At 61.8% G+C, this 112377-nt stretch carries 108 protein-coding genes, 1 tRNA gene and 3 pseudogenes (1 of these 112 only partly in view); 39 read left to right on the top strand and 73 right to left on the bottom strand.

Features of this window, described 5'->3' with window-relative positions:
• The 3 genes from gor to rpiA all read right to left on the bottom strand — a co-directional run.
• A protein-coding gene (gor, locus tag NKJ76_RS21630; protein WP_352538316.1) for a glutathione-disulfide reductase crosses the window boundary here: on the bottom strand, positions 1–230 show its beginning. The gene continues 1162 nt to the left of window position 1, outside the view; only the first 230 of its 1392 coding nucleotides appear in the window; the start codon lies at positions 228–230; its stop codon lies beyond the left edge, outside the window.
• A gap of 124 nt (positions 231–354) precedes the next feature.
• Entirely contained in the window at positions 355–972 is a 618-nt protein-coding gene (locus NKJ76_RS21625) for a DUF2059 domain-containing protein (RefSeq protein WP_023668979.1), read from the bottom strand.
• A complete protein-coding gene (gene rpiA, locus NKJ76_RS21620) occupies positions 959–1690 on the bottom strand; it encodes a ribose-5-phosphate isomerase RpiA (RefSeq protein WP_023691327.1) in 732 nt (243 codons plus the stop codon). Before rpiA ends, NKJ76_RS21625 begins: the two co-directional genes overlap by 14 nt.
• A gap of 155 nt (positions 1691–1845) precedes the next feature.
• Between rpiA and NKJ76_RS21615 the strand changes: the two genes are divergently transcribed.
• Together NKJ76_RS21615 and NKJ76_RS21610 are read left to right on the top strand one after the other, a co-directional pair.
• Positions 1846–2529: a phosphoglycolate phosphatase gene (locus NKJ76_RS21615; protein WP_023691328.1), complete on the top strand. Its 684-nt coding sequence runs from the start codon at positions 1846–1848 to the stop codon at positions 2527–2529.
• A gap of 128 nt (positions 2530–2657) precedes the next feature.
• Positions 2658–2732: transfer RNA gene (locus tag NKJ76_RS21610), tRNA-Val, on the top strand.
• Positions 2733–2770: 38 nt separating this feature from the next.
• Here NKJ76_RS21610 and NKJ76_RS21605 read toward each other — a convergent pair.
• The 5 genes from NKJ76_RS21605 to NKJ76_RS21585 all read right to left on the bottom strand — a co-directional run bounded on the left by NKJ76_RS21605 (position 2771) and on the right by NKJ76_RS21585 (position 10520).
• A complete protein-coding gene (locus NKJ76_RS21605; protein ID WP_023691329.1) occupies positions 2771–3043 on the bottom strand; it encodes a hypothetical protein in 273 nt (90 codons plus the stop codon).
• A 111-nt stretch (positions 3044–3154) separates the two neighbouring features.
• Positions 3155–5824, bottom strand: a complete 2670-nt coding sequence (locus NKJ76_RS21600) for a DNA/RNA non-specific endonuclease (protein ID WP_023805164.1) — start codon at positions 5822–5824, stop codon at positions 3155–3157.
• A complete protein-coding gene (locus NKJ76_RS21595) occupies positions 5821–7086 on the bottom strand; it encodes a hypothetical protein (protein ID WP_156940988.1) in 1266 nt (421 codons plus the stop codon). Before NKJ76_RS21595 ends, NKJ76_RS21600 begins: the two co-directional genes overlap by 4 nt.
• Before the next feature lie 169 nt (positions 7087–7255).
• Positions 7256–8239, bottom strand: a complete 984-nt coding sequence (locus NKJ76_RS21590) for a trypsin-like peptidase domain-containing protein (RefSeq protein ID WP_352538315.1) — start codon at positions 8237–8239, stop codon at positions 7256–7258.
• Positions 8240–8255: 16 nt separating this feature from the next.
• Entirely contained in the window at positions 8256–10520 is a 2265-nt protein-coding gene (locus NKJ76_RS21585) for a DNA/RNA non-specific endonuclease (protein ID WP_352538314.1), read from the bottom strand.
• A gap of 509 nt (positions 10521–11029) precedes the next feature.
• Here NKJ76_RS21585 and NKJ76_RS21580 point away from each other — a divergent pair.
• Positions 11030–11716, top strand: a complete 687-nt coding sequence (locus NKJ76_RS21580; protein ID WP_023668987.1) for a Crp/Fnr family transcriptional regulator — start codon at positions 11030–11032, stop codon at positions 11714–11716.
• A gap of 30 nt (positions 11717–11746) precedes the next feature.
• On the opposite strand, the gene NKJ76_RS21575 is transcribed toward NKJ76_RS21580, so the two are convergent.
• Together NKJ76_RS21575 and NKJ76_RS21570 are read right to left on the bottom strand one after the other, a co-directional pair.
• Positions 11747–16069 (bottom strand): cytochrome P450, encoded by a 4323-nt coding sequence (locus NKJ76_RS21575; RefSeq protein ID WP_352538313.1) that lies wholly within the window; start codon positions 16067–16069, stop codon positions 11747–11749.
• Positions 16070–16198: 129 nt separating this feature from the next.
• Positions 16199–17971, bottom strand: a complete 1773-nt coding sequence (locus tag NKJ76_RS21570) for an adenylate/guanylate cyclase domain-containing protein (protein WP_352538312.1) — start codon at positions 17969–17971, stop codon at positions 16199–16201.
• 357 nt (positions 17972–18328) lie between these two features.
• Here NKJ76_RS21570 and NKJ76_RS21565 point away from each other — a divergent pair, with 357 nt between their 5' ends.
• From NKJ76_RS21565 to NKJ76_RS21555, 3 genes are all read left to right on the top strand, one after another.
• The gene (locus tag NKJ76_RS21565; protein ID WP_023668990.1) at positions 18329–18586 is read left to right on the top strand and encodes a PepSY domain-containing protein; all 258 of its coding nucleotides are present in this window, start codon (positions 18329–18331) and stop codon (positions 18584–18586) included.
• Between the two features lie 209 nt (positions 18587–18795).
• Entirely contained in the window at positions 18796–19470 is a 675-nt protein-coding gene (locus NKJ76_RS21560; protein WP_352538311.1) for a lysozyme inhibitor LprI family protein, read from the top strand.
• A 32-nt stretch (positions 19471–19502) separates the two neighbouring features.
• Positions 19503–19973, top strand: a complete 471-nt coding sequence (locus NKJ76_RS21555) for a hypothetical protein (RefSeq protein WP_023668992.1) — start codon at positions 19503–19505, stop codon at positions 19971–19973.
• A gap of 96 nt (positions 19974–20069) precedes the next feature.
• On the opposite strand, the gene NKJ76_RS21550 is transcribed toward NKJ76_RS21555, so the two are convergent.
• Together NKJ76_RS21550 and NKJ76_RS21545 are read right to left on the bottom strand one after the other, a co-directional pair.
• Positions 20070–21950 carry a L,D-transpeptidase family protein gene (locus NKJ76_RS21550; RefSeq protein WP_352538310.1) on the bottom strand — a complete coding sequence of 627 codons (1881 nt, stop codon included), beginning with the start codon at positions 21948–21950 and terminating at the stop codon, positions 20070–20072.
• A gap of 212 nt (positions 21951–22162) precedes the next feature.
• Complete coding sequence (locus tag NKJ76_RS21545; RefSeq protein WP_023829840.1) at positions 22163–22909, bottom strand: 3-oxoacyl-ACP reductase family protein; 747 nt, start codon at positions 22907–22909, stop codon at positions 22163–22165.
• A 101-nt stretch (positions 22910–23010) separates the two neighbouring features.
• Here NKJ76_RS21545 and NKJ76_RS21540 point away from each other — a divergent pair, with 101 nt between their 5' ends.
• Positions 23011–23619, top strand: a complete 609-nt coding sequence (locus NKJ76_RS21540) for a TetR/AcrR family transcriptional regulator (protein WP_023710494.1) — start codon at positions 23011–23013, stop codon at positions 23617–23619.
• A gap of 62 nt (positions 23620–23681) precedes the next feature.
• A complete protein-coding gene (locus NKJ76_RS21535) occupies positions 23682–24080 on the top strand; it encodes a rhodanese-like domain-containing protein (protein WP_023688500.1) in 399 nt (132 codons plus the stop codon).
• A 45-nt stretch (positions 24081–24125) separates the two neighbouring features.
• Here the strand turns inward: NKJ76_RS21535 and NKJ76_RS21530 are convergent, their stop codons facing one another.
• Positions 24126–25034: an alpha/beta hydrolase gene (locus NKJ76_RS21530; RefSeq protein WP_023710493.1), complete on the bottom strand. Its 909-nt coding sequence runs from the start codon at positions 25032–25034 to the stop codon at positions 24126–24128.
• 48 nt (positions 25035–25082) lie between these two features.
• Between NKJ76_RS21530 and NKJ76_RS21525 the strand changes: the two genes are divergently transcribed.
• A complete protein-coding gene (locus tag NKJ76_RS21525) occupies positions 25083–25535 on the top strand; it encodes a MarR family winged helix-turn-helix transcriptional regulator (protein ID WP_023668997.1) in 453 nt (150 codons plus the stop codon).
• Between the two features lie 26 nt (positions 25536–25561).
• On the opposite strand, the gene NKJ76_RS21520 is transcribed toward NKJ76_RS21525, so the two are convergent.
• Together NKJ76_RS21520 and NKJ76_RS21515 are read right to left on the bottom strand one after the other, a co-directional pair.
• Positions 25562–26173, bottom strand: a complete 612-nt coding sequence (locus NKJ76_RS21520) for a pyridoxamine 5'-phosphate oxidase family protein (RefSeq protein ID WP_023726591.1) — start codon at positions 26171–26173, stop codon at positions 25562–25564.
• A gap of 64 nt (positions 26174–26237) precedes the next feature.
• Positions 26238–26591 carry a gamma-butyrobetaine hydroxylase family protein gene (locus tag NKJ76_RS21515; protein WP_023668999.1) on the bottom strand — a complete coding sequence of 118 codons (354 nt, stop codon included), beginning with the start codon at positions 26589–26591 and terminating at the stop codon, positions 26238–26240.
• 200 nt (positions 26592–26791) lie between these two features.
• Here NKJ76_RS21515 and moaA point away from each other — a divergent pair, with 200 nt between their 5' ends.
• The 12 genes from moaA to NKJ76_RS21455 all read left to right on the top strand — a co-directional run bounded on the left by moaA (position 26792) and on the right by NKJ76_RS21455 (position 36165).
• Entirely contained in the window at positions 26792–27787 is a 996-nt protein-coding gene (moaA, locus tag NKJ76_RS21510; RefSeq protein ID WP_031196299.1) for a GTP 3',8-cyclase MoaA, read from the top strand.
• Between the two features lie 55 nt (positions 27788–27842).
• A complete protein-coding gene (locus tag NKJ76_RS21505) occupies positions 27843–28313 on the top strand; it encodes a hypothetical protein (protein WP_352538309.1) in 471 nt (156 codons plus the stop codon).
• 121 nt (positions 28314–28434) lie between these two features.
• Positions 28435–28791: a hypothetical protein gene (locus NKJ76_RS21500; RefSeq protein WP_352538308.1), complete on the top strand. Its 357-nt coding sequence runs from the start codon at positions 28435–28437 to the stop codon at positions 28789–28791.
• Between the two features lie 228 nt (positions 28792–29019).
• Positions 29020–29940 (top strand): DMT family transporter, encoded by a 921-nt coding sequence (locus NKJ76_RS21495; protein ID WP_023682494.1) that lies wholly within the window; start codon positions 29020–29022, stop codon positions 29938–29940.
• 7 nt (positions 29941–29947) lie between these two features.
• Complete coding sequence (gene mobA / locus NKJ76_RS21490) at positions 29948–30580, top strand: molybdenum cofactor guanylyltransferase MobA (RefSeq protein WP_023682493.1); 633 nt, start codon at positions 29948–29950, stop codon at positions 30578–30580.
• Positions 30577–31080, top strand: coding sequence for a molybdopterin-guanine dinucleotide biosynthesis protein B (gene mobB, locus NKJ76_RS21485; protein WP_023690740.1), 504 nt, complete (start codon positions 30577–30579; stop codon positions 31078–31080). Before mobA ends, mobB begins: the two co-directional genes overlap by 4 nt.
• 317 nt (positions 31081–31397) lie before the next feature.
• On the top strand, positions 31398–32183 hold the full coding sequence (locus NKJ76_RS21480) for an ABC transporter substrate-binding protein (RefSeq protein WP_352497388.1): 786 nt from the start codon (positions 31398–31400) through the stop codon (positions 32181–32183).
• Between the two features lie 78 nt (positions 32184–32261).
• Complete coding sequence (locus NKJ76_RS21475) at positions 32262–32978, top strand: ABC transporter permease (RefSeq protein WP_023669007.1); 717 nt, start codon at positions 32262–32264, stop codon at positions 32976–32978.
• On the top strand, positions 32975–33805 hold the full coding sequence (locus NKJ76_RS21470; protein WP_023688511.1) for an ABC transporter permease: 831 nt from the start codon (positions 32975–32977) through the stop codon (positions 33803–33805). Before NKJ76_RS21475 ends, NKJ76_RS21470 begins: the two co-directional genes overlap by 4 nt.
• Before the next feature lie 104 nt (positions 33806–33909).
• Entirely contained in the window at positions 33910–34779 is an 870-nt protein-coding gene (locus NKJ76_RS21465; RefSeq protein WP_023755279.1) for an NAD(P)-dependent oxidoreductase, read from the top strand.
• 9 nt (positions 34780–34788) lie between these two features.
• The gene (locus NKJ76_RS21460) at positions 34789–35493 is read left to right on the top strand and encodes a DNA alkylation repair protein (RefSeq protein ID WP_352538307.1); all 705 of its coding nucleotides are present in this window, start codon (positions 34789–34791) and stop codon (positions 35491–35493) included.
• Between the two features lie 102 nt (positions 35494–35595).
• Positions 35596–36165, top strand: coding sequence for a DUF3299 domain-containing protein (locus NKJ76_RS21455; protein WP_352538306.1), 570 nt, complete (start codon positions 35596–35598; stop codon positions 36163–36165).
• A gap of 48 nt (positions 36166–36213) precedes the next feature.
• Here the strand turns inward: NKJ76_RS21455 and NKJ76_RS21450 are convergent, their stop codons facing one another.
• From NKJ76_RS21450 to NKJ76_RS21435, 4 genes are all read right to left on the bottom strand, one after another.
• A complete protein-coding gene (locus NKJ76_RS21450) occupies positions 36214–36705 on the bottom strand; it encodes an Lrp/AsnC family transcriptional regulator (protein WP_023669013.1) in 492 nt (163 codons plus the stop codon).
• Positions 36706–36848: 143 nt separating this feature from the next.
• On the bottom strand, positions 36849–37466 hold the full coding sequence (locus NKJ76_RS21445; protein ID WP_352538336.1) for a uracil-DNA glycosylase family protein: 618 nt from the start codon (positions 37464–37466) through the stop codon (positions 36849–36851).
• A complete protein-coding gene (locus NKJ76_RS21440; RefSeq protein WP_023750710.1) occupies positions 37466–38077 on the bottom strand; it encodes a glutathione S-transferase in 612 nt (203 codons plus the stop codon). The genes NKJ76_RS21445 and NKJ76_RS21440 overlap by 1 nt, the downstream gene beginning before the upstream one ends.
• Positions 38078–38116: 39 nt before the next feature.
• Complete coding sequence (locus NKJ76_RS21435; protein WP_023750711.1) at positions 38117–38740, bottom strand: thermonuclease family protein; 624 nt, start codon at positions 38738–38740, stop codon at positions 38117–38119.
• Between the two features lie 75 nt (positions 38741–38815).
• Between NKJ76_RS21435 and NKJ76_RS21430 the strand changes: the two genes are divergently transcribed.
• Positions 38816–40330, top strand: a complete 1515-nt coding sequence (locus NKJ76_RS21430) for a sensor histidine kinase (protein ID WP_023750712.1) — start codon at positions 38816–38818, stop codon at positions 40328–40330.
• A gap of 9 nt (positions 40331–40339) precedes the next feature.
• On the opposite strand, the gene NKJ76_RS21425 is transcribed toward NKJ76_RS21430, so the two are convergent.
• Positions 40340–41338, bottom strand: a complete 999-nt coding sequence (locus tag NKJ76_RS21425; RefSeq protein ID WP_352538305.1) for a nicotinate-nucleotide--dimethylbenzimidazole phosphoribosyltransferase — start codon at positions 41336–41338, stop codon at positions 40340–40342.
• Positions 41339–41525: 187 nt separating this feature from the next.
• Between NKJ76_RS21425 and NKJ76_RS21420 the strand changes: the two genes are divergently transcribed.
• On the top strand, positions 41526–41759 hold the full coding sequence (locus tag NKJ76_RS21420; RefSeq protein WP_031245492.1) for a DUF1289 domain-containing protein: 234 nt from the start codon (positions 41526–41528) through the stop codon (positions 41757–41759).
• A 13-nt stretch (positions 41760–41772) separates the two neighbouring features.
• Positions 41773–42477 carry a TIGR02281 family clan AA aspartic protease gene (locus tag NKJ76_RS21415; RefSeq protein ID WP_023726599.1) on the top strand — a complete coding sequence of 235 codons (705 nt, stop codon included), beginning with the start codon at positions 41773–41775 and terminating at the stop codon, positions 42475–42477.
• 5 nt (positions 42478–42482) lie between these two features.
• Here the strand turns inward: NKJ76_RS21415 and dusA are convergent, their stop codons facing one another.
• Positions 42483–43478, bottom strand: coding sequence for a tRNA dihydrouridine(20/20a) synthase DusA (dusA, locus tag NKJ76_RS21410; protein ID WP_352538304.1), 996 nt, complete (start codon positions 43476–43478; stop codon positions 42483–42485).
• A gap of 115 nt (positions 43479–43593) precedes the next feature.
• Here dusA and NKJ76_RS21405 point away from each other — a divergent pair, with 115 nt between their 5' ends.
• Entirely contained in the window at positions 43594–44655 is a 1062-nt protein-coding gene (locus NKJ76_RS21405; protein ID WP_352538303.1) for a site-specific integrase, read from the top strand.
• Between the two features lie 162 nt (positions 44656–44817).
• Here NKJ76_RS21405 and NKJ76_RS21400 read toward each other — a convergent pair whose 3' ends face one another.
• From NKJ76_RS21400 to NKJ76_RS21370, 7 genes are read right to left on the bottom strand one after another with little or no spacing between them, the layout of a single operon-like run.
• Complete coding sequence (locus NKJ76_RS21400; protein ID WP_352538302.1) at positions 44818–46233, bottom strand: amidase; 1416 nt, start codon at positions 46231–46233, stop codon at positions 44818–44820.
• A 31-nt stretch (positions 46234–46264) separates the two neighbouring features.
• The gene (locus NKJ76_RS21395; protein WP_023708344.1) at positions 46265–47311 is read right to left on the bottom strand and encodes an ABC transporter ATP-binding protein; all 1047 of its coding nucleotides are present in this window, start codon (positions 47309–47311) and stop codon (positions 46265–46267) included.
• The gene (locus NKJ76_RS21390; protein ID WP_023708343.1) at positions 47311–48312 is read right to left on the bottom strand and encodes an ABC transporter ATP-binding protein; all 1002 of its coding nucleotides are present in this window, start codon (positions 48310–48312) and stop codon (positions 47311–47313) included. Before NKJ76_RS21390 ends, NKJ76_RS21395 begins: the two co-directional genes overlap by 1 nt.
• Positions 48312–49202, bottom strand: coding sequence for an ABC transporter permease (locus NKJ76_RS21385; RefSeq protein WP_023708342.1), 891 nt, complete (start codon positions 49200–49202; stop codon positions 48312–48314). The genes NKJ76_RS21390 and NKJ76_RS21385 overlap by 1 nt, the downstream gene beginning before the upstream one ends.
• Positions 49199–50140: an ABC transporter permease gene (locus NKJ76_RS21380; protein WP_352538301.1), complete on the bottom strand. Its 942-nt coding sequence runs from the start codon at positions 50138–50140 to the stop codon at positions 49199–49201. Before NKJ76_RS21380 ends, NKJ76_RS21385 begins: the two co-directional genes overlap by 4 nt.
• 8 nt (positions 50141–50148) lie before the next feature.
• A complete protein-coding gene (locus tag NKJ76_RS21375) occupies positions 50149–51744 on the bottom strand; it encodes an ABC transporter substrate-binding protein (RefSeq protein WP_352538300.1) in 1596 nt (531 codons plus the stop codon).
• 27 nt (positions 51745–51771) lie between these two features.
• Entirely contained in the window at positions 51772–52980 is a 1209-nt protein-coding gene (locus tag NKJ76_RS21370; protein WP_352538299.1) for a trans-sulfuration enzyme family protein, read from the bottom strand.
• A 103-nt stretch (positions 52981–53083) separates the two neighbouring features.
• Here NKJ76_RS21370 and NKJ76_RS32430 point away from each other — a divergent pair, with 103 nt between their 5' ends.
• The 3 genes and pseudogenes from NKJ76_RS32430 to NKJ76_RS21355 all read left to right on the top strand — a co-directional run bounded on the left by NKJ76_RS32430 (position 53084) and on the right by NKJ76_RS21355 (position 55033).
• Positions 53084–53968: a LysR substrate-binding domain-containing protein gene (locus NKJ76_RS32430; protein WP_352795413.1), complete on the top strand. Its 885-nt coding sequence runs from the start codon at positions 53084–53086 to the stop codon at positions 53966–53968.
• A gap of 33 nt (positions 53969–54001) precedes the next feature.
• Positions 54002–54325 (top strand): annotated as a pseudogene (locus tag NKJ76_RS32425) (ornithine cyclodeaminase); the annotation flags it as partial.
• A 231-nt stretch (positions 54326–54556) separates the two neighbouring features.
• Positions 54557–55033, top strand: a complete 477-nt coding sequence (locus tag NKJ76_RS21355; protein ID WP_352538298.1) for a Ros/MucR family transcriptional regulator — start codon at positions 54557–54559, stop codon at positions 55031–55033.
• A 109-nt stretch (positions 55034–55142) separates the two neighbouring features.
• On the opposite strand, the gene NKJ76_RS21350 is transcribed toward NKJ76_RS21355, so the two are convergent.
• The 15 genes and pseudogenes from NKJ76_RS21350 to NKJ76_RS21280 all read right to left on the bottom strand — a co-directional run bounded on the left by NKJ76_RS21350 (position 55143) and on the right by NKJ76_RS21280 (position 72991).
• Entirely contained in the window at positions 55143–56147 is a 1005-nt protein-coding gene (locus tag NKJ76_RS21350) for a LysR family transcriptional regulator (RefSeq protein ID WP_352538297.1), read from the bottom strand.
• Between the two features lie 575 nt (positions 56148–56722).
• Positions 56723–57163 (bottom strand): hypothetical protein, encoded by a 441-nt coding sequence (locus tag NKJ76_RS21345; RefSeq protein WP_352538296.1) that lies wholly within the window; start codon positions 57161–57163, stop codon positions 56723–56725.
• A gap of 135 nt (positions 57164–57298) precedes the next feature.
• A complete protein-coding gene (locus tag NKJ76_RS21340; protein ID WP_352504281.1) occupies positions 57299–57466 on the bottom strand; it encodes a hypothetical protein in 168 nt (55 codons plus the stop codon).
• Positions 57467–57665: 199 nt separating this feature from the next.
• Entirely contained in the window at positions 57666–58127 is a 462-nt protein-coding gene (locus NKJ76_RS21335; RefSeq protein ID WP_352538295.1) for a hypothetical protein, read from the bottom strand.
• Positions 58128–58185: 58 nt separating this feature from the next.
• Positions 58186–59112 (bottom strand): DUF2493 domain-containing protein, encoded by a 927-nt coding sequence (locus tag NKJ76_RS21330; RefSeq protein ID WP_352538294.1) that lies wholly within the window; start codon positions 59110–59112, stop codon positions 58186–58188.
• Positions 59113–59453: 341 nt separating this feature from the next.
• Positions 59454–60491, bottom strand: a complete 1038-nt coding sequence (locus NKJ76_RS21325) for a DUF7146 domain-containing protein (protein ID WP_352538293.1) — start codon at positions 60489–60491, stop codon at positions 59454–59456.
• Positions 60488–64816: a strawberry notch-like NTP hydrolase domain-containing protein gene (locus NKJ76_RS21320; RefSeq protein ID WP_352538292.1), complete on the bottom strand. Its 4329-nt coding sequence runs from the start codon at positions 64814–64816 to the stop codon at positions 60488–60490. The genes NKJ76_RS21325 and NKJ76_RS21320 overlap by 4 nt, the downstream gene beginning before the upstream one ends.
• Positions 64817–64989: 173 nt before the next feature.
• Positions 64990–65256, bottom strand: a complete 267-nt coding sequence (locus NKJ76_RS21315) for a DUF6117 family protein (RefSeq protein ID WP_352447728.1) — start codon at positions 65254–65256, stop codon at positions 64990–64992.
• Positions 65253–65678: a hypothetical protein gene (locus tag NKJ76_RS21310; protein WP_352447727.1), complete on the bottom strand. Its 426-nt coding sequence runs from the start codon at positions 65676–65678 to the stop codon at positions 65253–65255. Before NKJ76_RS21310 ends, NKJ76_RS21315 begins: the two co-directional genes overlap by 4 nt.
• A gap of 88 nt (positions 65679–65766) precedes the next feature.
• Positions 65767–66226, bottom strand: a pseudogene (locus NKJ76_RS21305) (UCP036055 family protein).
• Positions 66227–66322: 96 nt separating this feature from the next.
• Positions 66323–68455, bottom strand: coding sequence for a ParB/RepB/Spo0J family partition protein (locus NKJ76_RS21300; RefSeq protein WP_352538291.1), 2133 nt, complete (start codon positions 68453–68455; stop codon positions 66323–66325).
• A gap of 175 nt (positions 68456–68630) precedes the next feature.
• Positions 68631–68997 (bottom strand): annotated as a pseudogene (locus NKJ76_RS21295) (DUF2958 domain-containing protein).
• Complete coding sequence (locus tag NKJ76_RS21290) at positions 68994–69965, bottom strand: ArdC family protein (protein ID WP_352538290.1); 972 nt, start codon at positions 69963–69965, stop codon at positions 68994–68996. The pseudogene NKJ76_RS21295 and the gene NKJ76_RS21290 overlap by 4 nt, the downstream one beginning before the upstream one ends.
• 185 nt (positions 69966–70150) lie before the next feature.
• Complete coding sequence (gene ligD, locus NKJ76_RS21285) at positions 70151–72088, bottom strand: DNA ligase D (protein ID WP_352538335.1); 1938 nt, start codon at positions 72086–72088, stop codon at positions 70151–70153.
• 405 nt (positions 72089–72493) lie between these two features.
• Positions 72494–72991 carry a hypothetical protein gene (locus NKJ76_RS21280; protein ID WP_352538289.1) on the bottom strand — a complete coding sequence of 166 codons (498 nt, stop codon included), beginning with the start codon at positions 72989–72991 and terminating at the stop codon, positions 72494–72496.
• A 120-nt stretch (positions 72992–73111) separates the two neighbouring features.
• On the opposite strand from NKJ76_RS21280, the gene NKJ76_RS21275 reads away from it, so the two are divergent.
• The gene (locus NKJ76_RS21275; protein WP_352538288.1) at positions 73112–73867 is read left to right on the top strand and encodes a hypothetical protein; all 756 of its coding nucleotides are present in this window, start codon (positions 73112–73114) and stop codon (positions 73865–73867) included.
• A 360-nt stretch (positions 73868–74227) separates the two neighbouring features.
• Here the strand turns inward: NKJ76_RS21275 and NKJ76_RS21270 are convergent, their stop codons facing one another.
• From NKJ76_RS21270 to NKJ76_RS21260, 3 genes are all read right to left on the bottom strand, one after another.
• The gene (locus NKJ76_RS21270) at positions 74228–75571 is read right to left on the bottom strand and encodes a hemolysin family protein (protein WP_352538287.1); all 1344 of its coding nucleotides are present in this window, start codon (positions 75569–75571) and stop codon (positions 74228–74230) included.
• A gap of 235 nt (positions 75572–75806) precedes the next feature.
• Positions 75807–75947 (bottom strand): hypothetical protein, encoded by a 141-nt coding sequence (locus NKJ76_RS21265; RefSeq protein ID WP_352538286.1) that lies wholly within the window; start codon positions 75945–75947, stop codon positions 75807–75809.
• 281 nt (positions 75948–76228) lie between these two features.
• Positions 76229–77134, bottom strand: a complete 906-nt coding sequence (locus tag NKJ76_RS21260; protein WP_352538285.1) for a transcriptional regulator GcvA — start codon at positions 77132–77134, stop codon at positions 76229–76231.
• A 119-nt stretch (positions 77135–77253) separates the two neighbouring features.
• Here NKJ76_RS21260 and NKJ76_RS21255 point away from each other — a divergent pair, with 119 nt between their 5' ends.
• On the top strand, positions 77254–77481 hold the full coding sequence (locus tag NKJ76_RS21255; RefSeq protein ID WP_352538284.1) for a DUF1127 domain-containing protein: 228 nt from the start codon (positions 77254–77256) through the stop codon (positions 77479–77481).
• Positions 77482–77732: 251 nt separating this feature from the next.
• Here the strand turns inward: NKJ76_RS21255 and NKJ76_RS21250 are convergent, their stop codons facing one another.
• The 7 genes from NKJ76_RS21250 to NKJ76_RS21220 all read right to left on the bottom strand — a co-directional run bounded on the left by NKJ76_RS21250 (position 77733) and on the right by NKJ76_RS21220 (position 85736).
• Complete coding sequence (locus tag NKJ76_RS21250; protein ID WP_352538283.1) at positions 77733–78851, bottom strand: hypothetical protein; 1119 nt, start codon at positions 78849–78851, stop codon at positions 77733–77735.
• A gap of 162 nt (positions 78852–79013) precedes the next feature.
• Positions 79014–80732, bottom strand: coding sequence for a GMC family oxidoreductase (locus NKJ76_RS21245; protein ID WP_352538282.1), 1719 nt, complete (start codon positions 80730–80732; stop codon positions 79014–79016).
• A gap of 40 nt (positions 80733–80772) precedes the next feature.
• Positions 80773–81207 carry a hypothetical protein gene (locus tag NKJ76_RS21240; RefSeq protein ID WP_352538281.1) on the bottom strand — a complete coding sequence of 145 codons (435 nt, stop codon included), beginning with the start codon at positions 81205–81207 and terminating at the stop codon, positions 80773–80775.
• A 214-nt stretch (positions 81208–81421) separates the two neighbouring features.
• Positions 81422–81637 (bottom strand): hypothetical protein, encoded by a 216-nt coding sequence (locus NKJ76_RS21235; protein ID WP_352538280.1) that lies wholly within the window; start codon positions 81635–81637, stop codon positions 81422–81424.
• 384 nt (positions 81638–82021) lie between these two features.
• Positions 82022–83260: an MFS transporter gene (locus NKJ76_RS21230; protein WP_352538334.1), complete on the bottom strand. Its 1239-nt coding sequence runs from the start codon at positions 83258–83260 to the stop codon at positions 82022–82024.
• A 76-nt stretch (positions 83261–83336) separates the two neighbouring features.
• Complete coding sequence (gene chrA, locus NKJ76_RS21225) at positions 83337–84752, bottom strand: chromate efflux transporter (RefSeq protein ID WP_352538279.1); 1416 nt, start codon at positions 84750–84752, stop codon at positions 83337–83339.
• A gap of 6 nt (positions 84753–84758) precedes the next feature.
• Entirely contained in the window at positions 84759–85736 is a 978-nt protein-coding gene (locus tag NKJ76_RS21220) for a chromate resistance protein ChrB domain-containing protein (protein ID WP_352538278.1), read from the bottom strand.
• A 287-nt stretch (positions 85737–86023) separates the two neighbouring features.
• On the opposite strand from NKJ76_RS21220, the gene NKJ76_RS21215 reads away from it, so the two are divergent.
• From NKJ76_RS21215 to NKJ76_RS21200, 4 genes are all read left to right on the top strand, one after another.
• Complete coding sequence (locus tag NKJ76_RS21215) at positions 86024–86821, top strand: Fe-Mn family superoxide dismutase (protein WP_352538277.1); 798 nt, start codon at positions 86024–86026, stop codon at positions 86819–86821.
• Complete coding sequence (locus tag NKJ76_RS21210; RefSeq protein ID WP_352538276.1) at positions 86818–87288, top strand: chromate resistance protein ChrB domain-containing protein; 471 nt, start codon at positions 86818–86820, stop codon at positions 87286–87288. Before NKJ76_RS21215 ends, NKJ76_RS21210 begins: the two co-directional genes overlap by 4 nt.
• Before the next feature lie 14 nt (positions 87289–87302).
• The gene (locus tag NKJ76_RS21205) at positions 87303–88583 is read left to right on the top strand and encodes a cytochrome b (RefSeq protein WP_352538275.1); all 1281 of its coding nucleotides are present in this window, start codon (positions 87303–87305) and stop codon (positions 88581–88583) included.
• A 119-nt stretch (positions 88584–88702) separates the two neighbouring features.
• Positions 88703–89605, top strand: coding sequence for a DUF1259 domain-containing protein (locus NKJ76_RS21200; RefSeq protein WP_352538274.1), 903 nt, complete (start codon positions 88703–88705; stop codon positions 89603–89605).
• Here NKJ76_RS21200 and NKJ76_RS21195 read toward each other — a convergent pair.
• Positions 89602–89955, bottom strand: a complete 354-nt coding sequence (locus NKJ76_RS21195; RefSeq protein WP_352538273.1) for a hypothetical protein — start codon at positions 89953–89955, stop codon at positions 89602–89604. The two genes, NKJ76_RS21200 and NKJ76_RS21195, sit on opposite strands and share 4 nt — an antisense overlap.
• An 8-nt stretch (positions 89956–89963) precedes the next feature.
• On the opposite strand from NKJ76_RS21195, the gene NKJ76_RS21190 reads away from it, so the two are divergent.
• Entirely contained in the window at positions 89964–90698 is a 735-nt protein-coding gene (locus tag NKJ76_RS21190; protein WP_352538272.1) for a YncE family protein, read from the top strand.
• Here NKJ76_RS21190 and NKJ76_RS21185 read toward each other — a convergent pair.
• The 3 genes from NKJ76_RS21185 to NKJ76_RS21175 all read right to left on the bottom strand — a co-directional run bounded on the left by NKJ76_RS21185 (position 90655) and on the right by NKJ76_RS21175 (position 93037).
• Positions 90655–91368: a HoxN/HupN/NixA family nickel/cobalt transporter gene (locus tag NKJ76_RS21185; protein WP_023708315.1), complete on the bottom strand. Its 714-nt coding sequence runs from the start codon at positions 91366–91368 to the stop codon at positions 90655–90657. The two genes, NKJ76_RS21190 and NKJ76_RS21185, sit on opposite strands and share 44 nt — an antisense overlap.
• A 21-nt stretch (positions 91369–91389) precedes the next feature.
• Entirely contained in the window at positions 91390–92019 is a 630-nt protein-coding gene (locus tag NKJ76_RS21180) for a DUF1007 family protein (protein ID WP_352538333.1), read from the bottom strand.
• Positions 92020–92149: 130 nt separating this feature from the next.
• Positions 92150–93037, bottom strand: coding sequence for a class I SAM-dependent methyltransferase (locus NKJ76_RS21175; RefSeq protein WP_352538271.1), 888 nt, complete (start codon positions 93035–93037; stop codon positions 92150–92152).
• A gap of 146 nt (positions 93038–93183) precedes the next feature.
• Between NKJ76_RS21175 and NKJ76_RS21170 the strand changes: the two genes are divergently transcribed.
• Positions 93184–93771: a TetR/AcrR family transcriptional regulator gene (locus NKJ76_RS21170; RefSeq protein WP_352538270.1), complete on the top strand. Its 588-nt coding sequence runs from the start codon at positions 93184–93186 to the stop codon at positions 93769–93771.
• Here NKJ76_RS21170 and NKJ76_RS21165 read toward each other — a convergent pair whose 3' ends face one another.
• From NKJ76_RS21165 to NKJ76_RS21120, 10 genes are all read right to left on the bottom strand, one after another.
• Positions 93772–94299, bottom strand: a complete 528-nt coding sequence (locus NKJ76_RS21165; protein ID WP_352538269.1) for a hypothetical protein — start codon at positions 94297–94299, stop codon at positions 93772–93774. It lies immediately after the preceding gene.
• A 141-nt stretch (positions 94300–94440) separates the two neighbouring features.
• Complete coding sequence (locus NKJ76_RS21160) at positions 94441–95424, bottom strand: oligopeptide/dipeptide ABC transporter ATP-binding protein (RefSeq protein WP_023708310.1); 984 nt, start codon at positions 95422–95424, stop codon at positions 94441–94443.
• The gene (locus NKJ76_RS21155) at positions 95417–96430 is read right to left on the bottom strand and encodes an ABC transporter ATP-binding protein (RefSeq protein WP_352538268.1); all 1014 of its coding nucleotides are present in this window, start codon (positions 96428–96430) and stop codon (positions 95417–95419) included. The genes NKJ76_RS21160 and NKJ76_RS21155 overlap by 8 nt, the downstream gene beginning before the upstream one ends.
• Complete coding sequence (locus NKJ76_RS21150) at positions 96427–97338, bottom strand: ABC transporter permease (protein WP_352538267.1); 912 nt, start codon at positions 97336–97338, stop codon at positions 96427–96429. The genes NKJ76_RS21155 and NKJ76_RS21150 overlap by 4 nt, the downstream gene beginning before the upstream one ends.
• 4 nt (positions 97339–97342) lie before the next feature.
• Positions 97343–98284, bottom strand: coding sequence for an ABC transporter permease (locus NKJ76_RS21145; protein ID WP_352538266.1), 942 nt, complete (start codon positions 98282–98284; stop codon positions 97343–97345).
• 28 nt (positions 98285–98312) lie between these two features.
• Positions 98313–99875 (bottom strand): ABC transporter substrate-binding protein, encoded by a 1563-nt coding sequence (locus tag NKJ76_RS21140; RefSeq protein ID WP_352538265.1) that lies wholly within the window; start codon positions 99873–99875, stop codon positions 98313–98315.
• 133 nt (positions 99876–100008) lie between these two features.
• Complete coding sequence (locus NKJ76_RS21135) at positions 100009–100449, bottom strand: YqaA family protein (protein ID WP_023722123.1); 441 nt, start codon at positions 100447–100449, stop codon at positions 100009–100011.
• Positions 100450–100458: 9 nt separating this feature from the next.
• Entirely contained in the window at positions 100459–101781 is a 1323-nt protein-coding gene (locus tag NKJ76_RS21130) for an MFS transporter (protein ID WP_023708305.1), read from the bottom strand.
• Positions 101782–101850: 69 nt separating this feature from the next.
• Positions 101851–103188 carry a cation diffusion facilitator family transporter gene (locus tag NKJ76_RS21125; RefSeq protein WP_502902329.1) on the bottom strand — a complete coding sequence of 446 codons (1338 nt, stop codon included), beginning with the start codon at positions 103186–103188 and terminating at the stop codon, positions 101851–101853.
• A gap of 11 nt (positions 103189–103199) precedes the next feature.
• Positions 103200–103481, bottom strand: a complete 282-nt coding sequence (locus NKJ76_RS21120; RefSeq protein WP_023669876.1) for a metal-sensing transcriptional repressor — start codon at positions 103479–103481, stop codon at positions 103200–103202.
• A gap of 103 nt (positions 103482–103584) precedes the next feature.
• On the opposite strand from NKJ76_RS21120, the gene NKJ76_RS21115 reads away from it, so the two are divergent.
• The 3 genes from NKJ76_RS21115 to NKJ76_RS21105 are packed head-to-tail and all read left to right on the top strand — an operon-like array spanning position 103585 to position 105442.
• On the top strand, positions 103585–103974 hold the full coding sequence (locus tag NKJ76_RS21115) for a hypothetical protein (RefSeq protein ID WP_050590885.1): 390 nt from the start codon (positions 103585–103587) through the stop codon (positions 103972–103974).
• A gap of 48 nt (positions 103975–104022) precedes the next feature.
• A complete protein-coding gene (locus NKJ76_RS21110; RefSeq protein WP_023708302.1) occupies positions 104023–104757 on the top strand; it encodes a HupE/UreJ family protein in 735 nt (244 codons plus the stop codon).
• A gap of 37 nt (positions 104758–104794) precedes the next feature.
• Positions 104795–105442 carry a hypothetical protein gene (locus NKJ76_RS21105; RefSeq protein ID WP_023708301.1) on the top strand — a complete coding sequence of 216 codons (648 nt, stop codon included), beginning with the start codon at positions 104795–104797 and terminating at the stop codon, positions 105440–105442.
• A 157-nt stretch (positions 105443–105599) separates the two neighbouring features.
• Here the strand turns inward: NKJ76_RS21105 and NKJ76_RS21100 are convergent, their stop codons facing one another.
• The 6 genes from NKJ76_RS21100 to NKJ76_RS21075 all read right to left on the bottom strand — a co-directional run bounded on the left by NKJ76_RS21100 (position 105600) and on the right by NKJ76_RS21075 (position 112369).
• Positions 105600–106616 carry an ABC transporter ATP-binding protein gene (locus tag NKJ76_RS21100; protein WP_023708300.1) on the bottom strand — a complete coding sequence of 339 codons (1017 nt, stop codon included), beginning with the start codon at positions 106614–106616 and terminating at the stop codon, positions 105600–105602.
• Positions 106613–107608 carry an ABC transporter ATP-binding protein gene (locus tag NKJ76_RS21095; protein ID WP_352538264.1) on the bottom strand — a complete coding sequence of 332 codons (996 nt, stop codon included), beginning with the start codon at positions 107606–107608 and terminating at the stop codon, positions 106613–106615. Before NKJ76_RS21095 ends, NKJ76_RS21100 begins: the two co-directional genes overlap by 4 nt.
• Entirely contained in the window at positions 107601–108509 is a 909-nt protein-coding gene (locus NKJ76_RS21090; protein ID WP_031196315.1) for an ABC transporter permease, read from the bottom strand. The genes NKJ76_RS21095 and NKJ76_RS21090 overlap by 8 nt, the downstream gene beginning before the upstream one ends.
• Positions 108500–109435, bottom strand: a complete 936-nt coding sequence (locus NKJ76_RS21085; RefSeq protein ID WP_023708297.1) for an ABC transporter permease — start codon at positions 109433–109435, stop codon at positions 108500–108502. Before NKJ76_RS21085 ends, NKJ76_RS21090 begins: the two co-directional genes overlap by 10 nt.
• 12 nt (positions 109436–109447) lie before the next feature.
• Entirely contained in the window at positions 109448–111025 is a 1578-nt protein-coding gene (locus NKJ76_RS21080) for a nickel ABC transporter substrate-binding protein (protein ID WP_352445363.1), read from the bottom strand.
• Positions 111026–111178: 153 nt separating this feature from the next.
• Complete coding sequence (locus NKJ76_RS21075) at positions 111179–112369, bottom strand: amidohydrolase family protein (RefSeq protein ID WP_352538263.1); 1191 nt, start codon at positions 112367–112369, stop codon at positions 111179–111181.
• Positions 112370–112377: the final 8 nt, after the last annotated feature.

Below are 112377 nucleotides of genomic sequence, written 5' to 3'. Positions count from 1 at the left end.
GCCTCGGGCACCGTCCAGCCATAGCCGGCGGCGTCGGCAAAATGCTCGGGAAATTGCGAGGCATAGACATAGAGTTTTTTCGGCACGCAGCCACGGATGACGCAGGTGCCGCCATAGCGGTATTCCTCCGCGATGCCGACACGTTTGCCGAGCGCTGCCGCCACGCGCGCCGCCCGAACCCCGCCGGAGCCGCCGCCGATGACGAAGAGATCGTAGTCGTAGCCGGCCATGCTGCTGTTCCTTGCCCCAAGAAATGTTTGAGACAGGTAGGCTGCATGAAGCCAAAAGAAAAGCCCGGTTTCCACCGGGCTTTCTGGTCCAGCGGCAAGGATGCCGGTGGCGAAATCAGACGTCTTAGTTCTTCGGCGCTTCCGGCTGGTCACCGTCTGCGGGCGCATCGCCGTCGGCAGGTGCAGCGCCATCGGCGGGGGCAGTTGCGTTATCCGGCGCAGGCGCGGCCGGAGCAGCGGCCTTCGCGGCGGCTGCCAGCGTTTCGCCGACCTGCTGGGCGAGATCGCGCGCCAGGCCGTTCTGCCAGATGTCGGCGGCCTTGACCAGTTCGCGCGTCACGTTGGGGCCGTTGTCGAGCAGCTTCTTGCCGGCATCGGAATTGTAGAAGGCGGCGATGTCGGTGAGATCCTTCTCGGAGAACACCTTGGCATAGGCCAGCGCTGCTTCCTTCTCCAGATCGGCACGGCGCGAGGCCAGCGCCAGTGCCTTCTCGCTTACGGTCTTGCCGATCAGCTCCTGCATATCAGGGTTCTTCTGGATAAGCTGCTGCTCGAGCGAGGCCGCCGCTTGCGGCAGGATGTTGTCGAACGAGTCGGTCGCGTGGATTGCCGTGACCGCCGCCCGTGCCGCCTTCAGATGCGATTCAGTGATCTCCTGCGAGAACGCCGGGGAAGAGAAGGCGAAAACGGCCGAAGCCGCCAGAACGGCGCAAAGATTGCGAACCCGGTTATGCAACATCATGATCGGTAGAACTCCCTGGTTTTCGGGCGGCATGGACGGTTTGGATGCCGTCGCCGCCGGCGATGATGGCCGCTGACGCCAGCCCGATGAAAAGACCATGCTCGACCACACCAGGAATGGCATGGAGAGCATTCGAAAGCGCTCTTGTATCCGGAATGCGGCCAAAAGATGCATCGAGGATAAAATGGCCGCCGTCTGTAACAAAAGGCTGGCCCCCCGTCATCCTCAATGTAACCGGGCCGGAAAGGCCGAGACTTTTGGCCGCTGCCGCGACCGCGATTTCGGTGGCGCGCAGGCCGAACCGGTTGACTTCGATCGGCAAGGGAAACTGGCCAAGGGTGTCGACCATCTTCGAGCGATCGGCAATGACGATCATGCGCTGAGATGCCGCCGCGACGATCTTCTCGCGCAGCAGCGCGCCGCCGCCGCCCTTGATCAGTGTCAGCGCCGCGTCGATCTCGTCGGCGCCGTCGACGGTAAGGTCGAGCTCGGGCGTTTCCTCAAGCGTCGACAGCGGCACGCCAAGTTCGCGGCAAAGGGCTGCAGTGCGCTCCGACGTCGGCACGCCGATGACGGTCAAGCCCGCGGCGATCTTTTCGGCCAGCAGCCGCACGAATTCGTCGGCCGTCGTCCCGGTGCCGATGCCGATGCGCATGCCGTCGCTGACATGGGCAAGGGCTGCCCGCGCGGCCTCGACTTTCAACTGCCTCGCATCCATGCTCGCCCCAGGGGTTTGGCTTGGTTCTGATTTTTCTGGATGCGCGCTCCTAGCACTTTTGCCCGCAGGGTCAAAGACTTTGGCTCGCACCGGCTTGCCTGAAAGAAGCGCAGCCGCTATCGCCTGCCTGCAATGCATCAGCCACAGGACAGGCCATGACCCAACCGATCATCGTGTTCGACCTCGACGGGACGCTGATCGACACGGCGCCGGATCTGCTCGACAGCCTCAACCACAGCCTTGCCGCCAGCGAGCTTGCCGCTGTCGACGAGGCCGGCTTCCGGCGTTTTGTCGGCCAGGGCGGACGGGTGATGATCGAGCGCGCGCATACCGCGCAGCAGAAATCGCTGGCGGTGGAGGAGCACGACAGGCTGCTGAAGGTGTTCCTCGACCACTACACACTCAACATCCCCGGCAAGTCGCGCCCCTACCCCGGTGTCGTCGAAGCCATCGCCCGCTTCGAGAAGGCCGGCTATCTGCTCGCCATCTGCACCAACAAATATGAGGCGAATTCGAAAGCGCTGATCGAGGCGCTCGGCCTGACAAAGCATTTCGCCGCGATCGCCGGCCAGGACACGTTCGCCTTCCGCAAGCCCGACCCGCGCCATCTGACCGAGACCATCCGGCTCGCCGGCGGCGATCCGCATCATGCGCTGATGGTCGGCGATTCGCAGACCGACATCGACACCGCCAAGGCAGCCGGCATTCCGGTGGTCGCCGTCGATTTCGGCTACACCGACCGCCATGTCAGAGAATTCGAGCCGTCGGCGGTGATTTCGCATTTCGACGCGCTGACGCTCGACCTGGCGGAACGGCTGATTGCAGCTGCGGCCGGCTGAGCGAAACGGGCGATTGCGCGGCAGCGCCTGCCCTCGCCTATTTCAGGCACAGAAGGCCGGCGCATCGCCTTGACTTCACAACCCTGCCTCCCTTATATCGCGGCTCGCTTGGCCTTCGGGCAACGAGCGGGCGATTAGCTCAGCGGGAGAGCACACCCTTCACACGGGTGGGGTCGCAGGTTCAATCCCTGCATCGCCCACCATTTTCTTTCCCTGAACAGCGCACTCCAAGCCAGCACTCCTAGCAGCTGCAACTCGCCCCTTCCCCACCAAAATTCTTCTGCGCGAATTTCAAGGCGCTTGAGTAGCTCGTGTAGCTCTGGAACTGGCAGACATCGGAGCCGTTGCGCACCTTCATCTGCTCGAGATCCCAGAACGAAACCTCGATGTGATCGTTGGCGCAATAGACCGTGTATTTTTCAGGCTCCAGCGCGTTGGCTTTCTGCAGCGGCATGGAGACGGCTGGAATGCAAAGCGCGGAAAGTGCAAGCATGACGGCGTGACGCGTGCGCATGTAAAAACCTCTGGAGTGAGAACAGCCCGTATTTGTCGCGACGATAGTGAGCGGCGCATCGCGGCTTTTTTACGCGCCCTTGTCTTCGCCCCGCTCGGGCCTTCAGTGTTTCTATATGCTGGTCCATATCTCCAATGTGTTGGCCTTGATGATCGGCACCGCACGGGCTGTCACCAGTCGGCCAGCGGCAACCGTGAGGTCGGCGGCCAGCAGTTCGGCGGCGCCACGGTCGGCGTCGTTGTAGGGGTTGTAGCGAACTTCGTTCTTGCCGGCGGCAGCGGCGACACGTTCTTCGCCAGGGTTTGGAATGCCCCAGCCCAAGGCCCGCATTTTTGCGGAAAGCGCCCCGGCGTCCTCGCGCGCCATGCCGGCGAACTGGACGTAAACCGTCTGTGGGCTCTGCTGGATACGCAGCCGGTCCTTCAGCGTGTTGAGTGCGTTGCGATCCTGCTCACCGATAACAGTCTGGCCGTCGGCTGCCGAAAGGGCGAGATCGGCAACCGCCCGGCGCGCGCCGGCAAACACAGCCAGCCAGTCCGGGCGTTCCCACAATTCAGGCGGTACCCCAAGCAGGGTCTCAAGCACGTTGCGGCGCCCCGCCGGTGTCAGCCCGCTTATGCTTTGCAGGCCGGCCATCTCGACGAGAGCCGCGACGATCTTCTGCCGTTCGACCACCGGAAGGTCTGCGTCTTCGAGGACGGCAATCAGGTCACCGCGCAGTGCATCATTTGCGCCGTCGAGCAGCTTGACGCGAGCCGCCAGTTCGTCGGCCGCGGTTCCATTGGGGCCGCGGTTCTTCAGTGAATCCGTCCATTCGATGAGAGGGTCGAAATTGAGGCTCGTGAGCCTTTCAAGCTCGGCAACCGGGAGCCGATACTGCTCGACGTTGAACGCCCCCGTAGCGTCGGCTGGAATGAAGAACGCATCGACCTCAAATTCCGGCTCCCTCACCTCTCCCTTCACGGCCGCCGACACCGAGGACACCGCGAGCTTCCAATAGGCATAAGGGACCGGCACGCCGTCGACCGGCTGGTCCGCGGGCCGGAAGACAGGACCACTGAAGATGGTCACCCGATTGGCGAGCGGATTGTGCTGCGAGCGAACCCAGTTTTCGAGCGGCACCCATCGGCTGCCGTAGAAAGTACGCGGCTGCGGCATCGTGTTTGGCAGGAAAGAGGCATACTGCGCCAGCTTGAGCGCCGCCGTTGCCGGATCGCCGGCGAACTCCGGACCCCAGGCGATGTCGCTGGCACTTGCAAATCGCGCCGCCAGCCAGGGCCGGTCCGCGCGAAAGTACCAGTTGGGACGAGGCTGGTAGTCGACCGACAATCGGCTGTCGGGTTTCAGTCTGCTGGCGGTGAATTGCAGCGGCAACCTCTGCGACCGATCCAGGTTGACGGCCGAATAGATGGCCATGCGATGAGTTCGGCCCATGACCAGCGAGTAGTTGATGTAATCAAGCGGCGGCGCCACGGCGTCGTTGGCCAGGTCGTCGGTTATCCTGGGCAAGCCGATCGTGGCCCCTATGAAATCGACCTTGTATCCCGAAAGAACGTTAGGCTGTTTGTCTATGTCTTTGCCAAGCAGCGGTTCAAGCGCGGCGCGCAGCGGCGCCGGCAATTGGTCGAGCGCGACCTCGCCGCTTTTGACCTGCCCGGCCAGCTCGACCAGCACCCCCTGTCGCAAATCGGGCGCCAACTTGTCCAGGGACACGCTGCCGAGTTTGAGCTGTTCGACCACAAGCAAGATCGCGGATCGCAAAGTGGCCTGCGTGGCTTGCTGCTCGGCCAGCGTCTTGGCGGCGTCTTCCGCCTTCTTCTCGGCAACGGCAAGTGCAGCCTCGGCTCGCTGGCGTGCGTCTTCCGTCTTTTCAAGGGCGGTGGAAAGCTTTCCATTGAGCTTTGCGACCTCACTGGCCGTCGTCTCGGCATCCTTGCGCGCGTCAACAGCGTCATTTCTCTGGACGTAGGCGAAATAGGTGGTTGCCCCAAGGATCGCGGCCAGGATGGCAAACAGCGCGATCAATATATTCTTGCTGCGATCGCGCTGCTTCTGGCTGTCGGTCTCCGCCTTGGCGCTCGCCTCGACGAACTCGGCGATGTCCGGCCCCTGCGGCAGCTCCGCCGCCTCCTTCAGCGCTTCGCCGCGCAGGAGATAGCCGGGATAGCCGGTGTTCTTCCATTGCCGCGCCTGGGCGGCCACGCGAATGCGAAAGCGCTCGGTCAGCTCGTCCGAACTCAGTTCGTCGTCCGATGCGAAGCCGTCGCCGGATTCGGCACCGTCTTTGGTCGCGACGGCCATTGATTCAGGAACGGCGATGGCGACCGTTCCTGAATCGTTGATTTCACGCGATGCCGATTCGGAGTCAACCGCGACGGCAATTGGCTCTGTTGTTTCGAGCCCACCGCCACCTGCGAAAGACGCGAGCCGCGCCGGGCTGACGTCGGCTGAGGTGATGCCCGGCCGCGTGACCAGTTCGGCGGACCAATAATCGAGTATGCGCTGCGCCGCGCGCCGGTCGGATTCCCGCGCGATGGTGCTGCCGGCGCGCCGTGCCTTGGCCAGGAAGTCGCGGATGGCCTGCGCATCGGGGGCCGTGTTGTCGATGCTGGCTTCCGTCGTCTCGGCGCCGGCCTTGTCGCTGCGGCTCATCGATGGGTCGACGGCTTCATTGCTGCTGGCGATGCGCATCAGCTCGAGATGTGCGATCCGGATGTCGCTCAGCGAAATAAAATCGGCCGGAGTTTCGGTCTCCGTGCCTGTCGCAAGTTCATCGCTCATGGCCCCAGGTCCTCAATGATCTTATGCAAAGGCGTGCTGACGCGGACGATCGAGGCGCATTCCGTTTTCAGCGCCAGATCGACCTGGACGAAGCGTTGCTGGGCCTCGTCCCGATAGGCTTCGAAGGCAAGAATGAAGGCGGTATCGACGGTCTCGCGCGATAGCTGGTCGTTGACGTCGGTGGAGTAGTCGACGAGCGTCGTTCGCCAGGCGCCATTGGGATCGAGATCGGCAAGAACCTTGACCTTCACTTCCAGGTTTCGCCACAGCGGCGAAAACTGGAACGGCAGCGACTTGTCCGCCGCGGCGCCCTCTTCTATCGGCTCGATCATGTCGGTGAGGCTGGCCAGCTTGTTGTCGACGTCCTGCCAGAGCTTATGCTCGACGACGCGCGCATAGATGGTCGACGACAGCACCATGATCGCATCATGCGCAGCCTTTATCAAAGGAACATCCGGGGCACCTGCTGGAAGCTTGCCGGCTATCGTGTCGAGACCGGTGGCAAGAAGCCCGAACGGCAGATTCTTCGCGGTAACGAAAATCTGCTGGTTGAGCCGCGAAGGCACGACGCGCAGCACGGTGCGCACGTCAAACAGCGCGTCGTAGGCGTCCGGAGACTTGTTATCGATGGCAGCCTGCAACTTGATCGCAGCCGCCTTGAGGTCGTCGAGCCAGGCCTGCTCGATATCGTGAAGCGCCGGCCCCGCCGGCAGCTCCATGACCGACTCTCCGATCGAGACACAGAAGAGCTTCAATATTTTGAGGAAATTGCGCAGGACGCGGACCTGTTCCAGGTCGGCCCCCATGTCGCGGGCGGCGACCAGCAAGGTCTGGAAGCTGCCGATGCCATATTGGAAGCTCTGCAGGTGGTCATGCAGGTCCTTGTAGGTCTTGAGGACATCGATCTGGCTGGCGACGGTGGTGAGGCCATCGCCAGCGGCGAGTTGCGCCTGAATGTCCTTGGGCTGCTGGTTGACGGCGTTGAAGCCTGCGAGCGCGGTGTTGACCCGATCGTCGGTGGTCAGGCCAGGCAGTTCGGGCGTCGGTTTCTCGCCCGCGGCAAGTTCATCCAGATAGGCTTTGCATATTGCGGCGCATTGCGGATTTTGCCGAACGACAGTGTTCATCAGCGGCTGCGACAGCTTCTTGGTCAAGGCATAGTCGAGGATGTTGAACCAGACTGTGAGCGCCGCGCCCTGGAGGTTGATGGCGCCAGCGACGATCCCAGCGTCCTTGGTTACCTGCAACCAATCGGGAGGCAATGGGTAGAGATCAGCCAGTTGAAGCCTGAGGTCGAAATAGGCGCTGATCTCTGAACTCCCTGGTGTTTGGTGTGTGGCGTTATAAACCGTCACATCCGAAAAAATTTACATGCCGTAGTCCCAAATCGCCGCGCATCGAGCTGCGCCATCGGTCTGCATAGCTCACCATCTACACAGGCTTGGCCGCGAGGTCTTGGATGATGGTGTCGATCGCAATGCCTTCGTTGCGATAATATGTGCTTTTGGTAGGCGCGTTGGGCTCGGTGAGCCAGCCTCCGCTGTGATGCAGCGCAATCAGGTTCCAGTCGGTGTCGAAGACCGGCGAGCCCGACGAACCCGGCAGTGTGTCGGTGAGATACTGGACGCGGCCGCCGCCGACGAAGGCCACGACATTGGCGACGAACGAAATCTGTTTCTGCGCACCGCCGGGATGCTGGATGATGTTGACATGGTCGCCGGCCTTGACGGTCATGGGTTTCAATTCCAACTCGCCCCATTTGGAGGCATCGCCCTTGATGCGGACGGCGGACCAATCATTGTCCTTGGAGGTACGAAGAGGCACGGCGATGTCGATGTCGAACTGGTCGAGCGGCGCGTCGAGCCCGGCAACGGTGCGCTGATAGTTGAACTGGACCACCGTGCCCGCCAATGAAGCGCCGTCAGGCAAGACATGGTTGTTGGTGATCAGTATCCCCCCGGTGGTCATGAAGCCGGTGCCGGAGCTGCCATCCGCACGCTTGATGCGCACCACCGATCTTGCCCTGATGAGGCCAAGTTCCAGATAGCTGATCGGCACCAGCGTACTCTTGTCGCCAAGGATTTTTTCGAGCTGGGCCGGCGCCGTCGCGCCGCTCCAATTGGCGGTCGCGGGGCCTTCGACCGGCGGAGGCGGGGCGTGCTGCTTTGCCTGCAGCAGTGCCTGGTCGCCGGGATTCTCTTCGAGTGCAAAGGCGACGAGGTCGTCGGCCCTGGTCTCCTGCTTTGCGCGCTGGACAATCGCAAACCAGTTGTTGATCGCCTTGTTGTCAAAGGCGATCTGGGCCGTCGAAAGACCGACACCTTTGGCAACACGTACGCCGTCGCCGATCATCGGGTAGAGGTTGGCGAGGATGCGGTTGAGACTGTTCAGTTCGGATTGCGTCCATTCGGTCATGGGATTCCCTCCGACCCTAAGCCTTCTTCTTCCGCTTGCGTGATCCCGCCCGCATCGCAATTTCGGTGCCGCGAACCGTTTCGTACTGGTCGGCATCGATCAACGATTGGTCGAAGCTGACGCCGGTCATTTCGGAGATTTCGGTCAGCGGGTACATGGCGCCGATGAACTCGTCGGAGACGGTAAACTCCAGCTCCGTGTCCGACAGATCCTGTTCGAGCACGAAGCCATAACTGGCGATGCCGTCACTGACGCGGGCGACCACCACCTTCCAGAAGCGGCGCGGCACCGGCGCGCGAAGACTGGTGCCTTTGGAACCCTTGCCGGCAAAGGTCCGGTCATCATCGGCGAGGACCGGCCCGGCGAAGACGCAAAGCCGCTCGCTCGCCGCCTCCGACAGGACGTGATTCTCGAGATCCCCCCAGTTCTTCTCGCCGCTGTCGGAGCGGTTGTAGCCTTCGACCTGGGGCGAGCAGTTGGTGACATGGAAGGAGCAGACATTGCCCCTGAGCAGCAGCTCGAAGGTGCTGCCCCAGGCCACGTCATCGCGCCTGACGATATGGCCCTTGTCGAAGGCGCCCTGATCCTGGGTGTAGAAGACGTCGGGGATCTGGTACTTGTCGTCGAGCCGCAGATCCGGGAACCAGCGCTCGCTGAACAGGCCGCCGCGCGAATAGTTGCGGCCCTTTTCCGGCTCGCGCAGATTGCTCTCCTCGGTGACGTTGGAGGCGGTGAACAGCGCCAGCCGCCGCTTGGCGTGCATCTTGAGCGAAAAATTCTGGTAGTCGAGTTGCGTGCCGCCGGCCTTGAGCGGCGCCAGCACGGAGAGGTCGGTGGCCTCAGGCATGGGCACAACGACCGGCGCGAGTTTGGTGCCGCCAGAGAGAAATTTCTCATCGTAGCCCTTATAGCCGGCATAGTCGGCAACCGTTTTGGGAACGAATGCGCCGCCTGGAGGGGTCGGCTTGGCCGCTTCGAGATCGACCGATTCCGTGACCGCTTCATGGGCAGGCGTTGCGCCGAGCGAGACGGTGATGCGCAACGGCACTTCGAAGGTGACGCTGCCGCCCGGCGAAACGACGACGCCTCCGGATGGAGGCGTCTGGGTGGCGACGCCCGGGATCTGCTTGACGCCGCCGACTTCAACCAGGTTTACGCCCTCGGCCGGCGACCCAGTGTCCGCCTTGTTCCACCATGCGCCCCAATCGTTGGGGCCGCCGCTGGCGGCGCCGGCGAAATTGAGGCCGAGATCGACGACACGCTGGTCGTTGGCGAGCGCGCCGGTGGGCACGGCGTAGTTCCGCTCGAGATAGCGGCCGGCGAAATGCAGCGCCACGACCTCGCCGGTGGCGAGGTTGATCATGGCGGTGCCGGAGTTGCCGCCAGTGGTCGAGCAATCATGTGTCGCCGCGCTGACGATCTTGCCGAAACTCTCCGTATCGAAGCCGCCCTGCAGCATGCCCGGTTGCAGGCGCTTGACCTGGAAACGATTGCGCATGAGCTCGTTCTGGACATCGACCGCGTTGCGATTGTCGAACGCGGGATAGCCGATGGCGACGACTTCCTGGCGCAGCATATCGCGCGCGTCGGCGACCGCGAGCGACAGCGGCGTGATGTTGTCGGGCAGGCCTTCGACTTCGAGGATCGCCATGTCCCAATAGGGATGGATCATCCGGACATTGCGGATCTTGAAGACGTTTCCTGCCGCCGAATCGCGCTTGAAGTCGATGCCGGCGGCGCGGCCGTTGATGAATTGCAGATTGCGGTCGCCAAGGCCGTCCGCAAATATCTGCGCCACATGACGGTTAGTCATCAGCAGGTTGCGGCCGACGACGAAGCCCGTGCCGCCGTAAGGGATATTGGTGTTCCACAACAGTTCGATGCGCCCGATCGCCGGCAGGGCGGCTTCGATGCGCTGCTTCAATGCGGCCTCGCTGGTAAGCTTCGTCCACAGCGAATGGCCAGGTGTCGGAGCGCCGTCGAAAGTCAGCGTCGTAAAGGTGCCATCCTTGATGTCATAGACCGGCCGCAACTCCGGGATGATTATGGCTTCCAGATCGGAAAGCTGCTCGGGCGCGACTTCGGCGCCCCGCGCGAGGCTCTCCATGCCAGCGCGCGCCGATTCAAACGCCGCCTCCGTCTTGCCGGCTTCCGCAGGCGCAAGGGATTCCAGGCCGCCGCCTGCCATCGTCTCCATGTTGCCGAGGACCGATTCAGTCCCCTCGCCCCCGGTGACGAGATCGAGATATTGACGGATTCGCTGCTCTCTGCTGACCGGCATAGTCGCCCCCCAAAGGTTCTGTCGAAGTAAAGAAATGTATTGCCCCATTTTAGACTGGTGCAATTCTGACCGGCAGGCAAGGAAACAAATCAACTCGCGTCGAAGATGACCGAAGCGCAACGTCGGCATGTCTCTTTGCCGCAGTCGCTCGCGCGATGTATGACGCTCGCATTATTTCAGCGATGCCGTATGTGATCTCCGTCACAGACGCTCACGCTGTTTGCGCCCAGCTATCGCAACGGGTGGAAGGGCCATTGCGGCCGCTCGGTTTTACAGAAATTTTATCACCTATCCATTTTTATCAGTTGGCGCCTGCACGCGCGGCTCCTCCCGCCGCGCGTGCAGGCGGCTTTCCGCCCGGCACGAGCCAGGCACTGGGCGCGACCACTGCGCCACGCCTTTAGAAGGCGTAATCGCAAGGGATGAACGCCGGCCTTTGACGCGGTGCACTCTTGCCTTAGACTTCGGCCCTTAAACTTCGCCGATTGCGGCAATTGGGAATTTGGAACATGGCTTTTGGCGGCCCAAACGACAGAAACGATCTGCCGCGCCTGGCACGCATCGATCCAAAGCTGTTCGATATCCTGTTCAGCGGCTGCAAGGTCGAGCGCTACGCCGCCGGCCAGCATCTGTTCGTCCAGGAAGATGCCGCCGACCGGATCTACGGGGTGATGAGCGGCACGGTGGAAATCTCGATCTATTCGCCTGGCGGGCAGAAGCTGGTGGCCAATATCGAGCTGTCGCGCAGCCTCGTCGGCGAGATCGGCGCGCTTGACGGGCGGCCACGCACCGCCACCGCCATCTGCCTGACCGCTTGCGAGCTGGTTTCGCTCAGCAGGACACAACTCTTTGATCGCATTGAGAGAAATCCACCGCTGGCACGCGCGATGATCGAACTTCTGTGCGCCCGGCTGCGCTGGGTCAGCGGCGAACTCGGCGACCAGGCCTTCTTCGGCATCGAGGCGAGGCTCGCCAAACGCCTGGTCTTCCTGGCCAAGGTGATGGCCGACAGCGCCGGCTGGATCCCGATCTCGCAATCGGAACTCGGAGAGTTCCTCGGCGCCACGCGCGAGTCCGTCAACAAAACGCTCAACGACTGGCGCAACCGCTCGTTCATTGCCATCAAACGCGGCGGCCTGCGCATCACCGACACCGGGGCGCTGCGCCATATCGCCGAATCGCAGGACGACGACTGACGCCGATCCCGAATCAGCCCCGGCTAAGACTCAGAGCCGCGAGATCAGGTAGCGCAGCGCCGAGCGGCTGGGCATGAAGAAGTATCCACCACCCTTGGTGGTGACGAATTGCGGCATGTCACGGAGCGTCGTGACCTTTTCCCATGACGGAATGGTGAACCTGCCATCACCGCTGCGCGAACCAATCGTCGGGTCCTTTTCAGCGACGAGGCCCTGGAACGTGGCCGACGAAACCCAGGTCTGCTGAATGAATTCGTACTGGCGCTCTATGTCGGCGTTGAGGCACATGAACAGCAGCCCTTTTTCGACCTTGCCATTCTTGCCGTCCTGCTTCTCATAGGTACGGCCGACCCGCAGGATACGATGGCGCTTGCCGATATTGATCTGCGTATCGCGGTCCTCACCCAGCGAGTCGCGTGGGTTGGAACGGCGAATGTGGGCACCAAGCGGGCAGCGATGGCCTTGCGGATCCTCGGCGCCAGCGGCGAAGTTGTTGTCGATGACGCGTCCCGGATGATCGGGGTTGCGCACCAGCGAGCTACCGTTCTGCCAGCGGCCGAGCATCTTGGCGGCAATCCAGTCTTGCGTGATGGCTTGGTTGCCGAGTTGGCTCGCGACCAAGGCTGCAGCCTTTTTGCAGTAATTGTTGAAGACGTCGACGTGCTGCTCGAACTGGCGAATAACGAGGAATGAACCGTTGCGCCCGAAATCGCGCGGCGGTGGCGGCAGGCCCGGAATCAACCGGCTACGGCGCACCTGCGAAAGGATTCCGGTCCGATCGCGTGATGCGCTTACCGAGGGCGAGGCTGGATAGAACCCATGCTCATCACGATAGCCGAACAGGAACTCGCCGGGCGCGACCAGATGCATGGGCGCGGCGCCCCTGCTGGCGCGGGTCGTGCCCCGGACAATCGGCTGCGAAATCCCGTCCGCGAAACCGAAATGCTCGTAGGCTGGCCCACGTTCCGACCGATCGTCACGCTTTGCCCCGTCGGACGATTTCGTCTTCGTGTCGGTCGGACCCCGGTTTACGGCGAGCGGCAGTTCGGCGACGACCTTCATGCCTGCACCGGTCGTCTTTCGTCTCACGGTGGCAATCTCGGTCTTCAACCGTCCCGGGTCTTCAGCATAGCAGACGATGACTAGGTCCACAGGGTTTTCCAACGACCCCCACTCCCATTCGTCCGGGCCGTCGCGGCCTCGGTCGTCCAGTATGCGCCCACGCTCGGGATTGCCCATGCCATGGCGAAAGGCGATCGGAAATGTTTCCAGTGGATCGCCCTCCACACCCTCGTCGAGCCCAAACTGCCGCAGGCCACCGGGACCAAAGGCGACTATCATAGCTCGCCCGGCGGGCCTGCCTTCGCCGAAACTCGTCTGCTCGACAACGAAATCGAGCCAGGCTCTGCGCTTGGGCGCCGGCAACTTGTCCGGCACCCGGATCGCAAGCATATGCGAATAAGCGAGCGGGCCGAGCGGGCCGAAGAAGATGGACTGGATCTCGCCGGTTTCCAGCTGCTGCTCGAGAGGCGCCGGAAAGGCAGAGCTGATATTGGCCAGCAGCGAAGTGGTCTTTTGAACGGTGGTTGTTTCGCTCGCCGGGCGCCGTAGCGAACCGAACAAGCTCAGCCAGTCGCGCGCCTCGTTGCCGACGGCGGAAGCAATGCCGCGCCTGACCCGGGAATTGATCCGGATGCGCTCTGTGTTGATTTGGGGATAGGCGGAGTACCAGAACAGGGTCGGCACCTGCTGGCGCCGCGCCCAGCGCTTGAAACGATCGCCGTCGCGCGCGCCGTCCAGGAACAGCCATCGTGTGCGTGGATAGCCCACGGTGTTGCTCCACACGCCGGTCAGGCCAGCGGACGCCTTGGCGATGAAGTCCTCAAGATAGCTTTCCCAGCTGCCGCCGTAGTTGGAGAAGAACATCAATCGGTTGGAGCCGGGCAGCAGTATCCAGCGGGCGAAATGGATAGTGTTGATGGTGTTGAGGAAGCCTGGCTTGAATACCTTCTGGGCAGCTATCGAGATCAGGTAGAAAGAAAACCTGAGCGCCAGCCGCCGCAGAATGCCGGCCTTCATCGTCGAAATCGCAGTCAGATGGTTTTGTGCCGCGTGGCCCTCCTTGACGAGTATCGCGTTCAATTCAGATATGCCGATCGATGTGCTTTCCGGCCGATCCCTGTCCTCGCGGCGTCGCAGCGCCAGCAAGCACGAAAACGCCAGCAGCGCCGCTGCCACCAACACTCCAAGTCCCGACAACAGAAGTGAGGTGATTGCTACCGCTATGGCGGTGAAGGAGATTTCCTGGGAACTGATGTCGATAGATCTGCCGAACACCACACTGTAGGTCATGTACCAGCAAGCAGCCCAGATGATCGCCACCGTGACGAAGACCGGTGGTACCAGCAACGTCGTCATCAGGGCACGGCCCCAATGACCCGGCGGCTTTTCCAGCAGGCTCTCGGCCGGCTCGAACGCCCAGGCAAACGTCCCTAATGACTGGACATGCTGGCGAACTTCAGCGAGCACGGCAGGAGCGTTGCCGGCGCCTTTGCGTGGCCGCTCGACGATGTCGCGCACGGCTTCGAAAAGCTGCTGCTCGGCCTTGATACGCTGGACCGAGTGCCCCGGCGTGCCCGAAAACACCAGTCCGGCATTGCTGCCGAAGGACGGCGATATGTCGACATTGTGCTTGCGCAGGAAATCGTTCAATGCGCCGCCATCGCGCAGATCGCAGACATCCTTGAAGATCGGCCGCAGCCGGTGCCCGATGGCGTGCGTGACCGCATCGATGACATCGTCGATGCTGCCGTCACCGGAAATCTCGAGAACCAGAGCTCCTTTTTCCCGACCGGAATCAGCGCCGATCTCGCCGGTGCCGACCACGGTCAGGCTGGTGAAGTGGACGGTGCCGGCAATGTCGAGCGCGGTGCGGATATCTTCGACGGCCGGGTTGCCGAGGCTGGCAACCTTGTCGCGGACAGCATCCAGCGACGCGGATCGGGTGACCGGGCAGACCACCGTCACCATGGACTGCGTTACGGTGCGGCAGAGTTCTGCCCGTTCGAAATCGACCTTGAGGGTTTCGGGATAGGCGCCGATGCGGGTCATCCGCCCGGCCTTGCCGGGCATGCGGCGCACGCCCTGCTTCTGGAACAGGGCGCGCAGGCTTTCGCCGATCTGGATCCTGGCGATCTCGGCGCCGATGCACTGATGAATGCCGTGGCCGAACACCATGTAGTCGCGATGCGGGCGCGATGTGTCGAACTGGTCCGGGTTCTGCACGGCGTCCGCATCGAACATCGCCGACAGCGTCGCCGGCATCACCACCGTGCCGGCTTTCACCAGGCGCTCGCGGCGCGTGCCCTTGCCGATGATCGCGTCGCGGGCCGTGTAGCGCCAGGGGCCGACCCAGATCGGCTTGAAGCGCATGGCTTCAAGGACGGCCCTGTCGAGCTTGGCGGTATCGTTTTCGGCCAATGCGGCATCGATAGCCTGCCGTGCGTCGGGCCGCGACAGGATCACGTCGAGGCAATTGCCGGCGGCCAGCACATTGGTCGGGACGAAGCCGGCGATCATGCCCAGCATGATCGAATTGAGGTCATCCCGCGACAGGCGGCCCTGATCCATCTGGACAACCAGCCTCGCCAGCGGTTGCTCGGCCTTCAAGCCCCGGTCCCTAGCCGACTGGATGGAGCGATCGATGACTTTGAGAAGACGGTCGCCCGCCACCACTGCGAGTTCGCGCATGACGGGGCTCGCCGTCGGGTCCGAAAAGAACAGCGCACTCAGCGCGATCGCCCAGTCGGCGAATTCGGATTCATCGTCCATCTCGACGCCGAAATAATCGCGGCAGATGTGCACCGGGACGATCTTCATCAACCTGGAGATCGCATCGAAGCCGGGGCTGGCGCGCGTCATGATCTCTTGCGAATGACGCGCCGCGATCGGCCTGACGGCGGCTTCGACCTCGGCCGGCGGGAATGCACTCAGCACCGACGATTTCATGCGCCGGTAGTCGGCGCCGTCCTGCATGCCGAGGATGAAGTTCGATCCGCGGGCAAACTCGGTCATTTCCGGGCCGTATGGGGTCTGGAATTCGTCGCCGCGCTCCAATATGTCGCGGACATCGGCGTTCTTGGTGACCACCAGAACACCGAAGAGCTTGCCGGTCGGGCGGATACGCCGCAACAGGGAAAGCGCCCAGCGGGGGTCTTCGGCCAGAGACCCGACGATGCGCGCAATCAGCCCTGTCTTGCGGATCCGGCCGAGATCGAACGGCGGCATTTCCGACAGCGGGCGCTGGTTTTTCTGGGCCACGCGAATAGCGTCGAAATACTTCAGTTCGGTCATGCGCGTTCAAGCCCCCCGGCTATCCACGTTATTGCGATGCCGGCCGTTCAACGCCTAGGTTTGCATCGGTTGCACGTATGTGAATCTTTTCACAGTTGGTCCATGTTCCAGCCAGCATTGACGCCATGTTCATTTGGCCAGTCGGAAATTGGCGACGAGGATCTCGTTCGCGGCCTTGTCGGTGAATGGTATCCAGCGCACACGCTGTTCTGAAAAATCGGGATGCCGGGTGGTGAAAATGGTCATCTCGCGCCGCGCCTGTTCCGGCCGGCCGCTTCGCATCAGCGCGCCGATCTTCAGGAACCTGGAATAAAAATAGCCGGGAGACAGGTTGAGCGAGCGATCGGCAGCAGCGATCGCCGCAGGCCAGTTCTCGACCAGACAATAGGCCGCCGTCAGTTCCCCCAGATTGTGGAAGCGGTAGAGGTCGAACGGGCTCAATCGCTCGGTATCGAGAAAGAACGGTATCGCTGACGCGGCATTGCCGAGCAGCAGCTGGGCGCTGCCCATGGCCGAGCGCGCGAAGGCAAAGCTCGGATTGATGTGGATCGCTTCCTCGAGATGGTCGACGGCCGACCGCGGTTCGCCGCGCATGATGTCGACGGCGCCGAGATGGGCGTGCGGGCGCGCATCCAGGCTGTCCACCAGCAACGCCTTGCGGGCAAACTGCTCGACCTTGTTCAAATCGTCGCTGTCGCCGAAACGCAGCCATGCCCGCCAGAAATACCACCACGCCAGTTCGTTGAGCACGGCGCTCGAGTTGGCGTCCTCGCGGTAGGCCTTCTGGAAGAACTCGAGTGCGGTTTCGGTGTCGCCGCGGGTGCGCCGGTTCATGTGCCAGCGGCCCCGTCGCACCAGTTGCCAGGTCTCCAGGCTTTCCCAGGGAACCTGGAAGGTGCGTGCCTGTTCCGCCCGGTCGACCTCCTTGTCGAGGATCGAAACGATCTCAGCGCCGATCTGGTCGCGCAGGTTGAAGATGTCGACCAGATCGCGATCGAAGCGCTGCGACCACACCAGCCGCCCGTTGGACGCGTCGGCCAGCGAGGTGTTGAGGCGGATCTGGCCACCATTGCGCATCAGCGTGCCGCTGACGATGTAGCGCGCGCCGAGCGCGTTGCCGATCACGCGCGTGCCCAGCGTGTCGTCGCGGAACTGGAAGCTGGAGCCCTTGGCGATGACCGAGAGCCATCTGGTGTTGGATAGACCATAGATGATGTCCTCGGCGATGCCGTCGGCCATGTAGCCGATGTCATGCTCGCCGCCATCGGCGTGGAAGGGCAGGACGGCGATCGCCGGCGGCCCCTTGGACGACAGCTTCTGCTGCGCATTGGCCTGGGGAATGGCCGCGAACGACGCCGCCGGCGAGGATCCGTTGCCGCTGCGGCCGGCGATCAGAACCCGCACCGGCAAGGCGATGTTCTTCAGCATGAATTCGCCGAGATCGGTGAATTCGGCCGCCGTCTTGTCCTTCACATGGTGCCAGGTCGTCTCCGAAACGGCGAGACCGTTGCCCGGCGCGAATTCCTGGATTCTCGCCGCGATGTTGACGTCGTCGCCGTAGAGGCGGCCACCACGCACGATGACGTCGCCGGTGTTGATGCCGGCGCGAAACGGCATGCGCATATCGTCGGCAACCTCGGCGTTGAGGGCGACGATGCGGCCCTGGAAATCAAAGGCCGCGCGCAACGCCTCGATCGGATTGCCGAACTCGGCCATGATGCTGTCGCCGGCGTCGCCGAACGTGCGGCCGCCAAATGTGCCACAGCTGTCGGCGATGATGTCGCGCCGTTCCTCGAATGCCGCGACTGCAGACTCGTCGTCGATGCCCATCAGCCGCGAGAACCCGACGGCATCGATAGAAATGATTGTCGCCAGCTGACGGGTGTAGTTCCGTACAGCCATGTTCGAGCCCCCGCTCCCTTTCTGGTTCTGGTCCAGCACAGGCGACGACCCGTTCCTGAAACACTTCGCCGCGCGCTGAGAGATGAAGATTCCGGCGGGGTTGGCGCGCCATGCCACCCCGCCAGGACCAGAAGTCTAGCAGGGTCTTTGGCAAAGCTCTACCACCATCGGGTTGTCCAGCGCGGGCCGTGGCAGCACTCATGGTTGGCCGGCGGTTGGCTCAAATATGGGCGTGCCGTCGCTCTGAGCGCGGCGATCCAGGGCTTCACGGAAGCTGCGCGATGTCAGCTCTCGGAACAAACTGTGCTGCCTGCGAGTTTCCGGTGCGGTTCATACCAACGTGAAATGAGGGTAATCATGCGAAATCTTGTTCTGGCGACCGGTGTCGTCGTTCTTCTGGCCGGCTCGACGGCCTTTGCCGCGGATGACAGCCCACTGCCGCCGACGAATGCCCAGAAACTGTCGGCAATCATCGCCAAGGTCGAGCAGCGCGACGGCTTTCGCTATGTGAAGGAGGTCGACTGGGACAAGGATGGGTACACCGTCACCTATTACACCGCCGACAAGGCGAAAGTCGAAATCACCTTCGATCCCGTGACCGCCGAACCGAAATAGCGCCGATACCGCACCGCTTCGGCAATTCCGTCCGCCACGTTTTTTGCCTACGATGGTGGCAGTTGTCGGACAACGTTGCGACCATGCTTTCTTCCAATCGAATTGCCAACTCGCTTGCGCTTGTCGTCGCACTGGCTGGCGCGGCGGTCTGCCTTGGTCCAGCGCGTGCCGACGGGCCGTCCTTCGATTGCCGCAAAGCCAGCCTGCCGGTGGAAAAGGCGATCTGTGCCGACCCGCAACTGTCGGCAATTGATGCCTTGGTGGCCGAGGCCTTTACGGGTTTCGAGCCAGCCTTTGGCGGCGACAAGCGCAAGATCGCCCGTGCGCTCATCGCCGACAGGAACGCCTGTGGGCAGGATGCTGCCTGCATCGTCAGCGCCCAGAACAACGCGCTGCAGACCTACGGCAATGCGCCGTCCTGGGTGCAGGACTACAACATCGCCCTGATCGGCAAGAAGGCGCTCGACACCGCGGCCCGCCATCCGGGCAGCCCCGACCATCGCCTGCCCTCGTCGATCGGCCAATGCGCCTTGACCCACATCACCGCGCTGACGACGCGGCTCGGCGACGACCCGCTGGAAACCGCCGGCCCTGAAGCCGGCAGCCTGGCGCGGTTCAGCAATGGCGGCGCCGGGGTTTCCTACGAGCGGGAGCCTGGCCTTGCCAGTTCGAAAGCCGGCGATCCTGTCGTCATGTGCCTGATATCGATTCCCGAGGGATTGTCCGCAGGGCGACGAGCGCGGGCGGGTCTATTACGGCGTCGACCTCACGATAAAAGGCACATGGGTTTTGCCGGATTCGCAACATCTATGCGGCGGCGCCTGAAGATTTGCCGCAAAGCACTGCTGGATGCACTCTTGCGCCGATCCGCCTTTGATGGCTGAGTGCGCGTAACAGTTGCAGGGCACGGGGGTGCATGGCCATGGTTAAGCATGTTTTGAAGCGCATCCTGATGATGCTTGCCGGCTATTTCGTTTCGGTGCTGATCGGATTGTTCGCGGTCGTGGCGATATATTGCGCACTCGCCGTATTGCCCAACGCGCCGGACTATTTCGGCGCCATGCAATTTTCGCCCATTGTCGTGCTGCTGTGGCCGCCGCTCGGCATGGTCGTCTATTTCCTGACGATCGTGCTGACCGGCCTGCAGACGCTGATCTTCGCGCTGCTCGCCGAATTCTTTGCCCTGCGCAATTTCCTGGTGCACATGCTGTTTGGCGCCGCTGCCGCTGCAGCCGGCTTTTTCCTGGTCTGGCCGGCCGCGGAAGAGGATGCCGGACGCTGGGCCGATATCGGCATCATCGCCGCCGCCGGCCTCGTAGCCGGTCTGGTCTATTGGCTGATCGCGGGCCGCGACGCCGGCTTCCGGCGTCCGCTCATCCAGCGCTGATCGCAGGAAACGGGCGACCGTCCATCGGCCAAAAATCTAATAAAACCAGAGAGACAAAGTGAGTTCCTCGTTCGTTGAACGAGGAACTCCGCTGGTTCAGCTCGTCGGCGAGCGCACCGCTTCAGTCGCTTCCAGCGCCTGCATCAGCCGCGTGTCGCGGTCGTAGACGTCGTTGAAATATTCGACTTTGCCGGACAGATCCGGCCAGGCAGTGAAGTAGGAGACATAGACGGGAATCGTGCGTGTCACGTCTTCGCTGGCATGGCCGTGCTTGAGCTTTTCGGCGATGTCGTCGACCGAGACGCCGAGCACCGCCGCCGCCATCCCACGTGGATCCTGAAGGCGAATACAGCCATGGCTGAGCGCCCGCATATCGCGCTGGAAGAAGGATTTTTGCGGCGTGTCGTGCATGTAGATGGCGTGCTTGTTGGGGAACAGGATCTTCAGTTCGCCCAGCGCATTGGCTTCGCTCGGCTGCTGGCGCACGCTGTAGGGAATGTTGGCGCCGTAGGCGCCCCAATTGACCGAGGAAGAGGGAACCCGCCTGCCGCGCGAATCGGTCACCTCGTAGCCGGCACGGTCGAGATAGCCCGGATCGCCACGCAGCCTTGGCAGCATCTCGTTGACGATGATCGACTGCGGCACGCCCCAATAGGGATGGAAATCGACCTGCTTGATCTCCTTGAAGAAGAAGGCGGTCTGGTTGGTGGTCCGGCCGATGACGACGCGGGTCTTCAGCTTCTCCTCGCCATTGTCGATATAGCTGGCGGTGAAGGCGGGCTGGTTGATAAAGACCCGCGGGCTGCCGAGATCGGACGGCATCCAGCGCAATTCTTCCAGCGCGACCTGCACCTTCTGCAGCCTGTCTGCCTTGGATGCGCCGGCGAGCGAGGCGACGGTGCGCGGGCCGATGACCCCATCGCCCTTCATGCCGGCCTTCACCTGCACGGCCTTGATGATCGGAACCAGTTCGGGAACATAGACATCGCTGGTGCCGAGACGAGACAGGATCTCGCCATAGGCGCCGCCCATCTCGTCGTCGAGATTGCGCGCGATCAGCGTCAGCAGCTTCGGCAGTTCGGCGCTGGTCTCGCCGGGCTTCAGCAACAGCTTGGGATCGACGACGATTTCGTTTTCGGCGCTCGCCTGCAGCGATTCAAGTTCGACGCGCAGCGCCTGATATTCCGCGTTCTGCGGGTGCCGCGATTCGAGGTAGGTGCGCACTTCCTGGGTGTGGGCCAGCGTCTTGAGCGCGCCTTCCATGTCGACCGGCTTCGGCGGAAATTCATAGTAGCCGGTGATGCGATTGGGATCGACGCGCCCGCTCTGGGCGTCACGGGCATAGCGCAGCACGCGCGCCGACAGCGCCATCTCGAAGCGCACGAGTTCCTTCAGATGGGCATCGGCATCGACTGCCGATGCGTTGGCTGCCGGCACCTCGACCGTGTAGTCGGCCGACGTGAGACCATAGCTTGCGGCCTCGCCAAGCACCCTCACCGCGTCCTGGGCGCGGGCATTGGGATTGCCATCATTCACCCAGATGAAATCAGGATTGGCAGAGTAATAGGCAATCAGTGCCTTGGCGATATCGGGCTCGGCATAGAGTTCATAGTCGCTGAGGCCTGCAACGGCTTCACGGAAGGCAGTGCTGGTTGCCGACGGCACAAAGGCGGCGTCTTCAGCTGTTGCCACCTGGGGAGGTGCTGCCACCAATGCGGCAAAGTCGACGCGCACCAGCCGGTCGGCCTTGTAGGTGTAGTAGGACGGACTGCTGATTCTGGTGCCGCCACCGCCCGATACGGCGGGCTTCGGCTTGCGCTTTGGCGGCGGCGGGAATTCGCCTTGCAGCCTGTGCTTGACGCCACCGCCGAACAGCATGTCGAACAGGCCTTGCGCGCTTGCCTGCGGCACACCGAAGGCCAGTGCTGCCGCCACTGCAAGCGGCATCACGGTGGCTTTATTTCCGAGGAATTTCATTAATCACCCGCTCCGGCTGCAAGCCGGCTCCCGTTCCGCGCCGCTAGACGATCTTGCCAACCGCATGGCGGATGTAAGGCGCTACTATACCGATTCATACCGATTTCGTTAAGCTTCCATAAATTTCCGCAGGCCTGTTGCAGAACGGTTTCACAACATCGTGACGTCTGGAGCGGCGTTGCCGCTCCAGACCGGTCAAAGCGGCTGCTGCTTCAGGCGTTGGCGCCACCGTCGATGGTGAGCGCGGCGCCGGTGACGAAGCGCCCTTCCGGACCGGCGAGCCAGGCAACCATGCCGGCGATCTCGTCAGCCTTGCCGAAGCGGGGCGTCGCCATCTTCCGCCGCTGGTGTTCGGCATGCGGGCCTTCGGCCGGGTTCATGTCGGTGTCGGTCGAACCGGGATGAACGACATTGGCGGTGATTCCGCGCGGACCGAGGTCTCGCGCCAGCGCCTTGGTCAGGCCGACGAGCGCTGCCTTGCTGGTCGAATACGCGCTGAGGTTGGTGTCGGTGACGCGCTCCGCCAGATTGCTGCCGATCGAAATGATGCGGCCTCCCTCGCCCATGTGAGCCGCTGCCGCCTTCGAGGCCACGAACGGCGCTCTCAGATTGACCTCAATGGTTTCATCGAAGTCGGCCAGCGACATCTGTTCGATGGGCGCCGCGCGCCAGATGCCGGCGCTGTTGACGAGGATGTCGAGCCGGCCGAAGGCATTCACCGCCTCGGTGACCGAATTTTCGATGGCGGCAGCGTCGCGATTGTCGGCCTGAATGGCGATCGCGCGACCACCTGCCGCTATAATCTCGGCGACGACAGCTTGGGCCGGCGCCGCGCTGTTGACGTAGGTGATGGCGACGTCGGCGCCATCGGCCGCGAGCCGTTTGGCAATCGCAGCACCAATGCCGCGGCTGCCGCCGGTGACCAGTGCTGCCTTGCCGTTCAATCCGTTCGCTGACATGTCATTTCTCCTTTTATGTAACGTTCGATACATAAATATCTGGCAGCCTTGCCTGGCGACGTCAAGTGAATTATGTATCGATCAACACAGAAAAGAGCGCCATGCCGGAAAGAGGCCGCCCCCGCACCTTCGATCGAACCGCCGCCTTGCGGCAGGCGATGGAGCTGTTCTGGGCCAAAGGTTATGAGGGCACCTCGATCGCCGACCTGACCGCGGCGATGGGGATCAGCTCGCCCAGCCTCTATGCCGCCTTCGGCAGCAAGGAGGCGCTGTTTCTGGAAGCGACCGAGTATTACACCCGCAACGAAGGCACCGAGATCTGGAGCGCGCTGGACGAAGCGCCGACGGCATGCCAGGCGATCGAGAATTTCCTGCGCCAGACGGCAAAAGCGTACTCTCAGGACGACCGCCCGCAGGGCTGTCTCATCGCGCTGGGCGCACTGCACCAGGATTCAAGCAGCGGCGCGATCTGCGATGATTTGCGCCGCCGCCGCGCCGAAAACCACACCCTCTTGCTGAGACGGCTGGAACGCGGTGTGGCGGAAGGCGAATTGCCAGCGGGCTTCGACAGCAACGCGGCGGCGACCTTCTATGCGACGGTCCAGCACGGCATGTCGATCCAGGCCCGCGACGGCGCCTCGTGCGAAGCGCTGATGGCCACAGTGGCCGGAGCGATGGCGGCGTGGCAGGGGCTGGTCGGAACAGCGTGACAAAGCGCGGAGCTTGTGCTGGAAATCCAGTCGGCGGCGAAATGCGCCGGGAGGGATCATCCGTGAAAAAAGGGTATCGCGAGTTGCTCGACGAGGCCAATGCCGAGATCGAGGTGGTCTCGCCCGAGGAAGCGGCCGGGCTGCTCGACGACGAGGACACCATCTTCGTCGACCTGCGCGATCCACGCGAGATCGAGCGGGACGGCCAGATCCCCGGCGCCAAACATGTCACTCGCGGCATGCTGGAATTCTGGATCGATCCCGAAAGCCCTTACCACAAGCCGTTCTTTGCCTCGGGCAAAAGCTTCGTCTTCTTTTGCGCCGGCGGCTGGCGCTCGGCGCTGGCCACCAAGACGGCGCAGGATATGGGGCTGTCGCCGGTCAAGCACATCCTTGGCGGCTATACCGCCTGGAAGGCGGCCGGATTGCCCGTCGAGCCGGGCGGCAAGAAGAACGGTTAGCTCACCGCTCCGGCGTTGTCGGAGTCGACAATACACCCATTGGAATCAATGCAGTATCAGCTCGCGCTCGTTTTTGACAAAAGTCACAGCGCGTTCGACAACACCTTTGTCGGCGAGAATGCGACGGTGGCCGAGCCCATCGGCCCAGTGCAGCCGCACATGGCTGCCGGCGCCGGCATAACGTGTGGCATGATCGGCGGGGACTTCGCGGTCGTCCGGCGCGTGGATGACCAGCGTCGGCACCGGCGCCTCAGCCAACTGGCGGTCGCCGGTGAATTCATGCAGCGGCCGGCCCGACAGCCTTTTCACCTGATCGGCCATGGAAACCTGCGAACGCGGACCGACATTGAGCATGCGGCTGAAGTCGGCGAAGATCGCCGGCAGGGAACTTGGCGCGGCGACCAGCACCAGCCGCTCGGCCGCGACGGGCTGGATACCCTTGATCGAACCGGCAATGGCATTGGCGGCGACGGCGCCACCGAAGGAATGGCCGACGATCGCCTTGAACGGACCGAACCATTCGCCGGCGACCCTGACCGCCTCGACCGCATTGACCATATTGAGATGACGGCCCAGCGACTGGCCATGGCCCGGCAGGTCGAGCGAGGCGACCCGGTAGCCCGCATCGCGAAAGCCTTCGATCAGCGCCCGCATATATTCCGTGCGCGAACGCCAGCCATGGACCACCAGCACCGTGCCGGCGGACGCCCTGCCCGGCTCGGGCCGGAATTCGTGCACCATGACGCAGCCGGCCTTGGTCGTCAGCCGATGATGGCGCGCCTCGGCCATGAAGCCGGCGGCGCGGTCGACCGCACGCCGCTCGCCGTCGCTGAGCGCCTTCACGCTCGGCGTGCGGCAGAACAGTTCGAAGGCCGCGCGCCCGCTCAGACGCGGCGCCACAAGCTCGGCCGCGCCGAACACGCCCCGGATGACCTTCAGTCCAAATGATGCCATAGTGGCGATCCATCCATTCCGTTCAAGCATGAACATAATAGTTCAAACATGAACATTAAACAAGAGCTGCCCTGGGACAACCCGCGCTTTCGCAACTGGGTCGCGGTGGCGCGCGCCTGCCATGTGCTGGAGCGTGCGCTGGCGGTAAAGCTGGCGCCGCTGGACCTCAAGCCGGCGCAGCTCGACGTGCTGATGAACCTCTATCGCCATCCCGGCATGTCGCAGCACGATCTCGCCCGCAAACTGCTGGTCGGCCGCTCCAACATCACCATGCTGTTGCCGCAGCTCGAGGCGCGCGGCCTGTTGCGCCGCGAAGGCGACGAGAAGGACAAGCGCGTGCTGCGGCTGACGCTTACCGAGGCCGGCACGGAGCTCCTGATGAAAGCGCTGAAGGTGCATATGGCGCTGATCGAAAAGGCGATGAGCCAGTCGACAGCGGAACAGTGCGACATGATCGGCGAACAGATGCGCAAGATCTATGACGTGCTGAAGGATACCTGAGCCGTTCGATCCACGCGCCTCCCACCTCACCACATCGTCTTCTTCGCCCGCTCCGGCCATTCCTTGTCGTAAGTACCGGCATCGATATTCTTGCGGCTGGTGACTTCCAGGATTGTTCCGGGTGTCGGCAGCGATTTCGGGTCGACGTGCTTTGCCGGGTTCCACAGCTCCGAGCGAACGATGGCGCGGGCGCACTGGAAATAGACCGAATCGACATCGACCACGGTGACCGAGCGCGCCGGCTTGCCTTCGACGGCGAAGGAGGCGCAAAGCGCGGCGTCGGTGGCGATGCGGGCGCGGCCGTTGACGCGCAGCGTCGTGCCCGAACCCGGCACAAGAAACAGCAGCCCGACGCGAGGATCGCGGATGATGTTCTTAAGCGAATCGGCGCGGTTGTTGCCGCGTCGGTCCGGCATCATCAGCGTTCTCGGGTCATGCATGCGCACAAAGCCGGCGAGATCGCCGCGCGGCGAACAGTCCAGCCCTTCCGGCCCGCTCGTCGCCAGAGCGACAAAAGGCGAGGCTTCGATGAAGGCGGCATATTCGGGAATGACGTGGTCGAGTTCCTTGATCGTCGACGCTTCGCCGGGCAGGCCGTAGAGGGCTTCGAGCTGTTCGACCGTGGTGATGTCAGACATTTTCCCGTCTCCGAACCTTTGCCGGCGTTACCCCCAGTCAATGACGTTTTGCGGACAGTGCCGACTAGCGGTCGCGGCTCAGTCCCTTCTCCTGGAGCTCGGCGAGATAGGCATTCCAGCGCGCGTCCTTTTCGTGGCCAAGCGTGTGCAGGTAATTCCAGGTGAAGATGCCGGTGTCGTGAAAATCGTCGAAGGTGATGCGCACGGCGTAGTTGCCGACCGGCTCGATCTTCAGGATAGCAACGTTACGCTTGCCGGGAACCGTCACCCGCTGGTCCGGCGAATGGCCCTGCACCTCGGCCGAGGGTGAAGCGACGCGCAGCAGTTCGGCCGGCAGCTCGAACGGCCGATGATCGGGAAAGGTGACGGACAGCAGTTTTCTGTCCTTCGAGACCCTGAGTTCCTTCGGCGCCGTCATTGTTCTGCATCCCGCATCGATCCGCCCTTCCCTACGCTGCTTCGCGCGAGCGGAAAAGGCCATTTGGACCCGGCCGACATCGGATGTCGGCCGGGGAATGTCACCAAAGATCGAGAGCGGCTATCTTGAATGGCGGGTTGGATCGTATCACATAGCCGTATATAACGGCACCACTCGTAGCATTGGAAACGCTTGAACGCATGGACATGATCGATCCCTTCGGTCGCACGATCAGCTACTTGCGCGTGTCGGTCACCGACCGCTGCGATTTCCGCTGCACCTATTGCATGGCCGAGGACATGGCGTTCCTGCCCAAGAAGGACCTGCTGTCGCTCGAGGAACTCGACCGGCTCTGCACCGTCTTCATCGAAAAGGGCGTGCGCAGACTGCGCCTCACCGGCGGCGAGCCGCTGGTGCGCAAGAACATCATGCATCTGGTGCGCCAGCTGTCGCGGCACTTGAAGAGCGGCGCGCTGGAAGAGTTGACGCTGACCACCAATGGCTCGCAGCTGTCGCGCTTTGCCGCCGAGCTTGCCGATTGCGGTGTCGAGCGCATCAATGTCTCGCTCGACACGCTCGATGCCGACAAGTTCCACGCCATCACCCGCTGGGGCCATCTCGACAAGGTCATGCAAGGCATCGATGCCGCGCAGGCGGCGGGGCTGAAGGTGAAGCTCAACGCCGTTGCGCTGAAGGACTTCAACGACGTCGAGCTGCCGGAGATGATGCGCTGGGCGCATGGCCGCGGCATGGACTTGACCGTCATCGAAACCATGCCGATGGGCGAGATCGACGCCGACCGCACCGACCAGTATCTGCCGCTGTCGCTGCTGCGCGCTTCGCTCGAGCGCCAGTTCACGCTGAGCGACATCCCCTACAAGACCGGCGGTCCGGCCCGCTACGTCCATGTCGCAGAGACCGGCGGCAGGCTGGGCTTCATCACGCCGATGACGCATAATTTCTGCGAAAGCTGCAACCGGGTGCGGCTGACCTGCACCGGCACGCTCTATATGTGCCTGGGTCAGGAGGATGCCGCCGACCTGCGCGCGCCGTTGCGTGCCTCCGAAGGCAACGAGCTGGTCGCTGCTGCCATCGACGAAGCGATCGGCCGCAAGCCGAAGGGCCATGATTTCATCATCGACCGCCGCACCAGCCGCCCCTCGGTATCGAGGCATATGAGCGTCACCGGCGGCTGATTTTTTCCGAGATTTGGTGCAAGGAGTGTCTCCCATTGTTGGCTGGAGACATCGAATGAAGCGTCTTTCCATTGGATTGGCAGTTGCACTGATAGCGGCAGGCAGCGCCAATGCAGCGCCGTTCACCTACACCAATGCGCGCTTCGGCACGGTCTGCACCTTTCCCGACGACATCTTCACCGATCGCCAGCCCGAGCCGTACAATGGCGACGGACAGCAATGGCTCAGCGCCGACGGCGCCAGCCTGATCTGCTCCGGTATTTTCAACGTCAGTGACGACACCCCAAAGAGCTTCGTCGCCGAGGAGAGGGCAATCAAGGAAGCGGGCTACCAGATCAGCTACAGCAAGACCGGCAAGAACTGGGCGGTGCTGCCGGGACTGAAGGATGGCAAGATCTTTTACGAACGGCGCCTGTTCGGCAAGGACGGCGTCATCCGCACCGTGCGGATCGACTATCCGCCGGCCGTTAAAGCGAAATACGATCCGCTGGTCGGCGCCATCGCCGGCAGCCTCAAAGGACCGTGAGCTTTTCGGACACACACCAGAAAAAGTCTCATGCGCATATAGCTGGCGGATTTACCGCAAGCGCATTCGAGCCTAGATTCTTGGACATAGCGGCTCGTCGCTCGGTTTGGGGGAATACGACATGCGCACATTCTTACTTTCTCTTGCACTGCTTGGGTTTGCCGCCGCGCCGGCAGCAGCACAGTCCATCGGTGGCAGCTACACCGTCGCGGGCACCAATTTCGACGGCTCGAAATATGGCGGCGAAGCCACCATCACGCTGACCAGCGAGACCACCTGCACCATCCATTGGGAGACGGGCGGATCATCGTCGGACGGCATCTGCATGCACAACGACGATGCCTTCTCCGCCGGCTATGTCATGGGCAAGGAAATCGGTCTCGTCGTCTACAAGGTAGAGGATGACGGCTCGCTGCACGGCCTGTGGACCATCGCCGGTAAGAACGGCAGCGGCACCGAGGTGCTGACGCCGAAATGAGCCTGCCGGTCATCCGGCCAGCCCTCTCAGGGATTTCTATGGGTCACGGGTGAAAATCCATGGCCTATTTCTTTGACGTTGCTGTCTTGCCGCCGGCTGCTACAGGCTTGAGCGGTTCACCGCTTCGCCGAAACGTCGAACCGCTTTATTCTTTGTTTTCACGCAATTCCGGACGGAAAACCGTTTCACACTTTTCCTGGAATTGCTCTTGCAAAACCGGTAACGCCCTTGCCTCTTTCCCCAAACATTCGCGGCGCGCTGTGCATGATGGTGGCCATGATCGGCTTCACCCTCAACGACGCCATCACCAAGTTCTCGTCGGAATCGATGAACATGGCGCAGGTCATGCTGGTGCGCGGCGCCTTTGCGTCGCTGCTCGTCGGCCTGCTCGCCTGGCAGCAAGGCGCGCTCGCGCGACCGAGGTCGATGCTGCAGCCGCTGGTGGCGCTTCGCGTGGTCGCCGAGGCCGGCGCCACCGTCGCCTTCCTTGTGGCATTAGCGCATCTGCCGATCGCCAATGTCTCGGCGGTGCTGCAGGCGCTGCCGCTGGCGGTGACGATGGGGGCGGCACTCGTATTCAACGAAGCGGTCGGCTGGCGGCGCTGGCTGGCGATCGCGGTCGGCTTCGGCGGCGTTCTGATCATCGTGCGGCCAGGCTTCGAAGGCTTCAGCGTCTATTCGCTGTACGCACTCGTCAGCGTCGCCTGTTGCGCAGTACGTGACCTCGCCACCAAGCGCATCCCGAGGGCTATCCCGACCTTGCTGGTGTCGACGGCAACGGCAATCGCCATGACCATCGTTGGCGCCGTGCTGCTGTCGCCGATGGGCGGCTGGACGCCGATGTCCGGCAAAGGCACGGCACTTTTGGCATTGGCGGCGGTGCTGGTGCTGATCGGCTACCAGTTCATCATCATGGCAATGCGGGCTGGCGACATCTCCTTCATTGCGCCATTCCGCTACACGGCCCTCTTTTGGTCGATGCTGCTTGGCGTCATCATCTTCGGCGATGTCCCCGACCTGCCGATGATCTTCGGCTCCGCCATCATCATCGGCTCCGGCCTCTACGCGCTCTATCGCGAGCGGGTCGCCGGCCGGCAAAAACCCGCAGCCGAAAGCGCTGGACCCGACATGGCGCCGGACGGCATATAGCTTGGCCATGAGCCAAGACATTGCAGGAATTATCCTGGCCGGAGGCCTGTCACGGCGCATGGGCGGCGGCGACAAGACTTTGCTGGCGCTTGGCGGGCGTCCGCTTCTCGACCATGTCGTTGCCCGCCTGGCGCCGCAGGTCGGATCGCTGGCGCTCAGCGCCAATGGTGACCCGGCGCGCTTCGAGGCGGCCGGTCTTCCGGTTCTCGCCGATGCGGTGGAAGGCTATGCCGGACCGCTTGCCGGAATCCTCACCGGCCTCGAATGGGCGGCAGCGAATACCGCTTTCAAGGCATTGGCGACGGCCGCCGGCGACACGCCGTTCCTGCCGGTGGACCTGGTCGAGAGGCTGGCTGCGGCTGTTGACGAGCGACCAGGCTCCATCGCTGTTGCCAGTTCCGCCGGCCGGCAGCATCCGACCTTCGCGCTGTGGCCGCTCGGGCTGCGTGAGGCCTTGCGTCATTTCCTGATCGACGAGGACAACAGGCGCGTCTCCGCCTTCATCGAGCGGCACGACTGTGTCGAAGTGGAATTTCCGTTGCTGACCCACGGCAGTGACGAGATCGACCCGTTCTTCAACATCAACACACCGCACGACCTTGCGGTGGCCGAGCGTCTGTTGCAGAGCATCGGCCCATGAACATCTTCGGCATCACCGGCTGGAAGAATTCCGGCAAGACCACACTGACCGAGAAGCTGGTCACAGAGCTCGTCCGGCGCGGCTGGACAGTGTCGACGGTCAAACACGCCCATCATGAGTTCGACATCGACAAGCCTGGCGCCGACAGCTTTCGTCACCGCCAGGCGGGCGCCACCGAAGTCGCGGTGGTGTCGGGCAAACGCTGGGCGCTGATGCATGAATTGCGCGGTGAGGACGAGCCGACGCTGGAGACGGTCCTGTCGCGGTTGGCCCCGTGCGACATCGTGCTGGTCGAAGGCTACAAGCGCGAGGCGCACAAAAAGATCGAGACCCGGCGGCGGGAGGCCAAGGACCGCTCGCCGCTGTCGGCGAACGACGGACATATCGTGGCGATTGCCGCCGACTTCGCGGTTACCGGCGAAAGCCTGCCTGTGTTCGATCTCGACGACACGGGAGGGATAGCCGACTTCATCGAGCGCATGACCGGCCTCAAACCTTGAGGTCCCTGCCCTCGCCCGGTTCAGCCGCCCTCTTCAGCCGTTGCATTGTCTAAGCGCGCCGCGCCTGAACGGCCATGCGACGCGCTTCAGGTTGTTTTATTTATGCATGTCGTCGTCCCAAAACCGCTGCGCACTTTTGGGCGACATGCATTAACCCGGCGTCGGCATTGGCTGGACCCGCAAATCCCGCAAGCAACGGTTTTACAGTTGCTTTTCTCCCGAAAACAGTGGGAGTATCGCGCCAGCGGGCGGTCAAAAGCACCGCCCCACAGAGCCGTTCCGGAACGACGGCCGGGAGCCATAAAGAGAGGACTATCATGCGTATTGCACTGCGTATCGCGCTCGCCGCATCGGCTGCGCTGCTGACGCTCGGCGTCGCCCAGGCTCAGGAAACGACCCTGAGAATCGGCACCGAAGGCGCCTACCCCCCATTCAACAACCTGACCTCCGACGGCCAGCTCGTCGGCTTCGACATCGACATCGCCAAGGCGCTCTGCGACGAGATGAAGGTCAAGTGCACCTTCGTCGCCCAGGATTGGGACGGCATCATTCCCGCCCTGCAGGCCGGCAAGTTCGACGCCATCGTCGCCTCGATGTCGATCACGCCGGAGCGCGCCGAGAAGGTCGACTTCACCCACAAATACTACAACACGCCGTCGGCGATCGCGGTACCCAAGGATTCGACCCTCAAGGGCGTGACCAAGGAAGACCTGGCCGGCAAGACCATCGGCGTCGCAACCACGACGACGCATTTCAATTACGCCTCGAAAACCTATACGGACAGCACGGTCAAGGGCTATCCGAGCAGCCCCGAAGAGCAGGCCGATCTCGCCAATGGCCGTCTCGACGCGATCGAGGACGATATCGTCGTGTTGCAACAGTTCCTGGATTCGCCTGATGGCGCCTGCTGCAAGATTCTCGGCCAGCCTTCGCCGCAGCCGGTCGATATCTTTGGACCGGGCGCCGGCATCGCCGTGCGCAAGGGCGAGAAGGATCTGGTCAACAAGTTGAACAGCGCCATCGACGCAATCCGCGCCAACGGAAAGTACAAGGAAATCAACGACAAGTACTTCAAGTTCGACGTCTTCGGCGCCGAGTCCTGATCGTCTGAAACAAGGCGGCGGCAGGGGAAGTTTCCTGCTGCCGCCTTGGCCTGACAGAAGTGGAGACAAGACCCGTCAATGCCAAGCCAGAACATATGGATACTTCTCACTTGGGGACCCGATGGCTGGATTGACGATATTGCCTATGGCGCACTGGTCACCATTGCGCTCGCGCTGGCGACACTGCCGATCGGCCTGACGATCGGCTTTTTCGTCGCCTGGGCAAAACAATCCGAAGAGCCGTCGCTTCGCGTGGCTGCCAACATCTACACCACGGTGTTTCGCGGACTGCCGGAACTGGTGACGCTTTTCCTGTTCTTCTTCGGCATGCCGATCCTCTTGCAGTATGTCATCCGTCTGTTCAGGCCGGAAGCGACGGTCGATGTCGACAGCTTCCTCGCCGGCATGATCGTGCTGTCGTTGATCTTTTCGTCGTATTCCAGCGAAGTCTTCCTGTCGGCCTTTCGCGCCATTCCGAAGGGCCAGTATGAGGGCGGCTATGCGATCGGGCTGTCGAAATGGCAGACGATGCGCAAGGTGATCCTGCCGCAGCTGCTGCGCATCGCCTTCCCCGGCCTTGAGAATTGCTGGCTGAGCCTGCTCAAGGACACGGCCCTGGTGTCGGTCGTCAACCTGGCTGAAACCTTGCGCAACGCCGGCGTGGCGGCCCGTGTCACCAAACATTCCTTCCTGTTCTACAGCGTCGCGGCGATGGTGTTCCTTATCCTTGCCATCCTGTCGTCGATCGCCACCGGCTTCATCCTGCGTTCGCTCGGGAGGAGGGAGGCACGATGAGCGTCGTGACGCGCGCCGCCGTCGACATCGAGAAGCCACCACCACGGGCGCGAGGCTGGCCGCGGGCCCGTATCGTCGGCTACGCGCTGGTCGGCTTCTGGATCCTGTTCGGCATCGGCATCGCCGTCTATCTGGTTTACGCTTGGAATGGCGAATTCTTCGCCAGATACGCGCCGGCCTATCTGCAGGGCTTGGGAACCACGCTTGCGCTGGTGGCCATCTCGATGGTGCTCGGCGCGCTTTTTTCGCTGCCCGTCACCTATGCCCGCATGTCGAAGAACCGCTATCTGTCCGTCCTGGCCTATTGCTACGTCTACTTCTTCCGCGGCACGCCGCTGCTGGTCCAGGTCTATCTCGTCTATTACGGCCTGGGCTCATTCCGGGTGCAGCTCGAATCCGTCGGGCTGTGGTGGTTCTTCCGCGACGCCTTCAATTGCGGTGTGTTCGCCTTCGCGCTCAACACCGCCGCCTACCAGGCCGAAATCCTGCGCGGCGCCATCGAGAGTGTTCCGAGGGGCCAATGGGAGGGCGCTGCTTCGCTCGGCCTGCACAAGCTGCAGACGCTGCGCAAGGTCATCCTGCCCCAAGCGTTTATCGTGGCGCTCCGACCCTACGGCAACGAGCTCGTCTTGATGATCAAGGCCTCTGCCATCGTTGCCATCATCACCGTCTATGATTTGATGGGCAACGCGAAGCTCGCCTACGCCAAGTCCTTCGACTTCCAGGCCTATGTCTGGGTCGCCATCGTCTATCTGGTGATGGTCGAGATCCTGCGCCACGGCGTCGAATGGATCGAGCGACGGATCACCATTCATCTGATCCGCTGAGCGGTCGGCTGTACCAGTCGATCGGCTCATGCGCGTCTTGACGAATTGTGTGCAGTGCCTAGAGCTTGCGCTGACAATTTCGCTTTCATCTGAAGGGCAAACCCATGGCATCTGTGGCATTTCTCGGTCTTGGCGTGATGGGCTATCCCATGGCCGGGCACCTCAGGAACAAAGGTGGCCATGAGGTCACCGTCTACAACCGCACCGCAGCGAAAGCCGAGCAATGGGTTGCCCAGCATGGCGGCAAGCTTGCTTTGACGCCGGCAGAGGCCGCAGAGGGCCAGGATTTCGTCTTCTCCTGCGTCGGCAATGACGACGATCTGCGCTCGGTGACGACCGGGGCCGATGGCGCCTTCGCCGCGATAAAAAAAGGCTCCGTTTTCATCGACAACACCACCGCCTCGGCCGAAGTCGCGCGCGAACTGGCCGACGCCGCTGAAAAGGCCGGCTTTTCCTTCCTCGACGCGCCGGTTTCCGGCGGCCAGGCGGGCGCCGAGAACGGCGTGCTGACGGTGATGGTCGGCGGCGAGCAGGCTGCCTTCGACAAGGCCAGGCCGGTCATCGACGCCTTTGCCCGGATGGTCGGGCTGATGGGTCCGTCGGGCGCCGGCCAGCTCACGAAAATGATCAATCAGATCACCATTGCCGGGCTGGTTCAGGGACTGGCCGAAGGCATCCATTTCGGCAAGAAGGCCGGGCTCGACATCGAGAAGGTCATCGAGGTGATTTCCAAGGGCGCTGCCGGGTCATGGCAGATGGAGAACCGACACAAGACGATGAATGCCGGTAAATATGATTTCGGCTTTGCCGTCGACTGGATGCGCAAGGATCTCGGCATCTGCCTCGATGAAGCCGACCGCAATGGCGCCAGACTGCCGGTGACCGCCCTTGTCGACCAGTTCTACAAGGATGTGCAGGCGATGGGCGGCAAGCGCTGGGACACCTCGTCCCTGCTGGCGCGCCTGGAAAAATAGGCGTTCGCAATGGCCGAGCTTTCGCCCCAATCGAGCGCCGATGAGATCGTCGCCCAATTGCGCTCGATCGGCTCGGAGAACAATCGCCGCGGTATGCTGCGCTACGGCATCAAGATCGAGCGCGCGCTCGGCATCTCGCATGGCATGCAGCGGCAGATCGCCAAAGAGATCAAGCGCAACCACGAGCGTGCTTTCGAGCTTTGGCAGACCGGCATCATGGAGGCGCAGTTCATCGCTTCCGTCACGGCCGACCCGAAGCGCTTCTCAGCCGCGGATGCACGACAATGGGCCGCGTCCTTCGATTCCTGGGATATCGTCGACGGCGTCTCCGATCTCTTCGTCGACACGGACGCCTGGAAGGAGCTGATCGAAGAGTTCGCGGCGGACGAGCGCGAGTTTGTTCGACGCACGGCCTTTGCGATGATGGCGTGGTCCGTCGTGCACCGGAAGCAGGAGCCGGTGGCGACTTTCCTCGGCTTCCTGCCGATCATCGAAGCGCATGCCACCGACAGCCGCAATTTCGTGAAGAAGGCGGTAAACTGGGCGCTTCGTTCGATCGGAAAGCGATCGTTGGAGATGCACGGCGCTGCCCTTGCCGTCGCCGAACGACTGGCCCAGTCGGCCGACAAGACGGCGCGCTGGATTGGCAAGGACGCTGTCAGGGAACTCACCAATGCCAAGATCATCGAGCGGATCGCCGCCAGAAAAGGCTGACCTAGCAACCCGTTTGCCAACGCAACCTGGCCGCCGGCTCTCGCAGACATATGATGCGGCTCAAGCGTTGACGCAATTGGCCAGGACGTCTTTACTCGGCCTATGACCAAACATCTCCAATCGACCCTCGCGCTTGCAGCCGCGTTGTTGACAGCCGGCACCTTCGACGCCTCAGCGCAAACCGCGCATATCTTTTGGAAGGATCTCCGCCCGGCGACGCAGGCGGTGGCCGAAGATGCCGGCCTGCCGATGATTGCGGCAAAACTGCCCGATCGTGGCGAGACATTGTCGCTCAACCTGCAGGACAAGACGGTACAATTAGCCGGCTATGCATTGCCGGTCGACCGTGATGGCGATCTCGTCTACCAGTTCCTGCTGGTGCCGTGGACAGGCGCTTGCAGCCACATGCCGACGCCGCCGCCCAACCAGATCGTGCTGGTGACGCCGGCCCGTCCCTACAAGATGTCGCAGGCCTATGAGTCGGTTGCCGTGACCGGCGCCTTGCGGCCCGGCTTGGAGAAGAGCCAGTTGTTCATTCTCGACGGCGTCAGCATCATCCAGTCCGGCTACACCGTACGCAAAGCCGATGTGGTGGCAGTCGACACGGTGGCGGACACGATCACGCTGCCGGTCAACTCGCCCTGGGGTTTCCTCAACAAAAAGAAAAACTAAGCGCCGCCTGCTTGTGCAGCGTCACCGCCCAGTCACGGACAACCGCGCTCAGGCCGCGTTGGCGCCGGATTCCTTGTCCAGCAGCATGTAGTCGAGCGGCATTTCGGTCGTGTACTTGATCTGCTCCATGGCGAAGGACGACGACACGTCGCGGATCTCGATCTTGGCGATCAGCCGCTTGTAGAAGGCGTCATAGGCGGCGATATCGGGCACCACGACGCGCAGGAGATAGTCGACGTCGCCGCTCATGCGGTAGAATTCGACAACTTCGGGAAATTCCTGGATGACTTCCGAGAAACGCCGCAGCCATTCATGGCTGTGCGAATTGGTGCGGATCGACACGAAGACGGTGACGCGCACATTGACCTTTTCGTGGTCGAGGATGGCGACGCGCCGCTTGATGACTCCCTCTTCCTCCAGCTTCTGGATGCGGCGCCAGCACGGCGTCGTCGACAGGCCGACTTTCTTGGCGACATCGGCAACCGCGAGCGTCGCGTCCTCCTGCAGGAGGCGGAGAATTTTTCTGTCGAGGCGATCCATTGAGGTGCTCCTGGTGCAGGCCGCGTTCCCTCGGGCGCGACGCGCTTTGGGAATAGATTGGCTATATTCCCTCTTATTTCGACCTTTCACAAGAAAGAAATTCTGCCGGATGGCACAAAAGCGAGTGATATCTTGCTTAAAGTCTAATCTATGCGATAGCGGATTTCCGATCTCAGAAACGGCAGCAAATCCATTTCAAACCATGGATTCTGCTTCAGCCATCCTGAGTTGCGCCATGACGGGTGTGGCAGCGGCAGCACTTTCGGGCTGGCCAGCGCATCCCAGATGGTGCGCCAGTCCTTCACGGTTTCGGTCAGCGACGGCCGGCGCGTGGCGCCCATATGCCAGGATTGCGCGTAGGAGCCGATTGTCAAGACGAGGTCGATCTGCGGCATCAGCGCCATCAGCGGCGCGCGCCAGGCCAGCGCGCATTCTCGGCGCGGCGGCAGGTCGCCGCCCTTTGCGTCCTGGCCGGGGAAGCAGAACCCCATCGGCAAGATGGAGAATTTTTCCGTGTCGTAGAATTCCTCGCTGGTTACGCCCAGCCAGCTTCGCAAGCGGTCGCCGGACGCGTCGGTGAACGGCATGCCCGACAAATGCACCTTTGTGCCTGGCGCCTGGCCGGCGAGCAGGATGCGGGCGCTGGATGATGGCAGCAGCACCGGGCGCGGCTCGTGCGGCAGTGGCCTGCCGACTGGAGTGTCGACGCAGATGCGGCAGGCGCGGACCTTTGCCGTCAGGCGTTCGAGTTCCGCCTCCATCAGGCGGAAGCGCTCGGGCGACTGGAGACGGCACTGTACCAGCGCAGCACGTTGGTGCACTCGTCCGGCACTTTGATGCGCGCCGGTTTCATGAAATCCATGGCGATCATGCCGGTGATATCGGCGATCGAATAGGCGTCGCCGGCGGCGAAGTCGCGGTTTGCCAGTTCGGGGTCGAGCAGTTTCAGGAATTCAACCGCTTTCGCCTTGTTGGCCTCGCCCCATTCGGGGATCTGCGGAATTTCCCATTCCTTCATCGCCGGATGGATGTGGCGAAAAGCCTGGGCGACGCAGCTGAGCAGATTGAACTCCATGCGCCTTTGCCACATCTCGACCTTGGCCTTGCCGAGCGCGCCTTGCCCGAACAGCGCCGGTTCGGGATGCAGTTCCTCGAAATAGCGGCAGATGGCGACGGATTCGGTGAGGATGGTGCCGTCGTCGAGCTCGAGCACCGGCAGCCGCTGCAGCGGGTTGCGCGACCTGACCGGCTCCTGCTTGTGCCCCATCGCACCCATGTCGACCGGCACCAGCGGCACTGCGATGCCCTTTTCGGCGAGGAAAACCCGTACCCGCCGCGGGTTGGGGGCGCGGCCGCCGTCGAACAGTTTCATGCTTATCCTCCCGATCTGGTCCTTCAACTATAGTGCTCGTCACCAGAAGCGAAACATCTCTCGCAAGGCGTCACCGACCGAAGCCAGGGTGCCGTGCTTTCTTTCGAGCGGGCCGCCGTGGTGGCTTTCGCGCCAGTCTTGCGGCTGATCGAAAGTGCCGGCCCAGATGCCAACCTTGCCGGCGCGGGCAATGGCCTGCTCGGTGTCGAAATCGCCATAGGCAATGGCCCAGCCGGCCTCAACCTGGGCCCGGTTGAGATCCTTTCCACCGGCCTTGCAATCGCCGAGCAGGCGGCCGTAGCGGTCGCGCTGCCAGCCGCTGCAGGTCACCGGATTTCCTGATATCAGCCGCACCAGCGCCTGGCGCGCCAGCCTGCCGCAAGCGTAGTCTGCGCCATCCCTACGGCAGATCTGCTGGTATTCCGGAGCGTCGATGCCGCGCATGCGGATACGTTCGGTGCCAAGAGTGAGTGAATCGCCATCGTTGACGATCGCCACCCCTTGCGCCTTGCGCGTCTCGAAACGGTCGAGGCGTGCGGCGAGCAGGATCAGCAGGCCGAGCAGAATGACCGTCAGCGCGTAATCCAGCAGCTTGCGCCACAGGCTTCGCGGCGGCGGCGGATAGTATCGCCGGCGCGGCCTTGGCGACCACGAACGGCTCATATGGCAAACAGTCTCTTAATCATTCGAACGTAGCTTAACGAATTGAGATCGCTGCGCGCATAAATCGAAGTTTCCATGCCTCTGCTACGCTCGAACAAAGCGGATAAATTCATTGTGGACCGCCGGAAACCGCACCGCAACAGCGATGTGGCGCGCGCGGTGCGCAAGACGCGCGACCGTCTTTCGCAGCAGGTTGGCAATCTCGACTTCGACCGTGAACTGCTGAAGCTGCATGCCGGGACCATGGTGCGCGGCGCAGCCGTCATCCCACTGCTGGTGTTGGCGGTCGCGGCGGCCGGGCTGCTGGCCGGTGTGGACAGCGTCTGGGCGCTGTTCACCCTGATCTGCTATTCGATCGTCGCCTTCATGGCGCGCCGCGTCGAGCGCACCGAAGCCGCCGAGCTCAATCCTGTTCACACCCGCAGGGATTTCCTGATCGGACATTCGCTGTGCGGCCTCGGCTGGGCGTGGTTCGCATGGCTCGGCTGCGCCACCTGCCAGATCGACCAGTTCCAGGCCGCCAAGGCGGTGGTGCTGCTGCTGGCCATGGCGGCGACCGCTATCATGGCGTCGTCCTTGCGCGGCTCTCTGCTTGCCACCTTCGTCGTTCCGGTGGCGGTCTATGCCTATGCTGAAACGAAATTTTGGGTGCCGGTCGGGACGATCATGGTCGCCCTGCTGGTCGCGGCATTGCCGTTCTTTGCCTATATCGCGCGCCATCTCAACCGCTCGTCGCTGATACTTCTGTCCTTCCGCTCCGAAAAGGATGCGCTGCTCGCCGAGGTGGAGACCGCGAAATCGATGTCGGACGAAGCTCGTCGGCGGGCCGAAGACGCCAATCTGGCGAAGTCGCGCTTCCTTGCTTCTATGAGCCATGAGCTCAGGACGCCCCTCAACGCCATTCTCGGTTTTTCCGAGGTGATGGCCAATGAGGTGCTCGGGCCGATGAGCAACCCGACCTATCGCGACTACGCCCGCGACGTGCACGATTCCGGCCAGCATCTGCTCGACCTGATCAACGAAATCCTCGATCTGTCTCGCATCGAGGCCGGCCGCTATCAGCTCAACGAAGAGCCGGTGATGCTGCTCAACATCGCCGAAGATTGCTGCCACATGATGGAATTGAAGGCGCGCAACAAGGACATCCGCATCGTCCAGGATTTCGAAAGTGCCCTGCCGCGGCTGTTCGCCGACGAGCGCGCGGTGCGGCAGATCACGCTCAACCTCCTGTCCAACGCCATCAAATTCACCGCCACCGGCGGCGAAGTTCGCGTGCGCGTCGGCTGGACGGCGGGCGGCGGCCAGTACATTTCGGTCAAGGACAATGGGCCGGGCATACCGGAAGACGAAATCCCGATCGTGCTGTCCGCCTTCGGCCAGGGCTCGATCGCCATCAAGAGCGCCGAACAGGGCACCGGGCTCGGACTGCCGATTGTGCAGGGCCTGCTCGCCATGCATGGCGGCGAATTCGAACTTCAGTCGAAATTGCGCGAAGGCACCGAGGCAATCGCCATCTTCCCGCTCGCCCGAGTGATGGAGGAACTGCCGGCGCTGCCAACCAAGACCGTGGCGGCGGCCCGCCGACGTTGACAGCTTGTTCTAGGCTTTGACCGCCGCCGCCATGCCCGAACTGGTAAGCGCCGCCGCCTTGACCAGACCGGCGGCAAGGGCGGCCCCTACCCCTTCGCCGTGGCTGATGCCGAGATCAAACAGCGGCCTGAGGCCGAGCCGCTCGGCGGCAAGCCTTTGGCCGGGTTCAGGCGACTGGCTGGCCAGCAGGCAATGGTCGAGCGCACCCGGGTTGGCGGCATGCAGCACGGCAGCGGCAGCGGTCGCGGCGAAGCCGTCGAGCAGCACCGGGATTTTTTGCATCCGGGCGGCGAGGATGGCGCCGGCAATGGCCGCAAACTCGCGGCCACCGACCCGGCGCAGTGCTTCCAACGGGTCCTTCAGAGCCGCACCATGGAAGGCGACGGCTGCATCGACTACATCAGCCTTGCGCGCCTGCATGGCCGCGTCGGCACCGGAGCCGGGGCCGACCCAGTCGGCGCCGCTGCCACCGAACAGGGCGGCGCACAAAGCCGCCGCAACGGTGGAGTTGCCGACGCCGAGATCGCCGAGGCAAATCAGATCGGAGCCACCGGCAATGGCTTCCATGCCGAAGGCCATGGTGGCGGCGCAGCCGCGTTCGTCGAGGGCGGCGTCCTCGGTGATGTCGGCGGTCGCAATGTGCAGCGCCAGATCGAACACCTTGAGGCCAAGATTGTTGGCGACGCAAATCTGGTTGATTGCCGCACCGCCGGCGGCGCACAGCTCAACGGCGTTTGCGGTCTCAGCGACAGGGCGCGGCGAGATGCCGTGGCGGGTCACGCCATGGTTGCCGGCGAAGATCGCCACCAGGGGCCGGTTCACCGCCGGCGGGGCGCGCCCGCTCCAGGCAGCAAGCCAGGCGGCGATGTCCTCGATGCGGCCAAGCGAGGCTTTCGGCTTGTCGGCCTTGGAAAACAGGGTGGGGCCCCGGGGTTTAGCGCCTGTATAGGCCGGCGGCGGGCTCGCCAGCAGATTGCGAAAGTCGTCGAAGGGCAGCGCGCTGGTCATGTCGGTCCTGATCATTCCCTGTGGTTGATCAGCGGCATAACCGCCTTGCCCGGCCGGCACAACTCCCCTCGACATTGGCGCGAAAGCAGTTGCCCGCGCCGCATTCCGAAGGGCTTGCATTGGCTTTGCCGTTGCACCATGTGGAGATGGAACGAGGGATTCCGGACGGAACCTTCAAGAGAAAGTCATGACGGCCATCGAATCCCCGTGCATCCTGGTCTGTTCGATCGACATGAAAACCGGCTTCTGCTTCGGCTGCGGCCGCACGCGCGATGAAATCGGCGCCTGGATTGGGATGACGCCGGAGGTACGCCGCAGCGTCATGGCCGAGTTGCCGGCCCGATTGGAAACGGTCGAGCGCCGGCCGCGCCGGGAAACACGCCGCAGCCGCATGGCGCGCGAGCGCGACGTCCTCTCTTGAAACGGCAGGTCCAATGAACCGACTGTTCTGGATCGTGATGGCGGCAATCGGCCTCGGGCTGGTGCTGCTGATGATCAACAACGACGCCGGCAGCACGTTCGGCATCGAGAATTACGATTTCAGCCGTCTGGTCTGGCTGGGGGCGATCGGCTTGCTGGTCAGCGCCGGCCTTGTCCGGTCCGGCAGGCCGCTCGGCGTCATGGCCCGCAATCTCGGCACGTGGGCCCTGATCGTGCTGGCGCTCGTCGCCGGCTACCAGTACCGCTACGAGTTGCAGGATTTCGCCAGCCGGGTGACGGCGGGCCTCGTTCCCGGCAGCCCGCTGGCGCTCGGCGTCGAGGACGGCCATGCCACCGTGACCCTGGACAAGGCCGACAGCGGCCATTTCGAGGCCCGCATCACGATCAACGGCGCGCCGATCCGCACCGTCGTCGATACCGGCGCGACCAGTACAGTGCTCACCGCCGAAGACGCGCAGGCGGCCGGCTTCAATCCGGCCGCGCTGAGCTTCACCGTCCCGGTCTCGACCGCCAATGGCATGGCACGCGCCGCTTCGGTGCGCACCGACGAACTGGCGATCGGCGGCATCGTGCGCAAGAACATGCAGGTGATGGTCGCCGCGCCCGGCGCGCTCAGCCAGAGCCTGCTCGGCATGAACTTCATCGGTTCCCTGTCGGGTTTCGACGTGCGCGGCGACCGGATGATTCTGCGCGACTGAACTGCTTAAGCGGCCTTTTCAACACGGTCGAAATCGACGGCAGCGAACGCTGCCTTCAGCACATCCGGTCCGGCGCCGGGTTTCGTCGCGTCGGTGGACAGTATCTGCCGGAAGCGGCGCGCGCCCGGCAGGCCGTGGAACAGCCCGACCATGTGGCGGGTGACGTGGCCGAGCCGCCCGCCCTGCTCGATATGCCGCGCGGCGTAGTCGGCCATCGTGTCGATCAGCGCGGCAAAATCGTAGGCGCCGGCCTTGTCGCCGTAGAATGCCGCGTCGACGCCGGCCAGGATGCCTGGCGTGTGGTAGGCGGCGCGGCCAAGCATGGCGCCATCGACATGATCGAGGTGGCGAGCCGCCTCTTCGAGCGATTGAACGCCTCCATTGATGCCGATGAATTTGTTCGATCTTCCAGCCTTGAGGCGATAGACCCTGTCATAGTCGAGCGGCGGGATGTCGCGATTTTCCTTCGGGCTCAGACCCTCCAGCCAAGCCTTGCGCGCATGCACCCACAGCGCGTCGGCGCCGGCCGCGAAGACGCCGTCGGCCAGCGCGTCGAGCGCGGGCTCCGGATCCTGCTCGTCGACGCCGATGCGGCATTTGACCGTCACCGGGATTTTCACCGCCGCCTTCATCGCCGCCACACAATCGGCGACGAGGTCAGGCACTTTCATCAGGCAGGCGCCGAACGTGCCGGATTGGACCCGGTCGGACGGACAGCCGACATTGAGATTGATTTCGTCGTAACCGAACGCCTCGCCGATGCGCGCCGCCTCGGCCAGCTTTTGCGCATCGGAGCCGCCGAGTTGCAGTGCCACCGGATGTTCGGTCTCGTCAAAACCAAGCAGCCGCTCGCGCGCACCATGGATGACGGCGTCCGCCACCACCATTTCGGTGTAGAGCAGCGCACGCCGCGTCAGCTGGCGGTGGAAGAACCGGCAATGCCGGTCGGTCCAATCCATCATGGGTGCAATAGCCAGTCTATGCTCTTGATTTTTCAGCATTTTCTCTTTAACATCAAATCGTTAGAACCTACCGAGCGCACACGAATTTACGCCAAAATACGACCCTTTTCGCCACGTTTCGATCTCTCAGTGCACACAGAGCGCACACGAAAAAATGGCCACCTACACAAAACTCTCGTCCGGTTCCTGGCGCGTCCAAGTCCGTCGCAAGGGTCGCTACGTCAGCGAGACCTTCCTGCGCCGAGACGACGCACGGCGCTGGGCAACCGAAGCCGAGCGCCAAGTCGATCGTGGTGAGACGCCGACCAAGTCCCGTATAGCCCGCCTGAAAACTTTCGGTGAACTCATCGACCTTCATATCGACGACATGTGTGATGTAGGCAAGTCCCCTCGCCGCTCCAAGGCCGCGGCTCTCGATATGCTCCAAAGACATCTGGGGAAGTGCAACATCGCGGCTCTCGATCGCGAACGGCTCATTCGTTTTGGGCGCGACCGGGCCGCCCAAGGTGCCGGACCGATGACCCTCGGCATCGACATCGGCTTTGTAAAACTCATACTGGCTCATGCCGCTGCGGTGCACGGCCTGCCCGTCAAGGTCGAACCGGTTGATCTCGCGCGTATTGCCCTAAAGAGGCTTGGCCTCGTTGGTAAGGGCAATCAGCGCGACAGGAGGCCGACCCAGGATGAACTCGACAGGCTCATCGCCCACTTCGATGCAAATCCTCGTCAAATAGCGCCGGTTGGTCAGATAATACGTTTCGCCGTCGCAACGGCGATGCGCCAGGAGGAAATCTGCAAGGCGCGGTGGTCCGACATGGACGCCCGCACGCGGATGCTTCTCATCCGTGACCGGAAAGACCCGCGAAACAAAAACGGGAACAATCAACGCATACCCTTGTTCGCGGCAACTGGGTACGACGCATGGGCCATTGTCGAGGACCGACTGGCCAAGCGAAGCAATGACGATGATCGAATTTTCCCATTCAATCATAGGTCAGTCGGCACCGCCTTCCGTCTAGGGTGCGCTGACCTGGACATCCACGACCTTCATTTTCACGACTTGCGGCATGAAGGAACAAGCCGCCTCTTCGAAGCTGGATTCACGATCGAACAGGTAGCTCTGGTCACGGGTCACAAGGATTGGAAGATGTTGCGGCGGTATACGCATCTCAAGCCGGAAATGCTGCACACTATCCAAGCGGCGAGGGCAGCGTAGTTGGCGGCTCAGGTTGACTGGCATCTCCGCCAGGCTTTTGCCTTGCAAGGTCTTCGAAAACGAGCGTGGCATTGACCGAGTGCACCGCCTTTGGGAGATTGCTCTGCACCCCGAAGGCGTCATGAGATTGACGCGTTTCGGCTGGCTGCGCTTTGGCGGGTCTCACCCGAGATTTTCAGTCGCCAGCGCCGGCCTCCTGGATCGAAGTCCCAGCGCCTGCTCCACGGAGTGTCCCGCCCTCAGCACTGTGTCGTCCTCAAACTTGCGGCCCACGATCTGCATCGAGATCGGAAGTCCCGTCGCGGTAAAGCCGTTACAGATCGCTAGCGCCGGGCTACCAGTAAGGTTGAAAGGACGGCTGAGCGAAAGTTCGATCTCGCCCATCTCCGTCATCTCATAACCGAGGATCTGAGCGGGCGTCTTCATCGTCGGCAGGACAAGGACGTCGACGTCCTCCATTACGCCGGCGAGTTCTTCAGTCAGCGCCGCCTGCCGAAGGCGGGCATCGATATAGTCGGCCGCCGAAACGGTCTTCCCGTCCTGCAGGCGGGAGCGGCTGACAGGATGAAACCGTTCTGGATAGGCATCGAGCTCCGCCCGATGTTCGGCGTATTCCTCCGGCCAGGTAATGTTTCTTGCGACGGAACCGTATAGGCCGAAATCCGCCAATCTCACGGAGGAAACACGGCCGCCAAGCTCCTGCACGACGGCGAGCGTATTCTCCATCGCGTCGAGCACGTCCTGATCGACGTCGGGATCGCCCTCGTAGAATTGCCTTATGACGCCGACACGCAGACCTCGGATGCCTTCTCCTATCCTTGAGATATCGGGGCTCTTGAAACCTCTAAGCAAAATATCGTCAGTATCCGTCGACACCATCGACGCTATCATCAGGGCGCAGTCCTCGACCGTCCAGGCTAGCGGACCGACGCAATCCATTGATCGTGACAGCGGAAGTACGCCCTTTCGGCTTACCAGCGCGTCGGTCGGCTTGAGACCTGCGACCCCACACCACGCGGCAGGATCTCGTATCGAGCCTGCGGTCTCCGTCCCCACCGACCCGGCGCACAAACCCGCCGCAACCGCAATCGCCGAGCCGCTCGATGACGACGATGGGTCGAGATCGAGGTTCCACGGGTTGCGGGCGGGCGGCCAGCCAAGATCGAACTGCGTTCCGGAGACTGCGTATTCGGTGGTTGCTTGCTTCCCGAGGATAATCGCGCCGGCCCGCTTCAAGGATGCGACGACGCCTGCATCCTCGCTGGCGATCGCGTTGCGCCGATGAACAGCCTGCGCCGTGGTCGGCAGTCCCGCGACATCGATCAGGTCCTTGATGCCAATGGGCACGCCGTGCAGAGGGCCTAGCCACTCCCCGCGCACGAGCGCCTGCTCCGCCGCAGATGCCTCCTGCAACGCGCTTTCAGCTCGCAGCGAGTTGAAGCTGTGAAGTCTCTGGTCCAGCCCAGCGATTCTGTCGAGGTACGTCTTCGTGAGTTCAAGGGGAGATATTTCCTTCGCGCGAAGTCTGCGGGACAGTTCCGCAAGCGACAGCAGGGCGATGTCCGATGACAGACTCATGCAGGTGCGACTCGATCTTGAATGATTAATTTCAGAGGGCGGCGGCAGTCATCAGACGCACTTGCCCGGGCATTCTTCCGGATTCAGGCGGGACATCGAGAGCACTGCGTTCTCCACGGAAGACCTTTTCCGCGAGCACGCACGCCGCCCGGTGACCGGCACTGACCTCGATCTGAGGCGGGAGTGCTGTCGCACAGTCGGCGACAGCTAGTGGACAACGCGTCCGAAACGCGCATCCCGACGGAGGATTGGTCGGGCTCGGTATTTCTCCCACGAGCAGCGGGACCTTCCGATTTCTCTCCTCAATGGGATCGGCTGCTGGAACCGATGCCAGCAGCAACTGGGTGTAGGGGTGGCTCGGATGGTTGTAGACGTCCTCAGACGTTCCCATCTCGACGATCCGACCAAGGTACATGACGTAAACACGCGACGAAGCCTGTCGAACGAGGCCGAGGTCGTGAGCGATGAACAGACAGGCGACGCCAAGGTCCCTGCGCAGTCCCATGAACAAATTCATCACTTGCGCCCTGATCGAAAGATCGAGCGCGCTAACGGGCTCGTCGCAGATCAGCACCCGCGGTTCCACGGCAAGTGACCTCGCGATTGCCACACGTTGACGCTGTCCACCGGACAGCTCTCGGGTGAACCGGTCCCTGACCTGTGTCGCCAGTCCGACCTGGTCCAACAGCTCCGTCGTACGCGCCGCACGTTGTTCCTTCGAGCGCATCCCTTTGATGATCAGAGCCTCTGCGATTGCTTCGCCAACGGTCTGTCGATCGTTCAACGAGGCGTAGGGGTCCTGGAACACGTATTGGACGGCACGGCGCACTTCCCTAAGGCGTCCGCCCGAGAGGGATCCGAGATCGACGCCGTCGAAGATCACTCTACCCGACTGAGGTTTCTCCAGCCCCACGATGGATCGGCCAAGTGTCGACTTGCCGCAGCCAGACTCGCCGACGAGGCCGACGATTTCGCCCGCGTTCAACGTGATTGACACGTCATTAACGGCCTTGATGGTCTTGCCCCTCATCGCGCTGGGATAGCTCGTCACAAGGTTTTCGACTTCGAGAACAGCCATCAGCTTACTCTCTCCAACAGGTGGTTGTTGATCACAGGACATGCGGCGAAGACCGAAGGATCGAGCGTCTCGACGAGCCTGGGCCGATGCGATTTGCAGCTTTGGACCGAATGAACGCAGCGCGGCTCAAAAGCACACCCGACAATAGGCGCCGCGAGTATAGGCGGCACGCCGGGGAGTCCCCGGAAGGGTGCCCCGACCGCGTCTTCACGTCGCGGGATGGCGTCGATCAGCCCCATTGTGTAGGGATGATGCGGTGAAACCAGAACCTTTTCGACGGGACCGGTTTCCGCGTTCCGGCCTGCGTACATGACGACCACTCGGTCTGCCGATCCTGCGACGACGCCCATGTCGTGAGTAATGAGAACCATCGCCATTTTAAGCTTTGACTGAATGTTCTTGAGCAGGCGCAGGATCTGGGCCTGAACGGTGACGTCGAGCGCGGTGGTCGGCTCGTCCGCAATCAGGAGCTTGGGTTCGGCCGCGATGGCAATTGCAATCATCACGCGCTGCCTGAGGCCACCGGACAGTTCGTGAGGATACTGCCTTAGTCGCGCCGCCGGGTCGGATATGTCGACCAATTTAAGAAGGTCTAGCGCCCTTGCTTCGGCGGCAGTTGCCGACATGCCCAAGTGGAATTCAGCCATCTCCGCGATTTGCCGCCCCACCCGTCTTGCGGGGTTCAGTGCACTCATCGGGTCCTGAAAAATGAAGCCTATCGACTTTCCACGGAAGTGTCTGATTTTATCCTCGGAGGCTCCAACCAGCTCGGTGCCGTCGAAGACCACTGAGCCCGAAACGTCCGCTTTTACACCAAGCGGCATCAGACCGAGAGGAGCGAAGTTCATCACGGTCTTGCCGCTGCCGCTCTCGCCTACGACAGCCAACGTCTCCCCGCGTCGTATCGAATAACTGACGCCATCGACCGGACGGACCGCCCCATGGCGAGTTAGGAGATCGACCGTCAGGTTTCTCACGTCCAGTACGGTTTCAGCGGGCATCAGATCGACTCCTTTGCCCAGAGCGCCGTGGCGCGGCGACGGGCGACAAGCATCTTGTTCGTGAGCGGGGTCGGCACGCGGTTCAGCGCGACTGCTTCCCCTAGGATATTGAATCCAATCACGGCCAACGTAAGGGCAAGACCCGGGAGAACGACCTGCCGTGGATCGGTTTCCAGATAGGGAAGCGCATCGACCAGCATCTGCCCCCATTCCGGGGTCGGCGGTTGGATACCGAGGCCGAGAAAGCTCAGAGTGGCAATCGCCAGAGCTACTGCGCCCGCGTCTGCCGTGGCATAGACAAGGACGGCGCCGAGCGTCGTTGGAAGAAGATGGACGAAGTAGATCCGCATAGGGCTAGCACCAAGGACGCGCAGCGCCTCCATCTCAGGCTTGTTCATGACGCTCACGGCCACCGCGCGGCTGACGCGAGCGCTACCCGGCCACCAAGCCAGCGCCAAGGCCAGGATCATGTTCCAGTAGCTGGCCCCGAATACGCCGATGACCGCGAGCGAAATGATAAGGCTTGGGATAGCGAGACCGACGTCGACAATGCGCATGAGGATCTCGTCCGTCCAGCCGCGTCGATATCCGGCGACCGTTCCGATGGTGGTTCCTATCGTGTGGGCGATGACGAGCACGAGACAGACGCCGACAAGTGAGGTCCGGGCAGCGGTTATCAGTCTGCTGAGCGTGTCCCTGCCAAGGTGGTCGGCGCCCAGCCAGTGTGTCATGGTTGGCCCTTCGCCTGCGAGCAGCAGATTCTGAGTGTTCGGTGCGTGAGGTGTGAGCAGCGGTGCGAACACGCCGATGAATACGAAAGCGCCAATGGTGATGACGGATGCGCGCGGCAGTTTTCCTATCGGGTCTGCCAATTTGCCTACTATGTTCATGATCCGCTCCTTTGCCGGCGCATGCGCGGATCGGTGAGCATCATCAGGACGTCCACGATCACATTCAAGATAATGAAGAAGGTTATGAAGATCAGCAGACAGGCCTGCACCACCATGAAGTCGCGGAACCGGACCCCGGTCAGGAACAGCTCTGCGACCCCCTGCCAGGCGAACAGCGGCTCCACCACGACGGCGCCGACGACCATGAGACCTATCTGGGTTCCGAGCGCATTCAGGTAGGTCGGCGCAATGTTGGGCAAAGCGTCGCGCATGAGTATCCGCTCACGTTTGAAGCCCTTGCTCATCGCGGTGAGGACGAACGGACGCGCCATGGCCTCCTCGAGGCCGACTCGGACGACGCGGCTGAGGACAGCAGCAGGCAGCATCGCTATTGTGAGCCATGGCAATATGAAGCTGCGAAAACCGTCGTAGCCGAATGTCGGAAATATCTTGAACGACACCGAGAAAGCATAGACCAGAAGCGCACCGACGAAGAACGAGGGCGTGGATGCACCGAACAACGCCAGTCCGCGTGCAATGTGGTCGGGCATTCTGTGTGCCCACAGGGCCCCTAGAAATCCTGTGAGCAAACTCAAGACGAGGGCGACCACGGCTCCGCCGGCGACCAGCGTCGCAGTAACCGATAACCGGCTCCGAAGAGCGTTTCCAACGTCCTCCCCAGTCTTGTAGGAGATGCCGAAGTTGCCGTGAGCGGCATTGCCAAGCCAGTCCGTGTATCGAATGAGCAATGGCTTGTTCAGGCCGATTTCCTCCGCGACCTTGGCAATGTCCGCCTTGGTCGCCGTTGGAGTGCGAAGCTCCGCAATCAAGATGGCGACGTTGCCTGGGGCTGACACCACCAGGGAAAAGCACAACACCGAAGCCAGAAAAAGCAGAACGAGCGCGTTCCGGGCTCTCTTTGCGATGAAGAAGAACACGGCGTCTCCTATTCGCTCAGGCTGATGTTTTCGTAAGGCATATCGTACTCCGTTGCCGGGGCCTTGAAATCTTTGACGCGGCTGGAGTGCGCCCAGATACCTGGCACGTAAAGCAGTGGAGCGATGGCGACGTTATCGTGCAGCCAATCGTAAACCTTCTGGACGTTGGCTTCCATGTTTGGATCCAACGCCGACATCGTCGCGGTCACGAGCGGATCGAGCCGCTCAGCATCGACGAACAGCTTACCGTCGACGCCGTTGTCGTAGGTAGACAGGAAAAGACCGACGATTGTGGCGAAAGGCTCGTACGGAGCGCCGTATGTCTGGAAGAAAGCAAGATCGAACTTGCGTTCGGGAATATCGCTGTGTCGCGAGGCATGGTCCACCGAGCGGATCGTAAGCTGAATGCCGATCTCCTGCAGTTCCGCCTGAAGCACCTCGGCGACGGATCTCGATCCGGGAATTTGTTCTTCACTGACGACGATTTCGAGAGCGAGCGGAGAGCCATCCTTCTCTCTCACAGGACTGCCGACCCAGCCTGCCTTTTCCAAAAGCGCCTTAGCACCTTCGACGTCGATCTGGGGAACGTCATAGCGCTTTCCGGCCAGTGGCACGGATTCGGCGAAGAGATTGGCCGACGTCGCTGCCATCCCGCGATAAAGCACCTTTGAAATTGCTGCCCGGTCGATGCCGATATCGATCGCCTTCCGGACTGCGACTTCCTTGAGAGCTGGAGCCCGGTCGGGATTGAATGCCATGATCATCGTCGTCGAACCGGGTTCCACAACGACGTCTAGGCCCGCCTGCTTCAAGGTCTGGGCCTCGATCGCGGTGATCGGCGATACGAAGGCCCCGCCCATTAGGTCGATATCGCCGGCTCGGAGGGCAGCCATACGGCCACGAGAGTCGGGGAGCACCTTCAACTGGACTTTCGAGAACTTGGGCTTCTCGCCCCAATAGCGGTCGAACCGCTCGAAGACGCTGCCCGAGTTATCCGCGCTGATTTCACGCCATGGGCCGGTCCCGACCGGAGCCTTGTAGCTCCCGTCAGTTGCGACCGATTTCGGGCTGAGGAAACGACCGGGGCGGACATAGGCCAATTCCTGCAGCAGCCCAAGAACAGGCTCCTTGAAGCGGATATCGATATGTTTGTCATCGACGACAGTGGCGTCCACGAAGAGCCTGGAGCAGTTCATCCAGTTGTTGTCAGCCTGCCCCATCCAGCGCCCCAGGTTCCACTTGGCGGCGGTGGCGTCGAATGGTGTCCCGTCATGGAAGACAACTTGCTCTCTGAGCGTCAGGCGCAGGAGCTTGCCCTCATTCTCGATCGACCAAGCGGTCGCCAGTCCAGGTTCAATTTTTCCGTCATAGGAGTACGTGACGAGTGGTTCGAACACCATGTCCTGGACCGCGTAGAGCCCCTTGAATTTGTGAGGGTCCAGGTCGCCGGGGGCCACAGAGATGGCGATCCTAAGCGTATCATTATCGGCCGCGGCCGCGACCATGGTCGGAAAAAGGGAGCCGCCGGCGGCGATGCCAATCATGCCGGACAATCCTGTCAGAAACGACCGTCTGTGAATTGATATGAATTTGCTGCTGTCCATGTTCCGTTCCCCTTGTTTTTGATTTGATTACCCGTAGGAGCGAGCTCCCGTGCCGGATCGATCTTGTGCGGTCCGGACAGATATGTCTTCGAGGAGGCGGGCGACGTCCGCCTGCAAGTCCTCAAGCGCCTCGATCCCGACACTGATGCGCAGCACGAGGTCGGACGCGAGCCATTCTGTCGCCGTTCTGTTCTGCCGGACGGGCATCGGCGCGACGAGACTGCGGGTACCTCCCCAGGAGGCGCCGATGGCGAATGTCGTCAAGACGTCGAGCGCTGGTGAGACATGTGCGGTGCAGGCGTCCTTGAATAGCACGCCGAATACGCCGCTCGCTCCAACGAAGTCGCGTTTCCAGAACTCATGACCAGGCGAATGGGCGAGCGGCGGCCACAGCACGCGGTCTACCAACGAATGCCGTTCGATCTGTTCGACCAAGGTCCGCGCGCTTTCGAACGAGCGCTGCATCCGGATGCCGAGTGTCTCCATACCGCGCAGGACGAGGGCCGCGTCGTCCGGCGAGACGCCTATCCCAAAGCGTCCCATGAAACCCTTGACCACAGCCTCGTGTTCGGGACGGGCGATCGTAACCGATCCCATCAGTATGTCGGAGTGCCCGGAGATGTATTTGGTCAACGCCTCTGTGACGATATCGACGCCGTGCAGGATCGGCTTGAAGTTCAGCGGCGTCGCCCAAGTGTTGTCGCATCCGACGAGAATGCCGCGGCGCCGGGCCACCGCCACAATGGCTGGTATGTCCTGGACGTCCATGCTTGTCGAACCAGGAGACTCGCACCAGATAATCGCGGTGCGCTCGTCGATCTTGCTTTCGAGATCATCGATCGTGGATGGATCGAAGTACCTCGTCTCTATCTGGAAGCGTGCCAGGTCCTGGTTGGCGAAGTCCCTGACGGGCGGGTAGGACGTGTCTACAACGAGGATGTTGTCGCCGGCCTTCAGGAAAGAAAGCATCGCTACCGAGTTGGCCGCTTGGCCAGAAGGGGCGAGGAACGTCCGGACGCCTCCTTCGAGCTTGGTAAGCTTTTGTTCGAGCGTGCGCGTCGTCGGCGTGCCGTACAAGCCGTAGGAATATCCTTCAGGCCCGCGCTGCGCGCGGTTGGCGTATGCCTCCGCATTCTCGAACACGATTGTCGATGCTCTGTGGACCGCAATTCCAAGCGGATCGAAGCCCTCATTCCTAACCTTCGGGGTCAGCACCACTTCAGTAAAGTCGTTCATTCTCTCGCCACCCCCTGGACATGGCGATTGTTTAAGCACACTCCTCACTATGCGGTCTAATATCAAGATTACGGTTTACTATTCGAGGAGGTTATAGGGTCGTATGAACCTGAGGCAGATCGAAGTCTTCCACGCCCTGATGACAAACGGCACGACGACACGTGCGGCCGAGGTCCTGCGCATCTCACAGCCGGCCGTGAGCAAGGCGGTTCAGGAGCTGGAGCGCACCGTTGGTTTTGCGCTGTTCAATCGCGCTAAGGGGCGCATGAGCCCAACTGCGGAAGGGCGGCTCTTCTTCCGAGAGGTTGAAACCTCGTTTTCCGGCCTGATCCATCTCAAGAGTGCGGCTGCGCGTATAAGAGACTTCGGGTCGGGCGAAATAAGAGTGGCAAGCCTGTCGGCGTTAAGCACTAACGTCATGCCAAAAGTCATGCGCTCGTTCCAGAAGCGCCATCCGCAAGTGGCTATAACGTTCCAAGCGCGGATGTCGTCCTCGGTCAAGGAGTTGGTTGCTTCCGGCCAGTTCGACGTCGGTGTGGCGGCGGACGAGATCGATCTCGCGGGCGTCATCGCTCGGCCCTTTGCCAGCTATCAGGTTGCCATTGCCCTGCCTCCGGGCCACCGTTTGCAGGGCAGAGCAGTTATCTATCCAAGAGACCTCCACGATGAAAACTTCGTCGCACTCGCGCCGGAGGACACGACAAGGCGAGAGGCGGAGGCGATTTTCGCGGAGCATGGGGTGAAGCCAAAAATTGTCTTGGAGACCCCTTATTCGACGACGATCGCGGCGATGGTCGAGGCTGGTCTTGGCTGCGGCATGGTCAATCCGATTACGGCGGACCCCTTCCTCGGACGGGGAATGATGATCGTGCCGTTCGAGCCAGCAATTCACTTTCGGACGCTTCTGTTGCTTCCGCCTCAAAGGGAGCCTTCGACAATTGTGGCTGATTTTATAGAAGAGCTGTTGAAGGGGTCCTCCGGGGTGTAGATGAGCGCGATCAACGTCGAAGCTTAAGGTTTCGGTCAGACTGAACTGCACCGCGATATCCTGCTGGGCTCCGACATTTTCGTCGAATTCCCACCACAGACACGCATCGAGTGCGAGATCCAGCAGCTGGACTCCAACTGTCCCGGTGACCGAATTCCGGGACGCCAGGGCGCAAGGCCGCCGGGAGGTCAGCAGATCACGCTGTTCGATTCCGTCGGCTTCGCCATCGAGGATTTTTCGGCGATACGTGCGCGCCAGCCACAAGCGACCGGCCTCTACGAGGAGCTCGCCGCTCCCGACGAGCCGCGAGATCTGTTCGGCATGCTAGTGAGGGCAGCCATGCAGCCGGCCGCATAACAAGGCTCGCTCAAAAACCAACTTCCGCCCTCCCGCCCAATTGCACTTCCACCTTCATTGCTGGGCGGTGCCTCGACTGAGCTGCTTCATGCAGAGTTTCGTGACCCATGCCCCCGCCACGTTCCTCTTTGTAACTTCTTGCCTTGTGCACCCGGTGCGCTTTGCTGTAGCGAGGCTGCTGACGTAGATCGGGGCTACGGCAACTGAAGAGCAAATGAAGGGTTGGCCCAAATGCCTGAAGATCTTATCAACTCCGACGCGGAATTGCTGGAGATGACAGCTGACATCGTTTCCGCCTATGTCAGCAACAACCCGGTTCCAGTCGCAGAACTCGCCCGGGTAATTGCCGATACCTATGGAGCGATCAGCAAGCTGCAGGGAGCACTCCCACCCAAAGCGGAAGAGAAGCCTACACCCGCAGTCCCGATCAAGAAATCGGTGACGCCCGATTTCATCATCTGCCTGGAGGACGGCAAGAAGTTCAAATCGCTCAGACGGCACCTTGGCACTCACTACGATCTTTCGCCGGATGCGTACCGGGCGAAATGGGGCCTGCCCTCCGATTACCCAATGGTTGCGCCGAACTATGCCGCGGTGCGATCCGCGATGGCAAAGGCGATCGGCCTGGGACGGAAGGCCGTAGCGCCTGAACCCGTAACGTTGCCGGCGCCGGCCAAGCGCCGCAAGATCGGCATCAAGACAACCTGACATCGGGGCTATTTCGCACAAAAGCCCGCATCCTGTTCAAGGGCGCGGGCCGATTGCTCCGTCAGAAAGAACCGCTGCTCTTGTTCATGGGCAGCGGCTGCCGAGGATATCAGCCCTCAAGGGATGATCCCCCTCTAGCGGACTGGGAAAACGCGGCGATGATCGCCTCAAGCGATACATTCAATGCGTTGGAAAAGGTCCTGCCCTTCTGCCAAATCGCAACGTAGTGATAGAGCGCGGACGGTTCCACCGGTTTCGCTTCGAGGTTAAACGCCGCGTATTCACGCGCAATGATCTCATTGGTTATCGAAATGCCCAGGCCAGCCGAGACGTATCCGGCTTCGTGACCGTTGCAATCGAATTCCACCAGTATGTCTGGCTCAACGCCGGCGAAGCGCAAGGCATTGAAGTTCATCTGGTGAGCGGCGAACTGGGGATCGATATCGACGATCGTTTCGCCTGCCAGGTCTTGCGCCTCGATACAGGTCTGTTTTGAAAAGCGGTGGTCGGGATGGAAGATGCATACGTTTCGTGCCGACCCGAGCGGCGCCCATTCAAACAGGCGTGGATCCAGGGGCAATCTCGAGATTCCGAGATCCGCGCGCCCAGCCAGGATGTGCTCGCCAATCTGCTCGTAGCTTCCCGAAATCGATCGGACATTCGAAGCGGTCTTTGAGTGGATAGTCGCCACGACCTTGGGCAAGGTCACGAAGCCGAAAACAGAGGGCGCGGCAATCGCAATCCGTTGCTTTTCCTCGTTCTTCATAGCGAAGATCGACGCCTCCAGGCGATCCAGCGACGTCAGGGCAAGTTCTACGTTTCCCAGGAGTTCCCAGGCTTCCTGCAAGGGGACGATGCGGTTGGCTGATCTCTTGAAGAGTGTGATGCCGAGCGTGATCTCGAGTTGCTTCACGTGTTGACTGACGGCCGGCTGGCTTATCCCGAGCGCTGCCGCCGCTCGCCTTGTCGATCCGGCCCGCAAGACTTCCCGGAAGACCTTCAGTTGGCGAAGCTTGAGACGATTTCGCCGGTGAACTCGTTCGCGGTGGTCTTTTTGAAGGTGCCGATGGTAGCCATTGTAAGTCTCCGTTTTCTGTTCCCGAGCCCGCACCATGCGGCCTCGATGGCGATCACGTGGCCGGAGGCGACCGATGACGCATCGCTTGCGACCGGAGCAGCGCGGAGGACGGCGCAGGAACGGCTTTCTTGTCTCGCGAGGAATGGCGGCGCTCGGGGTCCCCATGCGCTTGCGGCATGGGGTGGGAGCCGGCAGGGGAAGAAAGTCGAGACGCGCCGTTGCGGCCTAGGCGGTCGAGGCTTCAGCCGTCCTTCGGCCAGATCAGCCCATTGAAAAGGCCGTTTGGAGCGCTCTTGGGACAGATTGGCAACGGAGACGTTGGCGTGCAACGCGCCTCCGGCAGATCGCTACGAGTTCACTGGCGTCGTCCGCATTCCAGGTGCCGGGAACCGCACGCACCTCCAACGCCGCAGCCACCGGCCGCGCTGCCGTCCTGCTACCGACTGGTCGACCTGCCATGGGCATCGACCGAAGAAAGTCCAAGTCCACAAACGAGGCCGCGCCGGCACGTGGCCGTTGCTCGATCCTTGGCTTGTGCCCGATGGCTCCAACCACCGATGATAAGGAGGCTAGGCCTCGTCGGCCTAGTCCACCGCCTCGCTCGCGCGGGTCTAGGCTCGAACCAAGTCCCTGCCGGACTGGTCGGCGGCCGTCATGCCCGCCACCCGCAGATATGCTGTGACGCCGACGGCGACCGCGCCAATGACGGAAAAGACGATCTGCCAGATTTCCGATGGCATCATGTGCTTCGCGATGCCATGAGTGGCATGGTAGCCGGCAACGATCGCGGGAGCGACGAAGACAATCGCGATCGCCAGCTTCGCCCACATGGGCCTGATAACGCCGAGGAGGATTTGGCCGACGCCGAGCGTCAGCCCGGCCGCGAGGCTGCCGACGAGGATCGCGCCAAGCCAGCCGGCGCCGGTGTTGAATGCCCAAGTGCCTGCGCTGACGCCGACGAACAACGGCAGGGCGAAGATAGCAAGCGTGAAGAGCAACCAGCACAGGATGCCGATGGCCGCGATACAAAGGAAAATGCCGAGAATGATCATGATGGTGTCTCCGAGAGAATAGCTCTGGCGATTGCGCCTTCCACCACCACCTGGCGCAGTGCACAGCATAGCAAAAGAGAAGCGCGGGCGAAACCCGCCGGTGTTCTTGCATCGCCAGGCGCGATGTCCGCCCCGTCATGGGGCGAACGGGTCGATTTCGCTGATGATGGCGGTGTCGTCGCCGTCATACTCGTTTGCCGGCACGACCGAGAGAGTGCCGTCGCCGGCACGAAAGATGACGATGGCGACCATGAGGGTGGCGGCGAGGCTGAAGGCGAAGGCATGTGCGTCGGCGAAGGACATCGACCCGGCTCCTGTTTGAAGCGGAGGACCATCCCCCGCTGACAGGCGCCCGATGCGTCCGGCCGATGGCCGCAATCACCGCGAAGGCGAAGCCGGAGCGGCGGCACGCTCCGCGTAGTCCGACCCCTTGCGGGTTGATGGCTTCAGGCCGTCGGTCGGACCAAGGATCAGCGCAATGGATCGCGGGGTGTGGTCATCTTCAAGTCAGGAGCGGGCGGGAGTCGTTGGCGCGACGCTGATGTTCCATGAGAGTGTGAGCGAGTTGCCGCGCGATGTGGCGGGCGTCGAGCGAGAAACCGGACGGCCATGATCGCGATGGGTCCCGTTGGAAGCCGCCACGCTGAAAATGAGGATGGAGCTTGGCGATGACGCTGTGCAATTGCGGTGGCAGGCCCAATCCAGCTCTCTCGGCGTAAAGAGCCGCCTTGCCGAGATCGTGCCCGATATGGCGGCGGTTCCAGGGATCGTCGGTCACGACTCTGAGAAGATGCGACTTCAGGAGCAATTCAATGGCGATGGCGATGGCGTGAAGGGCCGCATTGTGCCTGCCTAGATCCGCCGCCCGGTCGGCGCCATCAAGGTGGGCGGCGGCATTGCGCAAGAAGGTGTCGGCGAGCGCGATGTCCGGCGTGAAGCTTTCGGGAAAGGATTCGAACGACACGGCTTGAAGAATGCCGTGCCTCCCCTGCTATTTATAGGGGGGTAGGTTCCGACGGCGCTTACGCGCCGCCGTTTCCGAGCCGATAGACCGGGATGCCGACCTTGCGAGCCTTGTCCGCGAGGTTCTCCTGAATGCCGGTGCCCGGAAAGATGATGACGCCGATCGGCATGACCGCCAACATCTGGTCGTTGCGCTTAAAGGGAGCAGCCTTGGCATGTTTGCTCCAGTCGGGCTTGAAGGCGACCTGCGGAACCTTGCGATGATCGGCCCAGCGGGCGGCGATCTTTTCGGCGCCTTTCGGTGATCCGCCGTGCATCAGCACCATGTCGGGGTGCTTGGCGCGGATTTGGTCGAGCTTTTCCCAGATCAGCTCGTGATCGGCGGTATCGCCGCCGGAGAAGGCGATCTTGGGGCCAGCCGGCAACATGACTTCAGTTTCCGCGCGCCGCCGGGCCGCGAGGAAGTCGCGGCTATCGATCATTGCGGCGGTGAGATGGTGGTGGTTGATCATCGATCCCGTGCGCGGTCGCCAGGCCGAGCCGGTGTACTGATCGTAGTGGTCGGCGGCCTGGTCACGCATCAGCTCGAAGGCATCGCGCCGTTCGATCATGGTCTGGCCCTGGGCTGTGAGTGTCTCGAGTTCAACCGCCTTGATCTCGCTGCCGTCCTGTTCGCGCTGCAGGCGGCGCTGGGCCAGCTCGTTGTCGTCCAGTTGCCGCTCGATCCGTTGAACAGCTCGGTGGAAGACATTGGTGACGGACCAAAGCAGGTCATCGAGGTCGGGTTCGAGGCGCGTGTCGGCCAGGGTGGCGATGAGGGCGTCAAAGATGTCGGCCACGGCTCCGGCCACGTGGTCGCCACCGGGGAGCGGTCGCGGATCTGGCTCATCCGCAAATGGGCGCCAGCCATAGAGCTGGAGTTCGGTCAGGATGTGATCGGTTGGAGAAGCGGCGTGGTGCGGTTCGGTGTCGTCGTGCTCGCTCATGGGGATGCTCCCGTCGGTTTGACCGCGACCCTCGCGGCCTTCATGGCGACGAGAGTCCACGGGCGGGACGGTCCGACACCCGCAGCGAAGCGGAGGGCCGGAGCGCAGCGGAGGATGGCGGCGGCCGACTATTTTGCCTCGCGATGGAAAGGCGTCGCGCCCAATCGCTGCCATTCGCGAGCAGTCGCGCGCCGCCGGAAAATAGTCGGCGGCCGCCATTGCCTGGCCGGCCAGTTTGTGGGCCCGATCGCCCTCTTGAAGGCCGGGTCGCGGTTCTCTGCCGGCGGGCTCCCAGCCATGCGATGCGGCTACACCGTGCGCCACACGCTCTCCCTCCCGGCTCATGCTGCCCGTGTCAGATAGCGCAGGCGATCCCGGCGCATGAGTTGGTCCGCAATCGAGGCGCGGAAAGCGGCCAGTCCGAAATGGCGGAGATCTTCGTTGAAGTCCTCTGTCTCCGGCGACAGCACGATTGCCTCGATTCCGGCGTCCGTCGCGCGCTCGAGCAGGCTGTCTCGGGCACCGTCACCGGCCGGATCGTTGTCGCGAATGACATAGAGCCGCCGCAGGTTCGGAGGGAACAGGATGGCGGCAAGATGGGCTGCCGAGAGGGCCGCAGCCATCGCCATGTCGGGCAAGGCGCATCTGAGCGACAGCGTCGTCTCGATGCCCTCGCCTGCCGCCATGACGCTGCCGGGTGCGCCGAAGCGGACGGCGTGACCCAGAAGGTCACCCATTGCCCGACGCGGCGTGTCGACGGGTGCCTTGCCGGTGCCGTCCGGTGCGAGCCAGGTGCGGTGCGCGCCGGTCAGATGTCCATCCAGATCGGTGACAGCGGCGATCATTGCCGGCAAGGTCTCGGTCGGTCCTTGATCGTCGTGCCGGTAGTAGCAGCGCGGATGGAACCGCAGCGATCCGGTGCCGTACAAAGTCGTAATGCCGCGTCCACGCAAATACGTTTCCACGAGGGTGCCTATAATGGGCTTCGACATGGCGACCAGTCGGCGAGCCGCTTCTGGAGATCCAACGGGGACCTGCGTGATCGGCTCGGCCGGTCGGGGTGGCATGGCATCTGGCATCGCGAGAAACACGCGCGCCTCGTCGGCGACGTCCCGGAAGTTGACCAGTCCGAGGGATTCGCGAATGACATCGAGCAGGTCGCCATGCTCACCGGTAGCGGCGTCGGTCCATTTGCCTGGCGGTCCCTTCGCGGATGGCCGCAGACGCACGAACATCGACCGGCCCGGCGCATTGCGGACGTCGCCGACGGTCCAATAGTTGCCCTGGCGACGGCCATTGGAGAGGTAGTGGCGGCACACCGCCTCGGCATGTTCGCCGAGGCGGTGTGCGAGGTTGGATGCAGCGTGACGCGGAATCATGCAGCCTCCCGCTCACTGACCCCCTCGATTGGGAAGCGGTCGAGCACGCGCTCCAGCACGGCGAGCCCGTTGGCGTCGATCGGCACGAACATCCTGAGCTTCCACGAAATGATCTCGTGGAAGAGACCGTAGGCGGTGAGGCGCTCGCGCATCGTGTCGGTGAAGCCGGACAATTCGATGCGCCATGCGCCCATGACGCGCCTGCGGCGAAGCTGGAGATCCTCGGCGAGATCGAGGATCGTCCGCCCGTCCATCAGAGCCGAAAACGCCTGTTCCGGCGACAGCGCAACCACGTTCGTCGCAGAGGCGTTGGCGGCCCATGCCGGCGAGACGCGGCGGCCGATGAGGCGCTCGCCCTCGTCGGTCTGAAGTCGATAAACGTGGGTCGACTCGTTGGGCAGGCGCTTCCAGATTGGAAGCAGCAGGCCGGTGACCATGTGCAAGACCGAGTCCGAAAACTCCGGCACCCCGGCGATTTCGGCGGTCCAGGCAGTTGTGAACGCCTCGCGGTCGGCCTCGACCCAGCGTGTTTCGCCCATAGCCTTGAGCGGCATGTTCTGGCTTTCCATCGGCCGGATCAGGCGGACACGGCGCTCGACCTCGCCATCGTCGAGCATGACGCTGGGGGTCGGGATCTGTACCGCGGCGCGGCCCGATTGCTTGTTGATGAGCAGTAAGGCACGCGGATCGCGGAGATGATCGAGCGCCGCATTGAGCGTGACGGGCCGATTGCGCTTGCGTTCGGTGATCGTGAGCAGGCGGCTTTCGGTGCCGGTGCGCGGATGGGTGTAGATCACCTGCCGATCGGTGACGACGAAGTTTTCGGCCTGCAGCGTCTCCAGCCCGGCATCGTAGGTGCCTGACGCGATCGCGCCCTCGATGCGCGCCGCCTGCAGTTGCTCGAAGGCACCGAACAGCACGCCCTGCAACTCGATGGTCAGTGCGAGCAGGCGATTGAGGAAGGTGGTGATCGGCGGCAATTCGTCCTTGATGCCATTGGCATCCATTAGCTTGATACCCGTCGCCGCCTCGAAACGCTCGAGTGTGCAGCCCTCGACCTTGCCGCGTACGATCAGCAGATAGAGTTGCCGCAGCGCATCGCGGGCATAGTGGCTTTCCAGATTGTCCTCTGGCCGGAACAGGCCTTGGCCACCGGTCTGGCGCTGGCCACGGGTGATCGCGCCCAACGTGTCGAGGCGGCGGGCGATCGTCGAAAGGAAGCGCTTTTCCGCCTTCACATTGGTCGAGATCGGCCGGAAGAGTGGCGGCTGCGCCTGATTGGTGCGATGTGTGCGGCCGAGGCCCTGAATGGCGGTGTCGGCCTTCCAGCCGGCCTCGAGCAGATAATGCACACGCAGCCGCGTGTTCCGGGCTGAGAGTTCGGCGTGGTAGCTCCTCCCCGTTCCGCCCGCGTCCGAAAAAACCAGAACGCGCTTCTGGTCATCCATGAAGGCCTGCGTCTCGGCGAGGTTGGCTGACCCGGCACGGTTTTCAACGAGAAGGCGCTCGGCCTTGCGGACAATGCGGCGCGAGCGACCGGTGACCTCGGCCACGATGTCCACCCCGAAATGCTGGACGATCTGGTCGAGCGCGCCGGGGACAGGCGTCAAGCTGGCGAGTTTGGCGATCAGCTCGTCGCGCCGGGCGACCGCCTCGCGGCACTCGACGGGCTGGCCATCGCGGTAGACCGGGCGCGACGACAGATTGCCCTCGCTGTCGGTGAACGGCTCGTAGAGCTGCACCGGGAAGGAATGGGCCAGGTAGTCAAGGACATATTCGCGGGGCGTGATGTCGACGCGAACGTCGTTCCATTCCTCGGTCGGCAGTTCGGCCAGCCGCCGTTCCATGAGCGCCTCGCCCGTCGAGACGATCTGGACAACGGCCGCATGGCCCTCCCCCAGATCGCGGGCGATGGAGCGGATCAGGGTCGGTGTCTTCATGCTGGTCAACAAATGGCCGAAGAAGCGTTGCTTGGCGCTTTCAAAGGCGCTGCGCGCGGCCGACTTGGCCTGCGCATTGAGCGTGCCGGTGCTGCCGGTGATGTTGGCCGCCTGCATCGCCGCATCGAGATTGTTATGGATGACGCCGAAGGCCCCAGCGTACGCGTCATAGATGCAGACCTGTTCGGGCGTCAGCTCATGCTCGAGCAGTTCGTATTCGACGCCGGAGAATGACAAAGACCGCGCCGTATAGAGACCGAGCGCCCTGAGGTCGCGCGCCAGCACTTCCATCGCCGCGACGCCACCGGCCTCGATCGCCTCGACGAATTCGGCCCGCGTCGAGAACGGAAAAAGCTCGCCGCCCCAGAGGCCTAGCCGCTGGGCATAGGCGAGATTGTGGACGGTAGTGGCGCCGGTGGCCGAGACATAAACGATGCGGGCATTCGGCAGCGCGTGCTGCAGCCGCAGGCCGGCACGGCCCTGCTGGGAGGGAGCGGCATCGCCCCGCTCGCTCTTGCCGCCGGCGGCATTCTGCATGGCGTGGGCTTCGTCGAAGATGATGACCCCATCGAAATCCGGACCCAACCATTCGACGATTTGTTTGACCCGCGAAACCTTCTCGCCGCGATCGTCGGAGCGTAGCGTGGCATAGGTGGTGAACAGGATGCCTTCCGCCAGCGTGACCGGCCTGCCCTGCGGGAAGCGGGAGAGCGGGGTGACCAGCAAGCGCTCCATGCCGAGCGCGGACCAGTCGCGCCGCGCATCCTCGATCAGCTTGTCGGACTTGGAGATCCAGACCGCCTTACGACGGCCCTGCATCCAATTGTCTAGGATTACGGCGGCGGATTCCCGGCCTTTGCCCACCCCAGTGCCGTCGCCGATCATGAAGCCTTGCCGGAAGCGCACGGCCCCCGCCGCGTCATCGGCCGCGGCGCTAACCATGTCAAAGGTCTCGTCGAGCGTCCAGGCGCCGGCGAGATACTCGGCGTGAGCCTCGCCCGCATAGATGACGGTCTCGAGCTGCGCGTTCGAGAGCAGGTCAAGGACGTTCTTCGGTAGGCGCGGCCGGTAGCCCGGCTTGGGTGGCGCTACCGAGGCCATGGCCGCCGATTGAACGAGCTTGGTGGGGTGAGCCCGCGAGCCGGGAATGCGGATCGCCTGAAGCCCGTAGGCCTCATAGATGGCGTCGCTGATCTGGCCGTTCTCGGCGGCCTGCCAGTCGACAGCCTCATAGGCGAGGTCGATGGCTTCCGGTTCGGCGATCGACATGCGTGGTGTGGTACTCGCCGAGCGTGTGAGATAGCCGTGCACTTTGCGGGCCGCGGCGACCGCCGATGTCGCGCTGGGAAGGGCGGCCATCACGACCGGCGGCCGCGCGGGAAGGCGCTCCTCAATCCACGTGAGGAGCGTTGCCGCATCCGGAGCGATGCCGGGAGCATCCGGGAAGAGCGAGGGATCGTCCGCCGGCACCCTGTCGATGACGGTGAGGCGCGTCGGGAAGGTCGTGCCGTGCTTGGCATAGACCGAGCCATCGATGGCGGCGGAGAAGACCATGCGACCACGCTCCTGCAGGCGAGTGAAGGCGGCGGTCCAGGTCGGATGGTCGGGCGCGAAGTTCGCACCGGTGATCGTCACCAGCCGCCCGCCGGGCGCAAGGCGCGACAGCGCCGAGGCGATGTGCCGCCAGGCCGCGTCGGCCATGCGGCCCTCGACATTGGCCATGACCGAAAAGGGCGGGTTCATCAGCACCACGCTCGGCACGGCGCCGGGATCGAGATGGTCGTCGATTTGGGCGGCGTCGAAGCGGCTGGCGGAGACGCCCGGAAAGAGACACGAGAGAAGTGCCGCGCGCGTCTCGGCAAGCTCGTTGAGGATGAGCGAGGCGCCGGCTATCTCGGCCAGGATGGCGAGCAGCCCGGTGCCGGCGGAAGGCTCCAGCACACGGTCGCCGGGCGTGATGGCGGCGGCCGTTGCGGCGACCAGGCCGAGCGGAATCGGCGTCGAGAACTGCTGGAAGGTCTGTGCTTCTTCGGACCGGCGCGTATGCGTCGGCATCAGCCCTGCGATCTTCGACAAAGCGGACAGCCGTGCAGCCGGAGATTCGGCTTTGCGGGAGAGCGCCTTTCCGTACTTGCGGAGGAAAAGGACCGTTGCGGCCTCGCAGGCATCGTAGGCCTGCTTCCAGTCCCAGGCGCCGGCGGCGTCGGAGGCGCCGAATGCGGCTTCCATCGCCGAGCGGAGCTTTGTCGCGTCGATGCACTCGCCGCGTTCGAGACGGGGAAGCAGCAGGCCGGCGGCGGCGAAGATAGCGCCGGCTGCACGGGTTTGGGCGAGCGGGAGCGGCGCGGCGGTTGGAACCGCCGCAGCGGGCGAGATCATGTACATGGTGTGAACCTCGGGAGAGCCGGGACAGGACCGAGCCGCGCGGCGCTCTCTCTGGACCGCACGGTTTCCAAACCCATCCCGGCCCGCCTCTCCCTCTCAGGTCCCGCCGAAGCTAAAATGAAACAAGCGCCCCGCCATGAGGTGGAGCGCTTGCCGGTATCAACCGATCTCGATCATATTCCGCCGTCAGGCTCCGACTTCTGTAGGAAACCTTTGGCGTCGTCGGGATCGGGCGGCAGGTAGGCATCATAGGGATTGCCGTCGGCAAGATGACCGAACGGGGTGAACACGTAGTCCGCGCCCTCCCGCCCGACCGCGCAGATTACATAACGCCGCTGCCCGGTCGCCGCGTCGGCGCATTCCATCAACGCGAGGTTGCCGTCGCTGGCGGCACGAAGCAGCGTCTGGAAGTTGCTGCGGGCATGGTCGGGAATGCTCATGGCAAGTCCTTCGCATCTCCGGGTTCAACTGGATCGCGGGCGCCCGCGAGGATCGCTTCGCCGCGCGCGATCGCCCATTCGGCCTTGCCGAGCCACCCCGGCGGCGTCGGTCGGCGGGCCTTAGCATCGCCGACAATGATCTTGAGCAAGCCCAGCATGAGTTCGAATTGTGCGGCCTTGCGCTGCACCGCTTCCCCAAAATGTGCATGAACCGGAATGGCCTGTCCACGATACGCGGCACCGGCACCCTCCCATATGCCGGTGACATGGGTTTCGCCCGAGGACTCGCAATCCTCCCGCTGACCCGAACAGTCAGTGTCCTCGATGGCAAATCGGCACGCGACGTCGGGTGTCTCAGCCAAATAGGTTGAATGCCGGAACACTGGTAGGTGGTACGTCGTCTCGATGGTGAATTGCGGCATTTGCTGCTCCTAAAAAAAAGGGCGGCCCGGCGTTCGTCTCCGAGCCCCGGCCGTGGCGGGTCGAGGTTGATGTCCATGCGTGCAGGTGTTACGCCGCCGCCCGCCCCTCGACGACGTCGGCGCCGACTTCGTCAGCGGTGACGTCTTCAAGACGCGCATTGCGGTACCCGGTCTTGGCCAACCAGAGTGCGGCCGCCTCCCGGCTCTCGGCGAGGTGCAACAACTCGTCGTCGTCGCCGATCTGCTGCAGGACCCGGACCATGCCGATACCGGGCGGCTCGACGATCTTGAAGCTGAGGTCGCTGTCGACCGAGTAGGTTCGCATGACCGTCACGAGAGAAGTTACCTTCATTGAGCGTGATCGAGGCCGGTGCGCTGTAGGTCGGACGGTCGCGCGGCGATGCCTTGCGGACCAGACGGCCGAGGCCGTTGCGACGGCCCCAGTCGGCGAGCTTGCGGGTAAAGCGCGCCGGCGGTTTGGGGGTGCCGTCCGAGTACTGGATCAGCGAGCCGAGCGGGGCGTTGTCATAGACGATGTGGGCGGACATGGATGTCTCCTGAAACGAAAAGGCCCGACAGGGCGTCGGGCCATGAGGGTGAGGTGAAGGGGAACGGGGCGACCGGAGTCGCCCCGTCGATGGGTGCTATTCGGCAGCGACAGCGTGTGCGATGACCTCATCGGCTGCCGCCGAGTCGTCTTCGTCATCGCCGGCGAGGAATTCGGGCAGGTCAGGTTCCTCGCCCTCGCCCGGCTGCGCGGGCGGTGCGTCATGATCGATCAGACGGAGCGGTTCGGGTAGCCAGCCACTATCGGCAAGGAGGCGTTCGGCCTCCTTGGCCATGTCGCCCTTCTTGAGGTGGTCGATGAGTTGAGCCGCCTGCTCGCTGGCACCTTCGCGCACGGCTTCGAGGATGCGGGACTTGGTGACCCGGCCGAGATAATTATCGACCGTCGGCCGCCAGCCCGCATCCACCATGTCGAGCCCGGTGGCGTGGGAGAGCCGGTCGGCTTCGCGCAAGCGCTGCTCCAGCCCGTGCTGGGAAACGCCGCTGCCATAGGGGTTAGGTCGCTCGAACAGCGCGTTGATCCCATAGCTGACGCAATGCGCCAGCAGTGCGTGCTGACTGGCTTCATCGAGACTGTCGAGCCAAGCCCACAGAGTCTGGTAGTCACCGAGCGGAATGTCGCCCTTCCACGCCTCATGGCGTTCGTCGATCGCCTTGGCCGCGGGGCTGTCTTTCAGCTCGGCGTCTTGCGTCGGCAAGTGGACATGTCGGACGAACGCCTCGAGGCAGCCGGTCGCGGAGCGATGACCGAAGGTGTCGAGGACGAGCCGATGCAACAGCGCCGTGATGGCCACATGCTGGTTCTCGGCCACGGCATTGCGCAGCGCCAACGTGCGATACGCGGTGAGCTCGATCACCAGGCGTTCGGGCAGCGGCTTGATGGCGTCGCCGTCATCCTCATCGGGCTCGGACGTTTGCGCGCCGATGGTGATGGTGGCGCGGCGAACCGAAGGATCGTCGCTTCCCTCCTCGCTCCCGGTCACACCGCCGGGCTCGGCGGCGTCGCCGTCGACCGCTTCCGGCGCTTCGTCCTCGGGGCGCACATATCCGCGATCGACGACCAGGTCACCGTCACGGTCGATGCTGATGAAAGCACCGGCGCGGCCGATATCGGCGGGATCGTAGTTCATCGGGCGGCTCTCGAACGCCTCCAGCACAGACTCGATCTCGCCGAGACGTTGATCGACCGCGTCGGGGAGTTCGTCGGATTCACCATACTCGGCTTCCAGCCGTTCGTACTCCGCGCGCAGGGCTTCGCGTTCCGCCCGCTCCGCGTCGGTCAGATCGACGGGGGTGCCGGCCAGTGCCCGCAGACCGTGATTATGGCCATAAGGCAGATCGACATCGACCACGATCCACTTCCAGCCCTCCGCCGCGATTTCGTCGGCGATCGACTTCAGCTTGTCGCGGACCAAGCGGTCGAGCAGAGCCGGGTCCTGCAGCCAGCCGCCATTGTCGGCCTCGAACAGGTCACGCAGCACCACGCCGCCGGCGGCGACATAGGCCTCGACACCGACGAACAGCGCCCGGCGATCGCTCGCGCGCACCGTGCTCTCCGTCAGTAGGCGCCGGATCTGCTGCGGCTCCTTCGACCAGGAGTTTTCGAGCGCCTCCCAGACCTGCTCCTGACGGGCGTGATCGTCGGTCACGGTAAAGGCCATGAGCTGCTCGAGCTGCATGCCCTCCTGCTCGTAGACCTCGTGCAGCTTGCGCGAAACTTTTGCGAGCCGTAGGCGCTGCTGGACAAAGCTAGCGGACACGAAGAAGCGTGCCGCAATCTCCTCGTGGCTGGCGCCTTGGTCGTGCAAGGTCTGGAAGGCCCGGAACATATCCAGGGGATGTAAATCTTCGCGCTGAAAATTCTCGGCCAGCGAATCCTCCTCGATCGGGACCGCGCTGTGGGCGTCGCTGACGACGCAGGGAACTGGCTCGGTCTTGATCATGCGCTTCTGCATGACCAGCAGTTCCAGCGCGCGATAGCGGCGCCCACCAGCCGGCACCTCAAACATGCCGGTCTCATTGCCCTCGCCATCCAGCACTGGCCGGACGTTGAGACTCTGCAAGAGGCCGCGTCGTGCGATCGAGGCGGCGAGGTCCTCTATCGTTTCCCCGCGCTTGATGCGCCGGACATTGGCTTGGCTCAGCACCAGCTTGTTGAAGGGGATGTCACGTGAAGCGTTGAGGGTGATCTTCTGCTTGGGCGTAGCCATGTGGACTGTCTCCGCGACGGGCGGCCGAGACTCTCTCGACCTCCAAACCCGTCAAAAGAAACGGGCGCAGCCCTCTCACTCTGAGGACTGCGCCGCACACCGAAAATCCGGAGGGCGACAGGGCCGCAGACACGACTTTGCGCATCTGCGGCATTGGGGATTTCAAGCTGAGATCTCACGCGCCGTCTCGGCCAGACTGGGCGGCGTGGTAGAGGATGCGTTCCGCGTCGCGAAGGCTTTCCGGCCCGGCGGGCGGCCTCTGCCCAGACCGAAATCGGTAGGTCGGTGGTAAAGAGGATATCGCGCTCGATGCCCATGCGGATAGGCAGCCGGACCGACGTCATCTCGAAGAGCGAGAAACTGCCCTGCTCGGGATATCCGAGACCGGCGAGACCGAACATGGTGTCACCATCGGCACTCAGCTCGGTTGCGAGCCAGGTTCCTTCGTCGAGCGGATTGAAGAGCTTCACGACCGGTACGTGATCGGCGTTGCGGCCATTGGCCAGCAGGCGTTTGCGCAGTTCGTCGGTGAGGAGGATCATGCCGCCCTCCTCTCGATCTCGGCCTCATCGACGTCGGCCGGGCCTGCCCTGGCTGCACCGTCAGGTTGCGGCAGGAAGGCGAGCAGCCAGTCGGCCGCCTTGCTGGCCTGGGAGGCGGCACGCACGATGGCGCGGTTGTCTTCGCGCAGGACCTCGAGCCAGGAGGCCAGGTAGTCGGCGTGGCGCACGGTTGGCACGATGCCAAGCGAGGCGCAGCAGAAGGCTGCGTTCATCTCTGCGACCAGTTCCTCGAAAGCATATCTCTTGGTGCCGAAGGCGCCGCCGAGGTCACGGCCGACGCGGGAGGGATGGCCGGTCGCATGGCCAAGCTCGTGCAGGGCGGTGCGGTGCCAGTCGATGGTCTCGAAATAGGCCTGCGGGGGCGGCACCCGCACGTAGTCCTGCGCCGGCACATAATAGGCACTGCTGCCACCGATGCGGAAATCGATACCTGTCGCCTTGATCAGCGCCTCGACTGTAGGCTCGATCAGTCCGGGTTCCGGTGCAGGCGGAGCCGCGGCCAGATCGTCTGGCAGATTTTCGCATTGCGCGACGTTGAACACGGTGAAGCGCTTAAGGAACGGTATGGCCTGTGCTGCCTCGCCGGTTTCCCGCGCGCGATGCTTCTCGTCGTCAGGAATGAAGCGGTCAGCATAGACGACGGTGGTCCCGTGTTCGCCCTTGCGGACATGGCCGCCCAGCGATAGCGCCTGGCGGAAAGTCAGCCAGCTTTGGACGGGAAAGCCATGCTCTACGACCGCACCCCACAGGATCAGCACGTTGATCCCGGAATAGGCGCGGCCAGTCGTGGCATTGGCCGGCATGGCGAGGGGCGCTTGCCCCGCCGTCGTTCCCCAGGGCTGCACCCAGGGGAAGCGGCCGGCTTCCAGCTCCGCGATGATCTTGTTGGTGATATCGTCATAGAGGCTTGTCCGGTCGGCGCCGGCGCGAGCGTAATGTCTGGACATCGCGGTTCTCCGCGACGGGCGCCGGAGGCCTCTCCTCCAGCCCTCAACCCGTCACGGCAAACCGGTCCGTACTCTCACTCTAGACTGCGTTGCGGGGACCTCCCGTAGAAGGGGGACGCTCTCGAATTTGGGCAAAGGCGGTCCGCGCCAAATCAAATGTCGCTAACCATCTGGTTTGCTTATTGCTACCGGACTGCGTGGCGGATGCGATCGGTAAGCGTTTGTTCGACGTCGAAATAGCCCTCCCAGGCTTCGGGCAACTGAGCCCGCGCGGCGGCGGCGAAAACATCGAAACCGTTGGCGCTTTCGCAGGAGGGCAACTCCTTCCAACTGACGGGCACCGCGCACGCCGCCCCCGCGCGTGCCCGAGTGGACCAGGGACAGATTGCAGTGGAGCCCTGGCCGTTGCGCAGGTAATCGAGAAATATTCGGCCCTTGCGCTTCGCCTTGCTCATGTTGGCGAGGAAGCGCGACGGATCTGTACGGGCCAGTAGTTCGGCGAAGTCTTGGCAGAAGCTCTTGACCTCGTCCCAGTCTGCCTCGGGGACGAGCGGCACGACCACATGAACGCCCTTGCCGCCGGACAGCAACGGCCACGACTGCAGTCCAAGCGCTTCCAGAATGCCTCGAATGTCGAGGGCTGCCTGCTTGACGGCAGTGAAGCCCAAGCCTTCGTCGGGGTCGATGTCGAAGATCATGCGATGCGGCAGATCGGGCTGGTGGCGCAGGCTTCCCCAGATGTGGAATTCGAGCACGTTCATCTGGACGCCTGCGATCAGCCCAGCCAGGTCATCGACCCACAAGATGCGGCTTTCCTTCCCGGACATCTTCTCCAACTGGCCGTCATGGATGGCCTTGGGCATGCCGGGCAGTCTGTGCTTCTGAAAGAAGGTCTGCTGCAGGTCGCCATCGGTATCGCGCACCAGCGACAGCGGTCGATCCTGGATGTGCGGCAGCATCTTCTCGGCGACCACGGCGTAGTAGGCGGCGAGCGTGGCCTTGGTCACCTTGGTCCCGGGATACATGACCTTGTCTGGATGCGTCAGCTTGACGCCGACAGCAGCGGCGATCTCCTTGCCGATTCCGGGATCGAGATTGGCGGAGCCACGAGTTGCCGGCGTCTTCGGCATTTCCATTACCACTTGGTCGGCTCGCTTATCTTCGCGCATGCCCTCAAAGCTTGGATGTCGCAAGCTGCCGTCCGGTGTCACTTCGGCATAGGTGACTTCGACAACTAGCTCGGGCTTCACCCACCGGGCACGGCGGGCAATGTCTCTCGGAACGGAGACGAAAGCCGGTTTCTCAACACGGCGTTTCTCGAGCTTCGCGAGGATGTCCTTGCGCATCGCCGCGGTGAACCCCGTGCCGACGCGGCCGCGATAGATGAGCTTGCCATTCTCGTAAGTGCCGAGGATCAACGATGCCATGCCACGTCCTGTGTCACTTGGGCGGTAGCCGCCGACGACGAATTCCTGTCGCTTCGTGCACTTGATCTTGAGCCAACTCCCGGTGCGGTCGCCGACGTAGGAGCTGTCGGCGCGCTTGGCGATGACGCCTTCGTGGCCGCCCTCGCACATGGCGTCGAACACCCTTCTGCCCTGGTCGACGATGTGGCTGGAGAATTGCAGGCTGTCGTCAGGGCGGCGCGCGCCCAGCAGGGACTCAAGTCGCGCCTTGCGCTCAAGGAGCGGCAGGGTCGACAGATCTTCGCCATCGAATTCAAGCAGATCGAAGGCGTAGAACTTGAGGGGCATACCCGCGGCGATGCCGGTTTTCAGCATGGAGAAGTTCGTGCGGCCCTGACTGTCGATGGCGACGATCTCACCATCGATCAGCACCGCGCCTTTGGTCAGTCTCTGAAGCGGCGGTAGGATGACCTTGAACTGTCGGGTCCAGTCGTGGCCATTGCGGGTATAGACAACGACGTTCGAGCCGGAGATGGCGACTTGGGCACGATAGCCGTCGAACTTCATCTCGAAAAGCCAATCCCCGCCGACCGGTATGTGGTCTGTCAGCGTGCATAGCTGGAAAGGACGAAACCGCGGGAGCCGATTTGTAGGGACAGATTCTGAGTCTCTGGGCCGTGTGCGCCTTTTACTGAGGGTGCCGTCTACAGCCGACATGCGGAACTCGGATACATAGTCCGATTCAATACCCTGCCTCGGATTCGGTTCCATGCCCACCCGTCCCCGCGCCGGCGACCGTCGGCGCCCAAAGGAAGGACGGCGTATAAAACGCAGTCCTGCGCGCGTCCGCAACAGCGGACAATTGCCGCGCGTAGGACGGAGGAAATTCGCCCCCGCCGCGGGCGGTGAACAGGACAGCCGTAGGAGCGTCAGCATAGCGCCGGCCGCAGGACGGGACGCGGGACCGACTGTCCCCGTTCGCGGTGGTCCGCGTATTTTGCGCCGAAGCCACCGGCGGAGGTTGCGCGGAGGTCCGGCTCTCGACAGCTGACCGAGATCGGATGTCCAAACCCGAGCCGAGATGGCCTAGACGAAATCGATGAGGTCTTGCATCTTCACCCCTCAATTGCGTGGCAGCTTGTGAATTTCCAACCTGACAGGCCCTCCCCTGTCACAACTTGTGCAGAATAGCGCTCGCTCTACTGAACTGAACAGAGCGCCTTTGCCATAGCGTTTGATGAGGCCGGCAGGCTTTACCGTTGCATGGTGCGAACAGGATCTGCACCAGGCCCGCAACACATGCCACTCGCGAAGATCTCCAAGAGCAACATCGAGGCCGGCGTGAACGCTGCCGTCGATAATCGTCTGTGGCGGGATTGTCACCTCGCCGGGTGTCAGGATTTTCTCCATCACATGCCGACTGTTGTAGTGGATCAGCAACATCCCCGGGCGGCGCCGGATGGCGGCTTGCCAGGCTGCCTGACTCACCGTTGAATCGGGAGAACGCGAAATGGTTTCTGACAAACCCTGCTCCTCGCGATCCCAGACCTCGATCCGAAAATTGTCTTCCGCTGTTTTTGCCATAGCTTCGCCGGCCAGCGCGATTGACGCCGAGCCCATGGTCCTTTGCTGTCAGATCACGCTGAAATAGGGAATATATTCCTCTCTCGTCAAGGTCGCGCTTGACTTTTTGTTCTCTTTTTGTTCACTATCGGCAGGAGTAGGCTAAAGGAGCGAACCATGGAACTTCGCTTGAACATCGAGGACGCAACACCCCAAGAGCTCGCACGTGGTATCGCGGCAGCCGAAGCAGTGTTTGCACGCGCCAGCATTACGGCTTTGCAAGGCGCGGAAGGACTGTTTGCGTTGGAAGGATGGGATATCAAAGGCTTTCCCGAAGACGACAAACCTACGGAGGACGAGGACCGGGCTGCCACAGTTTGGTTGGAAGCCGACGAGGCTGCTGCGGCGGCGTGTTGTGCGGGCTGGCCGGAGGAAAAAGTTCCGCACCATCAGGTCATGGAACTGATCAACGTTCCCCGCACGAAGCTGCAAGCCGAAGCCATTCCTGACATCTGGCCGGAGCGGAAGCAACTCTATCCTGACGTCGTCAAGCGGCTGGAGATCACCGCCGGCCCAGACCGTCAGATCGATTTCGATATTGCCTTCGTTCTCGGTTGGGTACCCGAGCGGCCGACGCTGGACCGGGTCGAGCCGCTTTCGGAAGATGGAGACCGTATCCCCTTCTTCACCAGCGACCTTGCCCAGGTCGAAGAGATGGCTCGCAAGGCGCTCAAGGACTGGACAATCGAGATTGACCGAGATCCCTGTGATGCCCACGTTTTCGACCCGGCGGCCAGCGATGACGATGATGAATTGCGCATGGCGGCATGGCGTGATTTCGACGGCTCCTTGCATATGGAGAAGCCGCCGGCAAATCCTGCAATCGCGCTGACGCTGGCAATGATGCGCGGCCAGTCCATGCATTTCGAATAGGCGGTCAAACGCAGTCGGGGCTCACCGACGCCATCGGTGATCGATCGCGACTGGCCACACCAAGTTGCGCCAGCCCATGTCGAGTGTAGATCAGCCTGACTGACTCATAGCAGCCCGAATGCCATTGCGGTGAGGAAGGCCACCACTAGCACCACAAGGACCCCAATAATCAGCCAGACGGCGCTCTTGGCGTCCATTTAAACCCTCAACTGTCGGTTCCATTGATCATATAGTGCGACGCGAAGACGCTCACCAGCCACTGTGGCTCCAGTGGAGACTCGTCCGGGGCGAACCGACGGGTGGTGGAAATATTCGCGCGCAAAAGGCCGGCCGGCTTACCGGCCTCTCGCGCGTTCGGTCTCAAATGGCTGCAGATTTGGATGTAGGCCGCTCGCGGCGCGCGAGCAGCTTGTCGATCCGCCTCCCGTCCATATCGAGGATCTCGAAGCGCCAGCCTTCATAGTCAAAGTGCTCACCAGCTTCCGGAAGGTGACCTAGCTGGGACAAGGCGAACCCGGCGATCGTGTGAAAATCACCCTCGGCCGCTCCTGACCGAAAGCCCAGGCGAGCGAAGGCATCGTGCGCCAGCATCATGCCGTCGATCAGCAAGGAACCGTCATCACGCTCGACGACATCGGGGTCTTCACCTTCCAGGTCCGGAAGGTCGCCTGCAATGGCTTCGAGCAGATCGGTCTGGGTGACGATCCCCTCCAGAGCGCCATATTCGTCGATGACGATCGCCAGGCGCACCGGCGCCCGCTTGAACTGATCGAGTACGCGGAAGATTTGCGTTCCTTCGTGGACGATCACGGGTTCGCGGATAGCCGCCATCGGATCGAGCGTTTTTCCATCGAGTACCTGGTCAAGGAGATCCTTCTTCAGGATCATGCCGAGCGGTTCGTCAATCCCGCCACGGCCGACCAGAAGCTGCTCATGACGACATTCGCGGATGGTGCGCAGAATCTCGTCCGGGCTGTCGTCAGTGTCGATCCAGTCGATATCGCGGCGCGGCGTCATGATGTCGGCGATGCGCCGATCGCCGATGTTGAAGACGCGCTCGACCAGTTCCTGTTGAGTCTGGTGAAGCAGCCCTGCCTCCTGACTTGCCGCCACGAGCAGCTTCAACTCTTCGGGTGAATGCAAGGACTCCTCCCCTGTGCTCGGCCGCAGACCGCACAGACGCAGCACCAGATTGCCGAGACCGTTCAGAGCGAGGATCGCCGGCCTGAGCAGAAAAAGGAACAGGCCGAGCGGGCGAACGACCCAGAGTGCGGTGCCCTCGCTGCGCTGAAGCGCCAGGCTTTTCGGCGCCAGCTCGCCCAGGACAATGTGAAGAGCGGTGATGATGATGAAGGCGATTGCGACGGCGATCGTGTGCGAAGCTGCCGTGGCCAGCGACCCCATTGCTCCTAAGAGCAGTGGCTCGATCAGATGGGCAAGTGCGGGTTCGCCAACCCAGCCGAGCGCCAGCGATGATATGGTAATGCCGAGTTGGGTCGCGGCAAGATTGGCATCGAGATTGACCAAGGCTTTTTGAAGCCGCCCGGCGTTCAAGCGCCCGGCGGTTGCAAGCTCGTCGACGCGGCTGCGTCTAACCGCTACCAGGGCAAACTCGGCGGCGACAAAGAAGCCGTTTGCGCCTACGAGTACGAGAACCAACAAAATTCCAAGAATGTCGCGTAGACTACCATCGTCCGCCGGCATGATATCCTCTGTATGAAAAAGCTACGGTCATCTCTGAAGCGTATTTGGCGCTATCGCGCAACCGCCGTTCGGCCTTGAACATCATTGCGGAGCTATCACGGTAGCGTCGCTGACTGCCGGTCAATGAGAGGCAGAATGACCAAATCCTCTCTGCAGACCTGTCCTATCATAAAGCCCGCCGGCGTAAGCGGCGGGCGAGATCAGACAGAAAAATGAACCGGTATGCCGGCCGAGCTCAAACTGGCTTCTCGGGGATCAAAGTCAATGGCAGCGCTGCGGACAGATCGCCTTTGATCCAGTGATTTAGTAAAATCACCGCGATCCCGGCGAGGATCGCCAGCACTATCATCCAAATGATCTTCTGAAGATCGGTCATCTCATCATCTCCCGAGGCGCACCGTAGGGCCTGGTGCGAGCCAGCATCCGGTCTCGTCGCGGTTGAACTCAGTATGAATAGCCACCACGGACATCGCGGCTCACCATCCTGAAGGTCGCGCTGGCGCGCTAGCGGACTCTTATCCACGTTTATCGCCGTTCGTCCGAATTACTTCTCGCGGCCGGTAACCGGACGTTCGCCCGTCGCAGAAGCCGTTGAACAATTGAGCCCTTTGCGAGTAACTTTTCCGACTGCTTGACCTTCACGATTCGATCTTAGGCCTATGGACCGAGCGTTTTGAGGCGGCGCACATCATCGGCGGTCTCAGCCAACAGCCAGTCACGGAATGTCGCAATCTTAGGGAGCATCGACGTCGCCTTGGGGCAGACGATCCAGTAGGTCTTGGACAATCGCAGAGCCGTGGCGAATGGTCTTACGAGGCGCCCGTTGATGAGGTCCCAAGCTGCAAGCGTGGTGCGGGCGAGTGCAACACCTTGGCCGTCGACAGCGGCGTCTATGACCATGCTGGCGCGGTTCAAGACCGGTCCGTGGGAGAGATCGGTATCGACCACGCCGGCGGCCTCGAGCCATTCCGACCAATCCTTTCGGTCATCAAGATGCAGCAAAGGAAAGTTCAACACATCGGACGGCTCGCGCATCCGCTGGTGAAGTTTGGGACTGCAAACCGCGAACAGTTGCTCGGAGCACAGGCGGACAACATCATGCCCCGCCCAGTTGCCATCGCCATGCCGCACGGCAAGATCGACGTCCTCTCTGGCGAAGTCGACGTGATGCATGGTTGCGGAAATCCTGAGATCGATGTCCGGATGCGTCTCGGCAAACCTGCCAAGGCGGTTTACCAACCACTTGGCGGCAAAGTCGGGAGACGTGCTGACCGTCAGCGCTCCGGCCCGAGATAGATGCTGGATGCGTTGCGTGCCGAGAGCAATACGGTCGAAGGCATCGCGCACCACCTCCAGATAGGAGAGGCCGGCCCGCGTGATGCTCAGCTTTTGACGTTCGCGATCGAACAGCCTGATGCCCAATTCGAGCTCGAGCGCCTTCACCTGATGGCTCACCGCACCCTGCGTCACGGAAAGTTCGTCCGCCGCCCTGGTGAAGCTCTCGTGGCGCGCCGCCGCCTCGAAGGCTTTGAGGGCGTTGAGTGATGGCAGTCGGCGGGCCAATTTCGCACCACATCATGAGAAAAATTGGGCCAAGCACGAGAAACCATGCTTTGCGCCCGTGGGTAGATTGGCGCATTTCCGCACCACACGTCAACCAGCGCACTGCGGAAGGATGAGAAATGTTGAACCCCCTGCTGATTGAGACGCCGAGGCGTTCATCGCCCGAGGGAAATGCCCATCGCGTCATGGAAAATTTGGTGCGCTCGATCGCGTCGGTGGCGTGCTGGATCGAAATCCATCGCCAACGGGAACAGCTGGCCGAACTCGAAGACCATCAGCTGGCAGACTTGGGTCTGAGCCCTGCGCAGGTTCGGAAGGAATGTGCAAAATGGCCGTGGCAGGCCTAATTCTCGGCTGAGGACGACATCCTCACGGGCCGCGCGCGATTAGCTGTGTCTTCGTCAATCAGCGAAGCAAGATTTCGTGGATCGCGAGGGCGATCAGGGCAGCGCCAGCCAAGCTCTCGATGGACCCGGGGGATCGCTTCGAACAGGCACGACCTTACCTTCGACAAACCACACCAGGCGTTCACGCAGTAGGATCGACAGACGTGAGGACGATGGCTCGAGACTTGCGCAATGGCTCCGCCGGTACCGTCTCACGGATAGGGCGTGAGGAAGCTCTTTGGCAACGGCTGGTGCTGATCGTTGACGATCTCCACAGGGCGCGACTCGAAAACCACTTCACCAGTCTTGTATGAGAACGCACCGTCCTTTGCGATCAGAAAGCCGAGGGCGAATTTGCGGGATTTGTTCCAATCGCCTTTTGCTGCGACGAAGTCACTCAGCAACACGATGTCCTCGTCGTTGGACCGCATGTAGTCGAGCAGCGCGGTAGACTCCCCGAGTGCTTCCTTGCGCCCGACCCAGTCGATACATCGCCGAAACAACTTCGGATCGAAACATTTTGAGCGGAAGGAGTCAGCGCCGTTGTCGTCGCGATCGGTGTCGCGCATCGACTTTGTCGTCCACAGCTCGGACTCGAAATCCCGAAGCTGGCCCGAGACATTGCTTCTCAGCTGCGACTTTTGAGCTCCGCCTTCCCCGTGCGTGGCAAAGAGGTCGGAGAGTCTCTTCATCTCGTCGATGGCCATGCTGCCGTAGAATGAGCAGAAGGCGAAACCCTGCGTCAGAGCATGGTCGTTCAAGACGATTTCCAGGCCGTTGCCGATCAGCGTGACATATCCGAGCACTCTGCCGAAGACATCAACCGCGCCATCGATCCCATCCGCCAGGATTCTGACCTTCGCGTCGACCAGAACTTCCGGAGTGGCCGAATTGAACGAGCCGATGCCGAGCTGTGTCCTTAGGCCGTTGGCGAAAAGATCGGTGCAGAGTTTGCCATAGGGCTGGCGATAGGACTTCTGCCGGGCAATGTGCTTGGCGATCCATTTGGCATAGTCGCCGTCGAACATGCCTTCGCGATAGTTGGGCGAATAGTGCGTTTCCGGCGCATCAATGCCCTGCAGCCGGACGGAAAGCGACACTCCTCCGGCTTTGCGGAGGATTGACTTGAATTTCTCCTCTCCTGGATTGTTGTCGTCGGGTTGAAACGTGCCACCTCTTTCAAAAAACGCTCCAACATTCGTCGAGGCCCCGTCCCCGACATACTGCGCTGACGCAAGGTCGGGAATGAATTTCAAGGTGTCGACGTCTGACGAACCGTGAGGCCAATATTGAAAGACGTCGACTTTGCCTTGGATATCAACGATGCCCATTTCATGCCCTCTCGTTTAGTTTAAAACAGGATGAATTCGGCCTTGAAATATTGCAAGAACATCACGAGCGCTGAGTACGCCGTGAACCGCCTGGAAGACGATTGACCAGATCTGGACCAGGCAAGTAAGTGGATGGAATCGCCGTCAGGTGACTCGACATCGCTAGCTAGTCTGACTGTGCATCTGCCGCTCGATCGCCGCCGCGGTACGAAGGCTCAGCGCGGCGAGCGTCAAGGTTGGGTTCGCTGTGGCACTACTCGAGAAAACGCTCGAACCGACGATCCAAAGGTTTGGAACGTCATGCGACCGGCCCCACCGATCGACGACGGAATTTGTCGGCTCGTCGCCCATGATGCACGTTCCCATTATGTGCGCAGCGGTGTTCCATTTTCCCGGGGGCATTTCCTGTTCGTTCTCGATCGTTGCGCCCATTATACCAAACAGATCCTTCGCTGTGTCGAAGCCTTCATTCAAAGCTGATCGCACATAGTCACCAACATCGAAGGTAAATCGAGGTCTCGGAATCCCCAATGCATCAATCTTTGATGAAAGATCAATCTGATTTTTACTTTCTGGAAGCATCTCAGTGGAAAAGCTTAACCGTAACATCTTCGGTATCTGGCTTGCAATCTCACTCGGCAAAGCAGAACCGAACTTTCCGCCACTTAGAAGTTTGTCGATCACGGTGGCAGGAGAGCCGGCGCGTCCCCAGCCGTCGTTGCCGATCGTCATGCGGAAGGCACTGCGATTGCTGCGGAAGGCGCCGTCCCGAAATGCTTCAATACTGGAGATCGTTTGGGGCCCTCGAAACGGATAGAGCGGCTCGGGAAACAGGGCGGTTACCTCAAATTGGATGTGATCCATGAGATTTCGCCCCACCTGATCGCTTCGATTAGCGAGATTGCCAGACATCAGCAGGATCTTCGGAGTCTCGATCGCGTGAGCCGCGAGCACCACGACTTCCGCACTGACGGACCGTTCCTTCTGTGGATCGTCAGACCGCCAGTCCTTGTAAAAGACTTGGCGCACTCGCCCATCTTCCTCCTTACCAAGGCGAGTCACCACGGCGGCTTTTTTCAGTTCGACCCGACTACCCGGATCCTGAAGCACCCGCCGCAAATGAACCGTTGCATCATACTTGGCTTGGATTGGACACAGCGGAATACAATTTGAATGGCCCTCGCAGGCCGGTCGTTCATCATATTCGACGGTGTTTCGAGCTTGCGGCGTGGTAACGACTTGCACCGTCTTTCCTCGCACCGTTCTTCCCTCGATGCGATTCTTGACTAGGTGATCACTGTATCCAAATGGGATGCCGCGCATGGGAAACGGTTGACTGCGGTATCCACCGTGGAGCCCGTCCCACTCTTCGTGATTACCAGAAACGCCGAGTTCCGCCTCAGCTTGGCAATACCAAGGCTCCAGTTCGTGGTAGTCGAGCGGCCAATCGCGGCCTACGCCAAAATTAGTCTTAAGTTTGAAATCGCTGGGGATGAACCGAGGGCAATTCCCTCGCCATGACCATGTGCTTCCGCCAACCATACGGTTGTAACCGGCTTTGAACGGATCCTTGGTAGCTAGCGTATAGTCGTAGTACTTCTCCTTCCCTTGGTCCCTCTGCTCTGCGAGACTGAGCTGGGACTTTTCTGGTGCTGGCGCAAAAATTCGGCTTTCGAGGTCCATGTATGGCGCATACATGTCACCGCGGCTGCCCTGAGAATCCATAGTGTGGTGGAATTGGATCCGTTGGCCGGCTGTGATGCCATTATCCCCAGCCTCGATGATCAAAATCTTATAGCGACGAGAACGGCTGAGTTTCCAAGCACAAAGGGCACCGGCGACGCCAGATCCTATGATGACAATGTCGTAGTCGCTTGCCATGATCATCTCCGGCCGCGGGCAGGCGGCACCCGATCCATACTCAAGGCTGCTTGGTCCAATACCCGTGCGGCTGGTTTGAAAAACCGATAGGGTGCGCCCTGATGAGAGGCCAAACAAGACCTTCCTCATAGTAACCGCCGTCGAGGAGTTCCCCCATCGCCTCAGCCTTGAACTGCGAGAAGTACCAGATGTTCACGATCTGCTTGGCGACGAACTCGTTATTTTTGTAACCTTGCGTCGCCTTCAACGCTGATAGTAACAGGTCGTCTATCTTGGGTTTTGGTTCGATCGATGTAATAGACTTATAAGCGTCGATCAGGATTCTTAGTCCATCGGGAAGCACTGACAAAAGGCGTCGACGATATTCCGCAGCGATTGGGCGAGCCAATGTTGCATCCTCCGGATCAATTACAATATTGTATTGACCAGTAAGCAACGCTGATAATTCTAAGAATTCGTCGATTTCGTCCCGCATTGCATTCACCCCATGCATTATGGCGCACCAGCGAACTCATTGAGAACCTTGCATACTGCGGGATACATGTCCATCACCAGTTGTACCTGGGCCGAGGGACCGCCGACGATCAGTTTCCCGGACCAGTCAGAAATGCCACCAACCTGACGGTGTTGGGATGGCGCTTGTCTAACCTTGCTGTTCTTTAGGTCAAACAGCCTCAGGCCGATTAAATCTACCAAACCGCCACGCCGACAAGCACAATGCCGGCAACGCCCTGGGTGATCGCTTCGAACAGGCGCGACCTGCCTTCGACAAACCACACCAGGCGTTGACGCAGTAGGATCGACAGAATTGCGACGGCCGAAAGCGTGATCGCCACGCCAATCATCATCGGGCCGGCGAACAAGATGCCGGCCGCCGGCACGCCGCGCGCGATCGCAAACGTCATGACGAACAGCGAGCGGACAAGGAATCAGTCCAGCCATGACTGCGACGGCTTCGCCTTCGTGCTTGTGATGATGCCCATGGCTGAGTGCCCCCCACAGCATCCATAGGCCGATCAACCCAAGCAGTCCGCGGCTGATGTCTTCCGGCAGAGAGCGCGGCCAACGCTCCCCAGGGCGATTGAGACAGAATCGCTGTTGTCACATGGGTGATCGATAGGGTTGTCGATACGAGGAGGCCGTGAGAAACCTTTGCGTCCGAACCCGCCAGATACGTGGTCTGCTCGGCCAGAGCCAAATGGATTGTGCGTTGAAACTCTATAAGCGTTTGGAGCACGGTCATCATTTCGCTTGTCGTTGCCAAGTCAGGAACGCATTTGCGGCGGCTACTAACCATCCCGACGTTCCTCGGGTGGACGGACCTTGCGGAACATGGCGAGCAGAAGGATGTCGTAGACAATCTTCAAGGCGCCGGCGATGAGCAGTGGCCAACCGAAACCTGAAACAGCGAGCAGGGAGCCGGCAAGAACCGGACTGGCGGCTGCCGCGAGGCTGCGCGGAACCGCGGTGACACTCGCTGCTGCTGCTCGCTCAGCCGGCGTCACCACCGCCATGACGTAGGAGGTGCGGGTTGGCACATCCATCTGCGACAACGCGCTCCTGATAAGCAGAAGTACGATGACCGGACCGAGGCTCGGTATGAAGGGAATGAGCAAAAGGCAAAGACTGGACGGCAAATGCGTGAACACCATCGTATTTACAAGCCCGATCCGTTTGGCGATTTGAACTGCCACCAGGTAGGACGCTGCCGAGAGGATCCCCGTGAAGAAGAAGATCGCGCCCGTCGCTGCGAGCGACAGGCCGAACTGTTGGAAAAGCCACAGAGCCAGCAGTGACTGAACCACCAGGCCGCCTGCAAAGGCGTCGAGACTGAAAAGCGCAGCCAGCGTCAGGACGATGGCTCGCGACTTGCGCAATGGCTCGGCCGGTGTCGCCCCCGGATCAAGCGGTTCATTCGGCAACCGTCGATATAGAAGCAACGATCCCACCCCCAAGGCCGCATAGAGGAGGAAAGCGATCTGAAGCGCCTGCCTGAGTTCCAGTCCGACAAGCTGTCGAAGCATGTCAGGTGCGCCGGCCGCCAGAGCGCCGACAGCGCCAACAAGTGACCCCACCACACTATAGCGTGCAAAGAGCGCGGTGCGGTCGCGATCCGTCACGCTATGAGCGAGTTGCGCATGCTCCAGCGGCAGAAACACGCTGACGTCGCCCGAGGATGGGTTCAGCGTCCCGAGGAAGGCAATCACGAGAAGCGGCCAGAAATCCCTGACCAGGGCGAAGCTGATCCCCGTGGCGATCATCAATACGGCCGCTGCGATCAGGAGCGATCGGCGCGCGAAATGATGTGCCACAAACCCAACGGACAAGGTAAGCGCCGCCGAACCCGCCAGTGTGGCCGAAGCGAGGAGCCCGATCTGGAAGGCATCAAAGCCCAACACGGCCAGATAGGCAGGGAGGAGGAGACTGACCAGTCCATCGCCGAACGCCCGCAATCCCCTCGAAGCCAGTAGATAGGTGGCTGACGGCCCGGCACCGGAAGGAAGGAGCGCAAACCTCTGCTTCGCCACCGGAGTGCCCAATGCATTTGCCGACTGAGCCGTCAAAGATGCCTCCTGCCCGGAGAATGGGGCCAGCCCGCACGGCTCAGATCGATCCGCTGACCACGCCGTAGAGCAGGCCAAGGCTAGAACATGCCGCCAGCACCGGGATCATCCCGATCTTGAAACGAAACACAGCCAGCAGCGCGCCGAGTGTCAGGGTCAGCGAGGGGATGTTTATGGAGTTGATCACCGGCACGTCCAACGTCATCCCCAGCCAGCCGACCTCATGCAGTTCGCGGAACAATACATGAAGCGCGAACCACACAGCCAGGTTCAGAATCACACCGACCACGGCTGCCGTGATGGCAGACAATGCTGCTGACAAGGCCTTGTTGCTGCGCATCGTTTCCATGAACGGCGCGCCGAGGAAGATCCACAGGAAACAGGGGACGAAGGTCACCCACGTCGTGAGAAGACCGCCGAGCGTTCCGGCGACAAGGGAGTTGAGTACGCCCGGCGCCCGGTAGGCTCCCATGAAGCCGACGAACTGGGTGACCATGATCAACGGGCCAGGCGTGGTCTCGGCCATGCCGAGGCCGTCCAGCATCTCTCCTGGCTTGAGCCAGTGATAGTGATCCACACCCTGTTGCGCGACATAGGCGAGCACCGCATAGGCACCACCGAAGGTAACCATCGCCATCTTGGAGAAGAAGATCGCAATGTCGGTGAAGACATTGCCTTGCCCAAGAAACACCAGAAGTGCCAGGACCGGCACGAACCACAGCGCAAGAAAAACTGCCGCGATCTTCAGCGACCAACTGACGGACGGCCGGGCGTGCGCCGGCACCTCTTCGCCGAGGGCTGTATCGGCATCGGCGACCTGCTTGCCGCCGACCTTGCCATGTCCATTGCCCGACTGGAATGCAGCCCACCCAGCTCTTCCTCCGACGTAACCGATCACACCCGCGATCAAGATGACCAGTGGGAACGGCGCATCGAAGAAAAAGAGAGCGACGAAGGCCGCCGCCGCGAGCCCGACCATCACATTGTTCTTGAGCGCCCGCCTGCCGATCCGCAAGACCGCCTCAAGCACGATCGCGAGGACCGCCGCCTTCAAACCGAAGAAGAGAGCCTGAACGGCGCCGACGTTGCCGAAGATGGCGTAAATCCAACTGAGCGCCATGATGGCAATCGCGCCTGGCAACACGAACAGAATCCCGGCGACAAGGCCGCCTCTGGTCTTGTGCATGAGCCAGCCGATGTAGATGGCCAGCTGCTGCGCCTCTGGGCCGGGCAGCAGCGTGCAGTAGTTGAGCGCATGCAGGAATCTGGTCTCGCCGATCCAGCGCTTTTCCTCGACTATGATCCGATGCATCATGGCGATCTGACCGGCCGGACCGCCGAAGCTGAGCATTGCGACACGAGCCCATACGTGCATGGCCTCAGCGAACGAAATGCCATGGCCGGGGGTCTCGGTTGTTCGGTTTGGTACCATGACGGTGTTCTCTGCATTGGCCATAGTCGGTCACCCCCGCTTCGAGCGGAAATATCGATGGAGGTTGTCGAACACCGAAGCGCCCTCGGCGATCCGTTGTTCGTCGCCGGCGTTCGCCATGGCGATACCAGCGATCAGGCTGGCGATGCCGGTGGTTTCCTCGCGACTGAACTTGCCGTCCTTGAGATCGATATCGTGTACGACCTCAGCGATGGCCTGCAGTGCCGGATCGGCTATGCCGGTGCGGGCAAGCAGCACCTCGAAGCTGCAGCGGTCGCCCTCATGGGTGATTTCGCCCTCGAACATGTCGAAGCGCAATTCCCCCTCGTTCGGCACGTATCCCTTGCCCGCCACGAAGCGGATGGGGGCATCGGCATCGATGAAGCGGCGGATCAGCCAGCTGCAGGCGATGCGGTCGACATGCACATCCCGGCGCGTGACCCAGATCCGGCCTTTGAGCTCGCTCGGCTCGGCTGCCTTCTTCGGTTCCTTGGTCATGGCCTTATCCTTTATAAGCTGTGTCTCGAGTTCGGCGATCAGTCCCTCGACCGCGAGGCGACCGCTTGCGCCGAAGAAGTCGATCGTCACGACGTCCGCGAGCCGTTTGCGCAAGCGGCCCAGGTGCGAACGCGCCTCCGCATGTTTTTCCGATGTCGCGTTCGTCCTGATCTCAGCAGCCAGATCGCGCGCTTCCTTGACGATCTCCGCGTAATCGACGTCACGGGCGGCGTCGAACATCGCCCGGACCTGGGCGTCCGTCAAACCGTCGACAAGGCGCGCCTCGCACATCATGGCCTCGCCGCCGCCTGCGACGATTTCCTTGAGAAGCCATTCGAAATCCTCCTGCATCTCGGCATTCGCCGGCAGGGCGTAAACGGTGCTTTTGACTGCGACCGCGCCGATGCCTTGCAACCGTCGCCAGATCTTCACCCGGAAATAGGAGGGCTTGCTTGGCAGCTGATGGATCAGGAGCAGCCAGCGCTGCTCCTGCGATTCCCCCTCACTCATAAGTGAACCGTATCACGGAGAGATGGAATTGCAACACTTGTATCATTCTCCATTTGAGCATAGCGTTCGCCTCCTCACGGATGGGCCGTGCCGCAGAGCGGGGAAACCGATGCCACACCAGATCATGCCGCTGCCATTCAAGCCACCCAGGCTCGTTGGCCTGTCTGAACGGCTGCTGGCAAGCCATTACGAAAACAATTACGGCGGTGCCGTTCGTCGTCTCAACGCCATCGAACGGCGGCTCGACGAACTCGATTGGAGCGCAGCACCCGTCTTCGACATCAACGGTGCTGAAGCGCGAAGAATTGGTCGCCGCCAATTCAGCGATCCTGCACGAAATCTATTTCGATGGGCTCGGAGGCTCAGGCGATGCCGGAGGCGATCTCGCTGCTGCTCTTGAGCGCGACTTCGGCAGCGTGGCAGCATGGCGCACCAAGTTCATGGCTTGTGCGAAGGCGCAAGCCGGCGGTTCGGGATGGACCTTGCTGACCTGGTCGGAGCGCCGCGATCGGCTGACGATCCAATGGGCAGCGGACCATACCAACTGTCTCGCCGGCGGCGTCCCGATCCTCGCGCTCGACATGTACGAACATGCCTACCACCTCGATTTCGGCGCCAAGGCCGGCGCCTATGTCGACGCCTTCATGAAGAACATCCATTGGGAGCGGGTTGCTACTCGCCACCAGCGAGCAGTCGCTCTACGGGACCGTTGGGCGCCCCCAGTTTCTGATGACGGCATTCAAACGGTCGCGCCAGAGGAGTTGCGGGCGCGTCTCGATCACGGAGACGATCTCGTCGTGCTCGACGTCTGCCTCGCTGAGGATCTGGCAAAACGCAGCGATATGCTGCCGGGGGCCAAGGTCCGCGCGCCCGAGAAGATCGCCGATTGGGCGGATGAACTGCCGAGGGACAGACCGGTCATCGTTTATTGCGTCTACGGCTTCCAGGTCAGCGGTGACGCCGTCGCCGAACTGCGTCGCCGCGGCATCGATGCAAGTGCGCTTTCCGGCGGCATCGCCGCCTGGCATGCGATCGGCGCGCCAACCGTCCCGCTGGTGATGAGCGAAGAAAGGATTGCGTCATGAAATGGGTTACCCGTGAACGTCCGGTCATCGACCGCATTGCCTGCCCCTGGCTGATTGCGCGCTTCATCGACAAGGAACCGGAGTTTCTGTTCGTGGCGCCTGATCAGGTTATCCGTGTTGCCCAGGAAACGGGTGCGACGCCTTACGACGTACCGGGTGTCGAATTCACGCATGTTGGCGACGGCTGCAGTTTCGACACCTTCGTCTCGAAATACGGCTTTGAGCGCGATCCGGCCATCGTGACCATCGCCGCGATCGTGCGCGGCGCCGACACGGATCGGCACGATCTCACGCCGCAGTCGGCAGGGCTGCTGGCGATCTCCATGGGACTGCGGGACGTGACGCCCGACGACCACGAGGTGCTCAAGCACGGCTTCGTCATTTACGACGCGCTCTACGCCTGGGCTTCGGGCCGCAAAGCAGAGACGCACAGCTGGCCTCCCGCGACGAAGCCGGCGGCCGCCTGAGCGGAGCATGCGAAATGGTAGACCAATCGAATGAGGGCGTCACAGGACGTCAGCCAAGCAGCCGCGTGGTTCAGTGGATTGACCACCGACTGCCGGTTTTCACCTTCGTCAATCATGAATTGAACGACTATCCGACGCCAAGAAATCTGAACTATTTGTGGAATTTCGGCTCGTTGGCCGGGTTCATGCTGGTCGTCATGATCTTCACCGGCATCGTGCTCGCAATGCACTACACAGCGGATTCGACCCTCGCTTTCGGCTCCGTCGAGCACATCATGCGCGATGTGAATTACGGGTGGATGATCCGCTACATCCACCTCAACGGCGCATCGTTCTTCTTCATCGCGACCTACATCCATATCTTTCGCGGCCTTTACTACGGCTCATACAAGGCGCCGCGCGAACTGTTGTGGATGCTGGGGGTCGTCATCCTGCTGCTGATGATGGCAACCGCCTTCTTCGGCTATGTCCTACCATGGAGCCAGATGGGGTTTTGGGGCGCTACGGTGATCACCAACCTGTTCTCCGCAATTCCGGTAGTTGGAGAGAGCATCGTCACGTGGCTTTGGGGCGGGTTCTCCGTCGATAATCCGACGCTGCAGCGCTTCTATGCCCTGCACTACCTCCTGCCGTTTGTCATCGTCGCCGTCGTAATGCTGCATCTCGTCGCGTTGCATCGGCACGGTTCAAACAATCCGCTTGGCATCGACCGCACCGGGCCGGGAGACAGCATCCCCTTCCACCCCTACTACACGGTCAAAGACCTGCTCGGCTTGGCGGCTTTCCTGCTGGTATTCGCCTTCTTCGTCTTCTACCTGCCGAATTATCTGAATTCCACCGACGCCTTCATCCCGGCCAATCCACTGCGAACGCCCGCCGAGGTCGTGCCGCAATGGTATTTCCTGCCGTTCTACGCAATCTTGCGCTCGATCCCGAACAAGCTTGCCGGCGTCATCGCCATGTTCTCGGCCGTGGCTGTCCTCTTCATTCTACCCTGGTTGGATACATCGAAGGTCCGCAGTGCCCGCTTCCGGCCAATCTACAAGTGGGTCTTCTGGCTCCTGGTCATCGACGTCATCGTTTTGGGCTGGGTCGGCGCCAACAAGCCGGAGGGACTTTTCGTTCTCATCGGCCGCGTCGCCACATTCTATTACTTCTTCCATTTCCTGGTCGTGATGCCGCTCCTTGGCATTTTCGAGCGGCCGCTGCCGCTCCCGACCAGTATCGTCTCGGCAGTCCTGCCGAAGGGCGGCGCGCATCCTGCCGCAGCGCAGGTGCTGGCAGATACGCCGTAACCAATCCAGCCATCGAGTACCGCACCTGTCCCTAGTGGCACGGCGACGGCGAAACCAACCCAAATGCCGAGGATCACGGCCGACTGATCGATTCACAGTGAAGAAAGAGGAATACCGCTATGACACTACTTACCCGCCTGGCAGTTCTCATTGCCGCCGCAACTCTCGTCACCCCCTCGTTCGCCGCCAATCCCGATTGGAGTCAAGTCGGAAAGGCGCTGGGAAAAGGAGGAACCACGCAGGCCGACGGCGTCTATAGAGTTGGCTTGCCACGAACCGACCTGAAAGTATCGCTCGATGGGGTGGCGCTGAAGCCAGGGTTTGCCCTCGGCGGTTGGATCGCGTTCGAACCAATGGGGAATCAGGCAATGGTCATGGGTGACATCGTTCTGACGCAGGACGAGGTGAACCCGGTCATGAAGAAGCTTCAAGAAGGTGGGATCGAGATCACTGCGTTGCACAACCATTTGCTGCGCGCGGAGCCAATGACCCTCTACATGCATGTCTTCGGCCAGGGCGACCCGGCCATGCTCGCCACAGCGCTTCATGCCGGGTTGGCGCTGAGCAAGACACCGATGGAGACTGCCGCGTCCGGTACCGCACAGCCGCAAACCGCCACCCAGCAGATCGAGTTCGACACGGCGGCCGTCGACAAGGCTATTGGTCATAAAGGCAAGGCCAATGGCGGCGTTTATCAGTTCACCATCCCACGAGCCGAAACGATCACGGACGGCGGCATGACCGTCCCAGTGTCGATGGGTACCGCCATTGGCATCAACTTCCAACCGACCGGAGGAGGCAAGGCGGCGATCACGGGCGATTTTGTACTGATCTCATCGGAGGTCAATCCAGTCATCAAAGCCTTGCAAGACAGCGGCATCGAGATCACGGCACTGCATAGCCACATGATCGATGAGCAGCCGCGGCTCTTCTTCATGCATTTCTGGGCGAATGACGACGCCGCCAAGCTTGCGCGCGGCCTCAAGGCGGCTCTCGACAAGATGAACCTCGCGAACAGCTAGGGTCGGGTCCGGTGCGCGCCGCCAGCGTGGCCTTTGGGCTCATCGCCACGATCCCCCTGATCGTATGCTCCGTCGACCCGGCTTTGGCGCAGCCGCCTCTGATCCTCGAGCGAACAATCCCGCTCGAAAACGTCTCGGGGCGTATCGATCACATGGCGATCGATCTTGCTGGAGGGCGACTGTTCGTCGCCGAGCTCGGTAACGACAGCGTCGATGTTGTCGACCTTCAGACCGGTAAGATCCTCCATAGGATCACCGGCCTGAAGGAGCCGCAGGGCGTCGCATATCTTGCCGGTCAGGACGTGATCGTCGTGGCCAATGGTGGTGACGGGTCCGTTCGGTTCTTTCATGCAGGAGATTGTCCTCACTGGGAACCACTGCTCTCGGCAACGATGCCGATAATGTCCGCATCGATCCGTCTTCCGGCGATGTTTTTGTTGGATATGGTGATGGCGGATTGGCCATCCTCGATCCGGCGACCCAGTCAAAGCTCGACGACATAAGACTAGCCGGCCATCCCGAAAGCTTTGAGGTCGACTCGAAAACGGGCCAGGTGTTCGCGAACGTGCCGGACGCCGGGCAGATCGCCGTCATCGACCTCAAATCGCGCAAGCAGGTGGCTACCTGGAAAATACCAGGCTTGGCGGCGAATTTTCCGATGGCGGTCGACAGCGCGGGGGGCCGGCTTGCAGTTGTGTTCCGCAGTCCGGCAAAGCTTGCCTTGCTGGATGCGGCAACTGGTGCGGTGACAGCGAGCCTCGATACCTGCGGCGATGCTGATGATGTTTTCTTCGACGGCAAGCGCGATCGAATCTATGTGAGCTGCGGAGACGGCGTGATCGACGTTGTCCAGCGCAGCCCAAAAGGGCTCGTGCCGGTCGAACGTGTAGCAACTTCCAGCGGAGCCCGGACCTCGCTCTTCGCACCGGAACTCGATCGCCTCTTTGTTGCCGCGCGTGCCGGATGGCTTGGATCCGGGGCCGCTATTCTCGAATTCCGCCCTTCGCCATCATGTCGATCAGGCATCGGTCGCCCAAGTCAAAAACCTCTTAGTTCGACGAGATCTGCCACACGGCTACGCCAGCTAGAATGAGGCCGGCGATACCTTCGATGGCCCTGGATATGATATCAAACAGGCGTGGCCGGCTGTCGAAGAAATGCACCAGCCGTTCCCGAAACAGGATCGATAACACCGCCACGCAGGACAGGGTCAGCGCCACGCCAACCATCATGGTAATTGCAAACAGGATGCCGGCGAGCGGAACACCTCTGGATATTGCGAAGGTCATCACAAAAAGTGTCAGCGGGCATGGGATCAAGCCGGCCATCACACCCACAGCCTCGCCTTCATGCTTGTGGTGATGACCATGGCTCAGAGCGCGCCAGAGCATCCAGATACCAATCAGGCCAAGCAAGCCGCGGCTGACGTCTTCCAGTAGAGGCGCACGGCCAACACTTCCCAAGGCAATCGATACCAACGGCAACGAGAGCGCCGCGATCAGCACCGCGATCGTCACATGTGTAAAGGAAAGCGTCAGCGACACCAGAAGACCGCGCGAAACCTTTGCATCCGAACCGGCCAAATACGTGGCCAGGACGGCTTTGCTGTGACCCGGCGTCAGGGCATGCGCCGCACCGAACAATACGCCCATCGGCAGAAAGGCCATGAAGGCGAACCAGCCGCCGCCGGCCGAAAGCAGTTTGATCTGCTCGGCCAGCGCCAGGTAGATCGTGCGCTGGAATTCGACAAGCGTCTGGAACATGGCCATCGAAACGGTTCCGCTTCAGCCGCACGTCAATTCAAGGCGCGTCGCGAAAATCTTGCCGAGATCGGTCCCCGTCGGGTCACTGAAGAACGCATCCGTCAGGCTCTTCTGGTTCTGCGCGATGGCCGTGTCCGGATCTGGACGCACGACCGCGCGCGAGCAGCCTTGAGGCAGGCCAGCCACCGCAATCTTGTCGTCGTCGGTAAAATCGATCGCTGTGTAGAAGGTCGGGTCGTAGACGCCGATGCTGACTTTTCCAGCAAGAGCCAACGGGTCCTTCGGCTGCGTTTCGAACTGGACGACGAGTTGATCGTTTTCATAGCTGACGCTAAATTTCGGCGGTGGCGCCATAGCCACGTCCTTGCCATTCAAGGTCACCATCTGAAAGTAGTTGTACTCGGCCAGCGACGCATGGACGGTGAGAGCGACTTCATCGAGTTCCTTGGCATCAAGGACAAGGTCGGAATTCTTGTCGAATTCCATCAGCACAGTGCTGGAAAAGAGGTCGTCGAAACGCCAGGAGTGCCGAAGCGACTTGACCGTCCTGTCTGGACCGACGGTCAGGTCCAGCTTCGCCTCGGCAAACACATGCGGATGGGCGTTCGCCACCGCCGCGGAAGCGAGCAACAGCGCCGCGCCTGATATCATGCCAGTCAGTCGCATTTTTCGCTCACATCTTGCTCGTCGATTCCGCATCAGGCAGGACACCTGCCATTGCAAGCAGGCCGAAATGGGACATGCCCGAACAGGTCGCCATGCAACTAGCGTCTGAGCATGATCACGGCGACGCTCGTTCCGGTTGGTCCTTGTTCGTCGTCGCGCGAATATAGTTCAGGTTCTTGGTACCGACGGCGCCGATATCGCTGACCTGGAATCCGCTCTCGGTCAACAGCGAGGCGACCGAATGCATATCGACATGACCATGTTTGTGGAGCCCGGGCAATCTGGACTTGCGCACCGGCCTGCCGAAATCGATGAGCAACAGCCGGCCTGCTGGCTTCAAGACGCGTGCCGCCTCGCGGATGAAGGCCGATCGAACGGGCTTCGACAGGTGATGCAGCATCAGCGTGCCGACGCAGATGTCGAATTGCGCGTCTTTGAAGGGAAGCTCCTGCGCCGTCCCGTTGACGAAAGTCAGATCGAGACCGGACCGCTCGGCCTTGGCGCGCGCCCTCTCGATCATTTCGGCCGACGCATCGACGCCGGTGACGCTTCCGTCCGAACCAACCAGCCGCTTCGCGGCAATGGCAAGGGTTCCCGTTCCACAGGCGACATCGAGCATCGCTTCGCCGGGCTGGAGCTTTGCCGGGCGAAGCATGAACTCGCGAAACCGGCCCTCGCGGCCAAAGGTCAGAACACGCGCAAGCAAATCATAGGCCGCCGCCCGGTGCAGGACGATGCCGATGCCCCTGTCGCTCGCGCTTTGCGCGCCGTTGCCGACGAGCCCTCTGTGACGCAGGCTGCCCCACAGCGCCAATCCCGCGATCGCCGCAAGGACGAGTCCGTGGAAAGCCGTCGTCCAGGCGCCGGCCTGAACATAGCCCATGCCCAATTTGGCCAGGACGAGGAAGCCGGCGACCAGCGACAGCTTCGCAAGCAGGGCCAGTGCTATCACCCTCTTGCGCGAATGCGATTCGTTACCGGCGTGATGATCAGATGAGTGCATGTCTGGCGACCTTCTGCTTCATTGCGGTGTGCCCAAACCCGATTTGAGCTCCTGGACTTGGCGTATCATAATGGACACAATGTCTGGAAATGCTGTTGTCAGACACCGGAGCTCCGAATGTCCGAAACCGGGCAGTGTAGAGGGCCATGGCCATGAAAATCGAACGGGCGGGCGAGCGGAACACGATCGATCGACGCGTCGCGCGGACGCGCGGCCTGCTGCAGGACGCGCTCATAGCCTTGATCCCGGAGCAGGGATATGTGGCCATCACGGTCGAGGACATTTGCCAGAGGGCAAATATTGGCAGGTCGACCTTCTATACCCACTGTGCCGACAAGGATGCTCTGCGCAGCGCGACCATCGAGACGCATCTGCGGTCGATAGGCCGCAGGCGCGAGGCGGCGAGTCAAGAAACAGGTGGCCGCCTGTTCGAGTTCAGCTTGCCCATGTTCGAGCACGCCCATGCATTCCGACGGCTTCACCACGCATTGCTTGCAAGCACCGGCGATACGATCCACGACGAATTGCGCGAGCGTATCCGGCGAGCCGTCCGGGAAGAACTCGTCGAGAAACGGATCGGCGATCGCGGCATGCCTGCCGAATTCGCCATTCAGTTCATCGCCGGAGCATTTCTCGCGGTCCTCGCCTGGTGGGTCGCCACCGACATGAACCTTTCACCGACACAGGCAGATGATCTGTTCCAGAGGATGGCGGGAAAAGGCATCGGCGTGTGACTAGTCGTCGGCTATCGAGCTTGCAATAATCGAATCCGATCGCCCCATGTCGACCGGCGATGTCAAATGGACAAGCTGTTTTCGATTGCCCGCAATCAATATGTAGAGTTTGGAGACCTGATCTCCATTCCGGTTCTCGCCGATTTTTTCGGCGTCCGTCCGGGCGAAGAAACGCTCTTCGAATGCCGTGCGGTCGACGCCGAACAGCCTTATGGAGCAGGTCTGCACGGCCTTGCCTTCCAAGGTGGCTTTGGTCACCGCGATCATGGTTCCGGCTGGTAGATCGCCGCCCGTCACGGCCCAGCCTTGGAAGGCATCGACGTCATCAACCGGCGCAAGCCCAGCTTCACCGGACAACGGTGTCCAGCCGCGTTTTCTGGCGGTGGCGGCGGTTCGTTCGAAGTCGGCTCCATGCGCAAGACAGGTCTCGTGAAAAGCTTCGAGCGCCAGATCGACATTGTCGGCATACACCAGGGGTGATGCCAAGCACCCGCTCGCAAGCATCAGGAAAAAATAAGCTTTCAGCATTGAACCGCACCTCGGGGCTGGAAAACGAGGTAATCCAATCATCAAGCAGGAAATGGTGCCTTCGCGACCGCAGTCAAGAAGCCCAGTCCTTGCGCGGCATCGAACGGTCGAAGACCGCCTCGGCAGTTGAACGCCTGTTTTTCAGATGACCGGCCGACGGCCGCTATCGGCCAGGTGACAAGCGGCAACGCCGCCATGCGGCACGGATCGCAACAACGGTTCCTCGACCCGGCAGACATCGATCGCCACCGGACAGCGCGTGTTGAACCGGCACCCCGGAGGTGGCGCGCTCGGACTTGGCGGATCGCCGGCTAGAATGATCCGGCGGCGCCCGGCTTCGATGCGAGGATCGGGAGAAGGAACAGCCGACAGCAGCGCCTGACTGTAAGGATGGGCCGGCTGACGAAACAGCGGCCGGGTCGCGCCAGCTTCCGAAATGCGGCCGAGATACATCACCGTCACGTTCGAGCAGACTTCGCGCACGATCGCCAGGTCATGCGCCACAATGACGATGGTCAGACCAAGCTGCTTTTGCAACGACGTAAACAGGTTGACGATCTGCGCCCGGATCGAAACATCGAGCGCGCTCAGCGGTTCGTCGCAGACCAATATGGATGGTTTGAGGGCGAGTGCGCGCGCAATCGAAACACGCTGGCGCTGGCCGCCTGACAGCGAGCGTGGGAGACGGTCGAGCACGGTCTCAGGCAGCGCCACCAGGTCCAGAAGCTCGGCGATGCGGCGGCGGCGCTCGACTGATGAGCCGAAGCGATGGATCTGCAGCGGCTCCTCGAGCGTCTGATAGACGCTCTGGCGGCGGCTCATCGACCCCAACGGATCCTGGAAGACGAACTGGACTTCGCGGCTGAACGACTTTCTGTCCGATTTCAGCCATTCGGCGCGATCTCTGCCCCCAATCAGGACAGTGCCCTCGCTCTCCTTCTGCAGGCCGACGATGGTGCGCGCCAGCGTGGTTTTGCCACAACCGGACTCGCCGACAATGCCGTGGAACGCTCCGCGCGCGACGGTCAGGTCTATGCCGTCGACCGCCCTCACCGCGCCGGTGCCCGAGCGGTTGGCGAAATGCACCTTCAATCCCCTGACTTCGATCGCCGCGACATCAGACATGAACGGCAATCCCTTCCTGCCGAAGCACGACCGGGCAGGCGACGCGATGCGGATTTGCCGAGATCGATATCGTCTGAAGCGGAGGTCGGTGTTTTCGGCAACCGGCTTCGACCAATTCGCAGCGGTCGGCGAAACGGCAACCCGGCTCCAGCCTGATCTGGCTTGGCGGCAGGCCCGGTATCTCGCGCGTAGCCACATTGTCGTCAGCACGAAAATCCGGCACCGATGCGAGCAGCCCACGCGTATAGGGATGGACCGGCTGGGTCAGCACATCCATCGCCGTCCCCTCCTCCGCCACCTGTCCGGCGTAAAGCACGATGACGCGGTCGGCGACGGAAGCAACCACGCCGATGTCGTGCGTGATCAGCACGACCGCGATGCCGTCCTCGCGCTGGATCTGGCGAATGAGCTCCAGAATTTGCGCCTGGACGGTGGCGTCCAGCGCCGTAGTCGGCTCGTCGGCAATCAGCACGCGCGGCCGGGCCGCAAGCGCCAGCGCGATCATCGCGCGTTGCAGCATGCCGCCCGACATTTCGTGCGGATAGCGATTGTAGCGATCCTCAGGGTCCGGAATGCCGGAGCGTGCCAGAAGCGAAACCGCTTGCTTGCGCGCAGCGTCACGCGACAGGCCGGCGAAGCGGCGCGCCTGGCGCGCCAGTTGCGGGCCGATTTTCAGCATCGGGTTGAGCGCGCTCATCGGGTCCTGGAAAATCACGCCGAAATAGCGTCCGCGCAGATCGGACAATTGCCGGGAACCGATGCTGAGCAGTTCGCTTCCGTCGGCTCGCGCCGAACCCCTCATGTCCACCGTCACACCCTCGGGCAGCAGGCCGAGGGGGCCGAGCGTCATGACGGTCTTTCCCGAACCGCTTTCGCCGACGACCGCGACCGTTTCTCCAGGACGGACGCTGAACGACACCCCGTCTACCGCCCGCACCGAAACGGTGGTGGCGTAGAGATCGATGACCAAGTTCTCGATCGAGTAGATCGGCTGATCGTCTCTCATCCTGAAGTCGTCCCGGTTTCGACGGCGTTGCGTTCCGTCTCTTCACGGGCGCGCGCCAGCTTTCTTTTACGCAGCGTTCTGCCGCGAACTGGCCGTGGCACCTTTTGCAACGCGAAGGCTTCGCCAAGCAGATTGAAGCTGACGACGACAAGTGTCAGTGCGAGGCCGGGCAGCACGACAAGGCGTGGAACCTCCTCGATGTAGCTCATGCCGTCGACGAGCATCTGGCCCCATTCCGGTGTCGGGGGTGCAACGCCAAGGCCAAGGAAGCTGAGCGTCGCGATGGCCAGCACAAGGGCGCCGGCGTCGGCGCTTGCATAAACGACGACGAGAGCCATCACGTGCGGCAGGATATGCCGAACGAATATCCACAGATGGCCAGCGCCCATGACCCTGGCCGCCTCGATATAGGGCTGCTGCAGCTCGGCCGTGACGACGGCGCGGCTCATGCGGGCATAGTTCGCCCACCACGCCAAGGTGAGCGCTGTGATCATCGACCAATAGCCGGTGCCCAGAATGCCGATCAGCGCCAGCGCGATCACCAGGCTCGGAAGCGCCAGCGCAATGTCGATGATGCTGATCAGCACGAGTTCGACACGGCCGCCGACATAGCCGGCGAAGGAGCCGATCGTCACGCCGATCGCCAGAGCGGCGACAAGCACGATGACCATGGCCACCAAGGAGATGCGCGCGCCACCGATGATGCGGCTCAAGACGTCACGGCCGAGATAGTCGGTGCCGAGCCAGTGGCTCCAGCTCACGCCCTCAAGTGTCGCAGAATAGTCCTGTGCGCTTGGGTCGTAAGGCATGATCACCGGAGCGAAGATGCCGACCAGCACAAAGCCGATGACGGGGAGCAGTACCAGCCACGGCCAGTCCTTGATGTCCCTGATTGCGGAAATGTTCATCGCCTCATGCTCCCCGCGCCCGGCGCATTCGCGGATCCACAACGATGCAAATCATGTCGACAATGAAATTGACCATGACGAAGAAGACGACAAACAGCAGCAGCACCGACTGCATGCCGATGAAGTCGCGGAAGCGTATCGCCTCGATGAAGAAGGCACCGACGCCGCGCAATGCAAACACCGTCTCGACGACGATCGATCCGATGATCATCAGCGTGAACTGCGCCCCGAATGTCGTCAGGAACGGAATGGCGATATTGGGCAGCGCCTCGCGCAGCAGCACCTGCGTTCTGGTGTAGCCCTTGGCGAATCCTGTCGTCGCAAACGGCCGCGACATCGCTTCCTGGAGGTTGACCCGAACGACGCGGCTTAGCACCGACGCCGGGAACAACGCGATCGTCACCCATGGCAGAAGCCATGAGGTCAAGCCGCTGGTGCCGAAGGTGGGCACCCAGCCAAGCATCACCGAAAACACGATGACCAGCAGCGCCGCCACGAAGAAGTTCGGGGTCGATGCGCCGATAAGGGAAAATGCGTGCAGAAACCTGTCCATGAAGCCGCCATTGCTGACGGCCCCGGCAATGCCAAGCGTGATCGACAGGACGAAGGCGAGAACACCGCCGCCGGCAAGCAGCGCCGCCGTCATCGGAATGCGGGCGGCAAACTCCTGAGAAATCGGCTTTCCCGTTCGCAACGAAATGCCGAAATCGCCGGCCAGTGCGCTGGCCAGCCAGCGTCCATAGCGGATCGGCAGCGGGTCATGAAGGCCAAGCTCGTTGCCGATCCTGGTGATCATTTCGGCGTCCGCGCCGGGGCCCGCCGCACGCTCGGCAATCAGCGCCGCAACATTGCCCGGCGCCGCCGCAACCAGGGCGAATGTCAGCGCGGATGCCGCCAGGATCAAAAGGCAGGCAAGCAGCATCCGTCGCAGGATCGTGCGTTTCATCGTCAGGCCTCGCTTGGGCTCGAAGTCTTCAGGCCTTCAGCGTGATCGCCTTGAACGGCAGATCATAGTCGGTCGCCGGGAGCGAGAAATTCTCCGCGCGCGGATTGTGGGCCCACAGTCTCTGGCTGACGACGAGAGGACAGATGGCGGTGTTGTCGTGGAGCCAGTCGTAGAGGGCCTGCATCTTCAGGTCGCGTTCGGCGCCGCTCGCCTCGAGCGCAGCCTTGACGACGCCGTCGAGCGCGTCGGAGACGTAGATCTTGCCGTCAGGGCCGCTGTCGGCGGTCGAGACGAAGGCGTTGCCCAGCGTGCCGTGCGGATCGTAGGGCGCTCCGTAGGTGGTGAAGAAAGCCAGGTCATAGTTGAAGGCCGGACGCCGTTCATGCATGGTGGCATTGTCCACCGAGGACACCTGGACCTGGAAACCGACCTCGGACAACTGACCCTGGATCATTTCGGCGATGCGCCGCGATCCCGGCAGGGACTCTTCGGAAACGAGAAAATCGATGGTCAGTGGAGAGCCGGCCTTGGTCCAGGCACCACCGCTGTCGACCCAGCCGCCATCGGCAAGGATCTTCTTGGCCGCCGCCACGTCGCGCACCGGCACGTCATGCCGCTTGCCCGAGGAAGGCACGTTCGCCGGGAACAGATCGGCGGCCGGGTCGGCAAAGCCCTCGAACAGCACCTTGGCGATCGCCGCCCGGTCGACCGATGCATAGACGGCGTCACGGACGGCCTTGTCGGCGATGATCTTCGACTTCGGCGAATAGCCGAGCAGCATCGTCGCCGTGCCCGGTTCGGCCACGACCTTCATGCCGTCGCTTTCAAGTGCGCGAGCGCGGCGCGGCGACAGCGTCGCCACCCAGTCGCCACCGATGACATCGAGGTCGCCTGAGCGCAGACCATTGGCGCGAGCGAGTTCGTCCGGAACCACCTTCAATTCCATGCGGCTGAAGAGCGGCTTCTCGCCCCAGTATTTATCGTTGCGAATGAGGGTGGTGCCGCTCGAATCGTATTTTTCGACGATCCACGGTCCGGTGCCGATCGGCGCCGTCTGCTTGCCATCCTTGTCGACCGCCTTGGGCGACAGGAAACGGACGGGCCGCACGATGGTGAGTTCAAGCAGTGCCGCCGGCACTGGCCGCTTCAGCTTGACCGTCAACTTGTTCGGTCCATCGGTGACGATGCTATCGAAAGCGTCGGAGATGCCGATCCATGAAAAGTCGCTCACCCCCAACCAGCGCTTGAGGTTCCATTCGGCCGCAGCCGAGTCAAACGGTGTGCCGTCGCTGAAAGTCACGCCTTCACGCAGATCGAAAGCGATTGACAATTGATCGTCCGCGACAGTCCATTTGGTGGCAAGTCCCGGCTCAAGCGCGCCGTTCTGGCCGTAGTGGATCAGCGCATCGAAGACGATGGTGTAGGTGCTCAGCGTCGACACGTTCTGCAGCAAATCGAGATCGCCGGTCTCCGCGGCGATGGCAATCTTCAGCGTGTCGTTGGTTTCGGAGAAGGCGCTGCGTGGCAGCGCGGCGGCGAAGGCAAGTCCGGCAGTGGAAACAAGGAAATTGCGGCGGTCGAGAGTGATCATGTCAGTTCCCCATTTTTTTGATTGATTTTGAATCATGCTAACTCGGATATGCGATATGTCTATACTTATTCGGTCTGCGTCGGCTCAAGAGAAAGGTCGGAAGCGATGGTCGCGAATGTGTTGCCATGAGCCGCTACATCCAGCTCAGTGTCACCGCCGCGAGCGCTAGGTAGCGGCCAACCTTCGCGATCGTGACGATCACGAGGAAGCTCCAGAACGGCTCCCGCAGGACGCCCGCCACGATCGTCAGCGGATCGCCGACGAGGGGCAACCAGCTCAACAGCAGCGACCATCGTCCATAGCGCTGGTACCATCGCGTCGCGCGCGTCAGTGCGGAGGGCTTCACCGGGAACCATTTGCGGTCGCGAAAGTGATCGACGCCCCGGCCAAGCCACCAATTGACGATCGAGCCGAGCACATTGCCTGCGCTTGCGGAGACGATGAGCAGAGCCGGAGCATAGCTTTCCGTCAGAAGCAGTCCCGCAAGGGCTGCTTCTGATTGCATCGGCAGGATTGTAGCCGCCACGAACGCGGTCAGAAAAAGACCGCCATAGACGGCGAGATCGCCAGGCATGCCGGGCGCTCAACTTGCTTTTGGCCATTGCGGGTGCCGATCATCGACAACGTAACCATGCGAATGCTCATAGCCTGCTTCCGACCATACCGCGTCGCCGATGTGCCGGTCGTCTTTGGGCAGATCGACATGCGTGTGCACAAGCACGTCCGGATCGTGTTTCGGCCACAGCCAGATCGCGGCAATCAGGGCGGCGGCGCCCATGACGCCAAGCAGAATGAATGTGAAGGGCAATCCCATTGCCGCCCCGACGCGGCCGGCAATCGGATAGGTGATCAGCCAGCAGGCATGAGACAGTGCGAATTGAGCGGCAAACAGAGCGGGCCGATCGACGGCATCGGCGGAACGCCTGATCAATCTGCCCGTTGGCGTCTGCGCCAGTGAATAGCCGAGCCCGAGCACGAACCAGAGCGGCAGCAGCAGATAGTAGCTGCTGGCGAGAGGCCCTATCAGCACCCCGGCGACCAGTATCGCGGCGCCCGAGAGCATCGCAACCCGGTCCGGTACGTTCTCAAGCAACCGCGGCAGGGCAAGAGCTGCAATCATCGATCCACCGCCAAAGGCTGCGAGCGCCAGCGCCGTGTCGGTTTGGGAGAGGCCAAATTGCGCCTGCACCAGGACCACCGTGTTGACGATCACCATGGCGCTGGCCGCCGCGACGGCAAGATTAAGGGCCAGCAGGCCGCGCAAACGCGGCGTCGCCAGATAGATGCGGATCCCGCGCGTCGTGCGTTCATAGATGCCGCGCGGCTCCGAGGGCTGCGGGCTGGGCAGAACCACAGAGACGACCAGAGCCGCTGACGCCAGGAACCCGACAACCGTGCCGGCGAACAGGCTATGGAAGCTTATGACTGAAAGCAGCGCCGCCGCGAGGATGGGGCTGACGACGCTTTCCAGGTCGTAGGCCAGTCGCGAGAGCGACAAGGCCCGTGTGTAGTCCTTCTCTTTGGGCAGCACGTCAGGGATCGAAGCCTGGAACGTCGGGGTGAAGCCTGCTGACGCCGACTGCAGGATGAAGATGAGAAGATATATCTGCCAGACTTCGGTGACGAAGGGCAGGAACACGGCGACCCCTGCCCTGATGAGGTCGAGCGAAACCAGCATGGTACGGCGTGGCAGGCGCTCGGCGAACGCGGCAGCAACGGGTGCCACGCCGACATAGGCGATCATCTTGATGGCGAGCGCCGTGCCGAGCACCGCGCCGGCATCGGCGCCGGCAAGGTCATAGGCCAGCAGCCCGAGCGCCACGGTGGCAAGGCCAGTGCCAATCAGGGCGATGACCTGGGCCAGGAAGAGATGACGGTAGGTGCGATTGGCCAAGACCTGAAGCATATTTTTGTCTTCTTGCAGTTCGAGACGGCTCGTCGAGCCAGAGACGGAGTACGAGCCGGCACACGGATCTCAGTGATGGTGGCCTTCGGGTTCGACCATCTTGAACGGCAGCACCTGTTCGCGATCCTTGGCCTTCAGGACCAGTCTTGCCTCGAATTCATGCGGCTCGGCAGGGGCCAACGTGCTCTCAAGGCGATGATGATTGTCGGCGACAGGATCGAGGTGCAACGTCTCCGGCCCCTCTGGCCGGTCGATGATCACCGTCGCCGTCAAATCGTCGGCGTGCCGGTCGATCGTCAGACGCATCCGCTCGCCGGCAGGCGTGTCGACGATCTCCAGTGTCCCCGCAGCCAGATCGCAGTCGACCTTGAACGGCTCCGGCGCATGATGACCATGAGCGTGAGAGGGTTCCGTGCCCTTTTCGGCAGATCCGGCCGGGCTTTCCAGACGCACATTCGCTTCCGCCAACGCCGGCAAGTGGGCGAACAGTTCCTCCTTGAGGGCTTCGGTGACGCCCAGCACATCCTTAGCCGTCGCCGCGTCGGCGATACTGATGGCGACGTCGGCATGCAGGCGGTGGCCGATCCAGCGCGCCTGCACGCTTTGGACACGTTCGATACCGGGCACGTGCTCGGCGGCATGATGGATTTCATCGACGATGCCGGGCTCGACACCGTCGAGCATGCGCGTGAGGACTGCCTTCGAAGACTGCCAGACGATCGCGAAGATGGCCACCGTGATCAAGAGCCCGATGATCGGATCGGCCAGCGGAAACCCCAGCCATACGCCGATAGCACCCAGCACAACCGCCAGACTGGTAAAGCCGTCGGTGCGCGCATGGTAGCCATCCGCGATCAGCGCCGCGCTGTTGATCTCGCGGCCGACCCGGATACGGAACACTGCAACGGCTTCGTTGCCTAAGAAACCGACGATGCCGGCTATGGCGACCCAGCCGAGAAATGCGATCGGCTGCGGATTGATCAACCGGTCGATCGCCTCGTAGCCGGCAACGATGGCGCTGAACAGGATGATGAGGACAATCAGAATTCCGGCCAGATCCTCGACGCGGCCCAGCCCGTAGGTGAACGTCTTGCTCGGTTGGCGACGGGCCAGCATGAAGGCGACCCACAATGGGATGGCGGTGACCGCGTCGCCGACATTGTGGATCGTGTCGGCCAGCAGTGCCACGCTGCCGGAGAGGAACACGACCACGAGCTGAAGCGCCGCCGTGATGGCCAGAACGACGAATGACCATTTGATCGCCCAGATGCCGCGCGTAGTCGTGGCGATCGTCGGGTCGATGACGCCATGGGTGTGACCATGGCCGCCCTCGCCGTGATCATGTCCGTGGCCGCCCATGCCATGCGTCATCGGGCCGAATCCGAACCAATCGCGAACTTTGTCCATTATGGCGCTTCTCACAGGTACTTGGTGATATCTTTGAACTCGTCGATCGAGCGGCGCTGCTCGAGCGCCAGCGGTCCGACGACGTCCTCAAGGCAGTGGTTGAGGTGGTCTTGGATCAGCGTCTTCTTCGCCTGGGCGATGGCCTTCTCCACGGCATGAAGTTGCTGGGCGATGTCGAGGCACGGTCGGCCGGCCTCGATCATCTCGACGATCCCGCGCAGATGGCCGTCGGCGCGCTTCAGCCGCTTGATGATGGCAGGATGGGTTTCGTGGACGTGGGGACGCTCATTCATGCCTTGATGCTATCCCCCCAGAGAGGATATTCCAAGCCTCAAAGTGGCCTCGATTCTGGTGCACGCAACCATTCGTTAGGATTTTAGAGAATAATCGTTAAGCATGCCGAATTGGATCCATAGCGCAGCCTTTCGCCTCGTCATCGCTTTCGCGATGGCGCTCGGCATGCTGCTGTCGCCTATGGGCGGTTCGGTCTCGCACGATCCCATCGCGCTCGCTGCCGCCGAGGCCGACCGTCACGCCGAACTGGCGGGACAGATCGAAGCCCACGGGCACGTCCACGATGACGGTGCAACCGAGGAGCAGGGATCCGGCCATTCTCACGGCCACAATCCCGCCGACCACTCGCACGAGACGGCGAGCACGCTTCCGGACTTTTCGCCGACCGTCCCTGCGGCCGGGCGGACCTGGGTGATTTATCCGCCGTCCTTGTCCGATCCGGAAGCAAGTTCCCGGCTCGATCGCCCTCCGAGACCGATCCTCACCGCATGATCGCGGCCGCATGCGCGGCCACCCTCAACGACGAAGATTGGAATTCTCATGCAAGGATCCTGCTATCAGGGCCTGCCATGCTCGCCTTGCGCGCGCTGGCGACCCGCCCTACCTGTGTTGCTCGCTCTCCTGACCCTCCCATTGTTTGGGGGAGCTGCCCTCGCCCATGCCGTTGCCGAAGGCGACAAGGGCTATATCCAGGAGATCACGGGCATCAATCTGCTGCCCTTCATCTATCTCGGCGCCAAGCACATGGTGACGGGATACGACCACATCCTGTTTCTGTTCGGCGTGATCTTCTTCCTCTACCGGATGAAGCACATTGGCATCTATGTGAGCCTGTTCGCGCTCGGCCATTCCACGACCATGCTGCTTGGCGTCTATTTCAACGTTGGCATCAACAGCTACATCATCGACGCGATCATCGGCCTGTCGGTCGTCTACAAGGCGCTCGACAATATGGGCGGTTTCCAGAGGTGGCTCGGTTTCCAGCCGAACACCAAGATCGCGACCCTGATCTTCGGCTTTTTCCACGGCTTTGGCCTGTCGACGAAGATCATCGAATACAACATCTCGCCCGACGGGCTAGTGCCCAATCTTCTTGCCTTCAACGTCGGCGTTGAGATTGGCCAGCTTCTGGCGCTCGCTGCCATCCTTATTGTCATGGGCTACTGGCGCCGGACCGATAGTTTCTGGCGCCACGCATACACCGCCAACACCATCATGATGACCGCCGGGTTTGTGCTGATCGGCTATCAGCTCACCGGCTGGGTCGTCTCCTGAACCTCCAAGTAAAGATCCACAAAAAAGGAATTCTCCTATGTATAATACCGACATCCCGACCCGCGCCGAGCTGCCGACATCCATGCAGCTCCTTCGGTCTACCGTCATCGCAATTCTCGCGGCAGCTGCCATCCTTGTGACCATCGTGCTGCCGGCCGAATACGCCATCGATCCCACCGGCGTTGGGCGAGCGCTCGAGCTCACCGAGATGGGCGAGATCAAGACACAACTCGCCGAAGAGGCCGAGCAGGACCGCCTTCGCGAACTGCAGAACGGCACTCCGACCGCAGTGCCAGCCCGAGATCAGCAGTCGAGTCTTCTGGAGCGCGTCTTCGCTGAACTGGTGATTGGTTCCGCCTCTGCCCAGGAACTCCGGACGGACGAAATGTCGGTCACCCTGAAGCCCGGCGAAGGAGCTGAGATCAAGCTCGTCATGGCCAAGGGCGCACAGGCAAAATACTCTTGGACGGCCAATGGCGCGGCGGTGAACTTCGACACCCATGGTGACGGCGGCGGCGAAAACATTTCATACGAGAAGGGACGCGGGGCTGCAGAGGACGAGGGCGTACTTGAGGCAGCGTTTGACGGCAATCACGGTTGGTTCTGGCGTAACCGCACCGATGCCGACGTCACCGTGACGCTGAAGACGAACGGTGCCTACACCGACATCAAACGGATGATGTGAACGATACGTCAATCTTATCCGGCGCCGTTTGGCGCCGGAGTGGCGCGCTGTTCATTGCCACGACCTCACTGTTTGGCGCACCACCGTCCCGTGAGCATTCGTGTCGGGTGGGCGGCGGCGTGGTGAATTGGTGCGCCGCTAGGCTGTCTCAACGTGATCATGCCGCATTGGCTGTTGGCGAAATCAGCGCCGAACGTTTGCCGCGATGGAGATCCTTGGCAAACACGCAAGCCGAACTGTGCCCAGGAGATAGCTTCAAGGCCGGTGGCATCTGTTGTTTGCATTCTTCGACCACCAAGGGGCAGCGAGTCCGGAACCTGCAGCCGGATGGTGGATTCGTAGGGCTCGGCACCTCCCCGATCATGACCGGAACCCTGCGCTGCTTTTCAGCGATCGGATCCACCTCCGGTGTCGAGGCCAGCAACATCTGCGAATAGGGATGGCCAGGGTGATCGTAGAGTTCCTGCGATGGCCCGTGCTCCACGATCTTGCCGAGGTACATCACGTAGACGCGCGATGCAGCCTGCCTGACCAACGCAAGGTCGTGGGCAATGAACAGGCACGCCACCCCCAAATCTTTCTGCAGGTGCAGGAAAAGGTTCATCACCTGGGCTCGGATGGACAGATCCAGTGCGCTAACTGGTTCATCGCAGATCAGCACTCTTGGATTCACGGCAAGGGATCGGGCAATCGCAACGCGCTGGCGCTGCCCTCCGGACAGTTCCCGCGTGTGCCGATCCTTCAAAGCGTCCGCCAGTCCGACCTGATCCAGGAGCGCCTTGGTACGATGGTTGCGGTCGGATTGTGATTTCAACCCGCTGATCAGCAACGCTTCATCGATCGTCTCACCGACCGTCTGTCTGTCGTTCAGGGACGAATATGGATCCTGAAACACGTATTGAAGCGCCCTGCGGCTTTCGCGCAGTGCTGCACCGGAGAGTGTGGTGAGGTCCACTCCATCAAGCAGGACTCGTCCCGCACTTGCCTTTTCGAGACCCACAATGGTGCGGCCGAGCGTCGACTTTCCGCAACCGGACTCGCCTACCAGACCGACGATCTCGCCCGGATAGAGCTCGATCGAGACGTCGTCGACGGCATGGATGAACTTGCCTCGCTGAACGCTTTTGAAGCGCGTCTGCAGATTTTCGACTTTCAGAACAGGACCGTGCGTCATGCTGCTGCCTTCCTTTGGTTGACAACCGCGCAGGCCACGACAACAGCGCTGTCGGCCGACCGCGCAAGTGGAGGGCGGCTTGCGGTGCATGCGGGAATTGCGAGCTCGCAGCGCGGGGCAAAGGCACAGCCTTTGAATGGCGCGCCCAGCGTTGGCGGTATCCCGGGAAGACCGCGAAACTCCGAACCGATCGGGTCTTCCCGCCGCGGGATCGCGTTGATCAGCCCTCTCGTGTACGGATGGCGTGGGGTCACGAGGACCTTGTCCACGGGACCTCGTTCGGCGGCCCGAGCCGCATACATGACAACGATGTTGTCGGCCGCTCCGGCGACTACCCCCATATCGTGAGTAATCAGCACCATGGCCATGTTGAGCCGCCGCTGCAGGTCCTTGAGCAGGCGCAGGATTTGAGCCTGGACCGTCACATCGAGAGCGGTCGTAGGCTCGTCCGCGATCAGAAGTTTCGGCTCGCCGGCCAGCGCAATGGCAATTACGATGCGTTGCCTGAGACCACCCGACAGTTCGTGGGGGAATTGACGAAGTCGCGCTGCTGGATCCGAGATGCCGACCAGCTTGATGAGTTCCAACGCCCGCTCCTCCGCGGCGCGCGGGGTCATCTTGAGATGGAGTTCCGCCATCTCGGCGATCTGCCTTCCAACACGGCGGACGGGGTTCAGCGCGCTCATCGGATCCTGGAAAATGAATCCGATCGACTTGCCTCGTATCTTACGGATCTCGGATTCCGGCAAGCCGATCAATTCGCGCCCGTCGAAGCGCACCGATCCCGACAAGTTCGTCGTCACGCCGGTCGGCATTAGCCCGAGCGGCGCGAAGTTCATTACAGTCTTGCCGCTACCGCTTTCGCCGACGATGGCAAGGCATTCTCCCTGCCGGACGGTGTAGCTGACGCCATCGACGGGACGTACCGCGGCCTTGGCGGTGAGGAGATCGACCGTCAGATGGCTGACTTTCAAAAGGAGTTCGTCATGCATCGGAATTCTCCTTGGCCCAGCCGGCGATCTCAATTCTGCGCAAGGCGAGCGTCCGCCTCGAAAGCGGCTTGGGAATGCGATTAAGTGCTATGGATTCGCCGAGGATGTTGAAACCGATCACCGCAGCAGTCAGGGCTAGGCCGGGCAGGATAACCTGGCGCGGATCGGACTCGAGATACGGTAAAGCATCAACAAGCATCTGTCCCCATTCTGGCGTGGGCGGCTGAATGCCCAGACCAAGGAAGCTGAGCGTTGCGACAGCCAAAGCGGCTGTCCCGGCATCCGCCGTCGCATAGACCATCACCGCGCCGATGGTGCCGGGCAGCAAATGGCCGAAGTAAATGCGACATGGGCTGGCGCCCAGTACACGCAGGGCCTCGATATGCGGCTTGCTCATGATGCTGACGGCCACGGCCCGGCTGATACGACCGCTCATCGGCCACCATGCCAGTGACAGAGCCAGTACCATGGTCCAGTAGCCCGGCCCGACGATCCCGATCACGGCAAGGGCAGTGATCAGGCTTGGGATGGACAGGCCGACATCGACGATGCGCATCAGCAGGTCGTCTACCCAACCGCGGTGATAGCCCGCGATGGTCCCCATGGCGACACCGATCGTCATTGCAATGATGAGGACCGAGCCAACGCTGACCAATGACGTATTCGCAGCGATGATCAGGCGGCTGAGCGTGTCGCGCCCAAGATGGTCGGTGCCGAGCCAGTGTGGGGCAGTTGGTCCCTGGCCGGTCTCAAGCAAGTTCTGTGCGCTGGGATCTTGTGGGGCGAGCCATGGCGCGAAGCTGCCCAGGGCGACGAAAAGGCCGATCACGATCAAGGCCACGCGGGGCATCTTGTTCAACCGGGCAAGTGCAGGCTTGAATCTATTCATGGTCAGCTCCATTGGCGCCGGATACGGGGATCGGTCATCAGAACTGCGAGATCTACGATCAGATTCACCACGATGAAGAAGGCGAGGAAGATCAACAGGCAGGCCTGCACGACCATGAAGTCCCGGAACTTCACGCCTTGGAGAAAGTAGTCGCCCACGCCCTGCCAGGCGAACAGCGGTTCAACGATGATAGCCGTTGCGGTCATCAGGCCGACCTGGGTTCCCAGTGCATTGATGAACACAGGTATGATGTTTGGCAGCGCGTCCCGGAACAGGATGGCGGTCCGTCCCAGACCTTTGCTTTTGGCCGTCAACACGAAGGGGCTGGCCATAGCCTCTTCCAGTCCCACACGAACGACACGGCTGAGCACGGCGGCGGGCAGCACCGCGACAGTGACCCATGGCAGCACCCAACTTTCCGGACCGCCGAAGCCGAAGGATGGAAAGAGCTGAAAGGTGACGGAGAATCCATAGATCATCAGCGCACCGACGAAGAATGTCGGTGTCGATGCGCCGAGAAGAGCCAAACCGCGCGAAACGCGGTCCGGCAGTCTGTAGGGCCAGAAGGCACCCAGGAATCCGAGAGCCAGGCCGAGCAGGGTCGCAACCACGCCGCTGCCACCGATAAGGGTACCGGTGACCAACATGCGCTTTGGCAAGTCCGCACTGACTTCCTGGCCCGTTCTGTAGGAGATGCCAAAATCTCCTCGGACTGCATCGCCAAGCCAACCCGCGTAGCGCATCAGCAGCGGCTTATGCAGTCCGATCTCTTCGGCAACCTTTTCGACATAACCCGGTGTTGCGACTGCTCCTCTGAGTTCAGCGATGAGAACAGCGACATTTCCCGGAGCCGAAACAACCAGGGTAAAGCAAACCAGAGACGCCATGAACAGCAGTACGAGGGAGTGCTTCAGCCTCTTGCTGATGAAGTGGATCAAAACGCCCTCCCTCTACTCGGCCAGCACGATATTTTCGTATGGCATGTCGTATTCGGTGACCGGGCTGGTGAAGCCCTGGACCCGCTTGGAGTGCGCCCAGATGCTGGGAACGTAAACCAACGGCGCTATCGCGTCGTTGTCACGCAGCCAGTCGTAAACCTTTTGGATCGATGGCTCTATCTGATCACCAGTTGCTGCCGTCGCCGCGTTGATCAGCGGGTCCAGGTTGGCCGGATCGGTGAACAGCTTGCCTTCGACATCGTTGTTGAAGGTCGAGAGGCACAAGGCCACCACCGTGCCGAACGGATCGTAAGGAGCCCCATAGGTCAAGAAGAAGCCGAGATCGTATTTCCGTTCGAGCATGTCGGTGTGCTTGGAAGCGTGGTCGACAGAGCGGACGATCAAATCGATGCCGATTTCCTTCATCTCGGATTGTATGACTTCGGCCACGACGCGAGAGCCGGGAACGGCGTCGGGACTGACAACAATCTCAAGCGTCAGTGGCGTGCCGTCCTTGGAACGCACGGGCCCACCCGTCCAACCCGCCTTCTCCAGGAGCGCTGATGCGGCCGCAACGTCGCGAACTGGGGCATCATGCTGGGTGCCAGCAAATGGCAATGCATCGGAGAACAGGTTGCCCGCCGGTCGGGCAAAGCCTTGGTAGAGCGCCTGAGAAATCGCCGCGCGATCGATCCCTATGCTGATGGCCTTGCGCACTTGGGGATCCTTAAGCGCTTCGGTGCGATCGGGATTGAAAGCCATCACCAGTGTGACGTTGCCGGGATCGATGACCACGTTGAGCCCTGCGGCCTCGAGTTGCTTTGCCTCAACGGGGGTCAGCGGCGCGATCCAAAACCCGCCGACGAGATCGATCTCGCCAGCGCGCAGGGCTGCAACCCGCGCGCGCGGATCAGGGATGACCTTGGCTTCGAGACGTTGATAAGTCGGCTTGTCGCCCCAGTAGCCGTCGTAGCGCTCGAAAACACTTTGTGTATCGTCAGCGCTAATTTGACGCCAAGGCCCGGTGCCGACGGGTTCGACAAATTTGCCATTCGCATCGACCGATTTGGGGCTAAGGAACCTCGGCGGCCGCGTGTATGAAAGCTCCTGCATGAGCGCCAGCGGCGGCTCCTTGAAATGAAGGGCCACTTGGTGGTCATCGACCACCTCCAGTGATTGAAAATACTTGGAGCAGTTCATCCAGCTGAACTGATCGAGTCCCAGCCAGCGCTCAAGATTCCACTTGCAGCTGGCTGCATCGAACGCTGTGCCGTCCTGGAAAGTGACCCCCTTGCGCAATGTAAGGTGCAGTGTCTTGCCGCCGTCTTCGATCTTCCAGTCGGTCGCAAGGCAAGGCTCGATCTGGCCGCCCTTGCCGTACCGCACCAGCGGATCGAACATCAGGTCCTGAATGGCCCAGATCGCGTAGTGGCTCTGCGGATCGAGATTGCCCGCAGGCTTGGCGATAGCCACTCGCAATGTGCCCGCCGCCCCTTCGGCAAAGGCAAACTTGGTGAAGGTAGCATCGGTTATGGCGAGCCCTAACGCGCCTGACCCGATCTGCAGAAATGTACGCCTGTTGAATGACATTGGTTGCTCCTCTCGTTGCTTATTGTTCCCTGGGGCCTAGGTTGCCTCGAAAGGCACGGGGCCTTTTTTGTATAGACATATTACATTATCGTATACAATCTAATTTAGACATCGTATCCCTTTGATATAAGATTTTGTGCTCACTGGCGCAGGTTAGGTCTGCACCGCAACCCCGCCTCGCGCGACGATCTTGCCGCGCTTGACGACCAACGCGCGCGGCCGGTGGGACACGACCGCATCGGCGAGTGTCTCGCCTTCCACCAAAACCATGTCCCCCCAGCAGCCGGGCATGAGTCCGTACCTTTCCAGCGCAAGAACTCCAGCACCGCCGCGCGTGCAGACGTCGAGGGCCCATTCGAGTTCATCGTCGCGGCGAAAATTGTTGCGCAAGCCGACAAACATCGCGCGTTCCAGCATGTCACCACTGCCGTAAGGTCCCCAGATGTCACGGATGCCGTCATTTCCGGCGCCGACGACCACTCCAGCAGAGCGCAATTTGGCGACCGGAGGCGACGGCTGCGATGCCGGCCCGGTGGTAAGAATATGGATCGAAAGCTTCGCCAACTCGTCGACTAGTCGGCCGACATAGTCGGCATCGTGCATGCCGAGACAGAAGGCATGGCTGACTGCCACCCTTCCCTGCATGCCGAGTGCGCGGGTGCGTTCGATGATGAGCTCGAGCGAAAAGGCGCCAAGCTCTCCCGCTTCGTGCAAATGGATATCTATGGGCCGGCCAAAGCGTTGAGCGAGGTCGAAAATTGCATCGAGGTGCCCTTTGGGATCGCGATCAACCCCAGCAGGGTCCAGCCCGCCGACCACCTCGGCGCCCATTTCCAACGCCCGTCGCATAAGTTCGACAGTGCCAGGCCGGATCATCATACCGCTTTGAGGAAAGGCGACGATCTCAATATCGACGAGGTCTCGTAGCTCGTCACGAGTGCGCATGACGCCCTCTACACCGGCAAGGCCGTGCACGGTGTCGATATCGACGTGGCTACGAATATGGGTGGTGCCTTGCGCCACTGAGGCAAGCGCCTGTCGACGCGACTGGCGGACCGGATCGATACCCAAGCGGATCTTGGCTTCACGCTCGGTGTCGATCTTGTCTATCAAGCGAGGGCCGACTTCATTGCGATACCACGCCATTCCGATCATCGATTTATCGAGGTGGGTGTGCGCTTCGACCAAGCCCGGAACGACGATGCGACCTCCGCCGTCCTCCACCAGCCCTCCCAAAGGTGAAAGCTCCGGCTCGACGCGGGTAATGCGGCCATTTTCAATAAGAATATCGACATTGGCGCCAGCCATCGGGCGCACATTTCTAATCAACAAATTGGTTGTCATGCGGGGCG

It is taken from the genome of Mesorhizobium sp. M0029 (assembly GCF_040323735.1).
Classification (GTDB): Bacteria; Pseudomonadota; Alphaproteobacteria; order Rhizobiales; family Rhizobiaceae; genus Mesorhizobium.
This window is presented reverse-complemented; position numbering and strand designations above follow the sequence as displayed.

Excerpts from the sequence above, each read along its gene's own strand:
- NKJ76_RS21515 (WP_023668999.1), bottom strand. The coding sequence starts at position 26,591 with ATGACGGCGCCGAAGGAACTCAGGGTCTCGAAGGACAGAAAACTGCTG.
- NKJ76_RS21130 (WP_023708305.1), bottom strand. The coding sequence starts at position 101,781 with ATGCTTCAGGTCTTGGCCAATCGCACCTACCGTCATCTCTTCCTGGCC.
- NKJ76_RS21320 (WP_352538292.1), bottom strand. The coding sequence starts at position 64,816 with ATGTACATGATCTCGCCCGCTGCGGCGGTTCCAACCGCCGCGCCGCTC.
- NKJ76_RS21325 (WP_352538293.1), bottom strand. The coding sequence starts at position 60,491 with ATGATTCCGCGTCACGCTGCATCCAACCTCGCACACCGCCTCGGCGAA.
- NKJ76_RS21540 (WP_023710494.1), top strand. The coding sequence starts at position 23,011 with ATGCCGGAAAGAGGCCGCCCCCGCACCTTCGATCGAACCGCCGCCTTG.
- NKJ76_RS21390 (WP_023708343.1), bottom strand. The coding sequence starts at position 48,312 with ATGCCCGCTGAAACCGTACTGGACGTGAGAAACCTGACGGTCGATCTC.
- NKJ76_RS21195 (WP_352538273.1), bottom strand. The coding sequence starts at position 89,955 with ATGAAAGAACCGAACGGACCCGTCACCACCATTGGCCACGACGATCAC.
- NKJ76_RS21625 (WP_023668979.1), bottom strand. The coding sequence starts at position 972 with ATGATGTTGCATAACCGGGTTCGCAATCTTTGCGCCGTTCTGGCGGCT.
- NKJ76_RS21145 (WP_352538266.1), bottom strand. The coding sequence starts at position 98,284 with ATGAAACGCACGATCCTGCGACGGATGCTGCTTGCCTGCCTTTTGATC.
- NKJ76_RS21555 (WP_023668992.1), top strand. The coding sequence starts at position 19,503 with ATGGCCATGGTTAAGCATGTTTTGAAGCGCATCCTGATGATGCTTGCC.
- NKJ76_RS21135 (WP_023722123.1), bottom strand. The coding sequence starts at position 100,449 with ATGCCTGGCGATCTCGCCGTCTATGGCGGTCTTTTTCTGACCGCGTTC.
- NKJ76_RS21160 (WP_023708310.1), bottom strand. The coding sequence starts at position 95,424 with ATGTCTGATGTCGCGGCGATCGAAGTCAGGGGATTGAAGGTGCATTTC.
- NKJ76_RS21245 (WP_352538282.1), bottom strand. The coding sequence starts at position 80,732 with ATGGCAAGCGACTACGACATTGTCATCATAGGATCTGGCGTCGCCGGT.
- NKJ76_RS21125 (WP_502902329.1), bottom strand. The coding sequence starts at position 103,188 with ATGGACAAAGTTCGCGATTGGTTCGGATTCGGCCCGATGACGCATGGC.
- NKJ76_RS21250 (WP_352538283.1), bottom strand. The coding sequence starts at position 78,851 with ATGGGCATCGTTGATATCCAAGGCAAAGTCGACGTCTTTCAATATTGG.
- NKJ76_RS21425 (WP_352538305.1), bottom strand. The coding sequence starts at position 41,338 with ATGACCAGCGCGCTGCCCTTCGACGACTTTCGCAATCTGCTGGCGAGC.
- NKJ76_RS21350 (WP_352538297.1), bottom strand. The coding sequence starts at position 56,147 with ATGGTGCGGGCTCGGGAACAGAAAACGGAGACTTACAATGGCTACCAT.
- NKJ76_RS21615 (WP_023691328.1), top strand. The coding sequence starts at position 1,846 with ATGACCCAACCGATCATCGTGTTCGACCTCGACGGGACGCTGATCGAC.
- NKJ76_RS21585 (WP_352538314.1), bottom strand. The coding sequence starts at position 10,520 with ATGCCGGTCAGCAGAGAGCAGCGAATCCGTCAATATCTCGATCTCGTC.
- NKJ76_RS21435 (WP_023750711.1), bottom strand. The coding sequence starts at position 38,740 with ATGAGCCGTTCGTGGTCGCCAAGGCCGCGCCGGCGATACTATCCGCCG.
- NKJ76_RS32430 (WP_352795413.1), top strand. The coding sequence starts at position 53,084 with ATGAACCTGAGGCAGATCGAAGTCTTCCACGCCCTGATGACAAACGGC.
- NKJ76_RS21475 (WP_023669007.1), top strand. The coding sequence starts at position 32,262 with ATGCCAAGCCAGAACATATGGATACTTCTCACTTGGGGACCCGATGGC.
- NKJ76_RS21080 (WP_352445363.1), bottom strand. The coding sequence starts at position 111,025 with ATGTCATTCAACAGGCGTACATTTCTGCAGATCGGGTCAGGCGCGTTA.
- NKJ76_RS21430 (WP_023750712.1), top strand. The coding sequence starts at position 38,816 with ATGCCTCTGCTACGCTCGAACAAAGCGGATAAATTCATTGTGGACCGC.
- NKJ76_RS21100 (WP_023708300.1), bottom strand. The coding sequence starts at position 106,616 with ATGACGCACGGTCCTGTTCTGAAAGTCGAAAATCTGCAGACGCGCTTC.
- NKJ76_RS21170 (WP_352538270.1), top strand. The coding sequence starts at position 93,184 with ATGGCCATGAAAATCGAACGGGCGGGCGAGCGGAACACGATCGATCGA.
- NKJ76_RS21300 (WP_352538291.1), bottom strand. The coding sequence starts at position 68,455 with ATGGCTACGCCCAAGCAGAAGATCACCCTCAACGCTTCACGTGACATC.
- NKJ76_RS21405 (WP_352538303.1), top strand. The coding sequence starts at position 43,594 with ATGGCCACCTACACAAAACTCTCGTCCGGTTCCTGGCGCGTCCAAGTC.
- NKJ76_RS21605 (WP_023691329.1), bottom strand. The coding sequence starts at position 3,043 with ATGCGCACGCGTCACGCCGTCATGCTTGCACTTTCCGCGCTTTGCATT.
- NKJ76_RS21590 (WP_352538315.1), bottom strand. The coding sequence starts at position 8,239 with ATGACCGAATGGACGCAATCCGAACTGAACAGTCTCAACCGCATCCTC.
- dusA (WP_352538304.1), bottom strand. The coding sequence starts at position 43,478 with ATGCTGAAAAATCAAGAGCATAGACTGGCTATTGCACCCATGATGGAT.
- NKJ76_RS21165 (WP_352538269.1), bottom strand. The coding sequence starts at position 94,299 with ATGCTGAAAGCTTATTTTTTCCTGATGCTTGCGAGCGGGTGCTTGGCA.
- NKJ76_RS21385 (WP_023708342.1), bottom strand. The coding sequence starts at position 49,202 with ATGAACATAGTAGGCAAATTGGCAGACCCGATAGGAAAACTGCCGCGC.
- NKJ76_RS21600 (WP_023805164.1), bottom strand. The coding sequence starts at position 5,824 with ATGAGCGATGAACTTGCGACAGGCACGGAGACCGAAACTCCGGCCGAT.
- NKJ76_RS21205 (WP_352538275.1), top strand. The coding sequence starts at position 87,303 with ATGGTAGACCAATCGAATGAGGGCGTCACAGGACGTCAGCCAAGCAGC.
- NKJ76_RS21370 (WP_352538299.1), bottom strand. The coding sequence starts at position 52,980 with ATGAACGACTTTACTGAAGTGGTGCTGACCCCGAAGGTTAGGAATGAG.
- NKJ76_RS21345 (WP_352538296.1), bottom strand. The coding sequence starts at position 57,163 with ATGATCATTCTCGGCATTTTCCTTTGTATCGCGGCCATCGGCATCCTG.
- NKJ76_RS21270 (WP_352538287.1), bottom strand. The coding sequence starts at position 75,571 with ATGCCGGCGGACGATGGTAGTCTACGCGACATTCTTGGAATTTTGTTG.
- NKJ76_RS21275 (WP_352538288.1), top strand. The coding sequence starts at position 73,112 with ATGGAACTTCGCTTGAACATCGAGGACGCAACACCCCAAGAGCTCGCA.
- NKJ76_RS21110 (WP_023708302.1), top strand. The coding sequence starts at position 104,023 with ATGCAAGGATCCTGCTATCAGGGCCTGCCATGCTCGCCTTGCGCGCGC.
- NKJ76_RS21310 (WP_352447727.1), bottom strand. The coding sequence starts at position 65,678 with ATGCCGCAATTCACCATCGAGACGACGTACCACCTACCAGTGTTCCGG.
- NKJ76_RS21075 (WP_352538263.1), bottom strand. The coding sequence starts at position 112,369 with ATGACAACCAATTTGTTGATTAGAAATGTGCGCCCGATGGCTGGCGCC.
- NKJ76_RS21395 (WP_023708344.1), bottom strand. The coding sequence starts at position 47,311 with ATGGCTGTTCTCGAAGTCGAAAACCTTGTGACGAGCTATCCCAGCGCG.
- NKJ76_RS21150 (WP_352538267.1), bottom strand. The coding sequence starts at position 97,338 with ATGAACATTTCCGCAATCAGGGACATCAAGGACTGGCCGTGGCTGGTA.
- NKJ76_RS21105 (WP_023708301.1), top strand. The coding sequence starts at position 104,795 with ATGTATAATACCGACATCCCGACCCGCGCCGAGCTGCCGACATCCATG.
- NKJ76_RS21525 (WP_023668997.1), top strand. The coding sequence starts at position 25,083 with ATGAACATTAAACAAGAGCTGCCCTGGGACAACCCGCGCTTTCGCAAC.
- rpiA (WP_023691327.1), bottom strand. The coding sequence starts at position 1,690 with ATGGATGCGAGGCAGTTGAAAGTCGAGGCCGCGCGGGCAGCCCTTGCC.
- NKJ76_RS21450 (WP_023669013.1), bottom strand. The coding sequence starts at position 36,705 with ATGGATCGCCTCGACAGAAAAATTCTCCGCCTCCTGCAGGAGGACGCG.
- NKJ76_RS21400 (WP_352538302.1), bottom strand. The coding sequence starts at position 46,233 with ATGAGTCTGTCATCGGACATCGCCCTGCTGTCGCTTGCGGAACTGTCC.
- NKJ76_RS21420 (WP_031245492.1), top strand. The coding sequence starts at position 41,526 with ATGACGGCCATCGAATCCCCGTGCATCCTGGTCTGTTCGATCGACATG.
- NKJ76_RS21155 (WP_352538268.1), bottom strand. The coding sequence starts at position 96,430 with ATGAGAGACGATCAGCCGATCTACTCGATCGAGAACTTGGTCATCGAT.
- NKJ76_RS21185 (WP_023708315.1), bottom strand. The coding sequence starts at position 91,368 with ATGTTCCAGACGCTTGTCGAATTCCAGCGCACGATCTACCTGGCGCTG.
- NKJ76_RS21470 (WP_023688511.1), top strand. The coding sequence starts at position 32,975 with ATGAGCGTCGTGACGCGCGCCGCCGTCGACATCGAGAAGCCACCACCA.
- NKJ76_RS21530 (WP_023710493.1), bottom strand. The coding sequence starts at position 25,034 with ATGGCATCATTTGGACTGAAGGTCATCCGGGGCGTGTTCGGCGCGGCC.
- NKJ76_RS21240 (WP_352538281.1), bottom strand. The coding sequence starts at position 81,207 with ATGCGGGACGAAATCGACGAATTCTTAGAATTATCAGCGTTGCTTACT.
- NKJ76_RS21330 (WP_352538294.1), bottom strand. The coding sequence starts at position 59,112 with ATGAGCGAGCACGACGACACCGAACCGCACCACGCCGCTTCTCCAACC.
- NKJ76_RS21500 (WP_352538308.1), top strand. The coding sequence starts at position 28,435 with ATGCGCACATTCTTACTTTCTCTTGCACTGCTTGGGTTTGCCGCCGCG.
- NKJ76_RS21280 (WP_352538289.1), bottom strand. The coding sequence starts at position 72,991 with ATGGGCTCGGCGTCAATCGCGCTGGCCGGCGAAGCTATGGCAAAAACA.
- NKJ76_RS21090 (WP_031196315.1), bottom strand. The coding sequence starts at position 108,509 with ATGGAGCTGACCATGAATAGATTCAAGCCTGCACTTGCCCGGTTGAAC.
- NKJ76_RS21445 (WP_352538336.1), bottom strand. The coding sequence starts at position 37,466 with ATGGAGGCGGAACTCGAACGCCTGACGGCAAAGGTCCGCGCCTGCCGC.
- chrA (WP_352538279.1), bottom strand. The coding sequence starts at position 84,752 with ATGGCCAATGCAGAGAACACCGTCATGGTACCAAACCGAACAACCGAG.
- NKJ76_RS21465 (WP_023755279.1), top strand. The coding sequence starts at position 33,910 with ATGGCATCTGTGGCATTTCTCGGTCTTGGCGTGATGGGCTATCCCATG.
- NKJ76_RS21235 (WP_352538280.1), bottom strand. The coding sequence starts at position 81,637 with ATGACGTTTGCGATCGCGCGCGGCGTGCCGGCGGCCGGCATCTTGTTC.
- NKJ76_RS21575 (WP_352538313.1), bottom strand. The coding sequence starts at position 16,069 with ATGACCGAACTGAAGTATTTCGACGCTATTCGCGTGGCCCAGAAAAAC.
- NKJ76_RS21315 (WP_352447728.1), bottom strand. The coding sequence starts at position 65,256 with ATGAGCATTCCCGACCATGCCCGCAGCAACTTCCAGACGCTGCTTCGT.
- NKJ76_RS21415 (WP_023726599.1), top strand. The coding sequence starts at position 41,773 with ATGAACCGACTGTTCTGGATCGTGATGGCGGCAATCGGCCTCGGGCTG.
- NKJ76_RS21095 (WP_352538264.1), bottom strand. The coding sequence starts at position 107,608 with ATGCATGACGAACTCCTTTTGAAAGTCAGCCATCTGACGGTCGATCTC.
- moaA (WP_031196299.1), top strand. The coding sequence starts at position 26,792 with ATGGACATGATCGATCCCTTCGGTCGCACGATCAGCTACTTGCGCGTG.
- NKJ76_RS21265 (WP_352538286.1), bottom strand. The coding sequence starts at position 75,947 with ATGACCGATCTTCAGAAGATCATTTGGATGATAGTGCTGGCGATCCTC.
- NKJ76_RS21355 (WP_352538298.1), top strand. The coding sequence starts at position 54,557 with ATGCCTGAAGATCTTATCAACTCCGACGCGGAATTGCTGGAGATGACA.
- NKJ76_RS21480 (WP_352497388.1), top strand. The coding sequence starts at position 31,398 with ATGCGTATTGCACTGCGTATCGCGCTCGCCGCATCGGCTGCGCTGCTG.
- NKJ76_RS21175 (WP_352538271.1), bottom strand. The coding sequence starts at position 93,037 with ATGCACTCATCTGATCATCACGCCGGTAACGAATCGCATTCGCGCAAG.
- NKJ76_RS21200 (WP_352538274.1), top strand. The coding sequence starts at position 88,703 with ATGACACTACTTACCCGCCTGGCAGTTCTCATTGCCGCCGCAACTCTC.
- NKJ76_RS21545 (WP_023829840.1), bottom strand. The coding sequence starts at position 22,909 with ATGTCAGCGAACGGATTGAACGGCAAGGCAGCACTGGTCACCGGCGGC.
- mobB (WP_023690740.1), top strand. The coding sequence starts at position 30,577 with ATGAACATCTTCGGCATCACCGGCTGGAAGAATTCCGGCAAGACCACA.
- NKJ76_RS21440 (WP_023750710.1), bottom strand. The coding sequence starts at position 38,077 with ATGAAACTGTTCGACGGCGGCCGCGCCCCCAACCCGCGGCGGGTACGG.
- NKJ76_RS21580 (WP_023668987.1), top strand. The coding sequence starts at position 11,030 with ATGGCTTTTGGCGGCCCAAACGACAGAAACGATCTGCCGCGCCTGGCA.
- NKJ76_RS21570 (WP_352538312.1), bottom strand. The coding sequence starts at position 17,971 with ATGGCTGTACGGAACTACACCCGTCAGCTGGCGACAATCATTTCTATC.
- NKJ76_RS21140 (WP_352538265.1), bottom strand. The coding sequence starts at position 99,875 with ATGATCACTCTCGACCGCCGCAATTTCCTTGTTTCCACTGCCGGACTT.
- NKJ76_RS21460 (WP_352538307.1), top strand. The coding sequence starts at position 34,789 with ATGGCCGAGCTTTCGCCCCAATCGAGCGCCGATGAGATCGTCGCCCAA.
- NKJ76_RS21210 (WP_352538276.1), top strand. The coding sequence starts at position 86,818 with ATGAAATGGGTTACCCGTGAACGTCCGGTCATCGACCGCATTGCCTGC.
- NKJ76_RS21120 (WP_023669876.1), bottom strand. The coding sequence starts at position 103,481 with ATGAATGAGCGTCCCCACGTCCACGAAACCCATCCTGCCATCATCAAG.
- NKJ76_RS21520 (WP_023726591.1), bottom strand. The coding sequence starts at position 26,173 with ATGTCTGACATCACCACGGTCGAACAGCTCGAAGCCCTCTACGGCCTG.
- NKJ76_RS21565 (WP_023668990.1), top strand. The coding sequence starts at position 18,329 with ATGCGAAATCTTGTTCTGGCGACCGGTGTCGTCGTTCTTCTGGCCGGC.
- NKJ76_RS21115 (WP_050590885.1), top strand. The coding sequence starts at position 103,585 with ATGCCGAATTGGATCCATAGCGCAGCCTTTCGCCTCGTCATCGCTTTC.
- NKJ76_RS21375 (WP_352538300.1), bottom strand. The coding sequence starts at position 51,744 with ATGGACAGCAGCAAATTCATATCAATTCACAGACGGTCGTTTCTGACA.
- NKJ76_RS21290 (WP_352538290.1), bottom strand. The coding sequence starts at position 69,965 with ATGTCCAGACATTACGCTCGCGCCGGCGCCGACCGGACAAGCCTCTAT.
- NKJ76_RS21220 (WP_352538278.1), bottom strand. The coding sequence starts at position 85,736 with ATGAGTGAGGGGGAATCGCAGGAGCAGCGCTGGCTGCTCCTGATCCAT.
- NKJ76_RS21455 (WP_352538306.1), top strand. The coding sequence starts at position 35,596 with ATGACCAAACATCTCCAATCGACCCTCGCGCTTGCAGCCGCGTTGTTG.
- NKJ76_RS21340 (WP_352504281.1), bottom strand. The coding sequence starts at position 57,466 with ATGTCCTTCGCCGACGCACATGCCTTCGCCTTCAGCCTCGCCGCCACC.
- mobA (WP_023682493.1), top strand. The coding sequence starts at position 29,948 with ATGAGCCAAGACATTGCAGGAATTATCCTGGCCGGAGGCCTGTCACGG.
- NKJ76_RS21505 (WP_352538309.1), top strand. The coding sequence starts at position 27,843 with ATGAAGCGTCTTTCCATTGGATTGGCAGTTGCACTGATAGCGGCAGGC.
- NKJ76_RS21180 (WP_352538333.1), bottom strand. The coding sequence starts at position 92,019 with ATGATATCAGGCGCGGCGCTGTTGCTCGCTTCCGCGGCGGTGGCGAAC.
- NKJ76_RS21255 (WP_352538284.1), top strand. The coding sequence starts at position 77,254 with ATGTTGAACCCCCTGCTGATTGAGACGCCGAGGCGTTCATCGCCCGAG.
- NKJ76_RS21550 (WP_352538310.1), bottom strand. The coding sequence starts at position 21,950 with ATGAAATTCCTCGGAAATAAAGCCACCGTGATGCCGCTTGCAGTGGCG.
- ligD (WP_352538335.1), bottom strand. The coding sequence starts at position 72,088 with ATGTCGGCTGTAGACGGCACCCTCAGTAAAAGGCGCACACGGCCCAGA.